At 68.5% G+C, this 114574-nt stretch carries 98 protein-coding genes and 3 pseudogenes (2 of these 101 cut by a window edge); 48 read left to right on the top strand and 53 right to left on the bottom strand.

All coding sequences use genetic code 11. The features are described 5' to 3' along the window. The 15 genes from JN22_RS06935 to JN22_RS07005 form a co-directional block, all read left to right on the top strand. Positions 1–549: the 3' portion of a transglutaminase-like domain-containing protein gene (locus tag JN22_RS06935; RefSeq protein WP_085553192.1), read on the top strand. Its footprint begins 120 nt before the window's first position; only the last 549 of its 669 coding nucleotides appear in the window; its start codon lies off the left edge, out of view; the stop codon is at positions 547–549. Positions 550–557: 8 nt separating this feature from the next. Beyond that, complete coding sequence (locus tag JN22_RS06940; RefSeq protein WP_085553193.1) at positions 558–1469, top strand: DMT family transporter; 912 nt, start codon at positions 558–560, stop codon at positions 1467–1469. Further along, entirely contained in the window at positions 1466–3049 is a 1584-nt protein-coding gene (locus JN22_RS06945; protein ID WP_085553194.1) for an AMP-binding protein, read from the top strand. The genes JN22_RS06940 and JN22_RS06945 overlap by 4 nt, the downstream gene beginning before the upstream one ends. Before the next feature lie 167 nt (positions 3050–3216). Beyond that, the gene (locus tag JN22_RS06950) at positions 3217–4005 is read left to right on the top strand and encodes an enoyl-CoA hydratase/isomerase family protein (RefSeq protein ID WP_179166064.1); all 789 of its coding nucleotides are present in this window, start codon (positions 3217–3219) and stop codon (positions 4003–4005) included. A 5-nt stretch (positions 4006–4010) separates the two neighbouring features. Further along, positions 4011–4766: an enoyl-CoA hydratase gene (locus JN22_RS06955; protein ID WP_211099588.1), complete on the top strand. Its 756-nt coding sequence runs from the start codon at positions 4011–4013 to the stop codon at positions 4764–4766. Between the two features lie 33 nt (positions 4767–4799). Further along, entirely contained in the window at positions 4800–5675 is an 876-nt protein-coding gene (locus tag JN22_RS06960; RefSeq protein ID WP_085553196.1) for an SDR family oxidoreductase, read from the top strand. A 19-nt stretch (positions 5676–5694) separates the two neighbouring features. Beyond that, a complete protein-coding gene (locus JN22_RS06965; protein WP_085553197.1) occupies positions 5695–7668 on the top strand; it encodes an AMP-binding protein in 1974 nt (657 codons plus the stop codon). 155 nt (positions 7669–7823) lie between these two features. Then, positions 7824–8981 (top strand): 2-hydroxyacyl-CoA dehydratase subunit D, encoded by a 1158-nt coding sequence (locus JN22_RS06970; protein ID WP_085553198.1) that lies wholly within the window; start codon positions 7824–7826, stop codon positions 8979–8981. Positions 8982–9019: 38 nt separating this feature from the next. Beyond that, positions 9020–10357 (top strand): 2-hydroxyacyl-CoA dehydratase subunit D, encoded by a 1338-nt coding sequence (locus JN22_RS06975; protein ID WP_211099589.1) that lies wholly within the window; start codon positions 9020–9022, stop codon positions 10355–10357. 34 nt (positions 10358–10391) lie between these two features. Next, positions 10392–11354: an acyl-CoA dehydratase activase gene (locus JN22_RS06980; RefSeq protein ID WP_211099590.1), complete on the top strand. Its 963-nt coding sequence runs from the start codon at positions 10392–10394 to the stop codon at positions 11352–11354. 39 nt (positions 11355–11393) lie between these two features. Then, positions 11394–11609, top strand: a complete 216-nt coding sequence (locus JN22_RS06985; protein ID WP_085553200.1) for a hypothetical protein — start codon at positions 11394–11396, stop codon at positions 11607–11609. 33 nt (positions 11610–11642) lie between these two features. Beyond that, positions 11643–12392 (top strand): electron transfer flavoprotein subunit beta/FixA family protein, encoded by a 750-nt coding sequence (locus JN22_RS06990; protein ID WP_085553201.1) that lies wholly within the window; start codon positions 11643–11645, stop codon positions 12390–12392. After that, positions 12392–13321, top strand: a complete 930-nt coding sequence (locus JN22_RS06995; protein WP_085553202.1) for an electron transfer flavoprotein subunit alpha/FixB family protein — start codon at positions 12392–12394, stop codon at positions 13319–13321. The genes JN22_RS06990 and JN22_RS06995 overlap by 1 nt, the downstream gene beginning before the upstream one ends. A 255-nt stretch (positions 13322–13576) precedes the next feature. Beyond that, a protein-coding gene (locus tag JN22_RS07000; RefSeq protein ID WP_143268169.1) for an IS630 family transposase occupies positions 13577–14640 on the top strand; the annotation gives its coding sequence in 2 pieces (ribosomal slippage) (positions 13577–14060 and positions 14060–14640; 1065 coding nt in all). Between the two features lie 124 nt (positions 14641–14764). Then, a protein-coding gene (locus JN22_RS07005) for an IS5 family transposase (protein WP_211099591.1) occupies positions 14765–15593 on the top strand; the annotation gives its coding sequence in 2 pieces (ribosomal slippage) (positions 14765–15133 and positions 15135–15593; 828 coding nt in all). 78 nt (positions 15594–15671) lie between these two features. Here JN22_RS07005 and JN22_RS07010 read toward each other — a convergent pair. The 10 genes and pseudogenes from JN22_RS07010 to cas4g/cas1g all read right to left on the bottom strand — a co-directional run bounded on the left by JN22_RS07010 (position 15672) and on the right by cas4g/cas1g (position 28120). Then, positions 15672–16706, bottom strand: a complete 1035-nt coding sequence (locus JN22_RS07010) for a type I-G CRISPR-associated protein, Cas3-extension family (protein WP_085553203.1) — start codon at positions 16704–16706, stop codon at positions 15672–15674. Continuing rightward, a complete protein-coding gene (locus JN22_RS07015; protein ID WP_085553204.1) occupies positions 16703–17176 on the bottom strand; it encodes a hypothetical protein in 474 nt (157 codons plus the stop codon). Before JN22_RS07015 ends, JN22_RS07010 begins: the two co-directional genes overlap by 4 nt. A 45-nt stretch (positions 17177–17221) precedes the next feature. After that, the gene (gene cas3g / locus JN22_RS07020; RefSeq protein ID WP_085553205.1) at positions 17222–19876 is read right to left on the bottom strand and encodes a type I-G CRISPR-associated helicase/endonuclease Cas3g; all 2655 of its coding nucleotides are present in this window, start codon (positions 19874–19876) and stop codon (positions 17222–17224) included. Continuing rightward, positions 19873–21066, bottom strand: a complete 1194-nt coding sequence (gene csb2, locus JN22_RS07025; protein WP_085553206.1) for a type I-G CRISPR-associated protein Csb2 — start codon at positions 21064–21066, stop codon at positions 19873–19875. The genes cas3g and csb2 overlap by 4 nt, the downstream gene beginning before the upstream one ends. Beyond that, positions 21020–21589: pseudogene (gene cas7g / locus JN22_RS07030) on the bottom strand (type I-G CRISPR-associated RAMP protein Csb1/Cas7g); the annotation flags it as partial. The pseudogene cas7g and the gene csb2, both read right to left, overlap by 47 nt. 141 nt (positions 21590–21730) lie before the next feature. After that, complete coding sequence (locus JN22_RS07035; protein WP_085553207.1) at positions 21731–23551, bottom strand: vWA domain-containing protein; 1821 nt, start codon at positions 23549–23551, stop codon at positions 21731–21733. Positions 23552–23558: 7 nt separating this feature from the next. Then, entirely contained in the window at positions 23559–24626 is a 1068-nt protein-coding gene (locus tag JN22_RS07040; RefSeq protein ID WP_085553208.1) for an AAA family ATPase, read from the bottom strand. Positions 24627–24651: 25 nt separating this feature from the next. After that, on the bottom strand, positions 24652–25482 hold the full coding sequence (locus JN22_RS07045; protein ID WP_085553209.1) for a nucleotidyltransferase domain-containing protein: 831 nt from the start codon (positions 25480–25482) through the stop codon (positions 24652–24654). 614 nt (positions 25483–26096) lie between these two features. Further along, entirely contained in the window at positions 26097–26393 is a 297-nt protein-coding gene (gene cas2 / locus JN22_RS07050; RefSeq protein ID WP_085553210.1) for a CRISPR-associated endonuclease Cas2, read from the bottom strand. 16 nt (positions 26394–26409) lie between these two features. After that, positions 26410–28120, bottom strand: a pseudogene (cas4g/cas1g, locus tag JN22_RS07055) (CRISPR-associated endonuclease Cas4g/Cas1g). A 181-nt stretch (positions 28121–28301) separates the two neighbouring features. Between cas4g/cas1g and JN22_RS07060 the strand changes: the two are divergent. Beyond that, positions 28302–29990: a hypothetical protein gene (locus JN22_RS07060; RefSeq protein ID WP_085553211.1), complete on the top strand. Its 1689-nt coding sequence runs from the start codon at positions 28302–28304 to the stop codon at positions 29988–29990. 356 nt (positions 29991–30346) lie between these two features. On the opposite strand, the gene JN22_RS07065 is transcribed toward JN22_RS07060, so the two are convergent. Further along, positions 30347–30619 carry a hypothetical protein gene (locus JN22_RS07065; RefSeq protein WP_223677598.1) on the bottom strand — a complete coding sequence of 91 codons (273 nt, stop codon included), beginning with the start codon at positions 30617–30619 and terminating at the stop codon, positions 30347–30349. Positions 30620–31525: 906 nt separating this feature from the next. On the opposite strand from JN22_RS07065, the gene JN22_RS07070 reads away from it, so the two are divergent. The 4 genes from JN22_RS07070 (at position 31526) to JN22_RS07085 (ending at position 35258) form a co-directional block, all read left to right on the top strand. Further along, positions 31526–32287: a PD-(D/E)XK nuclease family protein gene (locus tag JN22_RS07070; RefSeq protein ID WP_223677599.1), complete on the top strand. Its 762-nt coding sequence runs from the start codon at positions 31526–31528 to the stop codon at positions 32285–32287. 102 nt (positions 32288–32389) lie between these two features. After that, entirely contained in the window at positions 32390–33874 is a 1485-nt protein-coding gene (locus tag JN22_RS07075; protein ID WP_223677600.1) for a UvrD-helicase domain-containing protein, read from the top strand. Next, a complete protein-coding gene (locus JN22_RS07080; protein WP_223677601.1) occupies positions 33829–34251 on the top strand; it encodes a 3'-5' exonuclease in 423 nt (140 codons plus the stop codon). Before JN22_RS07075 ends, JN22_RS07080 begins: the two co-directional genes overlap by 46 nt. Beyond that, positions 34149–35258, top strand: a complete 1110-nt coding sequence (locus tag JN22_RS07085) for a PD-(D/E)XK nuclease family protein (protein ID WP_223677602.1) — start codon at positions 34149–34151, stop codon at positions 35256–35258. The genes JN22_RS07080 and JN22_RS07085 overlap by 103 nt, the downstream gene beginning before the upstream one ends. 387 nt (positions 35259–35645) lie before the next feature. Here JN22_RS07085 and JN22_RS07090 read toward each other — a convergent pair whose 3' ends face one another. The 3 genes from JN22_RS07090 to JN22_RS07100 all read right to left on the bottom strand — a co-directional run bounded on the left by JN22_RS07090 (position 35646) and on the right by JN22_RS07100 (position 39089). Continuing rightward, complete coding sequence (locus tag JN22_RS07090; RefSeq protein WP_449658091.1) at positions 35646–36845, bottom strand: recombinase family protein; 1200 nt, start codon at positions 36843–36845, stop codon at positions 35646–35648. 367 nt (positions 36846–37212) lie between these two features. Next, the gene (locus tag JN22_RS07095; RefSeq protein WP_211099592.1) at positions 37213–37497 is read right to left on the bottom strand and encodes a hypothetical protein; all 285 of its coding nucleotides are present in this window, start codon (positions 37495–37497) and stop codon (positions 37213–37215) included. An 83-nt stretch (positions 37498–37580) separates the two neighbouring features. Beyond that, the gene (locus tag JN22_RS07100; protein WP_085553213.1) at positions 37581–39089 is read right to left on the bottom strand and encodes an MFS transporter; all 1509 of its coding nucleotides are present in this window, start codon (positions 39087–39089) and stop codon (positions 37581–37583) included. Positions 39090–39303: 214 nt separating this feature from the next. On the opposite strand from JN22_RS07100, the gene JN22_RS07105 reads away from it, so the two are divergent. Beyond that, the gene (locus JN22_RS07105) at positions 39304–40161 is read left to right on the top strand and encodes a LysR family transcriptional regulator (protein WP_211099593.1); all 858 of its coding nucleotides are present in this window, start codon (positions 39304–39306) and stop codon (positions 40159–40161) included. Between the two features lie 88 nt (positions 40162–40249). Here JN22_RS07105 and JN22_RS07110 read toward each other — a convergent pair whose 3' ends face one another. Then, positions 40250–40477 (bottom strand): LysR substrate-binding domain-containing protein, encoded by a 228-nt coding sequence (locus tag JN22_RS07110; RefSeq protein ID WP_085553215.1) that lies wholly within the window; start codon positions 40475–40477, stop codon positions 40250–40252. A 31-nt stretch (positions 40478–40508) separates the two neighbouring features. On the opposite strand from JN22_RS07110, the pseudogene JN22_RS07115 reads away from it, so the two are divergent. Then, a pseudogene (locus tag JN22_RS07115) lies at positions 40509–41029 on the top strand (transposase); the annotation flags it as partial. Between the two features lie 333 nt (positions 41030–41362). On the opposite strand, the gene JN22_RS07120 reads toward JN22_RS07115, so the two are convergent. Then, complete coding sequence (locus JN22_RS07120; RefSeq protein WP_085553217.1) at positions 41363–42847, bottom strand: aldehyde dehydrogenase family protein; 1485 nt, start codon at positions 42845–42847, stop codon at positions 41363–41365. Between the two features lie 500 nt (positions 42848–43347). Here JN22_RS07120 and mmsB point away from each other — a divergent pair, with 500 nt between their 5' ends. From mmsB to JN22_RS07145, 5 genes are all read left to right on the top strand, one after another. Beyond that, positions 43348–44247, top strand: coding sequence for a 3-hydroxyisobutyrate dehydrogenase (gene mmsB / locus JN22_RS07125; protein ID WP_085553218.1), 900 nt, complete (start codon positions 43348–43350; stop codon positions 44245–44247). Between the two features lie 146 nt (positions 44248–44393). Continuing rightward, positions 44394–45149 (top strand): GntR family transcriptional regulator, encoded by a 756-nt coding sequence (locus JN22_RS07130; RefSeq protein WP_179166065.1) that lies wholly within the window; start codon positions 44394–44396, stop codon positions 45147–45149. Positions 45150–45564: 415 nt separating this feature from the next. After that, positions 45565–46782 (top strand): CaiB/BaiF CoA transferase family protein, encoded by a 1218-nt coding sequence (locus JN22_RS07135; protein WP_085553220.1) that lies wholly within the window; start codon positions 45565–45567, stop codon positions 46780–46782. Between the two features lie 38 nt (positions 46783–46820). Next, on the top strand, positions 46821–47591 hold the full coding sequence (locus JN22_RS07140) for an enoyl-CoA hydratase/isomerase family protein (RefSeq protein WP_085553221.1): 771 nt from the start codon (positions 46821–46823) through the stop codon (positions 47589–47591). A gap of 49 nt (positions 47592–47640) precedes the next feature. Continuing rightward, positions 47641–48846, top strand: coding sequence for an ABC transporter substrate-binding protein (locus tag JN22_RS07145; RefSeq protein ID WP_085553222.1), 1206 nt, complete (start codon positions 47641–47643; stop codon positions 48844–48846). A 265-nt stretch (positions 48847–49111) separates the two neighbouring features. Here the strand turns inward: JN22_RS07145 and JN22_RS07150 are convergent, their stop codons facing one another. The 7 genes from JN22_RS07150 to JN22_RS07180 form a co-directional block, all read right to left on the bottom strand. Continuing rightward, positions 49112–49486, bottom strand: coding sequence for a Rid family detoxifying hydrolase (locus JN22_RS07150; RefSeq protein WP_085553223.1), 375 nt, complete (start codon positions 49484–49486; stop codon positions 49112–49114). Positions 49487–49534: 48 nt separating this feature from the next. After that, on the bottom strand, positions 49535–50779 hold the full coding sequence (locus tag JN22_RS07155; protein ID WP_143268172.1) for an aminotransferase class V-fold PLP-dependent enzyme: 1245 nt from the start codon (positions 50777–50779) through the stop codon (positions 49535–49537). A gap of 92 nt (positions 50780–50871) precedes the next feature. After that, positions 50872–52032, bottom strand: coding sequence for a mandelate racemase/muconate lactonizing enzyme family protein (locus JN22_RS07160; protein WP_085553224.1), 1161 nt, complete (start codon positions 52030–52032; stop codon positions 50872–50874). A gap of 36 nt (positions 52033–52068) precedes the next feature. After that, the gene (locus JN22_RS07165; protein ID WP_085553225.1) at positions 52069–53745 is read right to left on the bottom strand and encodes an ABC transporter ATP-binding protein; all 1677 of its coding nucleotides are present in this window, start codon (positions 53743–53745) and stop codon (positions 52069–52071) included. Then, positions 53742–54587, bottom strand: a complete 846-nt coding sequence (locus tag JN22_RS07170) for an ABC transporter permease (protein WP_085553226.1) — start codon at positions 54585–54587, stop codon at positions 53742–53744. Before JN22_RS07170 ends, JN22_RS07165 begins: the two co-directional genes overlap by 4 nt. Then, positions 54584–55537, bottom strand: coding sequence for an ABC transporter permease (locus JN22_RS35175; RefSeq protein ID WP_085553227.1), 954 nt, complete (start codon positions 55535–55537; stop codon positions 54584–54586). The genes JN22_RS07170 and JN22_RS35175 overlap by 4 nt, the downstream gene beginning before the upstream one ends. 15 nt (positions 55538–55552) lie before the next feature. Continuing rightward, on the bottom strand, positions 55553–57118 hold the full coding sequence (locus tag JN22_RS07180; protein ID WP_085553228.1) for an ABC transporter substrate-binding protein: 1566 nt from the start codon (positions 57116–57118) through the stop codon (positions 55553–55555). Between the two features lie 152 nt (positions 57119–57270). On the opposite strand from JN22_RS07180, the gene JN22_RS07185 reads away from it, so the two are divergent. From JN22_RS07185 to JN22_RS07200, 4 genes are all read left to right on the top strand, one after another. Further along, positions 57271–58224, top strand: coding sequence for a LysR family transcriptional regulator (locus tag JN22_RS07185; protein WP_179166066.1), 954 nt, complete (start codon positions 57271–57273; stop codon positions 58222–58224). A gap of 827 nt (positions 58225–59051) precedes the next feature. Continuing rightward, positions 59052–60248 carry an IS256 family transposase gene (locus tag JN22_RS07190; protein WP_085553231.1) on the top strand — a complete coding sequence of 399 codons (1197 nt, stop codon included), beginning with the start codon at positions 59052–59054 and terminating at the stop codon, positions 60246–60248. Positions 60249–60321: 73 nt separating this feature from the next. After that, entirely contained in the window at positions 60322–61101 is a 780-nt protein-coding gene (locus tag JN22_RS07195; protein WP_085553232.1) for a caspase family protein, read from the top strand. 393 nt (positions 61102–61494) lie between these two features. Further along, positions 61495–63000: a methyl-accepting chemotaxis protein gene (locus tag JN22_RS07200; RefSeq protein WP_085553233.1), complete on the top strand. Its 1506-nt coding sequence runs from the start codon at positions 61495–61497 to the stop codon at positions 62998–63000. Between the two features lie 60 nt (positions 63001–63060). Here the strand turns inward: JN22_RS07200 and JN22_RS34825 are convergent, their stop codons facing one another. From JN22_RS34825 to JN22_RS07205, 3 genes are all read right to left on the bottom strand, one after another. After that, a complete protein-coding gene (locus JN22_RS34825) occupies positions 63061–63192 on the bottom strand; it encodes a hypothetical protein (protein WP_263300735.1) in 132 nt (43 codons plus the stop codon). Then, positions 63189–63323 (bottom strand): hypothetical protein, encoded by a 135-nt coding sequence (locus JN22_RS34830; protein ID WP_263300736.1) that lies wholly within the window; start codon positions 63321–63323, stop codon positions 63189–63191. Before JN22_RS34830 ends, JN22_RS34825 begins: the two co-directional genes overlap by 4 nt. A 203-nt stretch (positions 63324–63526) precedes the next feature. Further along, the gene (locus tag JN22_RS07205; RefSeq protein ID WP_223677630.1) at positions 63527–64132 is read right to left on the bottom strand and encodes a helix-turn-helix domain-containing protein; all 606 of its coding nucleotides are present in this window, start codon (positions 64130–64132) and stop codon (positions 63527–63529) included. 683 nt (positions 64133–64815) lie between these two features. On the opposite strand from JN22_RS07205, the gene JN22_RS35180 reads away from it, so the two are divergent. Continuing rightward, the gene (locus JN22_RS35180) at positions 64816–65406 is read left to right on the top strand and encodes a thiolase family protein (protein ID WP_179166067.1); all 591 of its coding nucleotides are present in this window, start codon (positions 64816–64818) and stop codon (positions 65404–65406) included. A gap of 564 nt (positions 65407–65970) precedes the next feature. Continuing rightward, a complete protein-coding gene (locus tag JN22_RS07215) occupies positions 65971–66798 on the top strand; it encodes a FadR/GntR family transcriptional regulator (protein WP_223677603.1) in 828 nt (275 codons plus the stop codon). Positions 66799–66810: 12 nt separating this feature from the next. On the opposite strand, the gene JN22_RS07220 is transcribed toward JN22_RS07215, so the two are convergent. From JN22_RS07220 to JN22_RS07255, 8 genes are read right to left on the bottom strand one after another with little or no spacing between them, the layout of a single operon-like run. Next, positions 66811–67512 (bottom strand): histidine phosphatase family protein, encoded by a 702-nt coding sequence (locus tag JN22_RS07220; RefSeq protein WP_085553236.1) that lies wholly within the window; start codon positions 67510–67512, stop codon positions 66811–66813. A 10-nt stretch (positions 67513–67522) separates the two neighbouring features. Beyond that, positions 67523–68284 (bottom strand): SDR family NAD(P)-dependent oxidoreductase, encoded by a 762-nt coding sequence (locus JN22_RS07225; protein ID WP_085553237.1) that lies wholly within the window; start codon positions 68282–68284, stop codon positions 67523–67525. A 39-nt stretch (positions 68285–68323) separates the two neighbouring features. Then, positions 68324–69016 (bottom strand): nitroreductase, encoded by a 693-nt coding sequence (locus tag JN22_RS07230; protein WP_085553238.1) that lies wholly within the window; start codon positions 69014–69016, stop codon positions 68324–68326. After that, positions 69013–70626 (bottom strand): acyl-CoA synthetase, encoded by a 1614-nt coding sequence (locus JN22_RS07235; RefSeq protein WP_085553239.1) that lies wholly within the window; start codon positions 70624–70626, stop codon positions 69013–69015. Before JN22_RS07235 ends, JN22_RS07230 begins: the two co-directional genes overlap by 4 nt. Positions 70627–70678: 52 nt before the next feature. Beyond that, positions 70679–71896: a CaiB/BaiF CoA transferase family protein gene (locus tag JN22_RS07240; RefSeq protein ID WP_085553240.1), complete on the bottom strand. Its 1218-nt coding sequence runs from the start codon at positions 71894–71896 to the stop codon at positions 70679–70681. Then, on the bottom strand, positions 71893–72708 hold the full coding sequence (locus tag JN22_RS07245; protein WP_223677604.1) for an SDR family NAD(P)-dependent oxidoreductase: 816 nt from the start codon (positions 72706–72708) through the stop codon (positions 71893–71895). The genes JN22_RS07240 and JN22_RS07245 overlap by 4 nt, the downstream gene beginning before the upstream one ends. Then, positions 72705–73886, bottom strand: coding sequence for an acyl-CoA dehydrogenase family protein (locus JN22_RS07250; protein WP_085553241.1), 1182 nt, complete (start codon positions 73884–73886; stop codon positions 72705–72707). Before JN22_RS07250 ends, JN22_RS07245 begins: the two co-directional genes overlap by 4 nt. 44 nt (positions 73887–73930) lie before the next feature. After that, the gene (locus JN22_RS07255; RefSeq protein WP_223677605.1) at positions 73931–74989 is read right to left on the bottom strand and encodes a phosphotransferase family protein; all 1059 of its coding nucleotides are present in this window, start codon (positions 74987–74989) and stop codon (positions 73931–73933) included. Between the two features lie 394 nt (positions 74990–75383). On the opposite strand from JN22_RS07255, the gene JN22_RS07260 reads away from it, so the two are divergent. From JN22_RS07260 to JN22_RS07270, 3 genes are all read left to right on the top strand, one after another. Further along, positions 75384–76553 (top strand): acetyl-CoA acetyltransferase, encoded by a 1170-nt coding sequence (locus JN22_RS07260; RefSeq protein ID WP_085553243.1) that lies wholly within the window; start codon positions 75384–75386, stop codon positions 76551–76553. A gap of 67 nt (positions 76554–76620) precedes the next feature. Continuing rightward, positions 76621–77829, top strand: coding sequence for an ABC transporter substrate-binding protein (locus tag JN22_RS07265; protein ID WP_085553244.1), 1209 nt, complete (start codon positions 76621–76623; stop codon positions 77827–77829). 45 nt (positions 77830–77874) lie between these two features. Beyond that, the gene (locus JN22_RS07270; RefSeq protein WP_085553245.1) at positions 77875–79041 is read left to right on the top strand and encodes an iron-containing alcohol dehydrogenase; all 1167 of its coding nucleotides are present in this window, start codon (positions 77875–77877) and stop codon (positions 79039–79041) included. A 433-nt stretch (positions 79042–79474) separates the two neighbouring features. On the opposite strand, the gene JN22_RS07275 is transcribed toward JN22_RS07270, so the two are convergent. Further along, the gene (locus JN22_RS07275; RefSeq protein WP_085553246.1) at positions 79475–81112 is read right to left on the bottom strand and encodes a Na+/H+ antiporter; all 1638 of its coding nucleotides are present in this window, start codon (positions 81110–81112) and stop codon (positions 79475–79477) included. Between the two features lie 1026 nt (positions 81113–82138). On the opposite strand from JN22_RS07275, the gene JN22_RS07280 reads away from it, so the two are divergent. Continuing rightward, on the top strand, positions 82139–83530 hold the full coding sequence (locus tag JN22_RS07280) for a ribonuclease J (protein ID WP_223677606.1): 1392 nt from the start codon (positions 82139–82141) through the stop codon (positions 83528–83530). A 114-nt stretch (positions 83531–83644) separates the two neighbouring features. Then, positions 83645–83974 (top strand): hypothetical protein, encoded by a 330-nt coding sequence (locus JN22_RS07285; RefSeq protein ID WP_085553248.1) that lies wholly within the window; start codon positions 83645–83647, stop codon positions 83972–83974. Positions 83975–84054: 80 nt separating this feature from the next. Here JN22_RS07285 and JN22_RS07290 read toward each other — a convergent pair whose 3' ends face one another. Together JN22_RS07290 and JN22_RS07295 are read right to left on the bottom strand one after the other, a co-directional pair. Further along, a complete protein-coding gene (locus tag JN22_RS07290; protein WP_085553249.1) occupies positions 84055–84816 on the bottom strand; it encodes an ABC transporter permease in 762 nt (253 codons plus the stop codon). Next, entirely contained in the window at positions 84813–85739 is a 927-nt protein-coding gene (locus JN22_RS07295) for an ABC transporter ATP-binding protein (protein WP_085553250.1), read from the bottom strand. Before JN22_RS07295 ends, JN22_RS07290 begins: the two co-directional genes overlap by 4 nt. 292 nt (positions 85740–86031) lie before the next feature. Between JN22_RS07295 and JN22_RS07300 the strand changes: the two genes are divergently transcribed. The 4 genes from JN22_RS07300 (at position 86032) to JN22_RS07315 (ending at position 87975) form a co-directional block, all read left to right on the top strand. Continuing rightward, a complete protein-coding gene (locus tag JN22_RS07300) occupies positions 86032–86871 on the top strand; it encodes a TIGR02587 family membrane protein (RefSeq protein ID WP_085553251.1) in 840 nt (279 codons plus the stop codon). Between the two features lie 29 nt (positions 86872–86900). After that, the gene (locus tag JN22_RS07305) at positions 86901–87341 is read left to right on the top strand and encodes a hypothetical protein (RefSeq protein WP_085553252.1); all 441 of its coding nucleotides are present in this window, start codon (positions 86901–86903) and stop codon (positions 87339–87341) included. A 140-nt stretch (positions 87342–87481) separates the two neighbouring features. Next, complete coding sequence (locus JN22_RS07310; protein ID WP_223677607.1) at positions 87482–87676, top strand: hypothetical protein; 195 nt, start codon at positions 87482–87484, stop codon at positions 87674–87676. Further along, the gene (locus JN22_RS07315; RefSeq protein ID WP_085553254.1) at positions 87673–87975 is read left to right on the top strand and encodes a hypothetical protein; all 303 of its coding nucleotides are present in this window, start codon (positions 87673–87675) and stop codon (positions 87973–87975) included. The genes JN22_RS07310 and JN22_RS07315 overlap by 4 nt, the downstream gene beginning before the upstream one ends. 38 nt (positions 87976–88013) lie before the next feature. Here the strand turns inward: JN22_RS07315 and JN22_RS07320 are convergent, their stop codons facing one another. The 5 genes from JN22_RS07320 to JN22_RS07340 all read right to left on the bottom strand — a co-directional run bounded on the left by JN22_RS07320 (position 88014) and on the right by JN22_RS07340 (position 94780). Continuing rightward, the gene (locus JN22_RS07320; RefSeq protein ID WP_085553255.1) at positions 88014–89063 is read right to left on the bottom strand and encodes a class I SAM-dependent methyltransferase; all 1050 of its coding nucleotides are present in this window, start codon (positions 89061–89063) and stop codon (positions 88014–88016) included. Between the two features lie 5 nt (positions 89064–89068). After that, the gene (locus JN22_RS07325) at positions 89069–91189 is read right to left on the bottom strand and encodes a TonB-dependent receptor (RefSeq protein ID WP_085553256.1); all 2121 of its coding nucleotides are present in this window, start codon (positions 91187–91189) and stop codon (positions 89069–89071) included. 99 nt (positions 91190–91288) lie between these two features. Continuing rightward, entirely contained in the window at positions 91289–92563 is a 1275-nt protein-coding gene (locus JN22_RS07330) for an MFS transporter (protein WP_085553257.1), read from the bottom strand. A gap of 104 nt (positions 92564–92667) precedes the next feature. Beyond that, positions 92668–93666 carry a helix-turn-helix transcriptional regulator gene (locus JN22_RS07335; RefSeq protein ID WP_085553258.1) on the bottom strand — a complete coding sequence of 333 codons (999 nt, stop codon included), beginning with the start codon at positions 93664–93666 and terminating at the stop codon, positions 92668–92670. A gap of 178 nt (positions 93667–93844) precedes the next feature. Continuing rightward, positions 93845–94780 carry a GlxA family transcriptional regulator gene (locus tag JN22_RS07340; RefSeq protein ID WP_085553259.1) on the bottom strand — a complete coding sequence of 312 codons (936 nt, stop codon included), beginning with the start codon at positions 94778–94780 and terminating at the stop codon, positions 93845–93847. Between the two features lie 125 nt (positions 94781–94905). Here JN22_RS07340 and JN22_RS07345 point away from each other — a divergent pair, with 125 nt between their 5' ends. From JN22_RS07345 to JN22_RS07355, 4 genes are all read left to right on the top strand, one after another. Next, positions 94906–95715: an SDR family NAD(P)-dependent oxidoreductase gene (locus JN22_RS07345; RefSeq protein WP_085553260.1), complete on the top strand. Its 810-nt coding sequence runs from the start codon at positions 94906–94908 to the stop codon at positions 95713–95715. A 32-nt stretch (positions 95716–95747) separates the two neighbouring features. Further along, positions 95748–95879: a hypothetical protein gene (locus tag JN22_RS34845; RefSeq protein ID WP_263300738.1), complete on the top strand. Its 132-nt coding sequence runs from the start codon at positions 95748–95750 to the stop codon at positions 95877–95879. A gap of 993 nt (positions 95880–96872) precedes the next feature. Then, positions 96873–98870 carry an ATP-binding protein gene (locus JN22_RS07350; RefSeq protein ID WP_396021902.1) on the top strand — a complete coding sequence of 666 codons (1998 nt, stop codon included), beginning with the start codon at positions 96873–96875 and terminating at the stop codon, positions 98868–98870. A 4-nt stretch (positions 98871–98874) separates the two neighbouring features. Beyond that, complete coding sequence (locus JN22_RS07355; protein WP_179166068.1) at positions 98875–99261, top strand: response regulator; 387 nt, start codon at positions 98875–98877, stop codon at positions 99259–99261. Positions 99262–99354: 93 nt separating this feature from the next. Here the strand turns inward: JN22_RS07355 and JN22_RS07360 are convergent, their stop codons facing one another. The 4 genes from JN22_RS07360 to JN22_RS07375 all read right to left on the bottom strand — a co-directional run bounded on the left by JN22_RS07360 (position 99355) and on the right by JN22_RS07375 (position 103920). Beyond that, on the bottom strand, positions 99355–99876 hold the full coding sequence (locus JN22_RS07360) for a ferritin-like domain-containing protein (RefSeq protein WP_085553263.1): 522 nt from the start codon (positions 99874–99876) through the stop codon (positions 99355–99357). 334 nt (positions 99877–100210) lie between these two features. Continuing rightward, complete coding sequence (locus JN22_RS07365) at positions 100211–100582, bottom strand: response regulator (protein WP_143268174.1); 372 nt, start codon at positions 100580–100582, stop codon at positions 100211–100213. Between the two features lie 202 nt (positions 100583–100784). Next, positions 100785–102422, bottom strand: coding sequence for an ATP-binding protein (locus JN22_RS07370; RefSeq protein ID WP_179166069.1), 1638 nt, complete (start codon positions 102420–102422; stop codon positions 100785–100787). Positions 102423–102426: 4 nt separating this feature from the next. Continuing rightward, positions 102427–103920, bottom strand: coding sequence for an ATPase domain-containing protein (locus JN22_RS07375; RefSeq protein WP_223677608.1), 1494 nt, complete (start codon positions 103918–103920; stop codon positions 102427–102429). Positions 103921–104292: 372 nt separating this feature from the next. Between JN22_RS07375 and pdxR the strand changes: the two genes are divergently transcribed. After that, positions 104293–105780, top strand: a complete 1488-nt coding sequence (pdxR, locus tag JN22_RS07380) for a MocR-like pyridoxine biosynthesis transcription factor PdxR (RefSeq protein WP_085553267.1) — start codon at positions 104293–104295, stop codon at positions 105778–105780. A gap of 61 nt (positions 105781–105841) precedes the next feature. On the opposite strand, the gene JN22_RS07385 is transcribed toward pdxR, so the two are convergent. The 7 genes from JN22_RS07385 to JN22_RS07415 form a co-directional block, all read right to left on the bottom strand. Then, on the bottom strand, positions 105842–107101 hold the full coding sequence (locus tag JN22_RS07385) for an ATP-grasp domain-containing protein (protein ID WP_085553268.1): 1260 nt from the start codon (positions 107099–107101) through the stop codon (positions 105842–105844). Between the two features lie 56 nt (positions 107102–107157). Further along, a complete protein-coding gene (locus JN22_RS07390; RefSeq protein WP_179166070.1) occupies positions 107158–108360 on the bottom strand; it encodes an MFS transporter in 1203 nt (400 codons plus the stop codon). A gap of 118 nt (positions 108361–108478) precedes the next feature. Further along, positions 108479–109522 carry a PLP-dependent cysteine synthase family protein gene (locus JN22_RS07395; RefSeq protein ID WP_179166071.1) on the bottom strand — a complete coding sequence of 348 codons (1044 nt, stop codon included), beginning with the start codon at positions 109520–109522 and terminating at the stop codon, positions 108479–108481. A gap of 49 nt (positions 109523–109571) precedes the next feature. After that, on the bottom strand, positions 109572–110597 hold the full coding sequence (sbnB, locus tag JN22_RS07400) for a 2,3-diaminopropionate biosynthesis protein SbnB (RefSeq protein ID WP_085553271.1): 1026 nt from the start codon (positions 110595–110597) through the stop codon (positions 109572–109574). Beyond that, the gene (gene sbnA / locus JN22_RS07405) at positions 110594–111607 is read right to left on the bottom strand and encodes a 2,3-diaminopropionate biosynthesis protein SbnA (RefSeq protein WP_085553473.1); all 1014 of its coding nucleotides are present in this window, start codon (positions 111605–111607) and stop codon (positions 110594–110596) included. The genes sbnB and sbnA overlap by 4 nt, the downstream gene beginning before the upstream one ends. Before the next feature lie 7 nt (positions 111608–111614). Further along, positions 111615–112478: a diaminopimelate epimerase gene (gene dapF / locus JN22_RS07410; RefSeq protein ID WP_211099595.1), complete on the bottom strand. Its 864-nt coding sequence runs from the start codon at positions 112476–112478 to the stop codon at positions 111615–111617. A gap of 17 nt (positions 112479–112495) precedes the next feature. Further along, positions 112496–113248 carry a TauD/TfdA family dioxygenase gene (locus tag JN22_RS07415; RefSeq protein WP_179166072.1) on the bottom strand — a complete coding sequence of 251 codons (753 nt, stop codon included), beginning with the start codon at positions 113246–113248 and terminating at the stop codon, positions 112496–112498. 713 nt (positions 113249–113961) lie between these two features. On the opposite strand from JN22_RS07415, the gene JN22_RS07420 reads away from it, so the two are divergent. Further along, positions 113962–114574, top strand: partial view of a GntR family transcriptional regulator gene (locus JN22_RS07420; RefSeq protein WP_085553273.1) — the 5' portion only. Its footprint extends 404 nt past the window's final position; the window shows 613 of its 1017 coding nt (coding positions 1–613); it begins with the start codon at positions 113962–113964; its stop codon lies beyond the right edge, outside the window.

The following is a 114574-nucleotide window of genomic DNA, read 5'->3' on the forward strand; positions in this document are numbered from 1 at the left end:
CTGTTCGAGGCGGTGCGCGACCAGATCGCCTACGACCCCTACATGGACCTCTCCGTTCCCGAATCCTATTCAGCCAGCGCGACGCTGGCACGGCGCCGCGGATTCTGCATCGCCAAGGCGGCGCTGCTCGCCGCCTGCGCCCGCGCCGTCGGCATTCCGGCGCGGATCGGTTTCGCCGACGTGCGCAACCATCTGGCCTCGCCGCGCATCGTCAAGGCCAACGGCGGCGACACCTTCCGTTGGCACGCCTACACCGAACTGCTGCTCGACGATGCCTGGGTCAAGGCGACGCCGACCTTCGACCGGGCATTGTGCCAGCGCTGTGGGATCGAGCCACTGGCCTTCGACGGGCGGACCAACGCGATGATGCATCCTTACGACCGCAAGGGGCAGAAGCACATGGAGTATGTGCGGGACCGCGGCGTCCATGCTGAGGTCCCGCTGGAAGCGGTGATGACCACGTTGCGGGCCGAGAGCCCCGGCCTCTTCGAGCAGAGCTGGCTGGCTGGCGCGAAGCCCTTCGTCGCCGAGGTGCAGGCGGCGGAGTAGCGGCGGCCATGAAGCCGGCGGGCTGGGCCGGGATCGCCGCGGGCGGCGTCGCGGCGCTGTCCTGGTCGATCTACAACGTCGCGGCGAAGTTGGGCGCCGCCCAAGGATTCCAGCCGCAGGATCTGATGCTGGCCCGTTTCGCCGGGGCCGGTCTGCTGATGCTGCCCGTCCTGCTGCGCTACGGCCTGCGTGACCTCGGCGGCGTCGGCTGGGGGCGGGCGGTAATCCTGACCGTGCTGATCGGGCCGTTGTTCGGCTTCCTGGTCGGCGTCGGCTTCGTGCTGGCGCCGCTGGCCCACGGGCTGGTCGTCGGTCCGTCGACGACGATGATCGCGACGTCGCTCTTCGCCTGCTGGTTCACCGGGGAACCGATCAGTCGGCAACGGGTGTTCGGCATCGCAATCCTCGTCGGCGGCCTGCTGGTTCTGGCTGCGGAAGGAGCGGCGGAAGGGGGCGGCGGAGCGATGGGCGGCATGGTTCTGGTCGGCGATCTGGCCTTCATGGCGTCAGCCTGTCTGTGGGCCGGCTTTACCCTGCTGATCGGCCGCTGGGGCATCGATCCCCTGCGCGGCACGGCGGCGGTCAGCGTGCTGGCGATGGCGGTGGTGATTCCCCTCCACGCCACGCTGTTCGAGATGCCGCCGGTTTCGCTCGCCCAATGGGTCAGCCAGGCGGCGTTCCAGGGCGGCCTTGGCGGCTGCGTCGCCGTGCTGGCGTTCGGCATCGCGGTCAGGCGGCTGGGGCCGGCGCGCGCCGGCCTGTTCCCCAGCATGGTGCCGCCGCTGGGGATTCTCGTCTCCATACCGATCCTGGGACATCTCCCCGGCGCCGGGCAGGTCGCCGGGGTGGCATTGGCCAGCCTAGGGCTGATGGTCGGCCTGGGAGGCTTTCCATCGTTCAGAAAGGAGAAGGCGACATGACCGGCCGGAGCTTCGACGATTGCCTGTCGTTTGCGGTCGCCGCTATGCCCGACAAGCTGGCGATTGTCGCCGACCGCCAGGGTGGGCAGCAGCGCCTGACCTACTCCGAACTGGCCGACCAGGTGGCACGGGCGGCGGCGGCGCTGCATGGCATGGGACTTGGGAAGGGCGACATCGTTGCGGTCCAGCTTCCCAACTGGTGGGAATTCGTCGTTCTGGCGCTCGCTTGCGGACGTGTCGGCGCGGTCGTCAACCCGCTGATGCCGATCTTCCGGGAGCGCGAGCTGCGCTATATGCTCGGTTTCGCCGAAGCGAAGCTGCTGGTGGTGCCGAGATCGTTCCGCGGCTTCGATCATGCGGCGATGGCAATAGCGCTGAAGGCGGAGCTTCCGGCTTTGCGCGACGTGGTGGTGGTCGGCGGAGACGGCCCTGATTCCTTCAGCCGGCGTATCCTCGGTGGAAGCGATCGGCTGGAAGCGCCTCCTCCGGATGGTGCGGCGTTGCGTCCGGATGAGCTTGCCGTCCTGATGTACACGTCGGGCACGACCGGGGCGCCGAAGGGCGCCATGCACAGCACCGACACGCTGATGACCTGTGCAAACAATCTGGCCGGGCGCTTCGCTCTCGATTTGAACGACGTGTTGCTGGTCTGTTCGCCGCTTGGCCACATGACCGGCTATGCGGCGGGCGTCATGCTCGCGATTCGGCTTGGGGCGACGATGGTGCTGCAGGATGTGTGGGACGCCCGCCGCGCCGTCGCCTTGATGGCCGCCGAAGGGGTGACCCAGGCGGGAGGACCGACGCCCTTCCTGTCCGACCTGTGCGAGGCGGTCGCGGCCGGAGCGCCGATGCCTGCGGCCCTGCGCCTGTTTCTCTGCGCTGGCGCGCCGATTCCGCCGGTTCTGATCGAACGGGCGATGCGCGATCTCGACGTGACGGTCTGTTCGGTCTGGGGCATGACGGAATCCCTGGCCGGCACGATGACCGAACCGGCCAGGGCCTTCGAGAAATCGGCGACGACCGATGGCCGCCCCCTTGATGGCATGGAGGTGCGGGTCGTCGATGATGGCGGCAACCCGCTGCCGGTCGGCGCGACCGGCCGTCTGCTGGTGCGTGGTGCGCAGATGTTCCTCGGCTATTACCGGCGTCCGGACCTGCAGGCGTTCGATGCCGGAGGCTGGTTTGACACCGGTGACCTCGCCCGTATGGACGGAGACGGATACATCCGGATCGACGGCCGCACCAAGGATGTGGTGATTCGCGGGGGTGAGAACATCCCCGTCGCGGAGATCGAGGCTTTGCTCTACCGGCACCCGGCGGTGTCGGTGGCGGCGCTGGTCGGCTATCCCGACGATCGGCTGGGCGAGCGCGCCTGCGCCTTCGTGGTGCTTCGCGCCGGGCATGCGCTGGACCTCGCCGCGGTCCGAGACCACATGGCTGCCTGCAAAGTCGCCAAGCAGTACTGGCCCGAGCGGGTCGAGATTCTCGATGACCTGCCGCGCACCCCGACGGGGAAGGTGCAGAAATTTCTTCTGCGCGATTGGGCGACGCGGCCCGGCAACGCGGCTGCAAGCGTCTGAGCGGTCCGGCGCCCGGACCGGGCCGTCCCGCCGAACATGCGGCTTGACACTCCGAACAGTCAGCTATCAATATAATACAATAGCGTACTATATGGCGACGCTCAAACGCTGCCGGACCGCTCCGGATGCTGCCGCGCGGATACCGGCGGGTGCCGGAGGAATGCCCGATGAGTCTTGAATCGTTGAAGTTTTCCCTGGAGGACGGGGTGGCCCGCATCACGCTGGCGCAACCGGACCGGGGCAACCCGCTCGACGCCGCCCTCTGCTGGGATCTCCGCCGCGTCGCGGAGGATTGCGCGCAACGCTCCAACCTGCGGGCCGTCCTGATCGACGCGGAAGGCCGTTATTTCAGCGTCGGCGGCGACCTGAAGCTGCTGACGCGCGATCGCGGCGCCATGCCCGCGCTGGTCGCCGGGATGCTGGCCGACCTCGGCGCGGCGGTGTCGATTCTGGCGCGGCTCGACGCGCCGGCCGTCGCCTGCGTGCACGGCCTCGCCGCTGGCGGCGCGGTCGGGTTGCTGTCCGGCTGCGACTTCGTGCTGGCGGGGCCGGAGGTGCGGTTCGTGGCGGCCTTCGGCGGCATCGGCGTCACCGGCGACACCGGTTGCTCCTACCACCTGCCGCGACGGGTCGGCATGCGCCGGGCGACCGAGTTCCTGCTGCTGAACGAGAGTTGGGACGCGCCGACGGCGTTCGAGCACGGGCTGGTCAACCGGATCGTGCCGGCCGACGCGCTGGCGGACGAGGCCCTGCGGCTGGCGCGGACCCTGGCCGGGGGGCCGACGCGCGGCCATGGCGAGACCCGGCGCCTGCTTGGCCGCAGCCTGTCGAACACGCTCGACGAGCAGCTGGCGCTGGAGGCGGCGGCGATCGGCCGGCTGTTGCGCACGGATGATTCCTGGAACGCGATGCAGGCGGTGCTGGCCAAGCGCCAGCCCCACTTCGAAGGACGGTGACGGTCGTGACGACGGACGAATCCCCTCTGATCGTCAGGATCCAGGACTCCTGTGCGATCCTGATTATGAACCGGCCGGAGGCGATGAACGCGCTGTCCGGCGCCCTGCGGCGGCGGCTGATCGCGGCGCTGGCGGACCTCGATCACGACGACGCCGTGCGCGTGGTGATTCTCACCGGGGCCGGCAAGGCCTTCACCGCCGGCCTCGACCTCAAGGAGCTGGCGGGATCCGGCACGGACGTCAGCGCCAACGTCGATGCGGAGAACGTCGTCGCCGCGATCGAACGCTTTTCGAAGCCGCTGATCGCGGCGGTGAACGGGGTGGCGGTCACCGGAGGTGTCGAGATCATCCTCGCCTGCGACATCATCCTGGCGTCGGAGGCGGCGAGTTTCGCCGACACCCATGTCCGGGTCGGGCTGACCCCCGGCTGGGGGCTGTCGCAGCGGCTGAGCCGGCTGATCGGCGTGCACCGGGCGAAGGAGCTGTCCTTCACCGCAAGGCGCTTCTCGGCGCGGGAGGCCGAGGCCTGGGGGCTGGTGAACCACGTCCATCCCGCCGGGGATCTGATGCCGGAAGCCTTGGCGCTCGCCCGGTCGATCGCGCAATGGTCCCCCGACGCGGTGCGGGCGATGAAGGCGATCATCGACCGCGGCCTCGCCATGCCGCTCGGGCAGGCGCTGGCGATGGAGGCCGCGACGGCGAGCCGGGAGAACGCCCGCGTCGCCATGTCCGCCTCGGTGCTTCCCGGCCGGACGGCCTGAGCACAGCCCCTTTTCAAATCCGGAGTCCGGAGCATGTTCGAGAACATATTGTCTGGTAAGCGCATCCTGGTCACTGGCGGCGGGACCGGCCTGGGCCGGGAGATGGCCCACGGCTTCGCGGCGCAGGGCGCGCATGTCTATCTCTGCGGCCGGCGGCCGGAGGTGCTGGCCGCGGCGGCGGAGGAGATCGACGCGCGGGGCGGGCGGGCCGACATCGTGGTCGCCAACGTGCGCGACCCGGCCAGCGTCGAGGCGGCGGTCGCCACGGTCTGGGAATCCGGGCCGCTGACCGGCGTCGTCAACAACGCCGGCGCCAACTTCATCAGCCCGACCACCGACATCTCACCGCGCGGCTACGAGGCGATCCGCTCGACGATCATGGACGGGTCCTTCTTCGTCACCCAGGCCTGCGGCCGGCGCTGGATCGAGGCCGGGCTTCCCGGATCGGTGGTCAGCAACCTGGTGACCTGGGTGTGGACCGGCTCGGCCTACGTCGTCCCGGCGGCGATGGCCAAGGCGGCGGTGCACGCGATGACCATGTCGCTGGCGGTGGAATGGGGACCGCACCGCATCCGCGTCAACGCCGTGGCCCCCGGCCCCTTCCCGACCGAGAACGCCTGGGCGAAGCTCAACCCGCTGGGCGAGGTCAAGGTCGGCGCCACCGAGGCCGACCAGATTCCGCTGCGCCGGCACGGCCGGATGGACGAGTTGCGCAACCTGCTGGTCTTCCTGATGGCGGACGGCTGCGACTACCTGACCGGCCAGACCATCGGCATCGACGGCGGCCATCATCTCGCCGCCCCCAGCACCTTCGCCGGCCTGTCCGCCATGGGCGCCGACGACTGGAAGCGCGCGCGCGACGCCATCGCCGCGTCGGTGACGCGCGAGAAGGCCGGGCGCCAGGCGTAGCGCTGGAAGGGAGGGAAGGATGCCGACGGGTGACCAACGGCCGGCGACGGACGCCGGCTCTCCATGGCTTCCGGGGTGGGAGCCGCGCCCCGGCCGTCTCGCGCGGGCGCGGCTGCGGACCGACGAGGACCGCGAGGCGATCGAGCGGTTCCGTCCGGAGGATCTGCTGCCCGCCCTGACGATCTTCGACTGCCTGCGCGCCGCGGCGGCCGAGGATCCGGGCAAGGCGGCGATGATCGCGCTGGAATCCGCCGATCCGTCGGTGGCGCCGCGGGTCGTCAGCTACGCAGACCTGATCGCCGCGCTGACGCGGACGGCGAACCTCTTCCACCACCTGTCCGGCGATGAGCCGCCGTCGGTGGCGGTGGTGCTGCCGATGATTCCCGAAGGGCTGATCGCCGCCTACGCGGCGACGGCCGGCGGCATCGCCACGCCGATCAACCCGTTCCTGGAGGCCCATCACATCGCGGGGATCCTGCGGGCCTCGCGGGCGAACATCCTCGTCACCACCCAGGACCGGTTCCAGGACAGCCTCGCCGCCATCGCGGCGGAGGTGCCCACTCTGCGCCACAGCCTGATTATCGGTGGACCGGGCGGTAGACCGGATCCGGAGCGCGACGTCGCGGCGGCGGCCGGGCGCCATCCGGCAGACCGGCTGGCCTTCGACCCGCCCGCCGACCCCGACCGGGTCGTGATCCACATGCCGACCGGCGGGACCACGGCGGCGCCGAAGCTGGCGAAGCTCACCCATCGCGGCCAGCTCACCGTGGCCTGGGTCGTCGGGGCCCTTATGGGGCCGGCGCCGGACGGCGTCGTCGGCCACGCCATGCCGAACTTCCATGTCGGCGGCGCGGTCACGCTCGGGCTGCGCACGCTGCTCCACGGGCAGACGCTGCTGACCCTGACGCGCGACGGGTTCCGCAACCCGGCGGTCATCGCCGGCTTCTGGGACATCGCGCGGCGTCACCGGATGACCTCGGTCCTCGCCACCCCGACCACGGCCGCGGCGCTGCTGGCCGACCGCGACGCCCGCGCCGACGGGCACGCGCTGGTCGATTTCCATTGCGGTGGCAGCACCGTGCCGCTGGCGCTGATGCACGGCTTCCACGAGCGGTTCGGGGTGTGGCTGCGCGAGAACTGGGGCATGACGGAGCTGCACGGCACGATGACCGGGCATCCGAACGACGGCGAACGGCCGGTGATCGGCTCGGTCGGCCGCACGCTGCCCTTCTTCCGCACCAGGGCGGTGGTCGTCGACGACGACAACGTCTTCCAGCGGGACTGCGCGCCGGGCGAGCGCGGCGTGCTGGCGCTCGGCGGTCCGACGGTGATGCCGGGTTACGTCGATTCCCGGCTCGACGCCGGCTATTTCATCGCGGGCATGCCGGACGGCGAACGCTGGGGCAACAGCGGCGATGTCGGGGCGGTGGACGAGCGCGGCTATGTCTGGCTGTTCGGCCGCGCGAAGGACGTGATCATCCGTGGCGGCCACAACATCGACCCCAAGCCGGTCGAGGAGATCCTCGTCCAGTTCCCCGGCGTGCAGCTTGCCGCGATGGTCGGCCGGCCGGACGGCCGCAAGGGCGAGCTGCCGGTCGCCTACGTCCAGCCGGAGCAGGGTGCGGTCATCGACACCGCCGCCCTGCTGGCCTTCTGCGCCCGGCACACCCACGAGCGCGCCGCCCTGCCAGCCGAAATCATCCTGGTCGAGCGGATGCCGCTGACGGCCGTCGGCAAGATCGCCAAGCCGGCGCTGAGGACCGACATCCTGCGCCGGACGGCCGAGGCCGCGGTTGCCGGAGTCCTGCGCGACGGCGACCCGGCCGCCGCGGTCACGGTGGATCTGTCCGGCCTCCGCCCGAAGGTCCGCGTCACGCTGGCGGGTGGGCCGGCGGGCGCCTCGTCCGATCCAGCCCTCCGCGCCCGGTTGGAGGCGGCGCTGTCCGGCTTCGAGTTCGAATCCGAGATCCGGACGGGCGTCGCCAATAGGTGAATTGAAGTCACTAAATCGAACGGTACAGCGCCGAAAAGGCTCATCAAACGGCTATTTTACTTGCTATGATCTGAAATGAGATTGACTCACTAATACATATTCGCTAGCGTACGGACATCATCACGGAGCGTCGCGTCCGGCCGAGGGAGGCAAACATGGACAAAAACGAAATCCTCAGCGTATTCAACGGTGTCGCAACCGACCCGTTGGGCTACGCCCGGGCATGGAAGGACGCGAACCGGCGTCCGGTGATCGGGTCATTCCCGATGAATTTTCCGGGCGAGCTCGCCCATGCCGCCGGCGCGCTGCCGGTGATCCTGCAGGAGGCGCAGGACGCGATCACCTTCGGACACGGCGTCCTGTTTCCCTTCTACTGCGGTTACACGCGCAGCGTCGTCGATCAGGCGGCGAAGAACGACCTCGACTTCCTCGACGCGATCATGTTCGGCGACCACTGCGTGCAACTGCTGGGTGCCGCCGATGCGGTCCGCCAGCTTCTGCCCAACACGCGGGTGATCTTCTTTCAGCTCATCTCGTCGATGTGCGATCCCTGGACGCTCGGCCGTTCGCGCGAGAGCTTCGAGACGCTGAAGGCCGAACTGGAGGATTTCGTCGGCCGCCCGGTCGAGGACGCGGCGCTGCACGCCAGCGTCCGCCTGTTCAACCGCAACCGCCAGCTCATCCGCCGGCTCTACGAGATGCGGGTGTCCGGCGCCGTGGCGCTCACCGCCACCCAGATGCAGGCGGTCGTCAAGTCCAGCATGATCATGGACAAGGCCGAGCACACCGCGCTGCTCGAAAGTCTGCTGGAGCAGGTCGAGCGGAATCCCGAACCCAGCCCGCAGGGCATCCGCCTGCATCTGTCCGGCCATTTCTGCCAGGCGCCCAAGCGCGAGATCCTCGACATGATCGAGGGGTGTGGCGCCATCGTGGTCGGCGACGACCTCTACCACGGCTTCCGCTACATCTCGACCGACGTGCGGCCGGACGGCGATCCGATCGACGCGCTGGCGGAATGGTATCTGGCCCGCAACACCGGCGTGCCGTGCCCGACCCGCGTGCAGAACAACGTGGACTGGGACGGCTATCTGCTGAACGCGATCGAGCGCGAGAAGGCGCAGGGCATGATCGTCCTGATGGCCAAGTTCTGCGAGCCGCACATGTACTACTACCCGGAGGTGAAGGAGGCCTTCGAGCGGCGCGGCGTGCCCCACCTGCTGATCGAGACCGAACACGAAGCCATGGCCATCGAAAGTCTCAAGACCAGGGTCGAGACCTTCCTGGAAATCGTGAAACGCCGGGAAGCGGCCTGAAGGCCGTCCCGATCCAGCCAAAGCCGAGGGAAAGCACCATGAACATGATCGCGCCGTCGCCGAACCAGGCGAACAAGCTGAAGGCCACCCGCATCGCGGGCAAGCTGGTCAACGAATATTGGGAGATGGTCTGGCGCGCCAAGGAGGAGGGCAAGCTGGTCTGCTGGTACGAGGGATCGGCGATCAACCCCTTCCTCCAGGCCGCCGACATCTGCTGGGTGCATGGCGAGGCCTATTCGGCGATGCTCGCCGCCCGCCACCAGGAAGGCCCGGCCCAGCAGGCGGCCGAGGAGCGCGGCTACATGAAGGAGCTGTGCTCCTACGCCCGCACCCATCTCGGCTGCGCCGTCACCAACCAGCGCAGCCGCAACGACACCGACACCGGCGTCAGCAACGCGCCGGACGACGACGATTTGGCTTCGAAGCTGCCGGCGCCGGACATGATCATCAGCGCCTACGCCTATTGCAGCACCGGCCAGCAGTGGGACGAGATGACGGCGCGGCTGTTCGGCAAGAAGATCCCGATCTTCAACGTCTCGATCCCCTGGGTCTGGGGCGCCAAGAAGGACGCGCGCTACCTGCACGGCCAGGAATGGGACGAAACCTCGCAATATGTCGCCCGCCAGCTCCAGGACATGGTGAAATTCATCGAGGAGCGGACCGGCAAGCCCTATCCCTGGGACCGGCTGCGCGAGCTGATGGGGCAGGTGAAGCGCGCCTCCGAACTGCGGCTGGAGGCGATGGACATGTGCACGGCGCGGCCGGCGCCGGCCAGCTTCTTCGACTGGGTGGTCAGCATCGCGCCGATCAACAACCTGCCGGTCGGGCCGCAGATCGTCGATTATTTCCAGACCGTCCGGGACGAGGTGGCGGCCCGCGTCGCCGCCGGCGAAGGCGCCGTGCGCAAGGAGAAGTACCGGCTGTTCTTCGACGGCATCATGAACTGGAACAAGGTTGGCTGGCTGGCCGAGAAGTTCGCGCGCTATGACGCCGCGGTGGTCGCCGGCCGCTACACCCACATGGCGTTCTGGCAGGAGCCCAAGCTGATCGACCCGCAGAACCCGGTTCTGGGCATGGCCCAGAACTACCTGATCTGCCCGAACAACCACGCCGCCCCGATCCTGATCGACCTGATCATGGATCTCTGCCGCAAGTACGAGGTCGACGGCATGGTCATCCACGCCTCGCGCACCTGCCGGGCCTTCACCAACCCGCAGTTCCTGATCGCCGACGCCGCGCAGAAGCGGCTCGGCATCCAGACCACGATGTTCGAGGGCGATGTCACCGACGAGTCCTTCTACAAGGACGAGCTGCTGAACAGCCGGGTCGAGGCGATGCTGGAGGCGATCGACGCCCGCCGGATGGCCGCCGCCTGAGCCTTCGCGACACGCACACGCACAGCAGGAGAGCATGATGAAGTCCTACGTCATGGGCATTGATTTCGGATCGACGACCGCGAAGACCGTCATCCTCGACCTGAAAGGCCGGATCGTGTCCTCCTGCGTCGCCCACATGGGGGCGGTGAGCGGCGAGGGGGTGAAGTCCTCGATCGAGGGTGCCCTTGCCGAGGCCGGCATCACCCAGGAGGATGTCGGCCGCACGGTCAGCACCGGCTACGGCCGCCGGATGCTCGACGTCGCCGACAAGAACTACACCGAGATCACCTGCCACGCCCGCGGCGCCGTCTCCATGGTTCCGGACGCGCGGCTGGTGATCGACATCGGCGGGCAGGACAGCAAGGTCATCGCGGTCGACGCCAATGGCCTGGTCGCCCAGTTCGCGATGAACGACCGCTGCGCCGCCGGCACCGGCAAGTTCCTGGAGGTGCTGGCCCGTGCGATGGAGATCGATCTGGCCGAGATGGGCGGCATCGCCCTGAAGGCGGAGAACACGCTGAAGATCTCCAGCATGTGCGCGACCTTCGCCGAGACCGAGGTGATCTCGCTGCTGGCCGAGGGCAACAGCAAGCCGGACGTGCTGGGCGCCGTCCACGCCGCCATCGCCAGCCGGACGCTGGGGCTGATCGGACGCGTCGGCAAGAAGGGGCCGGTGGTGATGACCGGCGGCGTCGCGAAGAACGCGGCCGCCGTCCACCACATCCAGCAGGCGCTCGGCATGCCGCTGGTCCTGCCGGAGACCCCGCAGATCGCCGGCGCGCTGGGGGCGGCGCTGCTGGCGCTCGACGATTACCGGGCCTCGAACAAGGAGGAGCTGGCGCTGATGGACGACGATGAGCTGGAGCAGCGGATGGGTGAGGCCCGCGCCTGCGCCCCCGGCTGCAAGGGTGTCCCGTCGGCCGCGCCCTTCGTTCCGGCGGAGCCGCCGGCGAGCCGGATGAAAGCGTTATGGAACCGCGTGCAGAGCAATCTGTGACGGCGTTGGACGGGGCGGGCGGCAGCAGGGAGGCATCTCATGGACAGGTTTCCGGCGCTTCGCCTGATCCTGCGCTTCGGGCGGGGCGGGGCCGCCGTCCTGGCGGTCCTGCTGGCCGTTCTGGCGGTGGCGCTGTCGTGGAACGGCCTGGGTTGGGCCGCGCTGCTCACCGCGCCCCCGGCTCTCGCCGTCACCTATCTCTTCGCGAAGAGCTACGTCGAGATCGTCCAGATCATCACGGAAATGGTGCACTGAGTGTCGGTGCCGGTTGGCGGACAGGGTGAAGTCATGAAAATTCTGGTGCCCGTGAAGCGGGTTGTCGATTTCAACGTGAAGATCAGGGTGAAGGCCGACGGCTCCGGCGTCGATCTCGCCAACGTCAAGATGTCGATGAACCCGTTCGACGAGATCGCGATCGAGGAGGCCGTGCGCCTCAAGGAGGCCGGCAAGGCGAGCGAAATCGTCGTCGTGTCGATCGGCCCGGCCCAGGCGCAGGAGGTGGTTCGCACCGGCCTCGCCATGGGGGCCGACCGCGGCCTGCTGGTGCGAACCGACGCGGCGGTCGAACCGCTTGCGGTGGCCAAGCTGCTGAAGGCGGTGGCCGCGCAGGAGTCCCCCGATCTTATCATCCTAGGCAAGCAGGCGATCGACGACGACATGAACGCGACCGGGCAGATGCTGGCCGCCCTGCTGCGCTGGCCGCAGGGAACCTTCGCTTCGCAGGTCGTCGTCCGCGACGGTTCCGTCGAGGTCACGCGCGAGGTCGACGGCGGTCTACAGACGGTGTCCTTGAAACTCCCGGCGGTGGTGACGACGGATTTGCGCCTCAACGAGCCGCGCTACGCTTCGCTGCCCAACATCATGAAGGCGAAGAAGAAGCCGTTGGCCGAGACGACGCCGGAGGCGCTGGGCGTCGACGTGGCGCCGCGGCTGGAGGTGCTGACGACGGCCGAACCGGTCACCCGCAAGGCCGGCGCGAAGGTCGCCTCGGTGGAGGAACTGGTGTCCAGGCTGAAGAACGACGTGGGGGTGCTGTGATGGCTGTCCTGGTGCTTGCGGAACACAGCAACACCGCGCTCAACGACGCCACCGCCAAGGCGGTGACGGCGGCCTCGGCGCTTGGTGGAGAGGTCCATGTGCTGGTGGCCGGCCTCGGCGCCTGGGCCGCGGCCACGGCAGCGGCGTCGCTTGCCGGCGTCGCCCGCGTGCTGCTGGCGGAAAGCGAGGAGCTGGCGCGGTCGCTGGCCGAACCGGTGGCCGACCTGCTGGTTGCGCTGGCCCCCGGCTACGACGCGATCGTCGCCCCGGCGACCGCGAACGGGAAGAACATCCTGCCCAGGGCCGCGGCGCTGCTGGACGTGCAGGTGGTGTCGTCGGTGACCAAGGTGCTGGGACCGGACCGCTTCCTGCGGCCGGTCTATGCCGGCAACGCGATCCAGACCGTGCGCTCCACGGACTCGAAGAAGCTTCTCACCATCCAGCCGGCGAGTTTCGCCGCCGCCGGGCAGGGTGGTTCGGCGCCGGTGGACAGCATCCCGGTGACGGTTTCGGCGGACTTGTCGGCCTTCCTTTCCGAGGCGGTCTCGTCGTCGGACCGGCCGGACCTTGCCTCGGCGAGGATCGTCGTGTCGGGGGGCCGGGCGCTCGGCTCGGCGGAGCGCTTCCGCGCGGTGATCGAGCCCTTGGCCGATAAGCTCGGGGCGGCGATCGGAGCCAGCCGCGCCGCGGTCGACGCCGGTTACGCATCGAACGATCTCCAGGTTGGTCAGACCGGGAAGATCGTGGCGCCGCAGTTGTATGTCGCCTGCGGCATCTCCGGTGCGATCCAGCATCTCGCGGGCATGAAGGACAGCAAGGTGATCGTCGCCATCAACAAGGATCCCGACGCGCCGATCTTTCAGGTCGCCGATTACGGCCTCGTCGCCGATCTGTTTACCGCCGTCCCGGAATTCACTGCTGAACTTTGACCTTCCGGCCTCCCCAGCGCGGTTGTTCGCGTTGGTTCGAGCGACCCCCGCCTTGACGTTCCTTTTGGCGGCTGTGGTCGCTCTACTGGCCCGGCGTTTACATAAGACGCCGGGCCTTCTTTTTTGCATTCACGGTTGGTTCGTTCAACGTCTTATACCAGAGTCGGAAATTTCTGACTCTGTGTGGCTGTGGGTTGCGGTTTGGGGTCGGTGGTGATTCCCTGTGTTGGACCTCACCCTCGAGCGCCCCCCGCCATGCCAGCCTTGAGGATCCGCAGCGATCTGAGTTCGGACGAGTTGCGCCGTCTGGCCCGTGGCGAGAGCGACGGCCGTGTTTGCCGACGCCTGCTGGCGATCGCCATGGCGCTGAATGGCACCAGCCGGGAGGCGGCGGCGCGGCAAGCCGGCATGGACCGGCAGACGCTGCGCGACTGGGTCGTGCGCTACAACGCCGAAGGCGTGGAGGGCCTGGGGGATCGGACCCGCACCGGCCGACCGCCGCTTCTGGCCGATGCCCTGGAGGCGGAATTGGCCGCCCTGATCGCCGCCGGGCCCGATAGCGAGCGGGACGGCATCGTCGAATACCGGGTTCGGCATATCCGCGAACTGGCCCTGCGGCATTTCGGGGCGGACTACAGCCGCACCGGCATGCAGGACCGCTTGTACCGGATGAAGCTGTCCTTCCTCACCCCGCGCCCGATCCATCCCAAGACCGACGCGGCGGCCCAGGAAGCGTTTAAAAAAACTTTGCCGACCGGCTCGCCGCCATCGGAAAGGAGCATCCCGAAGCGGGCGCCGTGGAGGTCTGGTTCCAGGACGAAGCCCGCATCGGCCAGAAAGGCACCCTGACCCGGCGATGGGCGTCGCGTGGCAGCCGGCCACGCGCCGTGCGCGATCATCGCTTCAAGTCGGCCTATCTCCTCGGCGCCGTCTGCCCGGCACGCCACACCGGGGCCGCCATCGTCATGACACGCGCCAACACCCAGGCGATGACCCTCATGCTGGAGGAAATCAGCCGTACCGTCGCACCCGGCGCCCACGCCGCCGTGGTCATCGACGGAGCGGGATGGCACACCAGCGGCGACCTCGTCGTGCCATCCAACATCACCCTCGTCCCGCTCCCGCCCTACAGTCCGGAACTCAACGCCATCGAGAGGCTTTGGCAGTTCATGCGCGACAATCTCCTGGCCCACAGGCTCTTCCCCGACCTCAACGCCATCCTGGATGTCTGCTGTCAAGTCTGGAACCAGATCCTCGCCGAACCAGGACGCATCCGCTCCACATGCGGCTACTCATGGGCCTTACAGGTCAAAACTTAACGGCTTTGGTATAAGTAGATGCTTCGATTGCTCAGCGGACGACGCTGGCTAAGCACCTATTTCGGTAGGGATCGAGGTGGGCCTGCTCTGTTGGACTTCCGTGCTTTTCGGTGGGGAGGTTTTCATGGGCAAGTTGGTTCAAGATGACGGCTGGCGATTGCCGGGTGAGTTGTGGGAGCGCATGGAGCCGCTGCTCCCGGAGCGTCCGCCGCCCCCGCTGGGCTGTCATAATCCGCGGGTCCCGGATCGCGCGGCGATGGATGCCATCGTCTTTGTCCTGCGGACCGGCAGCCAGTGGCAGACCCTGCGGGCGACCGGGATCTGTTCACCGTCTTCCGCTTACCGTCGCTTCCGCGAATGGATCGATGCCGGGGTGTTCGAGGAGTTCTGGCGCCAAGGGCTTCTGGCCTACGATGCCTTGCTCGGCATCGACTGGACCTGGATGGCCGTGGACGGGGCGATGACCAAGGCGCCCCTGGGTGGGGAAAAAAGTCGGCCCCAACCCGACCGACCGCGGCAAGCTGGGAACCAAGCGTTCACTGCTGACCGACGGCCGCGGTCTCCCCCTCGGCCTCGCGGTCGCTGGCGCCAACGTGATCGACTTCAAGCTGCTGGAACAAACGCTTGAGGCCACCGCCGTACCGCGCCCCGCACCGACGCCAGCGCAGCCGCAGCATCTTTGCCTGGACAAGGGCTACGATTACGATGGCCCGCGTCAGATCGCCTATGACTACGGCCTCACCGCCCATATCCGGCGCCGGGGCGAGGATCGATCCGCCACCCCCGCCCAGCCGGGAAAACCACGAAGGTGGGGAGTGGAGCGCGCGCACTCCTGGCTCAACCGCTACCGCCGCATCCTGGTCCGCTGGGAAAAGCTCGCCCTCTCCTACAAGGCCATGCTCCACATCGTCTGCGCCGTCACCGTCTGGCAGTTCGTCTCCCTACTGGAATAGGTTCTAAGAACGACAGCGAATCTCCTCTTTATCTTGCTGCCGATAGTATTTGGATCCGTGCTGGGAAAATACCGGGTCTCAAGGTTGGCTGGCGGTGCGATGGTGGTTGCCGTACGGTAGGGAAACGGCTTGAGCGCGGGTGAAGTTCATGAATTTCCCTACGGAAATACGCCGCGCCACCAGGACGTGCTCGACACCGAGATGGACGAGGCCATCGACTGTCCGAAGGTTCGGATGACCGAGCAGGGCGCGGATGGCGGACAGGCTTGCGGGATCGCGCCAGATCGGCCAGGCGAGCGAAAAGCCGTCCCTCCAGGCCCCGCCGAGGATCGCTGGCCGCACCCGCCCTGCCCGCGTTTCCGGAACGACGGTCAACGCCGCCAGTCCTATTGCAGCCAGACGGTTCGCTCCGTGCTGCGTGCCGGGCTTATAGGCGGCGTCGGTCGGGCTGCCCGCCATCAGGGCGTAGCGGACGTCCTCCTCCGGATCCCAACGGAAGGAGAAGGTCGGGTCGGCGCGGTGCCAGGGAGCGAACAGCGCTTCGGTCAGGCAAGTCGCCGCGGTCAGGGTCACGGCCGCCTTCCCGCGTCCCCGTGGTGGTGGCGCGCTTTCCGCCGGCACGCGGGCCAGCTGGTCGAGGAAATGCTGGTGCCCCTGGCCGAACAGCAGGCACAGCGGCGTCGGATCGACCGGGGCCGTGTCCGGCTTGTCCTCGTCCTTGATGGCGGCGTCGGTCATCAGCGCGGCGAGCAGATCCGCCCGGTCGCCGGGCTCTGCCGCCTTGAGAAGGCTCCGGGCTTCGGTGCGCGTGTGGTTCAGATCATTCCGCCCGTCGAACCGATGGGCGGCGGCCAGGATCGCCACGCCCTCGGCCGCCTCCTCGGCGACCTCCGCCGCCGTCAGCGCCCTGGCGAGGTGCAGGACCGGCCGCAAGGGCGGAGCGTCAAGGCTCCAGGCGGCACGGGGGCGGAGCTTTTCGCCGTCGGGACGTTCGCGGTCGCCGGCTTCGAGCGCACGCAACAGCCCCAGCAACGCCAGGAAGGCCAGCAGGTTGTCCGGCTCCAACCCGAGGAGGGGGTGAGCGAGGGCCGGAACGGTTTGGACCGTGGTCATGCGGCGTCTCCTTCGTTGTCGGTCCTGTCCCGGTCGGCTGTCCGTTTCGCCGCTTCGGCGGACGCATGGTGGTCGGCAAGCCGCAGGATGGCTTCCAGGCGGGCCAGTTCCCACACGCCGTAGCGGGCCTTGAGCCGCTCGAACAATCCCGGCCAGTCCAGCCCACCGCGATCGAATCCGAGCGACTGGGGACCCGGCCCGGCCGGAAGTTCGGCCGGAATGCCGAGAATCGCCGGCAGATCGGCGCGCGTGCCTTTGTCGTCCGGGTCGGCGTGGGGAAACAAGGGGCGGCCATGACCGTGATGGGTGCCGACCAGCCACAGCACGAGGTCGGGGTCCGCGGCCCTGTCCAACCGTTCCGGCATATGGAGCGCCAGCCGCACCGACAACGCCTCGTGCCGCCATTTCTCCGGCAGGTTGGCGCGCTCGCGGGCGTTGCGGGGCAGCGCCCGCCCGGACTTCGCCAGCACGCGGTCGGGATCGGCCCCCAGCGGATCGCCGGAAGCCAGCCACCGCTAGAACCTGGAATCGGCCTTGCCGAGGTCGTGCAGGAAGCCGGCAAGGGCGAGGTCGGTGACGCGCTCGTCCGAAAGGCCGGCGTCACGGGCAAAGATCCCGGCCTGCCTCTCGACGTCGCCGCTGTGCTCCGCCAGCGACAACGCGTAGCCGGGCAGTGAACCCGCGGCGTCGTCCTCCGTCGCGTTCACCCCGTCGGTTCCGCCATCTTCGATTTCCGCATCCTTGAGTCCCAGGGGGGCGACGAAGACGATTCCTCTCGGGCCGCCGCCGTCCTCGCCGTAGAGATCCCAATGCATGTGGACCGCGTTGCGGCCGCGTCCCTTCGCGGTTTTCAGCCGTTCCAAGGCAGCCATCGTCTCGGCGGGCAGATCGAGGCCGGCGAGAGCCTCCCGTACCCGCTTCCAGTCCGCAACCTCCACCATGGTGGCGAGACGATCGCGGAGGCGGGCCGCACGGGCGTCGGTGTCGGCGGTTTCCCGCCGGATATGCTCCTCCGGCGTCTCGCCACTTTCAGGAGGCAGGCCGATACGCAGCAGGCCGGGCGCCACCCGCAGCGCGAAGCAGCGTCCGACGAAGGGTTCGGCCGCCTTGGCGGCGATGTCGGAGACGGGCAGGGGGGATCGTCCGGGGGATCGTCCGGCCTTGGGCTGTTCCGGATTCCAGCCGAAGCGGTCGAGACCGCCATAGGCGGCCGGGACGACGATGGTGTCGCCGGGACGGATGCCGGCGGGGGCGATCCATGCCGAACGCTCGTCGCTCCCCGCCCAGCGGAAGACGCGCTTCGGGACGGCCGGCGGGGCGGAGGATGGGGCCGGCGGCCGGTGGAGCGGGTCCTCGTCCGGCGCGTCGGCCGGACTGTCGGCAAGGCGGTCCAGCCCGGCGTCCTGTCCCGCCAGCCAGCGGCGCGCCGTCCAGACCGGCAGTTCGATCGCCTCGGCCGAGCGGGGCGGCACCAGCAGCAACAGGCGGCGCAGGGTTTCGTCGTCCTGAAGGTTCGGAGCAACGTCGGCCCGCCAGATTACCGACACCGCGTCGGGCTGCCGCCGGGGACCGTGCAGATAGAGGGCGACCTCCGGATCGGCGAAGGGGATCGGCGCCGTCTGGCTGAGCAGGGCGAGATGGGCCGGCATCAGGACCGGGGCGTCGGTGCCGGGCGACGAGCAGTCCCGTGACGGCGGATGCCGTTCCAACTGCTTCTCGAAGGCCGCCGGCCCGAAGTCGAGGGAGGGCAGGGAGGCGAGATGATCCCATGCCGCCTTGATGGAGCGGCCATAGACGGGATCGTCGTAACGCGACGAAAGCTCCGCCTTGCCGGCGAGGATCGCACCATAGGGCGCGATCGGCCGTCCGGCGCGGTTCAGCCGGCCGAAGCGCTGGCGCAGCGCGTCGAGCGGTGCCGCCTCGGTCACCAGCCCGTCGAAATCGAGGTCGGCCCCGGCCTCCAGGCATTGGGTGGCGACGACGATCGTCGTCCGGTCGAGGCTGCGTGTTTCATCGGCTTGCCGGAGCTTGGTGCGCAACGGGTCCAGTTCGGCCACCACCGCGTCACGGTCCGGCGCGCGCGTCGGGCCGATCATGAGGACGGGATGCAGGTCGTCGTCCGGGGCCGCCGCCAGATGTTCGAATACCCGCCGGGCGCGATTGACGCGGTTGACCACCACGGCGACCGCCGGCCGTGGGATTCCCCGGCTGCGCAGGGCCGCCACGGCGTTGCGGGTTTCCTCGACGATGGCGGCGATCCGCCGGTTCTCATCGGCCGTGCCGGTTTCCGGGGCATCGTCGTCCGGCCCTGAGCCGGTTTCCACGGCTTCGGCCTTGCCCTTGGCCGGGGCGATCAGGCGGACCGGCTTCGACGCGGTCAGGCGGGCGGCCAGGATTGGGTTGGCGCGGTCGTCGTCGTCTAATTCGAAGATGCCGGTCCCGCCGGTTTCCTTGCGCGGCGTTGCGGTCAGCGTCGTCACCATCCAGGGGGACAGGGTATCTCCTGGCCGGCCGTCCGGTCCGCCTTCCGGCCTGGGGACCGTCCGATAGCGCTCCACCCGCTCCAGCGTCTGCCGGAAGGGGTTGGCGAGATGGGCCTCGTCCAGCAGGATCAGGCAGTCGGCGCCGATCAGCCCGGCATGGATCGGTTTCGCACCGTCGGACAGGCCATAGCCCCGGAACAGCAGCCGGGAGCCGATCTGGTCGACGGTGGAGCACAGGATCGTCGGCTGCGCCGGGCTGCGCGCCCAATCCTCCTCGCGCGGGATGCCGCCGCGCAGGCGGCGCGCGATCAGCGGCGGGGAGTCCGCGCCGGACAGTCGCTTCAGCCGTTCGGCGACCCGCGCGGCGATGCCGCCGGTCGCTTCGCGCAAGCGCTTGGCGATAATGCCGGCCCGTGTGAAGGCGTCGTCCACCACCAGCCGGCGATCGACGACGAAGGCGATGCGCATCGGCGCCCGTCGCCGCGGTCCACGATCGGCCTCCAGGGCGAGGTGAAAGACGGCGACGTCGATGGCCGCCGTCTTGCCGGACCCGGTGGGAAGGGCGAGAGGGGGCCACGCTCCCCGCTCCGCGACCTGGGACGCGAGCCGCTGCTGCCAGGGAAAGGGGGCGTGACCGTGGATGTCCTCGAAGAAGGCGGAGAAATCCGCGTGGGTCAGCGCGGTCATGACCGCCCCTCCGCCGGTGTCGTCGGGTCGAGCGGACGGCACAGCCCCAGCCCGACGAAGCGGCCGGCGCCAAGCAGGACCGGGCCGCGAACCGGCTCGGGAAAGCGGATCACCGCGTGGGTCAGCTGGCGGCTGGCGAGCGGGCCGGGCAGTTTCCACCGCATCCAGGCCGGCGCGTTGCCGGACGGATAGGCCGAGGGCACGCCCTCGACGGCGGAATGCTTGTCGGGCACGATGTCGTCCGATTTCGGTTCCGGAAGCCCGGCGTTGCGGCAGGCGGCGGCGATCTGGTGGGCGATCTCGTCCTGCCGGGCGGCACCCCGCTCCTTCAGGTGGCGGTCGAGGACGATCGGCGTCACCGTGGCGAAGATCGTCCCCGGCGTCGTGTAGAGCGCCGGGTCGAACGAGCGCAGCCTGGAAGGAGGCTCGAAGGTGGGGGCGAGCGCGAGGTCGAAGGCGTCGAGAGTCACGACATGGCGGTCGGACTCCGGGTCGTGCACCGCGATCGCCCGCAGCGCCCGGCGGAAATCCGCATCGTCGAGCGGGTTGCCGTCGCGCGGCGGAATCACCGCGAAGCCCAGCGCATGGCCGTCGGCATGGGGAAAGCCGGTGAAGCCCAGCGGCACGATGGCGATGTGGGGGGAGCGGGACGGCATGGTGTCGGGCCGGTGGCCGCTGACCGCCTCTGGGATGCGGTCGCCCAGGCCGATCCGATGGTAACCGCTGAGCAGCGCCCTGTGGATGGCCTTGGCGACGAGGGGGGTGGACCGCAGGTCGGGCATCTCCCTCGTCCGTTTCCTCGGTTCGGTCTCCAAGACGACATGCTCCAGAAAGAGCCAGCCTTCGCCGAAGACGCTCTGCGCGGCCTTCCGGGCCTCACTCGCCAGCGGCTTCACCGGCATGCCCCGGTTGGGTCGGCGTCCGGCGTCGAAGTCGCGGCGGAGTTCGTCGAGCCGTCCGGGATAGATCGTCCGCGTCGGCCGTCGGGCGTTCTCGGGCGGTGGTCCTGAGTCGGCGCGGGTGAAGTGGCAGCGGGTCAGGCTGGTCGAATGGCCGACATAGGCGGTGTCGGCGGCCGGCGGTGCGCAGTTCGACCTCGCCGGTCCGGCGGTTTTCCACCGGTTCGACCGGGACGCGGACGGCGACGATCTCCGAGACGAGGCAGCGGGCGAACTTGGCGCCGAGGCCACCGCCCTCGCCAGTCGAATGCCAGGCCCCGAACAGCAGCGCGCTCGGCGAGGTCTCCAGCAGCGCCGAGGCGTCCTCGGGCTTCGCCTTGGCCAGCCGCTCGCCGACCGGGCTGTTCATGAAGGGCTTGCCGTCGAGCAGGCTGTCGCGCAGGACGGCGTCGTAGACGCGGTGCGGCGCGTCGAGCGAGGTGACTTCCGACAGGCCGGCCAGATCGAAGCCGTTGAAATCCACCACCACATGGGGAACGGGCGCATCACCGGAGCGGTGGGCGGCGAGCAGGCTCTCTTCCAGCCGGTTCGCTTGGGACTGCGGGCTGTCGACCAGCACGCAGGCCACATCCTCGCCGTTCAGGCGGCGCACTTCGTAGACGTGGGTGGGCTGGGCATTGCGGCCCTCGCCGGGGTAGGTCGGGGGGAAGATCTTGTCGCCTTGCCCACCGACGGGCTGGAGCGTCTGCCGTCGGCGCAGGGCGGCGTTTCCGGCGACCATGCGGGTGAGCGTGGCGATGTTCATAACCGTCATCTCCTGTTTTACAGGGTTAATCCATTCGAGGCGTTGGCTCCAAGGGATGGATGATAGGTTGATGTGACATATGCGGTTACCCCTCAAAAGAATATGTCATGCTGCTGATATCTTCAAAATGGTGAATAATTTTCAGGGTATCTACCGCACTCGGAACACTGGCCCGCGGGGCACGAAGGGCAGGCGGGCGCCGGCCGGGATCAGCAGGGCGTGCTCGCGCCGGATCGACAGCGCGTCGCACTCTCCGTCGGTGATCACCAGCAGCGGCGCATCCTTCGGGAAATCCTCGGCCTGTTGCAGCAGGTCGATGCCGGGCTGGAGCACCGTGCCGCCGCGCCCGCGCACCGTCAGGCGGCTGGCGATCTCCGGCACCTCCATGTAGCCTTGGTCGTAGGCGGCGGCGTCGCAGAACACCACCCGGACATGGCGGACGTCCTTGGCCGCCGCGTAGCTGGCGATCGCCCCCAGCGCCTTGCCCAGCAGGATGCGGTCCATCGACCCCGAACTGTCGAGCAGGACGCCGAAGGTCCGGTCCTCCGTCTCACCGATGGCCGGGCGCCGGCTGGGGCGCGGGATGGCGGGGGTGGCGGTCTGCCGCCGGCTCGGCCGAGCGAAGGAACGGACGGTTTCGACCGGCGAGAAGCGCTCGTCGAACCAGCGGCCGAGTTCCACGTCCCAGTCGATGGGCGGATGGGCCAGGGCGCGGATCTCCTCGACCAGCCCGGCCGGGATGGTGCCGCGCCCGCGCTCGCGGTGCAGGTCGAGCCCGTCGAGCAGCGCCCGCCGGTAGAAGGCGTCGAGGTCGGTCCAGTCGCCGCCGCCGGGGGCGGGGCCGCCGCGCCGCCCCTCCAGCATGTCGCCGAGTCCGGTGCCGCGCAGGGTGGCGAGCTTGCGCGCCCGCCGCAGGTCGGCGCACAGCCGGTCGTACACGGCCTCCGCCGACAGCCCCTTGAGCCTGGGGTCGTGCAGGGCGGCGGCGGGCATGCTGCCGACCGCCATCTCCAGCAGCCAGCCGTTGACGACGTAGTCGCAGGCGACGTTCCACAGGAAGGGGTCGCGCCCGCGCCGCCGGGGCAGATGGCGCAGCGCCGCGTGCAGCAGCTCATGGGCCATGACGAAGCGCAGCTCGTCGCCGGACAGCCCGCCGGCCGGGTTGACGTAGATCTCGCGGGCCATGTCGCTGACGGCGGCGACCGACACCTCCAGGGAGCGGCAGACCAGCGGATCCTCGATGATGCGGAAGGCGGCGGCGATGGCGCCCAGCAGCGGGAAGCGGTCGATGAACCAGCGCCGCGCCTCCTCGGCCGCGCTGACGCGGGTCGCGGCACCGTCGAACCGCAGGACGCGCCCGCCGGCCACCTCCACCGCCCGCTGCACGGCGGCCCGCAGGCCCTCGACGAACAGGTCGGCCCAGCGGATTGTCGCCTGCCAGCGTGGGACCGGCTCGTCCACCATGTCGGGGTGCGGTCCGGCGGTGCCGAGCGAGCCTACGGACTCCGGGCAGCCCTGCGCGACCATCCAGGCATAGATCTCGGCCTCGCCGGCTCCTGGAACGCCCGCCGGGTCGATGGTCTCCCCGGCCGGCTTTCCATCGGCCTCCGGACGGAAACCGAAGCCGTCGAGCAGCCGGGCGACCGCGACGTCGCAGGCGGCGTTCCACAGTCGCGGGTTCGCCTTCTCCTGGAAATGTTCCAGGCCGAGATGGAGGAGGGCATGGGCGACCGCCCGCGCCCAGTCCTCCGGGGTTCCGCGCCGTTTCGGGTTGCAGCGGACGGTGCCGGCCGGGGTGACGACGCACCAGGCCGCGTCCCCGTAGGGCCAGGGTTGGTCCCTGCCGCGGACGACCCGCGCGGCGTGCAGCAGCGGCGCCGTCAGCGGGTGTTGCTTCAAGGCCTTGATGCCGGCGTCGAAGGCGAGGGTGGCGGGATCGGCGGCAGCCTTGGCGGTGCGGCGTCGGCTCATCGCCGGGTCACCGGGCTTGCGCCGCGAGGCGCGGCAGGTCGCGCACCACCTCGGCCAGGAACCAGCCGGGGACGCTGTTGCCGTCCTCGTCGCCGTCCGCCGCCACCACGCCCTGGGCGATCTCCAGGCTGATGGCGGCGAGGCTGCGCAGCAGGGCCTTGGCGCCATGCGCGAGTTCCCGGTGCGGCGGCTTGACCGCCACCGCCTCGGCCGGCAGTTCCTTGGCCAGATGGGCACGGAAAGATTGGGCCAGGAAATAGAGGACATCGCGGTCGCCGGGCGCGTCGGGCCAGCGGAGGTCGCCCTTCAGCAGCTTGGCGACGTCGTAGCGCAGCCGCGTCTGGCGCAGGAAGGCGCGGAACTGGACGGCGTGGGCCGGCGACAGGCATCCGGCGGCCAGCACGCCGGTCCATTCGTCGGTCAGCGCGTCGCCGAAGGCCAACATCGCGTCGGACAGCGCGTGCCAGGAGCGCGGCGTGGAAAAGGGCTCTTCGCTGCGCGGCGGGCGGCTCCACAGATGGTCGGGGCGGGCCTCGACGTAGCGGATCACCGGCTCGTGCAGGGCGTTGCGCCGCGCCCAATCCAGCCATTCGCGCGTCGAGGCCCGCAGTTCGACGACGACGAGGCGGTTCAGCAAGGCGCTGGACAGCGGGTTGACGAAGGCGGCGTCCTCGGCGCGGTTCCCGGCGGCGATCACGATCGAGCCGGCGGGCAGGACGTAATCGTCGATCCGCTTCTCGAACACCAGCGGGTAGAGCGCCTTCTGCACTTCCTTCGCGGCGTTCGGCAGTTCGTCCAGGAACAGGCAGTAGGGCGTGGAGCGGGTGATGCGCGCGGGTGGGTAGAAGCGGGTGCGCCCGTCCTCGATGCGGGGGACGCCCAGCAGATCCTCGGGCAGCATCTGGCTGCCGAGCAGCGTCACGCAGTCCAGCCCGACGGCGGCGGCGAACTGGGTGACGAGGCTGGACTTGCCGATCCCCGGCGGCCCCTTGATGTAGACCGGGCGCACCGGGGCGACGGCCAGCAGGAATTCGGGCAGTGTGGCCGGAGTCAGCGCGAGGGTCGGCGTGGACATGATGGTTTCCGAAGGGTAGGGCGGTTCAGGACTGTTCGGTGGCAATGCGGGGCGGGGCGCCTGCCGACTCCAGAACCAGCCGGCGGAACAGGCGGTCGGCGTCGGCGGATAGTGAATCCCGCGGGTCGCGCCGCGGTCCCGCCACGGCCGCGCCGGCGATCTCGGCGGCGATGAAGGCGTCGAGGGCGTCGATGCGGGCGCCTTCGCCCATCTCGGACAGGATGCTCTTCCGGGCCAGCAGCCCGTCGATCGCGGCGCGGACCGCTGCGTCCATCGGGATGCCGGCGAGCAGATCGTCGAGCGCCATCGGCACGCGATCGTCGGAGCGCGTGCGCAGCCAGGCGAGTGCGCAGGCCGGGCGCAGGGCGTAGAAGTATTTCTTCAGCCGGACCCGGTCACGGCCGTCGATGTGGCGCCGCAGGTTGCCTTCGGCCAGGCTCCGGTAATGATGGGTGGCGGCGGCCCGGTGCCCGACCCGGCCGGCGAAATGCTGCAAGGCTCGCAGGGCACCGTCGTCGGTGCGGTAGCGGATCGGCGACGCCAGCCATTCGAACAGCACGGGGTTGGCCTTGCCCAGCAGCGTCAGAGCCTTGGCGATGTCCCAGCCGTTGACGTCGAGTTCGTCCACGATCGGCAGTTCAATGACGTCGCGTCCCCGCGTCAGCGACAGATACCACTCGAGCGGCCGCACATAGAGGAAACGCACGTCATAGTCGCTGTCCGGGGACGGAAAGCCCCAGGCCCGGCTGCCCGATTCCACCGCGAGGAGGATGCGGACGCCGTGGTCGCGTTCGATGCGGTCGAGCGTTTCGGCGATGCGCCGGCGGACGGAAGGGGCGACGGCGTCGCGGAACATGGCGGGCTCTCCGGTGTCGGAAGGAAGGGGGGCGTGGGTTGCGACGATAGGGCGGCGATATGCCGGACTCGGTCCTACGGACGATCGAAAGCGGCAATTCTGCATTTTGCCGAAAACCGACGCTCCTCCGGCGGGTCCGGGGGGAATGTCCCCGGATACAGGAAGGCGGCCTCGGACGATGAAGGCATAATTGCATCCGATATCGGATGCAATTATGCCGAAGGTGAAGGGTGTCCGATTCTGTCAGCGGCCTGAGGCATCCTTCCCAGGAAGAGCCTGCCGGCCGGCTCCGGCATGACGCACCGCGACGCCTACGGGCTTCAATGAGGCCTGGGCATTACTGCCCAGGAAGAGCGGTGCTTCGCACCTTGTTGATTCCTATCCGAAAAAAGCACGGGAATCGAGAGGTCATCGAACCTGATCGTCCGATCAAGTTTATCGGTTCTGTTTCGTTCTAAACGATGTCCAAGGACCCAACGAAATCAATGCCTCTTCTCATGCGAGCGGGTCCAGGGAATTTGCAGGTATCGAACCGCTCGCGTGCGTCGTCGGCAGAACCGATCCTACCACAGGCCTCGCATGCCGATGGAAAGGCTTTCTCGCCGCAGGCGGTGTTACACCACCACGGCCTCGCGTCTGATGGATTCAAAAGGACGGCCCAGGCTTTCAACCCGAAGATCGACCGCGTCGGCCGGTCCGATGTCCATGATCAGGACGTGATCCTCCGATGGCTTGATGATCCCGTCCAGCCGTGCTCCCAGTGCTGCTCGACGCCGGGGCGTCAGTCGGCATTGGAAGACCGAGAGCTGAAGCCAGCGGCCATAACCCTCCATCGACTTGAACACCCGGCGCCCGCGCTTCGGATCGGCGATGTCGTAGGTCACGATATAGACACGCTCGTTGCCGGCCATCGCCGCTTCCTTCCTCTCACCGTGGGCAGTAATGCGGATAGCTGTCGATCTCGCCCAGCAGATGGCGGGTGAACAGCCGGGCCTGTACATGCAGCATGCGGCGCATGGAAATCTGATAGCCGAACAGCGGGTGCGAGGCCTCCTGGTCCAGACGCCGTTCAAAGGCACGGATCAGCGTGCGCCGCCCGCTTGGCGTGAGGTTGCAGCCCGGTCCGACGGTGATGAAGTCCGACGGCGACAGTTCCCCGTTGTTCAACGCAGTCAGCACCGTGGAATCAGCCAGGATCGGGCGTAGCGGTTCCATCAGGTCGAGCGCCAGGGCCGGCCGGCCCGGCCGGTCGGCGTGATACAGGCCGGCCCAGGGATCCAATCCGGCAATTTCCAGCGCCGTGGCACAGGTGCGGGCCAGCAGTGCGTAGCACAGCGAGAGGCAGGCGTTGACCGGATCGGCCGGCGGGCGGCGCGACCGGCGGTCGAAACCGAAATCGGGCATCCCCGTCACCTTGTCGGTGAACAGCGACGGGAAAGCGCGGAAATAGACCGCGGCGCCTTTACCCTCCACGCCCAGAAGTTCGGGCAGGCCGGCGGTCTTCGCCGTGCGGTCGGCCAAACGTTTCAAGACCTCGGTGACGTGGTCGCGCTCGGCCTCGGTTCCGCGCCAATTCCGGCGCAGGATGGTGCGCTGGTTGCGCAGCTTTGCCCGCACCAGATCGCGCGCGAACAGCAGGCGACGGAAGGCGTCGCCGCGCGCCGCGTATTGGGCTTCGCGCGCGTGGGCGCTGCGCGGGCCGCGGGCGCCGGTGGTTGTGATGAACCAGAAACCGCTGGACATCCAGGCGATCGGAATCTCCTCGCGCACCAGGGCGTGGAGTGCCGGGGTGGACAGCGACACCGGTCCGGCCAGCACCAGTTCGGACACTTCGCCGATCGGCGTCTCACGGTCCGGTTGGTTTTCGACGGAAACGACGATGAGGTCGCCCTTCTTGCCGACCCGTGCGCCCGGCTGTTGCACATAGAGCGGAAGAGCGGCCTCGGCGGCGGGCGGCGGGCGGCGGCGTGCGCGGAGGGCCGCCGCTGCGGAACAGGTTCACCTCGTCCGGCAGGCAGATCGGCAGCAGCGAGCAGCGCGCGTATTTGCGGCTGTTCTCCAGCGGCGGCGGAATGCGGTGGGCGGCGGCGGCCAGCCGCAGGGCCGATGCCGCCTCGCGCGTGCGGGTGCGGAGTTCGTCGTCGAAGACCACCGGCACCCGTTCCCGGCTGCCCGAGAACCACAGGAAGCCGCCGTCGATCCGGTAACCGTTGTCTTCCAGCACCAGGGCCTGGACGCAGAGTTGGACCTTCTCCGGCTCGTAGGCGCCGCCATCGACGTGCGGGCGCTTGCCCTTCTTGAAGTCGATGGGGGTCAGAATGCCGTCCTCGCCCTCCACCACGTCCATCTTGGCGATCAGGCCAAGCCGCTCCGACGACAGCTCGATGGAGCGGACCTCGAAGGGCGGAGCCGCGTCCGCCTCTTCCGGCGGTGGCAAGGCGCCGCGGCCGGCATCGACGCGGGCGTGAACGCGCTTGCCTTCCTCGGTGTCGGCGTTGGCGGCTCAGGCGCCCTCCACCCATTCCAGATAGGCCAGTCGCGGGCAATATACCCATTCGTTCACCATCCGCGCCGGCACCAGAAGATCCGGGTCGGATTCCGGTGGAGCGGGAAGCGCCAGACTCAATTGCTCGTTCATCGGCAGCGCTCCTTCATGGAATGCTTGCCCGGCATCCCTCTGTGGGGGCCAGCGGTCGATCGCGGAAAAATATATGAACCGGATGCTTGATGTATAAAAAACGACGTTGTCAACAACTTTAAACAACTTTTATGGTGCGTGTGTGCCCACCGTCTTTCCGCCAACCGCGGCCTCCCGTCCCTTGCGCCCCGGCGATGTGATCCGCGTCGGGCACGGCTTCCCCCTGCGGCGTGCGGAGGAGGAGGCCGTCGATTATCTGCGCATCCATTTTGAAACCCAGTCGCCCGGCTTGGCCAGGGTCGTTGCGGTGACGGACGACGGCATGCTGGTCACCCTGTGGGGGCATCGTTTCCTCACCACGCGTCGGGCGGACGATCCCGCCCTGCGCCGGCTCGGCCCTCTGGCTCTTGCCCTGGCACCGGAACGGCTGGGGGAAATGATCCTCGACCGTGAATTGCGGACCGGCGGGGCGGTCGCGGAGGAGGCGCCGTCCCGCCGTCTCCGGTCGGGACCGACCTGGCTCTGGCTGCGATGGACGCGGGGGAGCCTGCCGATCCTGGAGGCGTTGGGTGGCCGGCTCCACGCCCCGCTGCTGCGCCGGATGAAAGCGTGGAGCTTTCACGGACTGTCCCGCCTCGGCCTGATGCCGACGGCACCGGGTTTCATCGACCGTGGGCTGCTGGTCGATCATATCGGCCAAACCGTGACGCTGGGTTACGGGCGGGACGAGCGGGACATCCGTCTCGACCGCATCCTGCTTCACAAGAACCAGTCGCTGCATCTGGTCGGTGTCGACCGGACGAAGGGCCGGGCGACGGGCGAATTGCGGAGCTTCCGGCTGGACCGCGTTTGGGCGCTGGAGATCCCGCCGTTGGGCGAGGTCGATCGGGACGACCTGTATTGGGAACTCCAGGCCCTGTGCATGACGCGCGCCGGCTGGCTCCGGTGCTGGAACCGGCGGCAGGCCGAACGAGGGCTGCCGCCCGCGCCGCCCATCGGCCGGCTTGCCGGCTGGCTGGGAAGGATCGGTGCCGGCCTGTGGACACATGGGCGTGGCCTGGGCGCACGCGTTCATTGTGTCGGCATCGTGTTCGCCCAACGGCGGCGGCACGCCGGATGGTGGTTGCCGGCCCGGTGTCGGCGGCTGCGGTCCTGGAGCCGTGCCTTTGTCCGGAGCGTTCTGTGGAGGCTGCGTCCGCCTCCTCCGCCAAGTCCCGGCACGCTCCCGTCGCGCTGGCGCGGCCGGTTGCAGCGCGCGCTCGCGGTGGTGGAGTCCGGGGGGACGGAGCAGATCACCGCGCTGTTGCCGATGAACAGGCTGTTGCTGGTCGATCCGGTGGGTTGCCACGCGTGGCTGCGTCACATGCTGGAACACGCGTCGAAGACCGCGCCACCGGGAAACACGACAGGAAACACGCCGGGAAACACCGAGCATCCCGACGCACCGGCGCTGCTGGCAAAAACGCTGGCGCTGATGCCGGCCTTGCCGGTCCTGCCGGGCTGGGAACGCCACCGCGCCGCCGCGCTCGCGCTTTCCCGCCGTCTCGACGCGGCGCAGCCCGGCCACCGGCGGATTTGGGTGCGCGCCACACGTCCGGCCGGCCGCGATTCCCGCCTGTTGCTGTGCGAACACTGCCTTTCGGCGGCGTATCATTTGAACGACACCGGCGTCGCCGGCCGGCTACGCCCCTGGACCGGCGTCTGGCCGCCACCGCCGAGAGCGTGGAGCTTCTATCGCGCGAACGCCTATTTTGTGGCCCGCTGGGACAACGCCCGATTCCGTGTCGACGCCGCTTCCGCACCGCGCCTGCGGATGATCATCGCGTGGTGGGACGCCCGATCACCCCAGGGGCCGGCACGGAAACGGTGAATTTGCAAAACCCCATCAAGGACTACTGAAAAGGGGTTTCCCAGGGAGATGCGTCTTCAATGAAGAATTTTATCGATTTCATCCACTTTTTATTCAGATTTCTTCCACACGCTTTCCGAGCGAAGCAGTTGGGGCGGTCCCATGCGCGTTCAATTCGGGTGGCATCTGGACGGTCCCCATTGGCCGGAAACCATCGACGGTGCGCAGGCCAATCTTGGCGACGTGGTCGTCGGGCCGGCCGGGCTGCTTGGGGTTCTGGAGATCAGGCTCGGCCTGACGGGGCCGGAGACTCCGCCCGCCCTGCGGATCGCCCAGTATCTGGTACGGCTGCGGGCGGCCGACGATGGCAACCGCTTCTACAGCCGGTCGCTGGCGGCGGATGGCTGGTCGGTCGCCAGGGTGATCCTGGAATGGCGCGACGCCCTGGTCGAGGCCGGCTGGTTCGAGGCCGGCTGGTCCGGGGCCATGCCGGGCGGCGGTGAGCGCCTCGACGCCCTGGTGGCGGTGGAGCGTGTGTCGGTACCGCTCGCGCCGGGCCGGGCCGACCGGCTGCGCGCGGTGCTCGCCGCGTTGGCGGGAGAGGGGGGCGAAGCGGTGGCGGCTCCCGTCGCGGAACTGCGCCTCGCCACGCCCGCCGATCTCCTGCCCGCCGGGTGGCGACGGTTGATCGACCGGCTGGCGGCTGGCGGGACGCGGATCCTGCCCTGCCGCGATCCGCTGCCGCTGGGTGACCGCTTGGGTGGCACGATCACGGTGCTGGAATCCGACGACGAATGGCTGGCGGCGGAAACGGTGGCCGGTTGGCTCGCCGCCTCACCGCAGGACAATCACGGTGTCGTGATCCTGCGCGGGCAGCGCACCACCCTGCTGGACGAGGCGTGCCGACGGCTGGGCCTTCCCCGCGTCGGCGGCGCCGGGCGGTCGCCCTGGCGGGCGGCGGTACAGGTTGCCGCTGGCCTTCGCGGCGCTGTGGGAGCCACTGGATGCCCACCGTCTGATGGAGTTGCTGACGCTGCCGCAATCGCCCATTCCTTCCGGCGTTGCGGAGGCCTTCGCCGACGCCCTGGCCGAGGCGCCCGGTGTCGGCGGTCCGGCGTAGCAGGCGGCGTGGCGCACCGCGCGGGAGCGTCGCCGCACCCGGCTGGAGGCACGCGGTCTGAACGGGGCCGATCTCGACCGCCGGCTTGCGGCGGAGGAACGCGACTGGCGGGGCTGGCTGGAATCCCCGCGCTTCGCCGAGGCGGACGGCGTTCCGGTGCCGACGGCGATGGCGTTGTGCGGGCGCGTCGCCGCCTGGGCCAGGGCACAGGCCGGACGGCAAGGGGCTGGATAACAGGGGAGGACCGACGCCCTGCTCGGCACCGTGGCGGTGCAGGTCGACGCGATGGCACAGGTCGTCGCCGCCTGCGGGCTGGCGCGCATCCCCAAGCCGCAGCTCGACCGCATCCTGGATTCGGTCATCGCCGCCGGCCCGGCGGCGCTGGCGCGTTCCGGTGGGTGCGGTGCCGGCGCGCGACCGGGAATCGGCGACCAGCATGGAGCGGTTGCTGGGCTGCCCCTTCGCCTGGGTGCTGCGCCATGCGGCCGGTGTCCGGCCGGGTGTCCTGCGCGCCATTCCCGATGGGGCGCGGCTGCTGGGAACGCTGGCGCATGCGGTGATCGCCGAACTTCTCACCGAACGTTCCGGCTGGCCGCCGGACGAAGCGGCTCGGCGCGCCGCCGCCCTGTTCGACCGCCTGTTGCCGGTGCTGGCGGCGCCGCTGCTGCGCCCCGGCTGGGGCCTGGAGCTGGAGCGTGCCTGCGCCGCCATCGCCGCCGCCGCGTCCACCCTGGCCGGGTTGATCGCGGAGGCCGGGCTGAGCGTGCGCGGCTGCGAAGTCCCCGTCGAGGCGGAGTTGGACGGCGTGACGGTCGAGGGCATCGTCGATCTCCTGCTGGAGGGCCCCGACGGGCTTCCCGTCGTCCTCGACCTGAAATGGAGCGGCAGCGACAAGCGGCGGCGGCGGGAGATCGCCGAGGGGCGCGGTCCAACTCGCCGTCTATGGACGGCTGCTGGGGGCCGAACGGGCGGTGGCCGGGCGAATGTTGGCCGGGCCGGTGCCGGCCGGCTACTTCATGTTGGCGCAGCAGCGGCTTCTGGCCTGCGCTCCGGCGCCTTTCGCCGCCCATGCCCATGTGCCGGGCAGCGACCTGCCGACCGTCTGGCGCGCCGCCTGGGACAGCCGGACACGCGCGCTGGAGCGTTTGGCGCAGGGCGACATCCTGGCCCCCGGCGTTTCCCCCGGCGTTTCCGATGACGGCGGCGGAGAGGGTGGCGAGGAACCGCCCGCCCTGATCTTGGATCCACCCTGCCGCCTCTGCGACTATGGACGCCTGTGCGGCGTCGGGAGCGTCCGCGCATGACCGTGGAAACGACCTCGGAAGCATCCGCCGGTCTGGCGCCGATCGATGTGGTGACGGCCAGCGCCGGCACCGGCAAGACACACCGGCTGACCCGCGCCTATCTCGACGCGGTGGCCGCCGGGGTGGCGCCGGACGCGATCCTCGCCACCACCTTCACCCGCAAGGCTGCCGCCGAACTGCTGGAACGCATCCGGGGCGACCTGTCGAGGAGCGGCAGGACCGAGGCGGCGCGCGACGTGCTGACCGCGCGGATCGGCACCGTCAACGCCCTGTTCGGCCGCATCGCCGGCGAGTTCGCCCTGGAGTCCGGGCGTTCGCCCGTCGCCGACGTGGTGGCGGAGGAGCGCGCCGCCGCCCTGTTCGCCGCCGCCGCCGATGGCGTCATCCGCCGCCATGGCCCGGCCATCGAACCTGCCGCCGCCCGGCTGCGGCTGGAGGATTGGCGCGGGCTGGTGCAGTCCATCGGCGCTCTTGCCCGGCAGAACGGCATCGCGGCCGATGATCTGGCGGAATCGGCCGTGCGCTCGCTTCGAGGGTTGCTGGCCCTGCTGCCGGAAGCTCGCGCCGACGAGGAGGGGCTCGACCGGGCGTTGGGTGAGGCGGTGGTGGTGGCGGTCGCCGCCATCGAGGCCGCCGGGGATGGCTGCGTCAAGAAGACCGCCGAGGCGCTGGCCGCCCTGAAGGATGCCGCCGCCGCGCTGGCGGGCGGGCGTCCGTTGCCCTGGGTGGACTGGGTGCGGCTGACCAAGCTCGATCCCGGCGCGCGCTGGAGGGCGACCATCCAGGCGGTCCACGAGGCGGCGGGCGTGCATCCCGCCCACCCCCGCCTGCATCGCGATCTGCGCGCGCTGGTCGAGGGCGTCTTCCGCTGCGCCGCCGAGGCGATGGACGATTACGACCGCTTCAAGCGTGCCCGGGGGCTGGTCGATTTCGTCGACCAGGAGCATGAGGCGCTCACCCTGCTGGGCCGGGCGGACGTCCGCCGCCTGCTGGCCGAGCGGGTGGAACTGGCCCTGGTGGACGAGTTCCAAGACACCAGCCCGATCCAGCTCGCCCTGTTCCTGGCGCTGGCCGGCGTGGTGCGGCGATCGGTGTGGGTGGGGGACGCCAAGCAGGCGATCTATGGCTTCCGGGGCACCGATCCCGCCCTGATCGGTGCGGTGTTGGCCCGTGTGCCGCCCGCCACCGGGGGGATGCCGGAACGGTTGCCGCGCGGCTACCGCTCCCGCCCCGGTCTGGTGGCCTTCCACAACGCGCTGTTCGGCGCCGCCTTTCCCGCTGTCGGTATCCCGCGGGGCGACGCACAGGTGGCGGAATGCGAGCGGACGGACGGGCCGGACCAGCCGGTGCCGCTGGAGGTCTGGACCCTGGCCGGCAAGAGCTGGAATCCTGGCTGCTCCCCGAGGCCGTGCGGCGGGCGCGGGAAGGCTCGCCGGTGCTGCGGGCACTGGACGCGGCACGCGGGCGTCTGCTGCACCTGACCCCGGTGGAGGCGCTGGAGGTCGCCATCGTCGCGGGCGACGTGGCGGAGCAGGTCCGGCGTTGGGGGGAGCCGGCCGACCGTCTGGCCAATCTCGACGCGCTGCGCGGGTTGGCCCGCGCCTATGAGGACGAGTGCCGTGCCCGGCGCGGGGCTGCGACGGCGGGTGGGCTGATCCGCTTCCTGACCGGGGCGGAGGGTGGCGGCGACCAGCCGCCTAGCACCGATGCGGACGCGGTCGTCGTTATGACCTACCATCAGGCCAAGGGACTTGAATGGCCGACGGTCATTGCGCTCGATTTTCAGGGTGGGCCGGACCCCTGGCCCTTCCGTCTGTCGGTCGAGGGCCGACGGAGGTCGATCCCTGGAATCCGCTGACCGGTCGCTGGCTGCGTTTCTGGCCCTGGCCCTACGAGGGGCAGCGCAAGGGAACCCATCTCGACGATGCCGCCGCCGCCGCGCCCGAGATGGAAGCGGCCCGGGGGCGCGCACAGGCCGAAGCGGTGCGCCTGATGTATGTCGGTCTGACGCGAGCGCGCGACTGCCTGATCCTTGCCGCCCGGCCGTGCCAGACCGCTTGGCTCGACGCGCTGACCGACGCGGCAGGGAATCCGATCCTGGCGATTCCGGCCGGGGAGGGCGCCATCGACATCCGGGTCGGCGAGGATCCGCATCCGGCCGTCGCCCGCATCCTAACGCCGCCCGAGGAGGTGGAACATGCGGCCCCGCCGGCCCTGCCGGCTTGGGCGGCGGCTGTCGCGCTGCCGCTGGTCCCGCCGATCGAACACCCGCCGTTGCGGGTGGCGCCGAGTCAATGGAACGATCAGGGAACCGGCCAAGGGATCGGGATGCCGAATGATCATGTCCCGCTGGTGCGCGAGCGGATCGGCTTCGGCGGTCGCCTGCCGATTCCCGGCGGAGTGGATATGGCCCGACTCGGTGAGGCCATGCATGCCTTCCTTGCCATCGACCAGCCGGAAACTTCACCGGGCCGACGCTTGGCCGGGGCCCGGGGCGTGTTGGAGCGCTGGACCGTGCCGGGCATGGCGGGGGAGACGCTGATGGAGGCCGGCGACCGTTTGTGGCGCATCCTTGCGCACCGCTGGCCGAGGATGGGCTGGCATACCGAGGTGCCCGTGCAGGGGCGGCTGGGGTTGCAGCGCGTCGCCGGCCGCATCGACCTGCTGCTGGACACGCCGGACGGGGCGGTGATCCTTGACCACAAATCCTTTCCCGGGTCCTATGACCATTGGACCGACCGGGCGCTGAGCCATGCTCCGCAATTGTCGCTGTACCGACATCTGGTGGAAGCCGCAACGGGGCGTCCCGTGGTCGGCGTCTTCATCCATATGCCTGTGGTGGGGATATTGTTGGAGATCCATTGAATTGATGTGGTCAGCCGTCTCGTTTCCCATCCATCCAGAAGCGCCGAACCGCCAGTGCCGAATCGCGCGAACACGCATTGGCTGTGGGAGGCGCAATGGTGATGGAAACTCAAGGCGATAAGCTTGCGGAAATTGGCCGCCTCGGCTTTGGTTTCCTCGGACTGCAGGCGTTCGTGGAGAGCGGCGATCCGCTGCCGGTACAGCTCCGCCATGTTCGGATGCAGAAGGGGAGGGGGCTCGGTCGCACGCGCCAGCATGCCGGTGAGTTCCCGCCTTGCGCGTTTCCAGCGCTTCCATCTCCGCCTTCATCGACGGCACATACAGGCCGTCCTTGATCGCGCTGATGATTCCCCAAATCTGCTTCTCGATCTTGGCCAGTTCGCGGCGCTAGGCATCCTGGCCGGTCCGCTGTTCGATGCGCAGACGGTTCATTTCGCGCGTGAACTCGTCGCAGAACTCCTTGAACAGCGCCGGTTCCATCAGATGGGTGCGCAACCCGTTCAGCACCGACGCTTCCAGCGCGTCCCGCCGGATGTTCCGCCAGTTTCCGCAGGTGCCCTTGTTGCGTGTCGTCGAGCAGCCCAGCAGATCCTTCGAAATCATGCTGTAGCCGCCGCCACAGCAACCGCATTTCACCAAACCGGCGAACAGGTGTTTGGGACGCCGACGGTCGATCAGGACGCTCCCATCCGCCTTGCTGTGTTCGGCCGGGGTGAAGGCGAAGGCCTCCTGCCGGGCCTTGACCGCCTCCCAGACATCCTGATCGACAATGCGCAGGTCCGGGACCTCCTGGATCACCCACTCGCTTTCGGGATTGAGCCGAGAGACCCGCTTGCCGGAGTTCGGATCCTTCAGGTAGCGCAGCCGGTTCCACACCAGCCGGCCGACATACAGCTCGTTGTTCAGGATGCCGGTGCCCCGTTTCGGGTTGCCGTGGATCGTCGACGGCCCCCACGTGCTGCCTTGCGGGCCGGGCAGACCCTCATGGTTCAGCGTCCAGGCGATCCGGCGCGACGACTCGCCGGCGAGATAGTCGCTGAAGATGCGGCGCACGACCGCGGCCTCGGCCGCGTTGATCCGGCGATCGCCCCGCATCGCTTCGCCGCTGGCGCCGACCTGCTTGACCACATCATAGCCGTAGCACAGCCCGCCGCCCGACTTGCCCTCCTCGACGCGGCCGCGCAACCCGCGCCGTGTCTTGTCCGCGAGGTCCTTCAGATAGAGCGCTCCCATCGTCCCCTTCAGGCCGATGTGCAACTCGCTGACCTCGCCCTCCGACAGCGTCACGATGGCGACGCCGGCGAAGCGCATGCGCTTGTAGAAGCCGGCGATGTCCTCCTGGTCGCGCGACAGCCGGTCAAGCGATTCGGTCAGGATGACGTCGAAGCGCCGCTTCAGCCCGTCGGCGATCAGGTCCTGGACCCCCGGGCGCAGCAGCGAGGAACCGGAGATCGCCCGGTCGGAATAGCTGTCGACGACGCGCCAGCCCTGCCGCTCGGCGTGACTTCGGCACAAACGCAGCTGGTCTTCGATTGAGGCGTCACGCTGGTTGTCGGAAGAGTAGCGGGCGTGGAGCGCAACCTTCATCGGACGGCCTCCTCAGGAGGGAGAGCGATCGCCGGTGTGGCGCTCCCCGGTGCTGTGAACGAACTCCCGGGCCGCCTGCCGGGCGAGCAGGCGGACCAGATCGATGAGACGTGGGTCGGGCTTTGTGCCAGGGGGAGACGCTTCGCCCGTCGCGTCGGCGACCAAGCGCAATGTCTCGACCGCCGTTCCTTTGGGCTTCGCCACGATGGCCTCCCTGCTTCCCGACGATCTGAACCGTCCGCCGGACAGGGTGCCTGCCTCACCTCACGGATGAAACAAGAATATCGTTTAAAAACAATATGTTGAGGCGAGGAAAAGCGCGTATCTGAAAAGGGCTGCGTGTCCCGGTGCGCAGGCGCGTGCCGCATCATAGCGCAAAGACATGCGCGCTTCGTACGCTGGTCAAAATGCGACGGGCTGGCAGCCATGGTGCCTCCAATCGTTCCGGTCTCAACTCCCAATGGTCAGATTTGGAAAGGGAGTTGCTGACACGGACGGTTTCTTCGATCCGAAGGAAGCTTGGAGCAAGAATTGGGAAATTAAAATCAAAAGTAGAAAGCCGGTCTGCCCTATGCGCGATGAAAGAGTGTGCGGAGGTCACGACGGGTTCGGAAACTGAGGGGAAAGCCACCGGCTGGTTCAAGTTGGTCATCCACTCCGCTCTCCTCAACTCGCTGAAGGTGACGGGTAAAATGCTCAAGGGATTGATGCGCTCACGATAAACTCGACGGCGGTTCACTCCGCCGCGACCAACGTCTTCCGGCCGAAGAGGAGGAAGCTCAACGCCGACAGGCCCCAGGCGCAGAGCGCGGCATAGAGCATGACCCAGCCGAAGCCGTGCGCCAGCGCCTCGCGCGCGGCGGCGGGACCGACGCCCTCCGCCCCAGCCAGCGCGAGGTTGCCGGCGCCGATCGTCTCGGCCAGCCGGCCGAGCGTGCCGTCGCCCTGCCGCGGCAGGATCCGTCCGAGCTCGGCGCGGATCCCCTGCAGCAGGATGAAGCCCATCACCGCGATGTTGACGGCGAGCGCGATCATCCGCGCGCTCATGTCCATTCCCGACGCCATGCCGGCGCGGTCGGCCGGCAAGGCCGCGGTCGCCGTGTTGGTGACGGGCGTGTTGGTCAGGCCGAGCCCGGTGCCGGCAAGCACGCAGCCGGGCAGCATCGCCCAACCGGTCACACTTTCAACCGTCGCGCCGAACCGCATGAGGACGAAGCCGAGTCCGATCGTGAACAGCCCGAACGGGATGACGCGCGCCGGCCCGTGCCGCATCAGCATCCGCTCCGCGAAGGGCGGCACGACCAGCGTCGGCAGCGTGTAGGCGAGCAGCATTGCCCCCGCCGTCACGCTGTCCAGCCCGAGGACCGCCTGGAAGTGGATCGGCAGATAGATCACGAAGGGCCAGAAGCTGAAATTCATCCCCGCCGATCCCAGCAGCGCGCCGACGAAGGCCGGAATGCGGAAGGCGGTGAAGTCGACCATCGGGCGGGCGCGGCGGGTTTCCACGACCACGAAGGCGAGGAGGCTCGCGGCGCCGAGGCCGGCCAGCGCGAGGCCGAGGGGGTTGGCGGCGGTCAGCGCCTGCCCCTGCGTGACGAGATGGACGAGGCAGAAGACCGCGAGCGACAACGTCACCATGCCGGGCAGGTCGATCCGCAGGGCGTGGGGGTCGGCGGATTCGACGACGCCCGCGCGCACGAGCGCGACGGTCACGAGCGCCAGCGCCACATGGACCAGGAACACCCACTCCCAGCTCGCGACGGCGACGGTGAGGCCGCCGGCCAGGGGGCCGAAACCCAGGCCGACGCCGAAGACTACGCCCCACCAGCCGAACGCCGCGCCGCGCTCCGATCCGTCGCGGAACTGGTGCGAGAGGACGGCGACTTGGCACGCCAGCATCACCGCTCCGCCGACGCCTTGCACGAAGCGGGCGGCGATGAGGAGCGGCGCGCTCGCCGCCAGCCCGCAGGCCAGCGACGCCAGTCCGAACAGGGCGGTGCCCAGCAGGAAGAGCCGCTTGCGGCCGAAGCGGTCCGCCAGCGCGCCCGCCGCCATCAGGCTGGTGGTCATGGCGATCGTGTAGGCGTTCATGATCCACTGGAGCTGTCGGAAACTGGCCGGCAGGACCTGCTCCAGCGTCGGTAGGATGGCCGGGATGCTCGAGATTTCGAGCCCGGTCATCAAGGCGGACAGACAGATGGCGCTCAAGGCGGCCAGGTTTCGTGACGACACGGCTGCGGTCATGGTTGCCCTTGCTGCTGCGGTCGGGGCAAGGCGCTTCGGGCTGCCGGGGCCGGATCATGGGCCGCGCGCCGAACACCTTGCCACCGGATGGGGGGCCACCGGATGGGGGTGGACCATCGGATGAGGATGTCTTCGGCAAAGTGGCGCAGGCTTGATCATCGGGCAACGGGATGGCAGACCATATCAGTGACAACAGATCAGGATGGATGCCGCGATGTCCCTGGACGTCGATGCTGTCCGTGCGTTCCTTGCGATCGCGGACCACAGCAGCTTCACCCGCGCAGCCGAGGCTCTGGGCACCACGCAGGGAGCGATCAGCGTCAAGCTGAAGCGGCTGGAGGACCGGCTGGGGACGCGGCTCGTCGAGCGCACGCCGCGGCAGGTCCGCCTGTCGGCGCAAGGCGAGCTCTTCATCGACTCGGCCCGCGAGTTCCTGGCGGCGCACGAGCGGGCGATCGCCCGGCTGACCGCCGCGCGCCGCCGCTTCCGGCTCGGGATCGCCGCCCATGTGATGGGGCCGGAGGTCCCGGTCCTGCTGGCCAAGCTCAAGTCGCTCGATCCGGCGCTGACCGTCGAGGTGCTGCTCGACAACTCCCGTGCGCTGCTCGACGGCTTCGAGAGCGGCACGCTCGACGCGATCATCATCCGCAGCGACGACGACCGGCGCGACGGCGAGATCCTCGGACCGGAGCATTTCGGCTGGTTCGCGTCGCCCGATTTCGAACACCGCGCCGGCGAGCCGCTGCGGCTGGCGGCGACGTTGCCGTGCTGCGCCGTGCGCGACGTCGCGGTGCGGCTGCTCGATCGCGCCGCGATCGCGTGGGAGGAGGTCTTCATCGGCGGAACCGCGGCGATCGCCGCCGCGCTGTCGGCCGGGCTGGCCGTCTCAGCGTTTCCGCGCCGTCTCGCGCCCGCCGATGTCGTCGATGTCGGCGATGCCTTTGGATTGCCGCCGGTGCCGTCGCTCTCGCTTGTTCTGCACTCGTCCCTTTCCGATCCCAAGACCAAGGAGACGCTGCGCGCCATCACGGCCGCGTTCCGGGAGCATCGCAAGCTCGTTGGCAGGCCCTAGGATTTGCCGCTCTCCGGAAGACCGGGCCGATGCAGCCGGCGGAGGACGGCGAATGTCGGGTTTTTGGTTGATGGATGCTGACCTCCGCTCAGCTTTGGCGTGACGGGGCGCTGAAAAGGTTGTCGGCCAGGAAGCCGACGAAGGCCCGCAGCTTCGGCGACATCTGCCGACTCGACGGCCACAGGATCCGGAAGGTTCCGACGTCGCGCAGGTGAGCGTCGAGCAGGGACACCAGCGTGCCCTGTTCCAGTTGGCGGTGGACGGTGAACAGCGGCAGGCAGGCGATGATCTTGCCCCGGTTGGGTGGACACCTCAGCTAAGCTCCGAGTGGAGCGGGAAGGTGTCTGATGCCGAAGACGAGGCGATCCTTCACGGACGAGTTCAAGCGTGAGGCCGTTGCCCTGCTGGAAGCGAGCGGCCGGCCACTGGAGCATGTGGCGCGGGAGTTGTGCCTCCAGGCCTCGGTGCTGCGGACCTGGCGACGGGTAGCCCAAGGCCACCCGCCGCGCTCACGGTCTGGCGCGCCTGCCGTATCCGGCACGTCCAAGCCGGCCAAGCCGGACGAGCAGACGGCGGAGATCGCGCGGCTGCGACGCGAGTTGGAGCGCGACATTTTAAAAAAGGCCATCAGCATTTTCTCGGAAGCACCGAGATGAAGTTCCGCTTCATCGAGGACCACCGGGACGAGTTCCCGACCCGGCTTATGTGCTCGGTACTCGGGGTGTCCGCCAGCGGTTACTACGCGTGGCGTGGGCGGCCGGAAAGCCAGCGGGCCGCTGCCAACCGACAGCTTCTGGTCGAGGTCCGACGCGTTCATGGTCGCCACCATGGCCGCTATGGCAGCCCGCGCGTGCATGCAGCCCTCCGTGGGCTCCACGCGCTCCCACAACTCACCCGGCAATCGCCAGCCGTCATCTTGAACCAACTTGCCCATGAAAACCTCCGCACCGAAAAGCACGGAAGTCCAACAGAGCAGGCCCACCTCGATCCCTACCGAAATAGGTTCTTAGAGTGCGGATCAGAACCGGTCTGAGGTTGAGGAAAATCAATGACTTCAGCGCATCGGACCGGGTTTTTGATAGGCACTCTTAGTGTCCATTGTTATCAAAGCGCTCCCGTGCCGATCGGCGTCAGAACCCTATGCCGATTCACAATCAGGGCAAGCGCCTCCCGTACGCCGCCCTGTCGCAGCTCTGTCGTGTCAGCGGGTCAGGTTGACGGTGACGTTCTTGAGCTGCGTGAAGCTGTCCAGCATGGCTTCGAGCGAGAATTCGCGGCCGAGGCCGCTCTGCTTGTAGCCACCGTAGGATTGACCCGGGGATTGCCCGGTGCCCTGGTTGATCTGGACCCAGCCGGCCTGAACCTGATGCGCGGTCCGCAGGGCCTTGCCGATGTCGTGGGTCCACAGATAGGCGGCGAGGCCATAATGGGTGTCGTTCGCCATTCTGATGACGTCGGCCTCGTCGGTCCAGGGAATGGCCACCAGCACCGGACCGAAGATCTCTTCCCGGGACAGACGCCAGTCGTTGGAGGTGTGCGCGAAGATCGTCGGCTGCACGAAGTAGCCCTCGCTCAACGGCCCGTCGGTCGGCGGAAGACCGCCGGCCACAAGTTTGGCATCCGGCTCGGCAAGGCCGGATTCGATGTATCCGCAGACGCGGTTGAACTGCCTTTCGTTGATGATGGTGCCGACGTCGGTGTCCTCCGCCAACGGGTCGCCAATGCGCAGCGTCGAGACTTTGGCGGTCAATTTGTCAAGGAACGAGTCGAAGACGCTCCTGTGCAGGAACAGGCGCGAGCCCGCCGTGCAGGACTGGCTTTGCCGGGTGAAGCGCATGGCCGCGACGATGCCCTCCACCACCCAGTCCTCGTTGGCATCGGGGAAGACGATCGAGGGACTCTTGCCGCCAAGTTCGAGCGACACCGGAACGATCCGCTGGGAGGCCGCTTCCATGACGATCTTGCCGACGGCGGTCGATCCGGTGAAGGACAGCTTGGCGATGGCCGGATGGTTGAGAAGCGGGGCACCGCATTCGACGCCAAAGCCGGTCAGCACGTTCAGCACGCCGGCCGGCAGGAATTGCTGGCAGATCTCCGCCATGAGCAGAACGGCGAGCGGCGCATCCTCGGCGGTCTTCAGCACCATGGTGTTGCCGGCGCACAGGGCCGGCGCGATCTTGAGCGCCGCCAGAAGGACCGGGGCGTTCCAGGGAATGATCGCGCCGACCACGCCGAGAGGCTCGCGTCGCGTGTAGCTGAGAACCGAATCGCCGAGCGGAATCGTCGCCCCTTTGAGTTCACCGCCGAGGCCGCCGAAATAGCGGAAGATGTCCGCCGAGATCCTGGCCTCGGCACGGGCCTGCGTGCGCAGAGCGTTGCCTGTTTCCAGCGCGATGAGGCGGGCGACCTCCTCCAGCCGGGCCTCCATCGCGTCGGCGACTTGGAGCAGCATCCGGCCACGCTCCCGGGGCGCGACGGCGCTCCACGCCGGGAAGGCATCGGACGCGCTCCGCACGGCCAGCTCGACGTCGACGGCGGTGCCGCGGGGAACCGTTGCGATGATCGCGCGCTTGGCCGGATTCTCCACCGGGAATGCCTCGCCGGAGGCCGCCTCCACCCAATCGCCTCCAATCAGGATCCGTCGCCGCATCACGGCCGGCTGGCTGATCTCACCTGTATGCTGCATCGCGCGTCACTCCATGCCCAGAAGGTCATTCTTTGCCAGCAGCCGGCATCCGGCTGGGAAGGGCGGGGGAGCGCGCCGTCTCCCCTGCCGGCACAGGCGCCTGCTTCGACCGCACCGGACGACGGTGGTGCAGCCGGGGTACTTTCGATCGCTCCCTGTTGATCCCACCATAGCCGGCGATGTTCGTTTGGTCAACAATTCGTATTCGAAAGTTGGTTATAAATATTTTTTCTGCTGCCAAGCCGCCGAAAACGCATGCTGGATCGTCAGGAATGGCGCGATTTGACAGGGGTAAATCTTAGTTACATATACATTGGAATGGACTCAGTATGCGCTCGCTGGATAAGGTGTGCGTGAGCGCTACGCGGAGGTCTCTCCGCGCGCTTTATCCCTCATTCCACGTGCGGTCGCCTCGAACGGGGATGACGACGTGGCGCATCCGACCAGGGCGCGCCTGGCTGACAGCGACGGCCGACCGCCTTTCATGGAGGAGAACACGCATGGGTGCCATCGCATTTGTCGGGCTCGGCAACATGGGCGGTCCGATGGCGGCAAATTTCGTGGCGAAGGGGCAGACGGTGAAGGGCTTCGACCTTTCGGCCGCCGCCTGCCAAGCTGCCGAAGCCGCCGGCGCCGTCATCGCGGCGTCTCCGGAGGCTGCGGTGGAGGGTGTCGACATCGTGGTGACGATGCTTCCCTCCGGGCAGCATGTGCTTGACGTATGGGGGCGGCTCCTGCCTATGGCGGGCCCCGGCACGCTGTTCATCGATTCGTCGACCATCGATGTGCAAAGCGCCCGGCAAGCGCATTCCTTGGCGGAGCGGCATGGCATGGTCGCCTTGGATGCCCCGGTATCCGGAGGCGTGTCGGGTGCACGCGGGGCAACCCTGACTTTCATGGTCGGCGGGACCGAGAGCGCGTTTGCCCTGGGCCGACCGATCCTCGAGCAGGTCGGCAAGCGCATCGTTCACTGCGGAGACGCAGGTGCCGGGCAGGCCACGAAGATCTGCAACAACATGATCACCGGCGTCTCGATGATCGCGGTGTCCGAAGCCTTCGTTCTGGCCGAACGTCTCGGCATCGCTCCGAAGGCGTTGTTCGATGTGGCCTCAACCTCCTCGGGGCAATGCTGGGCGCTCTCCAACTACTGTCCTGTTCCCGGCCTGGTGCCCAGCTCCCCGGCCAGCAACGGGTATAAGCCGGGCTTCGCCGCCTCGCTGATGCTCAAGGATCTGCGTTTGGCGAAGGAGGCCGCCCTGGCCGCGAACGCGACGACCCCGCTCGGCTTTGCCGCCGTCGATGTCTACTCCCTGTTTGCGGAGAACGGGCATGGGGGTGACGATTCCTCGGCGATTGTGCGCTACCTGCGTGACGAGGCCCACGCTGGCGCCACCGATTGAAGTGTGGCAAAGTATATGATGCTGTGCGCATCCGCATATCGCCCAGCTTGGTCCAAACCAGCGTGTTCCAACGGTTTCCAAGAATGAGAGTGTGAGGTTGCATGCCGGCCGGTCCAGACGACATCTCTCTCAGCCGTCCAAGCCAGTTGCGGGCCTGGCTGGAGAACGAGATTTCGGAAGGCCATTTCCGCCCGGGAGACCGGCTCGACGAACAGGAACTCTGCAAGAGGTTCGGGGTCTCCCGCACGCCGGTGCGCGAGGCCCTTCTCCAGCTCGCGTCGCTCGGTCTCGTCATTTTCCGGCCCCGCCAGGGCGCCGAGATCACGCGCCTGTCGGTCAAGCAGATCGCCGCCATGCTCGAGGTGCTTGCGAAACTCGAAGGATATTGCGCGCAGCTCGCCGCCAGGCGCATGACCCGGGACGAGCAGGACAGGCTTCGCTCCATCCTTCTGTCCTTCCTGCCGATGGTCGAGGCGAAGGACGTCGCCGGTTACGACGAGGCGAACCACGAGTTCCACGAGGCGATCTACGCCGGCGCCAGGAACGAGTTCCTGGCAAGCCAGGTGCGGGACATCCGGCGCCGTTTGCGGATGTACCGCCGCAATCCCTTCCAGCGGCCCGGCGGCATGGAACGATCCTACGCCGGCCATCATCGTGTGGCCGAGGCGATCGTGGCCGGGGACGATGCGGGTGCCGAGGCGGCGATGCACGAGCATGTGATCGGTGCCGTTGGGCTGATGGATTTCCTGGCGGAGCTTCCGGACGATCCGGGCCAGCCCTCCCAACCCTCCGATTCCAACGGTTCCTCCGTCGTTGAAGCGCCGCGCAGGGAACGGGGCGGCGCCCGGAAAACGACGACGCGCAAGAGCGGGCCACGCCGCAAGTCCGCCGTTGCGAGCTGAAACGCGGCGTTTTTGCCCCCCTGACGTGACGGTGGATTGAAGACATCCGCCTGGATGCTTTCGCGACCCTCCGGGCCGGCCGCGCCGTCTGCCGGGACACGGGCCCAAAATCCTGGCCCGCTCTCCGATCCATGCGAAGCAAGATTATAAAAATATTTAAATCGCTTATCTACATACATATGGCTTGACGGGGCGGCTGACTGTTCGCAAGATCAATCAACGGATCGCGCACGCCGCCAACTTTCCATGGCAGCCGGCCAGGGCGACGGCGATCGCCGCCCACCCAACCGGGCGGTCAGACGGCGATGCGCGGCAAGGGCGCGTGCGGGACGCCGACACATCCGACACCCCAACACATCCAGCGCATTCAGCAAGCGAGGTCACGGTGGATCAAGCGTCATTTCCGCTTACAGGCATGAGAGTGCTGGATTTGAGTCGGGCCCTGTCGGGGCCGTTCTGCGGGCTGATCCTGGGTGACTTGGGAGCCGACGTCATCAAGGTCGAGGCGATTCCCGACGGCGACATGATCCGGGCGTGGGGACCGTTCGACCGTGACGAGAGCGTGTATTACCTCTGCGGAAACCGAAACAAGCGCGACATCGGCATCAATTTCCGCTGCGAGGAAGGGCGGCGCCTGCTGCGCGAGATGGCGCTGCGCTGCGACGTGATCATCGAGAATTTCCGTCCCGGCACCCTCGCCCAGATGGGGCTGGAGCCCGCCGGCCTGCGAGCGGAAAAGCCCGAGCTGATCATCGCCAGCCTGAGCGGCTTCGGCAGCGACGGGCCGCTCGCCTCCCGGCCGGGCTTCGATCAGATCGCCCAGGGCTACGCCGGCTTCATGAGCTTCACCGGCACGCCGGAAACCGGTCCCACGCGCGTCGGCGTGGCCATCGGGGACATGACGTCGGGCATGTGGCTGGCGATCGGCGTGCTGGCCGCTTGGGCGCAAAGGCAGCAGACCGGGGTGGGACGTGTCATCGAGACCTCGCTGCTGTCCAGTCTGGTCAGCCTGTTGAGCGTGCAGGGCCAGCGCTACCTCAACCTGGGCGAGGTCGCGGTGCCCACCGGCAACGTGCATCCGGTGATCGCTCCCTACGGCGTGTTCCGCGCGCAGGACGGCAACCTGAACATCGGCGCCGCCACGCAGGACATGTGGCTCAGCCTGTGCGACGTCATCGGCCTCGCCGGTCTGAAGGATGACGAACGCTTCACCGACAACGCCGGCCGCATGGCCCATCGGGAAGAGCTGCGGCTCATCATCGAGGAGCGTCTGGCGACGAGGACCCGTGCGGACTGGACGGAACGGCTGGTCGAGGCGGGAATTCCCGCCGGCCCGATCAACAGGATCGACGATGTCGTCGCCGATGCCCAGGTCGCGCATCTCGACCTGATCGAGTCCTTCGAGCATCCGACGCTCGGGCCGATGCGACAGATTTCCAGCCCGCTGCGGATGGATGGCCACGACGGCCGCTGGATCAGGAAACCTCCGCCCGTGCTTGGGCAGCACAGCCGGGCGATCCTCACGGATCTCGGCTTCTCCGCCGACGAGATCGCCCATTGGGAGGAGACGCGCGTCGTCTACCAGAATCCGCACGGATCGAATTATCGGGACGGCCGGGAAAAGGTCGCCTGACCCGCCTGTTCGCCTTTTCAATCGGTTGGAGCGTTCAAATGACCGGAGCGGTCCTCACGGCGGTAACGGGCCACCGCGCGACGGTGACGTTGGAGAATGCCGGAAAGCTCAACGCCATGTCCCTAGCCATGTGGGCGGAACTCGAGGCAAGCGTCACGCGCCTGGGCCGCGACGAGGCCTTGCGGTGCATCGTCATCCGTGGGCAGGGGGACGCGGCCTTCTCCGCCGGCGCCGACATATCGGAATTCGCCGACGTGCGGTCGACCTTCGATCAGGTCGTCGAGTTCCACGAAAACCATGTCTTGAAATGCCTGCAAGCGCTTGCGGAATGTCCGGTTCCCACGGTGGCGGCCATTCAGGGGGCCTGCTTCGGGGGAGGGCTGGAGATCGCGGCGGTGTGCGACATCCGTCTGGCCCACGAGGCCGCGCGGTTCGGGGCGCCGGTCGGACGGCTTGGCTTTCCGCTGGCCATTGCGGAGACCCAGGCGCTGTTCAGGCTGGTCGGGCCGGCGACTCTCGCCGAAATGCTGATACAGGGCGCCGTGTATGATGCCCCGCGCGCTTACGAGAAGGGGTTGCTGACCCGGGTTGCGCCGGCCGGGGAGTTCGAAGCCGCCCTTGAGGCGGCGGTCGACGGCATCGCGCGCAGCGGGATCGGGGCGGCACGGTCGCACAAGCAGCAGATCCGCCGCCTCATGACCGATCCCTCGCCGGTCACCAGGGAAGAACGCCTTCGACATTATGCCTTCGCCGAAACGGACGAATACCGGGAAGGCGTGCGCAGGTTCCTGGCACGAACCGAAGCCTGACCGCGCAATCGCATCAATCGATAATCTCAACCGAAAAACGGGAGGAACCATGCGTCTGTCTAGCCTTCTGCTCTCCACGGCGCTTTGCCTCGGGGCCACCGCGGCCCTCGCCCAAGCGCCCCAGGATGTCTTCCGCATCGGTGTGCTCGGTGACCATTCCGGACCTTACGCGGATTTCAGCGGCCCCGGCGCGGTCGTCGCGGCGAAATTCGCCGTCGAGGATTTCGGTGGTACCGTTCTGGGCAAACGCATCGAGATCCTGTCGGCCGACCATCAGAACAAGGCGGACACCGCCTCCAACAAGGCGCGGCAATGGATCGACGTCGACGGTGTCCACGCGATCGCCGACATGACCAATTCCGCGGCGGCACTGTCCGTGCAGGCCTTGACCAAGGAGCGCGGCATCGTCGCCCTGGCGTCCGGCCCCGCCACCACCCGCCTGACGAACGAGGACTGCTCGCCGACGGGCTTTCATTGGGTCATGGACACCTACTCGCAATCGATCGGCAGCGCCCGGGCGGTGGTCCAGGAGGGTGGTAAGAATTGGTTTCTGGTGACCGCCGACTACGCGTTCGGTCACCAGATGGCCGCGGATCTCCGGAAGGAGATCACCGCGAACGGAGGCAAGATCGTCGGCGAGGTCCGGCATCCGACGAACGCCAATGACTTCTCCTCCTATCTCCTGCAAGCGCAGTCGTCCGGCGCGCAGATCGTCGGACTCGCGAATGGCGGTTCGGACACGATCAACTCCGTCAAGCAGGCCGCCGAGTTTGGAATAACCGATGCGGGGCAGAAGCTGGTCGGCCTTGTTCTGATGATCAGCGATGTCCACGCGATGGGACTCAGCAACGCCAAGGGGCTGATCGCCACAACCGCCTATTATTGGGATCGCGATGACGGGAGCCGGGCTTTTGCCAAGCGGTACGAGCAGACGATGAAGCGGATGCCCACCCAGGTTCACGCGGGCATCTACTCCTCCGTGCTCCATTATCTGAAAGCGGTTCATGCCGCCGGAACGGACAAGGGAACGGTCGTTGCCGAAAAGATGCGCGAACTGCCGGTAGACGACTTCTTCGCCCATCATGCCAGAATCCGGGCGGATGGGCGCGTCGTCCACGACATGTATCTGGTCGAGGTGAAGCGTCCCGAGGATTCGAAGGGGCCATGGGATTATTACAAGGTGCTTCGGACCATCCCTGCCGAGCAGGCGGTTATTCCTCTCTCGGAAAGCAAATGTTATATGGTCAAGATGTGAATCGGCCTGGGGCTCTGATGCCGATCGGCACGGAAGCGCGTTGATAATAATGGAAACTGTGGGATTTCAGCCAGGTGCTGTTTCACAGGCCGGCACAGCGCCGATCCGGATCCCCACAGATCCTACACCACGCGTGGGGATGTGACCTCAAGATCGCTGATCAGCTGTACCACTGGACCCGCTGCGGGGCGACAAGTAACGCTGAGCTGATGTGGTGGGCGGTCCTTCCACCACATCAGCGGACACCATTGTTCCGTGGAGTGCTTCACACGGCGATGATCGCGTCGATTTCGACCTGGGCGCCTTTCGGAAGGGCCGAAACTTCATAGCAGGCACGGGCCGGCTTATGCGTGGAAAATACTTTCGCATATTCGTCGTTCAGGGCGGAGAAGGTGGACAGGTCGGTGACCAGAATGGTGACTTTTAGGGATTTGGCGATGTCCGTGCCGGCGGCCTCGGCAATCGCGGCGATGTTGGCAAGGCATTGGGCCATCTGTTCTTTCGGGTCTTCCGATACAAAAGCCCCGGTTGCCGGAACGATGGGAAGCTGGCCCGAAACAAACAGCAGATCGCCGTGGCGCATGGCTTGACAATAGGGGCCGATGGCAGCCGGGGCGGAGTCGGTATGAATGGGGGGCACGGTCTGTCTCCTTATGGCTCGTTATGGCTCGGGGCCGGGGAAGTGAGATCAGCCATCGCCGTGACGGATCAGGGATTCGGCGAAAGCGACGAGCTGGTCGACTTCCGCCTCGGTGTTGAAGTAGTGCGGGGCCGCCCGAACCAGCGTGGGCAGATGCCGGCGTTCGGCGTCCAGGCGGGTGCTTTCCGGCGACGAGGTGCTGATGACGATGCCATGGGCCGCAGCTCCGGCGACGATGTTCCGCGGGTCCACGGCATCGGAGCTGAAGCTGACGATGGCACTGGGGCACTCGCCCAGGTCATGAGTCCGGAAGCCGGGCACGTTTGCCAAGCCATCTCGAAGCCGCTGCGCCAACCCGCGGCAGCGGCGCCAGATGCGGTCGATGCCGATTTCCATTGCATAATCGGCTGCCTCGCCCATGCCGAGCCGAGCCATGTGATTGCTTTCCCAGCTTTCGTAGCGCCGGGCGTCGTCGCGCAGCTCATAGCGGTTGCGCTCCACCCACCGGGCGCCGATGTGATCGATGAAGGGGGGCTCGCACCGATCCAGCATCGCGCGGCGGACATACAGGAAGCCCGCGCCACGCGGTCCCCGCAGGAACTTGCGCGACGTCGCGGCCAGAAAGTCGCAGCCGAGCGTCTGGACGTCGACCGGCATCTGACCGACCGCCTGGCAGGCATCCAGCAGATAGGGAATGCCATGCGCGCGGGCGATCCGCCCGACGGCCGCCGCCGGGTTGTTCAACCCGCCGTTGGTCGGCACCCAGGTCAACGAAATCAGGCGAACCTTCGGATCGATCATCCGCTCAAGCGCCGTCAGATCGACGATGCCTTGCTCATCCGACGGACACACGCGGATGACGACTCCCCGGCGCCGCTGCATCTGGAGCAGGGTCACATAATTGGCGCCGTATTCGGCCTCGGCGGTGATGATCACATCGCCGGGGGTGAAGTCGAGGGAATGGAACGCCAGCTGCCACGCGACCGTGGCGTTCTCGACGAGAGCGATCTCGCAGGGTGCTGCGTTGACCAACCGGGCAATCGACCCATACACACGCTCCAGCCGCTCCTCGGAAGCCGCGAAGGCACCGTATCCGCCCAGCCGGGCTTCCAGGTCCAGGTAGTCGTGCATCCGCTCGATCACGGGGCGTGGCATCAGCGACGCGCCGCAACTCAAGAGGAACGTTTGTCCGGCGAGCCCCGGCGTCTCGGCACGGAGCGCGTCCAGTTCCTCGTCTTGGATGTCGGCAGGCAAAGGGGAGGCGCCGGCCGGACGCAGATCGTTTCCGGTCATGGTCATTGGACTGCTTTGTAACGGCCGCCGGGGAAAGGCGCCGCCCCTCCCCAGTGGTCTTGAATGTGTGCTGCACCCGCCCGTGGGCGGACTTAACGAACCTCGGCCCAGATGTGCTCCCGGACCACGGCGTCCTTCAGCGTGACGCCGTAACCCGGCCCGTCCGGAATTTGCAGGGCGCCGTTCTTCAGACGGGTCTCGAAGGGTTCGGTCGCCACTTCGATCCAGCCGGGAACGCGGGCCCAGTAGGGGAAGTGTTCCTGAACGTAGAAGTTCGGAATCACCGCGCTGAGATGGGTGGCGATGCTGGCCGCAACGGAACTGCCGCAGACATGGGGTTGCACCTTGACACCGTAGGCGTCGGCCATGGCGGCAATCTTATGGGCTTCGGCGAACCCGCCGGTGTTGCCGATGTCCGGCTGCAGGATGCCGACGGCCCGACGCTCCAACAGATCGCGGAAGCCATACCGCAGGTATTGCCGCTCGCCGGTGGCGATTGGAATATTCGTCTTGGCGGCGACCTGCTCCAGCGCACCCAGGTCCCCCGGATCGCTGATTTCCTCGATGAAAGCGATATCCAGCTCTTCCAGGCCATGGACGAAGCGGATGGTATCGCTCACCGAAAAACCACCGGCCAGATCGAGCATGAGCGTGACATCGGCGCCCACGGTGCGCCGGACCTGCGCGACGATATCCAGCGCGGCGTTTACCGCTTCGCGGTCATCCGCGTAGCGGTTGACCGTGTGCCGAAGGGTCCCGTTGGGCTGAATCCGCGCCAAGGGGTACATTTTCAGGGCCTTGTGCCCGTCCTTCACGGCCGCCTCCGCTTGCCGCAACAGATCGCCAACGGAGGTCGCGCCGAAGTACCAGCCATTGGCGTAGTAGGCGAGCGTGTCACGCATCCGTCCGCCGAACAGTTCGTGGACTGGAACGTTCAGCGCCCGTGCCCGAATGTCCCACAGAGCCTGCTCGATGGCACTGAGGCCAGCTCCGGCAACGCCCCCCGGATTCTTCAGCCAGAATGACTGATCGTACATCTCGCCGACCAAGCTGTTGATGCGGGTCGGATCGGCGCCGATCACGAACCGTGCGCACAGATCCTGGATCATGCCCGCGGCGCCGGTCCGGCCGCAGCCATAAGCCGTGGCGACCTCGCCGAGGCCGGATATTCCCTCATCCGTATCAAGTTTGACGATGACGGGTTTGAGGCCCTCGCTGTTGATGGCGTAGATCGTGGCTTTGGTGATCTTCATGATGAAGGTGTCCGGTGAATGGGATGGAATAAAGGCTCAGGCGCCGAGTTCATCGCGCAGGGACCGGTGGAGCGCGGAAGCCTCCTCCAGCCATCCGAGGCGCAGTGCGGCGACCGAGGAGCGCAGCAGCCGGGTGTAGGGATGACGGGGAGCCCCGAGGACCTGCGCCGTGGGGCCTTGTTCGACGACTTCGCCGTTGCGCAGGACCATGATCTTGTCCGACATCGCAGCCACTGCGGAAAGGTCGTGGCTGATGAACAGGATGCCGATGTTCAACTCGCGCTTGAGTTCGTCGATCAGGTCGAGGACCGATGCCGCGACGATGTTGTCGAGCGCCGAGGTGATTTCGTCGCAGATCAGCACGTCCGGCCGGGCGGCGAGAGAGCGGGCCAGGTTGACGCGCTGCTTTTCACCGCCGGACATCTGGCTCGGCTTGCGGTCCACGTAGTCGGCGGGCAGATGGACCTGTTCCAGAAGATCGCGTATCCGCTCGGCGCGGCGCTCCTTGGAGTGTTCTCCGAAGAACGTCAACACCTGTCCGAGGATGCGGCCCACGGTGTGGTGGCGGTTCAGGGAGGTGTCGGCCGACTGGAAGGTGATCTGGACGGCCCGGCGCATGGGGAGGGGACGCTTGAGCACATCCCGTTCCATCGGCCGCCCGCTGACCAGGACTTCGCCCTGGCTGGGTTGGACCAAGCCGGCGATGGCGCGGGCCATGGTGCTCTTGCCGGACCCGGACTCGCCGACCACCGCCATCATCTCGCCGCCGTTCAGGGTCAGCGACGCACCGCTGAGTGCCTTTACCGCAAAGCTGCCGGTGCCGTAGCACACGGCCAGATCGCGAACCTCCAGAAGCGGCGTCCGGTCGGTCCGGTCGGACGGAGGCACCGCTGTCGCGCTGGCGGCGGCGACGGTTTCCGCCGTGGTCCCGGATTCGGCATCGAAACCGCGATGCATCTCCAGGAGCCGCCGCGTGTACGGATGTTCGGGATGATGGAGGATCCGCTCGACCGTGCCGCGCTCGACCACCTCGCCGTTGCGCATCACCAGGATGTGGGTGGCGACCTGGACCACCTGGGCGATATCGTGGCCAACCAGGATGGCGGCGGTCCCGCTGGCGTGAATCCCCGTGTCCAGGGCCTTCAACACCTCAACCTGAGTGGTGGCGTCAAGGGCGCTGGTCGGTTCGTCACAGACCAGAATCTCGGGCATTTCATGCAGGCCCATGGCGATCATGAACCGCTGCAGTTGCCCGCCGGAAACCTCATGCGGGAATCGATTGTAAAAGGCTTCGCCGGTGGGCAGGTCAAGAGTCCGATAGACCTCCCGTGCCCGGGCGTGGGCCGCGTCGGGGGACATGGTGTGATGGATGCGGCTGCTTTCCGTGACTTGGCGGTCCAGCCGGATGCGCGGGTTGAAGGAGACCGCGGCGCTCTGGGCGATGTAGGCCAGCTTGCGGCCACGCAGGCGCGCCAGTGCCCGCCGGCTCATCCGCAGCAGATCCTGGCCTCGGAAGAGCACCTGTCCGGAGACGTGGCGGACGCCCGGCCGCATGTGCCCCAGGGCGGTCAGCGCCAGGGTCGTTTTCCCGGACCCGGATGCCCCGATGAGCGCCAGGATCTGGCCATTTTCCAGGGTCAATGAGACGTCCCGCAGAATGGGTTTCCCGCTGTCCGCGGACAGGTTCAGATTCTGGATATGGAGAAGCGTCATGCCCCGCCTCCCTTCTTTTCACGTTCCTGTAGGCCGTCGACGAACAGGTTCAACAGGACGGAGACGACTGCGATGGAGAGAGCCGGATAGATCGGTGCCCAGGAACCGATCTGCAGGCCGTCCAGATTTTCGCGGACCAGTCCGCCCCAGTCCGCCATCGGCGGCTGCACGCCAAGACCGAGAAAGCTCAGGCCGCTCATGAAGAGGATCGCAAAGCTCAGGCGCAGGGCGAAATCGGCGGTCAATGGCATGACCACATGCGGCAGCATCTCGCCGAACAGAAGCCACCGATTGCCCTCGCCGCGGGCACGGGCCACGGTGATAAAGTCCTGAGCGATCAGATCTTGCCCAAGCGCACGGGAGATCCGGAACACACCGGCGGCATAGACCACGGCTGTCAGCACCACGATGGCGACGAGGGACGGGCCGGTCACGGCGAGCACGACGAGACCGGCAATGATCTTGGGAACGGACAGAACCACGTCGACGATACGGCTGACGACCGCATCGAACCATCCGCCGCGCAACGCCGCCAGCAAACCCAGCGTGTCGCCGATCAGGTGGGCGAGAATGGTGCTGAGCAAGGCCATGCCAAGGGTGACGCGGGCCGAGCCGAGCAGTCGTGCCAGCAGATCGCGGCCGAGGAAGTCGGTGCCCAACCAATACTCGTCGGACGGCGGAACGAAGCCGTCGCTGCTCAAAAAGGCGTCGGGGTCGTGCAGCGGCAACAGCGGTGCCGCCAGAACGACGAAGGCGACCAGCAGCAGGAGGGCGACGACGACCGACAGCAGCGTGGGCCGGAACAGGCTTTTGAACAGGGTGGGTGTCTGGTGCGGGATCATGAGGGAGCCCCCGGTTCCTTGCGGCTGTCGAACAGCTTGGCGATGATATCGGCGACCATGATCAGGCCGATGTAGGCGGCCGAGAAAATCATTGCGCAGGCTTGGACCACCGGCAGGTCGCGCGCCTGAACCGAATCCGCCATGAGCCGGGCGAGGCCGGGGAAAGCGAAGATGGTTTCGACGATCACGACGCCACTGATGAGGTAGGCGACATTCATCGCGATGATGTTGATCAGCGGGCCGACGGCGTTTCGCAGGGCGTGGACCATGATCACGCGGACCGATCCGGCGCCTTTCAGCCGGGCCGTCTCGACATAAGGCTGCGTTAGGATGTTGCCGACCACGGCGCGGGTCATCCGGGCGAGCTGCGCGGTGACGATGATGGTCATGGTGGCCAACGGCAACAGCATGGACTTGATCTGGGTCAGGACGCCCGTGCCGGGTGTCACGTAAGAGATCGCCGGTAGCCAACGCAGATGAATTGAGAAGACGAGCACACCCAGCGTGGCGACCAGGAATTCCGGCGTCGCGCACAGGCCGACGATGACGATGGTCCCGACCCGGTCCAGACGGGTGCCCTTGTGGACAGCCAGGACCATGCCGATCAGCAAGGCCAGAGGAACCGAGACCAACGTGGTCAGCCCGGCCAGCGTCAACGTGTTGGACAGGCGTTCGGACAACATCACGCTGACGGGTTGGCGGGAGGTCATCGAAACGCCCCAGTCGCCATGAAATATGCCCCACAGCCAAGCCAGGTAGCGAACCGGTGCGGGCTGATCCAATCCCAGTTCGGCCCGCAACGCCGCCACATTCTCGGGGCTGGCCGACTGTCCGAGCATGATTTGCGCCACATCGCCGGGCAACATCTCGCAGCCGACGAAAATGAGCAGGGAGATGACCAGCAGCAGGACGAAGCCTGCTGCCAGCCGCTTGACGATGAATCTGATCACGGCGAGTCCTGGTGCTTACGAAAGCCAGACCTGATCGGAGAACCGGAAGCCGGAGAAGTTTCCGATCTGATTGGGTGTAAGCCCCTGAACGCGGCTTGAAACACCGTCGAGATAGCTCAGGAAGACCGGCATCGTCACCGCACCGCAGTTGTGCAGGATCTCCTGGATCTCATGGTACATGGCGATCCGCTTGTCCACATCCAGAGTGGCCCGAACGCCGTCGATGAGAGAGTCCAGGCGCGGGTTGCCGTAGTGGGAGAAGTTCCACTGCGAGCCGCTCTTCCAGGTCACGTTGAGCAGCAGATGCGGCGTCGGACGAGGGAAGAAGTTGGTTGCGAAGAAGCGGCGCTTGCCGGCGACGGCGGTCCAGTAGCTTTCCGACGGCTCGCGCCGCAAGGTCAGGTTGAGGCCTGCCTGGGCGGCGGAGCGCTGCAGAAGCTGGGCGATCTCGACGCTGTAGACCACGCCGTCGCTGACCGAGAGTTCGAGCGGGGTCCGCCCGATTCCCGATTTCTTCAGGTAATGCTTGGCTTTGTCGAGGTCCAGTCCGCGCTGTGGCAGGTTGGCGTTGTAGTAGGGGCTCATCTTGCCGACCGGATGGTCATTGGCGACGGAGCCGTGGCCCTTGAGCACGGTTTCGACGATCTTCGAGCGGTCGAACATGTTGGCGATGGCCAACCCGAGGTTCGGGTCGAAGTTGGTCGCGGCGTCGAATTGATAGCCGGCGTAGCGGGTGCTCGGCGTCTCGAAGATCTTCGTGGACGGGTTCGCCGCGACTTGATCGATGCCCGCGCCTTTGATGTCCGCGGCCATGTCGACGTCGCCGGACAGCAAGGCGCTGACCCGTGCGTTGGCATCGGTAATCGAGATCATCTCGATCTCGTCCAGGTAAGGCTGACCGTCCTTCCAGAAATTGGTGTTGCGGGTCAGCACGGTGCGAATGCCGGGCTGGAACTCCGCCATGACGAAGGGGCCCGTGCCGATCGGCTTGGAAAAGTCCTCCGTGCCGTCCTTCACCACGCAGAACTGCAGCAGGCCGAGCAGAACGGGCAACTCGACGTCCGCCTCAGCCAGGCGTACCAGAATGGTATCGTCACCTTCCGTGGTCACCGCGGCGATGTTGGCCACCAGGGGCTTTGCCGACGAAGCCTTGGCTTCATTCTTGTGGCGCATGATGGAGAACGCTATGTCCTGAAGCGACAGGGGCCGGCCATCGCTGAATTCCACGCCCTTGCGGATCTTGAAGCGCCATTCGGTGGCCGACGGGTTGGCTTCCCAGGACAAGGCAAGTTCCGGTTGCGCCTGGCCGGAGCCATCGACGCGGGTCAGCGTGTTGAAGACAGCGGACCCGCGGATGTAGTCGTTGGCGTTGGTGAAACGCGCACTGTCGAAGGTGTCGTTGGTGCTCTGCTGGGCAAGGGCCAGCCGGACACGGCCGCCCTTCTTCGGCGCCATCGCGGAGGGGTTGTTCGCTGTCCCGGCCGCTTGGGCGATGAGGGGGATCCCCCCGAGCATGGCCGTTCCCAGAGTGGTCCCGAACAAGGTGTGGAAATCACGCCGGCTGATTTTTGAAAAAGTCATTCTCTGTTCTCCCTGTTACTTCCTCCGTATATGGAGCAGGACGACAGGCGTGGGAAGCGAGTTCACAACAGACTGATAATAAATGATTTGTTTGCTTTTGCGGGGTGCGGTATACCGTCTGCATGGGGGTAATCATAACCAGGGCGCATGATATGAAGCGGGTTTTGCCGCCAACGAACCTCTTTCTGGCTTTTGAGGCGGCTGCGCGGCACCGGAATTTTTCGCGCGCAGCGGAAGAATTGGGAATTACCCAGCCTGCTGTCAGCCGGGCGGTGGCATCCCTGGAGGAGGCCATCGGTGTGAAGCTGTTCTTGCGGTCAGGGCCTCGCGTGCGTCTGACCACGCGCGGTGCCGAGCTGAGCGGGTTGATGTCCAACAGCTTCGACGCCATCGAAAAACTGATCGCGTCGTGGAAGGACAAGGAAAGCGGGCGGGAGCCGGTGCTCTTGTCCATCTCTTCATCGATGGCGGCGCATTGGCTGATTCCGCGGCTGTTCGACTTCCGGCTGGCGTTCCCCGACGTGGACCTGCGCTTCGAGCTGATCGCCGGAGGTGTCGGGCAGAGTCCGGTTCGAGCTGATCTTGGCTTGCGCCGCTTTCCAGAAACGACCAAGGCTCCTCCAGAGAGCCATTTCCTGGATGAGATCATCCAGCCGGTGGCCGCGTTGGACTACATAAAGCGCATGGGAACGCTCGACCAACCCCGGCGCAACCGGACGCACACCTTGATCACCCTCAGCGATCACTGGTGCGACTGGAATACGTTCGCCCGCCTCGCTGGCATGGAACTGCCTCCGAACCACAAGACGATGGTTTTCTCCGATTATTCGGTGGCGCTTCAGTCGGCCTTGAACGGGCAGGGGATCGTCCTGGGATGGTTGTCGGTGACATCCCGATTGCTTCGCTACCGCTCGCTTCTGGCGGCATCGGACAGGGGTTTCAACACCCGCGCGACGTTCAATTTCATACTTGGTGATCAAGCGCCGGTGGGTGGTGTTGTGGGAGACGTGCGTGAATGGTTGTGCGCGGAGGTGGGGAAGGACGTGGCGAAGATCGGTAAAGGAGAACGGCTGCACTCCTTCGAGTGCCATGTTCTAGTCTCCTGAGGGCAGATCTATGCGGGAGATTGGACCGCGCCGGGTTTCCTGGAGGCCCCATCTTCTGAGAGAGTGGGGTCATTATGACGAAGCAGGCATCCTCCAAGTACGCCCCTGAAGTCCGCGAGCGCGCGGTTCGGATGGTGTTCGAGCACGAAGGCGAACAACCACCGGCGCCTCCTCGAGCCTATCGGCAACATTCCCCCCGCCGAGGCCGAGCGCGTGATTATGCTCAAACCGAGGACGTCGCCAGGGTGACGTGACTCAAAGCAAATGGCCTCCGAGAAACTCGGAGCGGTTCACACTTGCTCCCCTTTGTCCTGATGAAGCCGTTGGTTCGCTTCCGTCAGGCTGGATTTGACGACGGTTCCGCGGATTGGCCGCCTCTTGCGCCTGAAAAGCGATGCGCGTCGCTCGCAATTTGGGTTGAAAATCTAGAAATATTTTCTGTTCAATGCTCATTGATAGGTGATGATCACAACCATAATGCCGTGAGACTGATTGCGAATGCCTCGATGTTGTCGATTCATGCCATGGCCACGCACGATCGGGCTGCGGTGGCGGATGGCGTGTTGAATTGCGCCGTGCCGCCATCCCGATTGAGATCTTGAAGGCTGAAGCCCCTGCCGACGCCGGCTTTTCGCACCACCATCCAGGAGGCCCATCGGGTCCATCGGGTCGCGTCCCGGTGAGTGGTGTCCGAACGTGAGGCTGGCCCGCCGGAGCGCTCCCCCCTAGCTGGCGCAGGCGGGCCAGCCGTTCGGAAGCAGGCGGTCACCGTGTGTCTTCGGTAAGTTGAGGTTGCTTGACGACCATCAACTGTGACGGAGACCACGATGACCGAGGACAGGATCGCTCTTCAGGACCTGATTGGGAAGAGCGCCGACGCTGACTTCCTGCGCGAGATGGTCGGTTTCGCCGCCCAGCGGCTGATGGAACTGGAGGTCGAAACCTTGTGCGGCGCCGGTTACGGCGAGCGCACGGACGAGCGGCAGACCAAGCGCAACGGGTATCGCGAGCGGAGCTGGGAAACCCGCGCCGGGGCCATCGACCTTCGGATCCCCAAGCTTCGGCGCGGCTCCTACTTCCCGGCCTTCCTGGAGCCACGGCGCACGGCGGAGAAGGTGCTGGTCGCGGTGATCCAGGAGGCCTACGTGCAGGGCATCTCGACGCGCAACGTCGATGACTTGGTCAAGGCGATGGGCATGATCGGCATCTCGAAGAGCCAGGTCAGCCGCCTGTGCCAGGACATCGACGAGCGCGTCCAGGCGTTTTTGAACCGGCCGCTGGAGGGTGACTGGCCCTTTGTGTGGCTGGACGCCACCTATGTCAAAGTGCGCCAGGACGGCCGCATCGTCTCGGTTGCCGCCATACTCGCCATCGGCGTCACCACCGATGGCCGGCGCGAGGTGCTGGGGCTCGGTCTCGGGCTGTCGGAAGCCGAAATCTTCTGGAGCGAGTTCCTGCGCTCCTTGACGCGCCGGGGGCTGCGCGGAGTGAAACTGGTGATCGCCGATGCTCATCTCGGGCTGAAGGCCGCCGCTTCCAAGGTGCTGGGCGCGACACTCCAACGGTGTCGTGTTCATTGCATGAGGAACCTCCTGGCCTGCGTCGGCAAGGCGCACCAGACGATGGTCGCCGCCACCATCCGCACCGCCTTTGCCCAGGAGACCGCCCAGGCCGCCCACGAGCAGTGGCGACACGTCGCCGACAGCCTGCGGCCGCGCTTCTCCAAACTGGCCGCCTTGATGGACGAGGCCGAGTTCGACGTGCTGGCCTACATGGCCTATCCCAAGGACCTGCGCACCAAGCTGCACTCCACCAACCCCTTGGAACGCCTGAACGGCGAGATCAAGCGGCGCACCAATGTCGTCGGCATCTTCCCATGCGAAGCCGCCGTCACCCGACTGGTCGGCGCCCTGCTGCTGGAGCAACACGACGAGTGGGCTGTATGCCGACGCTACATGACCATGGAAAGCTTGGCCGTGCTGTGCAACCCTGCGGGCGACCCGCTTGTCATCTCAGCGGAGTAAACCGGCAGCCTCAGCGCGCCGAGGAACACGAAGCCTCCTCAGACACCACACCCCGGGGCACGATCGCCCATCGATGCTTCGGTTCCTGACGTTCCTCGCCGCGGCCGTTGCAGGCCTTGGCGCACCGGCGGCCATGGCGGGTCTTATTACCCTTGCGGAACCCAGCATCGTTGTCGGCCCTGAAAAGCCGGACATGGCGATCATTGCGGCGACCCTGCCCGGCGGCCACGCTTTCGATCAGGTGCCTGGGCAAAGGACCGGGAATGGACCGCTCGCCCCAGCCCTGGCCGCTGCGTTCACGGCGAGGAACTGCACGGTGGCGACTCTGTTCGACAGAGTGAGCGACACCGTCCGAAAGGCCACGCAGGAACGGCAGATTCCTTGGCTGGCCGCATCGGGCGCCACCGACATGCCCTGTGCGGCGGGCGGCAATGGCCGATCCGTGGCGATGGTGGTCGCCAACGCGGCCTACAGGAGCCAAGGGGTTTCCCCTCTTGTGAACAGTGTTGCCGACGGGCGCCTTGTCGGTTCGGCCTTGAAGGCGGCCGGATACGACGTGGTGGAGGTTTATGACGCCGACCGGTCTGTCTTGGAGTCCTCCTTCCGTGCCTTCACCGAACGGGCTCGTGGCGCGGTGTCCGCGGTGTTCTACTACTCAGGCTATGGCGTTGGCATCGGCGGTGCAGGTCCGCTGCCATCCCTTTCCTTGCTCGCGGTGGATCAGAACGCCGGCGTCATCGAGAGCTCGTTTTCCGTGAACACGCTGCTGCGGGGCTTCGCCGAAAGCGCCCCGGCGCGAACCATCGTCATCCTCGATACCGATTTCTCAACAATTCAGGCAGTTTCCCGGTGATCGTCGACGAGGCGTTCGGCAGAACCCGGCAAGCCGGCTCGTTCCCGTGAACGGTGCGGTTGCGTGTCGATGAAGGCGATCATTTCCCGAGCGGGCGGCCGAACTCGGCTTGCGGCAGGATCCAGGCCCCCCGCTTTCCAGCATGAATGGACAGAGTCCCGCCGAGACACCCTGAACAAACGCAGCGAAACAATAATTCCTCTGACGCGATATTGAATTTCGCGGACACCATGACGTGCACGGCCCATCAACCAACCACTTATTCGAATGAATATCTCTCAGGCACCGCAACTTTGCAAACAAGATGGGGAGAATCACATCCTGCATTAAATATTTGTTTAGCCATTGCAGGACCATGATGCCCTGTTCATTTTACGCCATCAGGAGTTACAAATGTTGTCGTTCCGCAAGCCGCAGGACAATCAGGCGGTCGAGGAGTTGGCTCTGCTGGGCCACCATGCGGGCGTCGGGCTTTGGGACGCGCTGATCCACAACGGCGATCCGATGCACGCGCAAAGCCGCTGGCATTGGTCGCCGGAGTTCCGCCGCCTTGTCGGTTTCGACCGCGACGACACCGTCGGCTTTCCCGAGGGCGTCAACTCCTGGGCCGACCGGCTGCACCCCGACGACGCCAAGCCGACCTTCGACGCCTTCATGGCCTGCCTGAACGACCGCAGCGGACGCACCGGCTATGATGTGAATTACCGGCTCAAGGTGAAGGATGGCAGCTACCGCTGGTTCCGCGCCATCGGCGGCGTCGCCCGCGACAGCCGTGGCCTGGCGTTGCGCGCCTGCGGATCGCTGATCGACATCGACGCCGAGCGCAACGAGTTGGAGCGGGCCAAACTGCTCGACCGTCATGCGGGCGTCGGGCTTTGGGACGCGGTCTTCCACAACGGCGATCCGATGCACGCGCAAAGCCGCTGGCATTGGTCGCCGGAGTTCCGCCGCCTTGCCGGTTTCGACCGCGACGACACCATTGGCTTTCCCGAGGGCGTCAACTCCTGGGCCGACCGGCTGCACCCCGACGACGCCAAGCCGACCTTCGACGCCTTCATGGCCTGCCTGAACGACCGCAGCGGACGCACCGGCTATGATGTGGACTACCGGCTGAAGGTGAGGGACGGCAGCTACCGCTGGTTCCGCGCCATCGGCGGCGTCGCCCGCGACAACAACGGCCTGGCGTTGCGCGCCTGCGGATCGCTGATCGACATCGATGCCCAGAAGTTGGCGGAACTGCGGCAGGCGGAGATGGACGGCGAGCGACGCCGCACCGTCGTTGAACTTGCCGAATCCCTGGACAACGGGGTCGGTGCCGCCGCCGACCGTGCCACCGCCAACGCACAGACCGTCGCCGCCGCGACGGAAGAACTGTCGGCCTCCATCTCCGACATCAGCAACCGTGCCAACGAGGCGTCGGGCGCCTCGCTCAAGGCGTCGGAAGAGGCGACGCGCACCAACACGGCGGTCGAAGCCCTCGTCACCTCCGCCGAGCGCATCGGCGCGATCACCAAGCTGATCAACAACATCGCGTCGCAGACCAATCTGCTCGCCCTGAACGCGACCATCGAGGCCGCCCGCGCCGGCGAGGCGGGCCGGGGCTTCGCCGTTGTGGCGAACGAGGTAAAGTCTCTGGCCCAGCAGAGCGGCAACGCCGCCGACGACATCGCCTCCCAGATTGCCTCCGTCCAGCAGGAGGCGCTTCATGCGGTTGGCGCGATCCGCCGGATCGGTTCGATCGTCTCCGATGTTCAGCAGATCTCCACCACCATCGCCGCCGCGGTGTCGCAGCAGGAATCGGCAACCAGGGAGATCGCGCACAGCGTCACTCGCGTGGTTCGCGACATTGAGGCGGTGTCGCAGAACATCGCAAGCGCAACGGAGCGACTGCGGGCCTGACATGGAAGCGGCAAGGGGGGCCAACACCGCGCCCCCCTTTGCCTGACGCCAAGCCGGGCTTCATTGGTTCGAGTTCCGCGCCTCCAATGAACTCGTCGTGCCCGCCATGTTGGGGGCGTCCATGCCGAGGAAGGACAGCGCGGATTCGATCAGAATCGTCGTCGCCACCAGAACCGAGGTGGTGACGATCACCGGCGGCTGATGCGCAGCCCGTTGAGCTGGGCCGGCGTGGAGAGCGTGCCCTTCTTCGCCAGGAACCGCTGCCGTCGCCGCCGTTCGGCCCGCGCGATCCGTGCGCGAAGCGGGTGGGATTGCGAAGACATCGGCCAGTCCGGCTTGGAAAACGGCCGAGGATCGTTTCCAGGGACGCGATGGATGGGCTGGTTTTGTCTTGCTCGATCAAGGAGATCAGCGCGTTGCCGATGCCCGGTCGCCCTGCCGGGGGGCTGTGACGGCCGCTGCGCTTCCCGCGGGCTCCGCGATCTCTTTCCCGGTTCGGACATGGCGTGATCCCGTTCGGGGCGTTTCAGCGGTCGCTTTCACCGTGTGACAGCACGAGATAGAGCAGCGCGTCCCCGTCGCCGACGTTGCGGACGGCATGGGGGACGTCGGCGTCGAACAGGATGGCGTCGCGCCGCTCCAGCCGGTGGCGCGCGCCGCCCACGGTGACCTCGACGCGTCCCATCGCCACGACAAGGTGTTCGACGGTGCCGGCGGGGTGGGGCGTGCGGTCCTCGGTGGCTTGCGGATGCAGCAGCATTTCGCGGAACTCGACGCGGCGGTCGCCGTCGCCGGGAAACAGCGGGCGCGTCAGCACAAGGCCGTCGGCGGTGGACAGGATCTTCGCCTGGGCCTGCCGCAGCACGACCACGCTGTCCTGCGCGCTGGTGCTGGTGCTGGTGCTGGTCAGGGCCGCGATGGAGACATCGAGCGCGCGGGCGATCTTCCACAGCAGCGTGATCGTCGGCGCGCTGCGGCCCAGTTCGATCTGGCCCAGCATGGCCCGGCTGACCCCCGACACCCGCGCCAGACGTTCGAGCGACAGCCCCTGGCGGGTCCGCAGCCGCCGCAGATTGCGGTCGAGGATCAGCGGGATGGCCTCGTCGTCGGCCGGTTCGAGATCGTTGGCCACGGTCAAGGGGGCCGCTTCCTTTCTGGAGGAACGGAGATGGAAACGGCGGCGCGGGCCCATCCCACAAACCCGCGCCGGTCCCGAGGCCGGACGTTGCGAGCGCCATTGGCCGCGACGGTTGGACGTTCCCCGCGAAGAACCCGCTTTCACCGTCGTTCCCGTAAGATTGATCATATAAATCTATTTGTAAAGTAGGTTTATATATTCGTTTCGTTGAATGCTTAATAAGAACGAAATAATTTTGTTTATTATGCAACCCGCGCGTCGTTCCTTGAGCGCCCCGCAGCACGCAGCCGTTTTGTAAGTCTTTGTAAAAACTGGGAAATAGGCCTTGAATCGGGGTTTTGCCCAATGGAACGGTCATCCATCCGCTATATTGGAGCAAAGCGATTTTCGCCATCGGTATAGGACTTGAGGCCGATTGCAAGGGCGGGCATCTTCGGGCCGTCACGACGCGGTGCCCCGGCCATCCCCACCGCCGGCGCCGCCGCCTTTTCGAACCACGAAGCCGCCGCAACGGTGAATCGCCCGATTCACCGCGTGGACGCCCTTGCCCGGCGGCTTCGCCGGTCCGCCGATTCCTGTAAAGGAGCCGATCCCATGTCCGAAGACACCGAGGCGCGTCGAACATTGAACGAGCAGGCGGCCCGTCAGCTTGCCAACGCCACGAAGACGCGGGCGCAATGGTCGGGCATCACGCCCCGCTGGCTGGTGTCTTTCTGCCCTGGATTCCGGTCGAGGCCGGCATCTACCGCCTGAACCGGGTGATCGATCCCAAGGGGGAGATCCGCGCCGAGGTGGAGTGCAGCCCGCGCAACGACGCCGACCTGCCGGAGACCTTCGTGCCTTACGACGAGGCGCCGCGCGAGTATTCGCTGAACGCGGCGACCACCGTGCTCGACGTGCAGACCCGCGTCTCCGACCTTTACAGCCATCCGATCGACCAGATCCAGGAGCAGCTCCGCCTGCTGATCGAGAAGGTCAAGGAGCGGCAGGAGAGCGAGTTGATCAACAACGCCGAATACGGCCTGCCGCGCATCCCGGTGACGCGGGTGGAGAATTTCTGCGCCAGCGGCACCGAGGCGCTACGCGGCGCCGTCTACGCCGTGGCGGCCGGGGCCTGCGACGTGGCGCTGGCGCTGGGGGTGGAGACGCTGGCCGACCACCTGCTGCCGGGCCCTGCGCCCGTCGCTGGTGCCGCTCGACCGCGTGTCGGACGTCTTCTCCTGGGACCCGGTCTGGGAGCCTGTCCGAGAAGACGTCGAATTGAATGAATCGGTCGTGATTCAACGTCGCCTCCATGACGGGGGCCAGGATATGGACAGCGGAGAACCGAGCCCGCCACGATCGCCGCAGGCTGCGCCATCCGAGTGACCTGAGCGGTGAGGAATGGCGGTTGGGAGGGAACGCTGGTTTGTGCACAGCCGGAGCGTTCGCGCGGCGGAAAAGGGTGGGGCGCGGCAGACCCGGCCGGCTGCGTCGCGGGCAAGACAATCAGGAGCGTCAAGTACCACATCCTCGTGACACCCTCGGACTGCTCTTGACCTTGCGGTTGGTTCCGCCGCTGGACCCTCTGTTTCGGTGATGGAGCCGCAAAGAAAATTGCGGCTCCGGCCTCACTTGAGCCTGCTTCGGCCGGGGCGGCCATGTGCGACTCCTCCTCATCGCCATCGTCGCTGGGGTGGAACCTGATGTCCCGACGAAGCTGCCGGCGGCAGCTCCGCCACGTTCGGGCGCGGAAAGGGGGGCTCCTTTCGGTTCTGCTTTACAGAGAGGCGAGCACGGATCGATGAAGCCGAAGCCGTTAACGCTGGTCGCCGGGTCGAGAAGACGGTACGATGGTCCGACTGACCGACGCTGCCCAATCCGTTGCCTGGGCCGATGCCGAGGTTTGGTGCCAGAAGGACGCATCCTTGACCGAACACAACCCAATGGTCTTCGAAAAAGTCGAGGTTCAGCCGGCCTATCAGTTGGTGGCTTCGAACATCGAAAAATGCATCATGCAAGGCGTTTACAAGGTTGGGCAGCAGTTGCCCTCCGAATTGGATCTCGCCAGGCAGCTTGGGGTCAACCGCTCCACCGTGCGCGAAGCGATCCGCGTGCTGGAGCAGAGCGGGCTCGTGTTCCGCAAGAGTGCCCGTCGTCTGGTCATCAGCCTGCCGCGGGAGCAGGATCTGGCGTCCCGCGTCAGCCAAGCCATGATCCTGCACGAGATCACCTTCCTGGAACTGTGGGAGACCATGCTGCCGCTGGAGGTCCGTGCGGCCGAACTGGCGGCGACGCGCGCAACCGAGGAGGAGATCGAACGGCTCGAGATGAATCTTCGGGAAACTGCCGACTGCCTGGAGCATGAACAGAAGCTCGTCGCCCTGGACATCGAATTCCATCTCCTCGTCGCCAAGGCGTCACGCAACCGGGCGCTGCTGTTGGCGCGGGAGCCGATCGGCCTGCTGTTCTACCCCGCCTTCTATCAGGTGATGTCGCGGCTGAACGCCAAGGACCGCCTGCTCTCGGCCCACCGCGAGGTCGTGAACGGAATCCGCAACCGCGACCCCAAGCACGCGGCGCAGTGGATGGAAAAGCATATCAAGGATTTCCGGCGGGGCTACGAACTGGCTGACCTCGACATGAATCAGCCGGTCGACAACAGCAGCTATTTCGAATGACCGGGGGTGCCGTCAGGTGCGGTGGCGGCTGCGAGCCACCCGCTCCATCGACGTCGCGTGAAGGTCCGCCTTCGCGGTGTCATAGGCGGTCATGTTCATGGTGCGGACCAGCGGTCGCCAGCCGCCGCCGGACGCGTCGGGTTCCAGGTCGATGATGGTGAGGCCGGCGTAATCCTGCTCCAGCGCGGCCATGGCGCCCAGCCCGCACCCAAGGGCATGGCACAGGATGGCGCGGTTCACGCCGTCATGCGCGACCAGCAGCAGCGACCGCCAGTCCGGGGCGGTGGCCAGCCGGTGGAAGGCCGCCCTCACCCGTTCGGCGAAGACGGCGAAGAGGTCTCCGTCAAGGAACCGCCCGCCCTCCCCGCCGCAGGGCGCGTACGCACGGGACAGCCGCTCCTCGATGCCGTCCGCCGGCAGGTCCCGCAGCCGACCACCGCGGATTTCCCGGAAGCCGTCATTTTCCTCCAGCGGCAGCCCGCGCCCGGCGATGAGGATCCCGGCGGTTTCCCGCGTGCGGGGCAGGCCGGAGCACACCGCCCGGTCGATGGGGACCGTGGCGAGATGGCGGGCGAGCGCCTCCACCTGTTTCAGCCCGGCCGGCGTCAGCGGGACGTCGCGCGGGTTGTGCGGCCGCCCCGATCGGTCGAAATACGCTACCTCGCCATGCCGCACCAGATGGATCCGGCGCCGGATCGTCCCTTGCCCCGTCATCGCGGCCGCCTCACTTCGGTTGCATGCGCAGCGCGGCGTCGAGCCTTATGACCGACCCGTTCACCATCGGGTTCCCGACGATGGACAGGACCATGCGGGCGTACTCCTCCGGTTTGCCGAAGCGATGGGGGAAGGGAATGTTGGCGACCACGGCGTCCTGGACCTCCCGCGGCATGGCGGTGACCATTGGCGTTGCGAACAGGCCGGGCGCGATCGCGGCCACCCGCACCCCGTGGCGGGCCAGTTCTCGGGCGGCCGGGAGGGTCAAGGAGGCGACGCCCCCTTTCGACGCGGCGTAGGCGGCCTGTCCGATCTGCCCCTCATAGGCGGCGACCGACGCGGTGTTGACGATCACGCCGCGTTCCCCGTCCTCCAGCGGTTCGAGTTTCGTCATGGCCGCTGCGGCGAGCCGCATCAGGTTGAAGGTGCCGATCAGGTTGACCGACACGACCCGCGCGAATTCGTCGAGCGGCTGCGGCCCGTCGCGGCCGACGATGCGGCCGGCCGGGGCGATGCCGGCGCAGTTGACCAGGACGCGCGCCGGCCCGTGCGCCTCGGCCGCCAAGGCCACCGCGCGTTCGGCCGAGGCGGCGTCGGTGACGTCGCAGGGGATGGCGAGGCCGCCGGTCTCCCCGGCGACCGGGGCCAGGCGCTCGGCGGACAGGTCGAGCAGCGCGACCCTGGATCCGGCGGCGGCGAAGGCCCGCGCGGTGGCGGCGCCCAGGCCGGAGGCGGCGCCGGTGACGATGACGGGATGGGTGGACGGATTCATGTCCGATGTCCTCGATGTGGGGAAGCGGAAGGGGGAGCGTCAGAAACCGACGAAGCGCGCGAAGCCGTCCACCGGCTCGCGGTCGGTGTCGAAGCGGTTCTCGGGGGCGGCCGGGTCGGCGTGGCCGAGCGCCATGCCGCTGACCAGAATCTCGTCGTCCGGGATGCCGAGGTGGCGGCGGATGACGCGGTGGTAGTTGCAGAAGGCCTGTTGCGGGCAGGTGTCGAGCCCGGCGCCACGGGCGACGATCATGACGTTCTGCATGAACATGCCGAGATCGAGCCAACCGCCCCGTTCCATGACGCGGTCCAGCGTGAAGAACAGCCCGACCGGGGCGCCGAAGAAGTCGTAGTTGCGGGCGTGCTGGCGCGCCATGCGCTCCCGCTCGCCCTTGGCGATGCCGAGTGCGCCGTACAAGCTCCAGCCGACCTTGCGGCGGCGCCCCAGATAGGGTTCACGCCACGTCGCCGGGTAATAGGAATATTCCGGGTCGGGCGGCACCCCGGCCTCATGCAGGACCATCAGCTCCGTCGTCAGAGCCGCTCGCGCGGCTCCGGCAACGGCATGGACCTTCCAGGGCTGGATGTTGGAACCGCTCGGCGCGCGGGCGGCGGCGTCGAGGATGTCGGCCAGCAGCGCGCGTGGAACCGGCCGGTCGAGGAAGGCGCGGACGCTGCGCCGGCCGCGCACCGCTTCGGTCGCCGACAGGCTGGAAACCGGCAAGGCCGTCATGGGGTGGCGCCATGGGCCGCGAACTCGCGCGCCTTCAGCTCGCGGCGCAGGATCTTGCCGCTGGCGTTCTTCGGCAGCTCGTCGACGAACTCGATGCGGCGCGGATACTTGTAGGGGGCGGTCAGGCCCTTCACGAAGTCCTGAAGCTCCTTCACCAGCTCGGGCGAGCCGGTCAGGCCGGCGCGCAGCACGACGAAGGCCTTGACGACCTCGCCGCGCTCCTCGTCCGGGCTGGGCACGACGGCGACCTCCTGCACGGCCGCGTGCTCGATCAGGGCGTTCTCGACCTCCAGCGGGCCGATCCGGTAGCCGGCCGAGTTGATCAGGTCGTCGTTGCGGCCGAGATAGTGGAAATAGCCGGCGGCATCCAGCGTCGCCCGGTCGCCGGTGAGGAACCAGGTGCCGTCCGGTCCCTCCAGCCGGCAGTCGGCGGTGCGCTCCGGGTCCTTCCAGTAGCCGAGCATCACCTGCGGGTTGGGCAGCTTGACCGCCAGCAGGCCGGGCCTGTCGGGAGGCAGCCGGCGGCCCGCCTCGTCGATCACCGCGATGTCGGTGCCGGGCGAGGCGCGGCCCATCGAGCCCGGACGCGGCTCGTCCGCCGCCATGGTCAGCACGGTCATCAGCGTCTCGGTCTGGCCGTAGGCCTCGCGCAGCGGCACCCCGGTCAGCGCGGTCCAGCGCTTGACCACCGCCGGGTTCACCGACTCGCCGGCGGAGATCGCCTGACGCAGCGCCGACAGGTCGAAGCCCGACACATCCTCCTGCACCAGCCGGCGGAACTCGGTGGCGGCGGCGCAGAAGACGTTCACGCGCTGGCGCGCCATCCGCTCGAAGCGGGCGCGCGGGTCGAAGGGGCCGTCGTGGAAGACCACCGCCGCCCCCCGGCTCCAGGGGCCGAACAGGATGCTGGTGCCGGCCTTGCTCCAGCCGGTGTCGGCGGTGCACCACATCACGTCGCCGCGCCGCAGCCCGTGCCAATGCTCGGCCGAGACCCGCCAGGCGTAGAGCGCGCGGGCCGCGTGGGTGACGCCCTTGGGATGGCCGGTCGAGCCGGAGGTGTAGAAGAGGATCGCCGGATCCTCGGCCCCGACCACCGCCGGGGTGAAGTCGTCCGACGCCTCCGCCATCATCGACGCCCAGCCGGTCCAGCCGGCCGGCGGGTCGCCCACGGCGATGCGCAGGGCCGGCGTCTCGGCGATGGCGGCGAATTTCGGCGCCGAGGCCGCCGTCGCCACCACCGCCCGCGCCTCCGAATGGGCGAGGCGGTAGGCGACGTCCCGCCCGGTCAGCATCTCGATGCAGGGGATCGGCACGGCGCCCAGCTTCAGGCAGCCGACCAGGGCGATCTGCCATTGGGGAATGCGCGGCAGCATGACCAGCACCCGGTCGCCCTTGACGACGCCGCGCGCCGCCAGCGCGTTGGCGAAGCGGTTGGTCAGCCGCGCCATGTCGGCGTAGCTGTAGCGTTCCTCGCGGCCGGTCGCGTCCGACCAGAGCAGGGCGGTCAGCGCCGGATCGGTGGCGTGGCGGTCGACGACGTCGGCCCCGAAGTTGAAAGTCTCCGGAACGTCCCAGGCGAAGGGCCGGCCGGGTGTGGCGGTGGTGAGCATGCTGTGTCCTCCCCTTGAGCGTTCCTGTGCGCGTCTTGGTTCCGGCCCGCGATCAAAGAACCTTGTCCGCGCGCAGCCGGGCGATGCCGTCGCCGTCATAGCCGAGCGTGGCCAGGATCTCCTCGGTGTGCTCGCCCAGCAGCGGCGGCGGTGTGCGCAGCCGGCCCGGCGTGCCGGAGAACTTGATCGGGAATCCGAGCTGCGGGATGCGCCCCTCCACCGGATGGTGCATGTGCAGCAGCATCTCCCGGTGCTTGAGCTGGGGATGCTCGAACGCCTCGCTCATGCTGTTGACCGGGGCGACCGGCAGATCGGCGGGGCCGAGCAGATCCATCCATTCGGCGCAGCTCCGGCTCGCCATCAGGTCGCCGACCCGCGCCATCTGGGCGGCGGCCTCGGCCCCTTCCGGCCATTGCCGGTCCTTCAGATCCTCCAGCCCGGCCAGATCGCAGAAGCGGTGCCAGAAGTTTTCCTCGATGCAGCCGAGCGTGATGCAGCGGCCGTCGGCGCAGCGGAAGACGTTGTAGCAGGGCGCTTGCCCCAGGAAGCGGCGCTCCCCGCCCTTGGGCTCGATGCCGGCGAAGAAGCGGTCGGCGGCGTGGTAGGCCAGCCAGGCCACCACCCCGTCGGTCATCGAGACATCGACGAACTGCCCGCGCCCGCTGTGCCGCCGGCCGAGCACCGCAGCCAGGATGCCGAAGGCCGCCATCAGCGAGCCGCCGCCCTGGTCGGCGATCGACAGGCCGGGCACGATGGGATCCTCCCCGGCCTTGCCGAACAGCGGCAGGGCGCCGGCGATCGCCATGTAGTTGAGGTCGTGGCCGGGCGCCCTGGCGAAGGGGCCGTCCTGCCCGAAGCCGGAGATCGCGCAGTAGATCAGGCGTGGGTTGTCGGGGGCCAGCGCCGCGTAGCCGACGCCCAGCCGGTCCATCACGCCCGGACGGAAGCCCTCGACCAGCACGTCCGCCTGTCCGGCGAGCCGCTTGAGGATCGCCTTGCCCTCGTCGGTCTTCAGGTTCAGCGTGACGCTCTTCTTGTTGCGGTTCAGCAGCAGGAAGGAACCGGATTCCGCGACGTTCAGCGGTTCGAAGGCGCGGTTGTAGTCGCCGCGTCCGGGCTCCTCGATCTTGACGACCGTGGCCCCGAGATCGGCGAGGAGCTGGGTGCAGAAGGCGCCCGGCAGCAGGCGGGTCAGGTCGAGCACGACCAGCCCGTCCAGCGCCCCGGCGGCGGGGGAATCGGAAGCGGGGATGTTGGGTGAGGTTGTCATTGAGCGGTCCACCCGCCATCGACCAGGATGCTCTGCCCGGTGACGTAGGCCGAGGCGGCGGACGCCAGGAACACGGCGGCGCCGATCAGCTCGTCCGGCCTGCAGAAGCGGCCCATCGGCGTCTGGCCGAGCAGGCGGCGGGAGATCTGCTCGTGCTCGCGCATGCCGGCGGTCAGGTCGGTCTCGACGAAGCCGGGGGCGATGCTGTTGACCCGCACGCCGGAAGGCGCCCAGTCGATGGCCAGCGACTTGGTCATCAGCTCCAACCCGCCCTTGGCGGCGCAGTAGGGCAGCGTCTTGCGCAGGCCGACATGGCCGCCGACCGAGCTGATGTTGATGATGCTGCCCGCCTTGCGCTCCACCATCGCGGCGCCGAAATGGCGGCAGCAGTGGAAGACGCCGCCCAGGTTGACGTCGATGATCGGCTGCCAGTCCTCGCGGGTCAGCGTCTCCGCCGATTTGTAGACCGGGTTGATGCCGGCGTTGTTGACCAGCACGTCGGCGCGGCCATGCCGCTCCAGCACGGCGGCGAGCAGGGCCGCCACCTCCTCCTCGCGCGCCACGTCGGCGGCCTGCCACCAGACCTTGGCGCCCTGTGCGGTCATTTCCTCGGCGGCGGCGGCGAGGACGGCGGCGTTGCGGCCGCTCAGCACCACCTCCGCCCCGAAGCCGGCCAGCCCCTCGGCGATCGAGCGGCCGATGCCGCGCCCGCCGCCGGTGACCACCGCCACCGTCCCGGTGAGGTCGAACAGGCCGGCCATGCGCTGTTGCAGGGTGGGTGTCGTCGCGCTGTTCATCGCGGGGGCGCTCATTGCGTGCCCTCCCGCGCCAGCTTGCGGGCGATGCTCCAGCGGTGGACCTCGGATGGGCCGTCATAGATGCGGAAGGGCCGCACCTCGCGGAAGATGCGCTCGACCACCGTGTCGCGGGTGGTGCCGAGCCCGCCCAGAACCTGGAGGCTGCGGTCGACCACGCGCCAGATGGCTTCCGAGCAGATCACCTTGGCGACGCTCGATTCATGTTGGCCCTTGCCGCCCTGGTCGAGCACCCAGGCGGCGTGCGCCACGACCAGCCCGCAGCTGTGGAGGTCCATCTCGTTGTCGGCGAGCTGGAAGCCGATCCCCTCATGGTCGATCAGCGCCTTGCCGAAGGCGCGGCGTTCGCGGGCGTAGGCGGTGGCGACGTCGTGGGCGCGGCGCGCGGCGCCCAGCCAGCGCATGCAGTGGGTCAGCCGGGCCGGCGCCAGCCGGACCTGGGCGTAGCGGAAGCCCTCGCCCTCGCGGCCCAGCACATCCTCCTCCGGAACCACCAGATCCTGGAAGGTCACCACGCAATGGCCGCCGGGGAAGCTCTGGTCCAGCGTGTCGAGCGTGCGCTCGATCACGATGCCGGGGCGGTCCATGTCGGCGAGGAACAGGGTGGCGCGCGGCGCGCCGTCGGGGGAATCCTCGTCGCGCGCCATGATGATGCAGACGCCGGCCCCCTCGGCCCCGCTGATCAGCCATTTGGTGCCGTTGATGACATAGCCGCCGGACGTCCGGCGGTAGCTGGTCAGCAGCAGCGACGGGTCGGAGCCGGCGCCCGGATGCGGCTCGGTCATCGCGAAGCAGGAGCGGATCTCGCCGGACGCCATGGGGGCGAGCCAGCGGCGCTTCTGCCGCTCGTCGGCCACCTGCTCCAGCAGATGCTGGTTGCCCTCGTCGGGGGCGGCGATGTTGAGCGCCAGCGGCCCGAGCAGCCCGTAGCCGGCCGCCTCGAACACCACCGCCTTGCCGCGGTGGTCGAGCCCCAGCCCGCCCCACTCGGCCGGCATGTGCGGGGCGAGCAGCCCGGCCTCGCGGGCCAGCGCGTTCAACTCGCGGCGGAACTCGTCGGACGGCCCGTGCGGGCCCTGGCGGGGGTCGTTCTCCAGCGGGATGAGGGCGTCGCGCACGAAGGCGCGGGTGCGGTCCCTCAGCGCGATCAGGTCGGGCGGCAGCGAGAAATCCATCGGTGGTTCCTGTCCCTGGAATGGTTTTCGTGGAATGGGACGCTTCAGAAGCCGCGCCCCTGGGCGATGTCGTGGGTGAAGTCGAAGAGGCCGCGCGCGATGGCGCCGAAGCCGGCGTAGCGCGGGTCGCTGGTGGTGCCGCTGCGGTAGCGGCTATGGAGCTGCTGGAAGACCACCGCCAGCTTGAACAGGGCGAGCACGCGGTGGAAGCGGAAGTCCGACAGGTCGCGGCCGGTGCGGGCGGCGTAGCGCTCCGCCGCCTCCCGCCGGCTCGGGAAGCCGAAGCGGGCGGTCGGCATCTGCGCCAGATCGTGCATCACCGGCGGGTCGCCGGCCTCCGTCCAGTAGCTGAGCAGGGTGGCGAGGTCGAACAGCGGGTCGCCGCGCGTGCCCTGGTCCCAGTCGAGGATGGCGACCGGCTCCAGCCGCTCGGGGTCGAGGATCAGGTTGTCGAGCTTGAAGTCGTTGTGCAGCAGGGTCGGCGGGCCGGGCCGGACGCGGGTCAGCCGGTCGGCCAGCCAGCCTGCCAGCGCGACGGCCGGCGCCGGGGGACCGTCCGGGCCGGCGGAGAGATGGGCGCGCTTGCTCCAGCCGGCGACCGCGCGGTCGAGGAAGCCGTCCGGCCGCCCGAACTCGCCGAGCCCGACGGCGGCCGGATCGACGGCGTGGATGTCGGCCAGGACATCGACCAGCAGCGGTCCCAGCCGCGCGCCGACGTCCGGGTGCCGCTCCAGCAATGGCGGCGCGGCGCCGGCCAGCGTCACGCCCGGCCGGTGTTCCAGCAGGATGAAGGGGTGGCCGGCGACACCGGAATCCTCGCACAGATGCAGGCTCCTCGGCGCCAGCGGCAGGGCGCGCCACAGACGGCTGAGGATGCGGTGCTCCCGCGCCATGTCGTTGGCGCCCGGCGGCAGCGGTCCCGGCGGCGGCGAGCGCAGGACGGCCGGCGTCCCGTCGACCGACACCAGGAAATTCAGGTTGGCGAGCCCGCCGCTGAACTGGCGGGGCGGGGTTTCGCGGTCGAACCGCAGCCCGTGCGCCGCCAGATGATCGGCGATCGCCGCCCAGTCCAGCGGGGCGGTGTCTTCGGCAGCGCGGAACATCGAATCCTCAAGCGGCATGGTCGGTCCGGGGAAGAGGCGGGAATGGGGGGTGGCGCGGCGGCTTTGTCGCCATGCGGGACTGATTTATAGTCCGACTATCGGATCGTATGTTCAAAATCAGCCGCCCGTCAATAGGCTCTGGAACCGTCATTCATGCCGAAAATTACGAAAAATCACGCTGCACTGCAAAAAAACATCACGCCTGGAAAGCGACGACCGACGCGTGAAAGGCCATTGACAGCACCGGTTCGACGAATCAATAGTTCGATTGTCAGACTATAAATTTGGGGCGACCGCGACAAAGTGGTCGCTGGATTGTCCTTCCGCTCCGGCGCGGCCCCGGAGCGCCCCCGCGCTCGCCGCCCGCCCCTCTCCCCGATACGAAGGTCAGACCATGCTGGGACACATCATCGGTTGGGCACACACCCGCTTCGGCAGGCTGGACGACGAAACGCTGGAATCGCTGGTGGTGCGCGTCGCTGCCGAGGCGATCGCCGACGCCGGGCTGGCCCCCGCCGACATCGACGAGATCGTCGTCGGCCACTTCAACCAGGGCCTCGACCCGCAGGGCTTCCCCGCCTCGCTCGCCCTCCAGGCGTCCGACGCGCTGCGCTTCAAGCCGGCGACCCGCGTCGAGAACGCCTGCGCCACCGGCTCCGCCGCGATCCGCCAGGCGGCGCTGGCCATCGGCGCCGGGCGGGCGCGGACCGTGCTGGTCGTCGGGGTGGAGAAGATGACCGCCGCCCCGGCCGCGCAGGTGCAGGCGTCGCTGGCCTCGGCCAGCTATCTGGCGGAGGAGGACGGCGGCGGCGACCTGTCCTTCGCCGGGATCTTCGGCCGCATCGCGCAGCTCTATTTCCAGCGCCACGGCGACCGGTCGGACGCGCTGGCGATGATCGCCGCCAAGAACCACCGGAACGGCGCCGCCAACCCGCTCGCCCACATGCAAAAGGATCTGGGGTTCGAGTTCTGCCGGACGGTGTCCGACCGTAACCCGCTGGTCGCCGGCCCGCTGCGCCGCACCGACTGCTCGATGGTGTCCGACGGGGCGGCGGCGCTGGTGCTGGTCCATGGCGACGTCGCGGTCGGGGCCGCCAAGTCGGTCGGGCTGCGGGCGCAGGCGCAGGTCAACGATTTCCTGCCGATGGGCCGGCGCGACATGACCCGCTTCGAGGGCTGTTCGGTCGCCTGGGGCAAGGCGCTGGAGCAGGCCGGGCTGACGCTCGACGACCTCGACTTCGTCGAGACGCACGACTGCTTCACCATCGCCGAGCTGATCGAGTACGAGGCGATGGGCCTGACCCCGCCGGGCGAGGGGCACCGCGCCCTGCTGGAGGGCTGGACCGAGGTCGGCGGGCGGCTGCCCGTCAACCCGTCGGGCGGGCTCAAGGCCAAGGGGCACCCGATCGGCGCCACCGGCGTGTCGATGCATGTGATGACCGCCATGCAGCTCATGGGGACGGCCAGCGGCATCCAGATTCCGGGGGCGACCAAGGGCGGCGTCTTCAACATGGGCGGCGCCGCGGTCGCCAACTACGTCAGCGTGCTGGAGCACGTGCGCTGAGGCGGCGGCAGGGCCCGCCGCGGGATTCCGAATGATTTTCAAGAACAACGGTCTGGGAGGACAGGACATGCGCGTTGCGTTCATCACCGCCCTGGCGGCCGGCATCGCCCTGGGCGGTCCGGCGGCGGCACAGATTTCCGACGGCACCGTCAAGATCGGCGTGCTGAACGACCGCTCGGGGCTCTACGCCGATCTCGGCGGCGAGGGGTCGGTCGTCGCCGCCAGGATGGCGGTGGAGGAGTTCGGCGGCACGGTCGCCGGCAAGCCGGTCGTCGTCGTCAGCGCCGACCACCAGAACAAGCCCGATGTCGGGTCGGCCATCGCGCGGGAATGGATCGACCGCGACGGGGTGGACGCCATCGTCGACGTGCCGCACTCCGCCACCGCCTTCGGCGTGCTGAGCGTGACGCGCGAGAAGAACCGGATGCTGATGCTGTCGGGCCCGGCCTCGACCGACTTCACCGGCAAATCCTGCGCGCCGACCACGATCCACTGGACCTACGACAGCTACGCCATGGCCAACAGCACCGTGCGCGGGCTGGTCAAGCAGGGCGCCGACACCTGGTTCTTCCTGACCGGCGACAACGCCGGCAGCCACTCGCAGGAGCGCGACGGCATCGCCTTCGTCCAGAAGGCCGGCGGCAAGGTCGCGGGAACCGTCCGCCACCCGCTGAACACGCTCGACTTCTCCTCCTACCTGCTCCAGGCGCAGGCGTCCAAGAGCAAGATCATCGGGCTCGCCAACGCCGGCGGCGACACGGTGAACGCGATCAAGCAGGCCGCCGAGTTCGGCATCGTCCAGGGCGGGCAGAGGCTGGTCGGGCTGCTCATCTTCATCACCGACGTCCATTCGATCGGGCTGAAGGACGCGCAGGGGCTGGTGTTCACGGAATCCTTCTACTGGGACAAGGACGAGAAGACCCGCGCCTGGTCGCGCAAGTTCATGGAGCGGTTCGGCGGCCGCGCCCCGACGGCGGCGCAGGCCGGCGTCTACGGTTCCGTGCTGCATTACCTGAAGGCGGTCGAGAAGGCCGGGACCGACGATTCGCTGACGGTGTCGAAGACGATGAAGGAGCTTCCGGTCAACGACATGTTCAGCGACAATTTCAAGATCCGGGCCGACGGGCGCGTCGTCCGCGACATGTATCTGTTCCAGGTCAAGAGTCCGGAGGACTCCAAGGGCCCCTGGGACTATTACAAGGTCCTGGGGAGCGTGCCGGGCGACGAGGCCTACCGCCCGATGTCCGAAGGCGGTTGCCCGCTGGTCGGGCCGTAAGAGCGGTCGCGGCGGCGGCGGGGGCAACGAACGGGGGGAGTGGCGATGCAGACGGGCGTGTACGAGTTCCTGGCGCAGGACCGTGTCATCTACGGCCGGCCGGCGGCCGGGGCGGTGGCGGAGACCGTCGCGACGCTGGGCAAGCGGCGCCCGCTGATCGTGGCGAGCAGGACGCTGAGCCGGTCCACCGGCGTCGTCGCCGCCATCCGCGACGCGCTGGGCGACGCCTGCGCCGGGGTGTTCGACGACTGCGTCGAGCATGTGCCGCGCGCCTCCGTCCTCGCCCTGGCCGATGAGGTGCGGCGGCTGCAACCGGACCTGATCGTCACCGTCGGCGGCGGCACGCCGGTCGACACGGTGAAGGTGGCGCTGGTGGCGCTGGCCGAGGGCATCGCCGACACCGCCGGCTTCGACGCCGTCCGCATCCGCGTCGCCGGGGACGGGACCCGCGTCGTCCCGGCGGTGAAGGACCCGCCGCTGCGCCAGATCATCGTGCCGACCACCCTGTCGGGGGCCGAATTCTCCAGCCTGGGCGGCGCCACCGACCCGGAGCGCCGGGTCAAGGATCTCTACACCGGGCGCCACATCGGCGGGCAGGTGGTCATCCTCGACCCCGCCGTGACCGTCCACACGCCGGAGCGGCTGTGGCTGTCCACCGGCATCCGCGCCATCGACCACGCGGTGGAGACGGTCTGCTCGCGCGGGCCGCAGCCCTTCACCGACGCGACCGGATTGCACGGGCTGGCGATGCTGGGGCGCTCCCTGCGGGCCAACCGCGAGCGGCCGGACGATCTCGGCGCCCGGCTGGAGAGCCAGCTCGGCGTCTGGCTGGCTACGACCGGGCTCGGCCGGGTGGACTGGGGCGCCAGCCATGGCATCGGCCACCAGCTCGGCGCGGTCGCCGGCGTGCCGCACGGCCATTGCTCCTGCGTCATGCTGCCCGCCGTGCTGCGCTGGAACCGGCCGGTGAACGCCGACCGCCAGGCGCTGGTGGCCCGCGCGCTGGGGCGGGAGGACGGCGACGCGGCGGTGGCGGTCGCCGATCTGGTGCGCGACCTTGGGCAGCCGGGCAGCCTGCGGGCGGTCGGGGTGACGCCCGACCAGTTCGCCGCCATAGCGGCCGGCGCCATGCAGAACATGATGGTGCGCAGCAACCCGCGCGCGATCACCAGGGAGGATGATGTTCGGGAAATCCTCGAACTGGCGTGGTGAGCGCCTGGATATGGCACGATCGGATGCGACCCGTCGACGGCCGGCGCGGTCGACCTGATCTCCCCGCAGGCGCTCCTGGCGCCTGCTGGGGGATGCATCCAGCCCATGGGCGGAAGGAGCGTGGTTCGATGGTGAGTCCGACCGGGATTCCGTTTTTCCCCGGTTTTCCTGCCCGGATTCCATGAAAGCCGCGGTTGTTGTGAGGACTGGCCTTGCGCCGGCCGCGGAATCGGGAGGATACGGGGTTCATGAGCAAGCGTAACGGCACGGAGTTCCTGGCAGCCGATGTCCACGCGCGGCTCCGCTCCAGGTGGTACACGCCTTCGCCCTGCCGATCCAGGAATCGGCGTTGCGGCGAGTCCCGCTCGCCCGGATCGCACAGCTGGAATCCCATCTTCGGAGGCGGTCGTGGCGGTGGCCGGGCGGCGCCCCTTCAACCGTCATAGCGCGCCTCCAGCAAGTCGAGTTCGCGGACGATCTTCCGCGCCATCTCGCCGCTGAGTTCGCGCCGCCGGACCATTTGGAAGAGCGCCTTGCGCTCGGCCTTGAGGGCGGCGACATGGATCGTCCGCCCGATGGCGTCGGTGTGCCGCGTGGTGTCGGCCGCAGCCCCCTCCTGGGACAGCGCCTCGATGCGGGTGCGGTAGACGTCCATGACCTGGGCGGCCGCGGCGACGTAGAGGTCGGCGTCGTCGCGCCCCGCCGCCATGTCGTGCTCGACGCGCTCGATCTCGGCGATGGCCGCCTTGGCCGCCGCGATGCGCGCCCGGTCCTCCTCGGCCTGGTGGGAGGGTTCCGGCGGCATCTCCAGCCCCTTCAGCAGCATGGGCAGGCCGATGCTGGCGGCGATGAGGGAAACGATGATCACCCCCATCGCCAGCAGGATGGCCAGATCCCTGGCGGGAAAGGGCGCGCCGCTGTCGAGCGCGACCGGCAGCGTCAGGATGCCGGCCAGCGTGATGGTTCCCCGCGCGCCCGCCAGCGAGGTGGCGGCGACGAGGCGCCAGCTGGGCCTGTTCATGGCGCGGCCCCGCAGGTTGGCGCGGAACAGCGTGAGGCTGAGGGAGACCCAGACCCAGGCGAAGCGGAGCGCCGCCAGCGCGAGGTTGATGGCGACCACGTAGATCACCAGCCATCCGGGATCGTGGTGTCCGGTCACGCGGACCGTCTCGACCGCGCCCGCCAGGATGGTGGGCAGCTGTTCGCCCAGCAGCACGAAGATGATGCCGTTCAGCGCGAACTGGATCATGTCCCAGACGGTGTTGCGGCGGATGCGGGTCACCGCCAGGGTCTGGCCCGTCACCTCGGCGACGCTCATCGTCACCCCCGCCGCGACGGCCGCGAGGATGCCCGAGCAATGCAGGTGCTCGGCCACCAGATAGGAAGCGAAGGGAATGAGCAGGCTGATCAGGATCTGCGAGCCGCTCTCCTCGCCGTAGCGCCGGGCGATCCATTCCTTGGCCCGCGTGATGCACCAGGTGACGAGGACGCCGACGGCGATACCGCCCAGCGCCACCCACAGGAAGCTCAAGGTGGCGTCGTAGAGCGAGAAGGCGCCGGTGAGGGTGGCCGCGATGGCGAAGCGGAGGCAGACGAGGCCCGAGGCGTCGTTGAGGAGGGATTCCCCTTCGAGGATGTGCATCAGCCGCTTCGGGATGGGCACCCTGGCGGCGATGGCCGACACCGCGATGGGATCCGTCGGCGACAGCACGGCGGCCAGCGCGAAGGCGACCGGCAGCGGCATGGCCGGGATCATCCAGTTGATGAAGAAGCCCACGCCGATGACCGTGAACAGGACCAGCCCGAGGGCCAGTTCGAGGACCGTCTTGGCGTCCTTCAGCAACTCCTCCTTCGGGATCCGCCAGCCATCCAGAAAGAGCAGGGGCGGCAGGAAGAGCAGGAAGAAGATGTCAGGGTCGAGCTGCACGCGAAGGTCCGCCGCAAGCCCGATCACGCCGCCAAGGCAAATCTGGAGGAGGGGACGTGGAATCGCCCATGGCAGTGCCCGCGCGATAAATCCGCTCAAGACGACGGCGAGCAGAAGAATGAGTGCGATCGTGATGACGCCCAATGATCGATTTCTCCCTGTGTGCCGTGGAGGGGCGAGTATCTTGGATGCGGGGATCGTTGGAAACCTCTTTGTGCGTCAGGGACGCCCGATCTTCCTGAGGCCGGGCGGGGCGGAGAATCCCGCGCGTCCGGGAGCTGCGGATCGGGAACTCCCGCATCGGCCAGCTCGTCGGCGGCGTGCTCCGCCTGGCCGACGGAGCGGGGGCGGGATCGTCGCGTGGCGGTCGGCCCCGAACCATCCGGACCGCGCCGAGCGGCGGCAGCGCTGGCATGTTCCGGAAGGCGTTGGGGAGGGGCTGGCGCGCCGCCGCCAGTCCTGCCGCCGCCAGTCCCGCCGACGACATGCCCACCCAGGCGACCCCAGGCGGCGGCCGTCGCCCGCCGGCAAACATTCGCAGCGCAACTTTGAAGATTGTGCCGTCCGGGACTTGAAAGACGGGGGATTCACCTCATATAGGTTCGGCGTCCAGATGGACGCTTTTCCGTCCAGCTTCCTTCCCAGACGCCGAACGGCTCGAACGCGCCACCCGAAAGGAGGGCGTGGACGCCTCCGGCTCCGGGTCTTGCCGTCCGATCCCTGCGAGGACCGGGGCAAGGGCCGGGCATCAGCCACCCGTGTCCGGGATGTGTCTTCGCCATTGTCCTCATCACCAAGCGATTGTCATCAAATCGTTGTCATCAGATCGTTGTCGCCAGGACCTTTCGCGGTCCCGCTTTCCCCAGTTTTCCGGATCGGCGCCGCTGAACGCAGCGCGCCTTCCTCCCCGGCCGAGCTTGTCTGGCCGCCGCGATGCCGCCCCGGCATCGTGGCGCCGCGGCGTGGCCGGGGAGACCCTTTGCGCATCGACGAGCGATGCACGCCCTCCGGCAGCGTCGAATGCCGGCTTCGAAAGACCAGAACAGAATGACGTTTGATCCCAAGCGGCGCCGTAAGGCGTCGGGCGACCATCCACGCCCGCAGCGCGGGTGGTCGTCCGGACAGGCCCCCCACGGGTCTGGCGGGCGCCGCCAGCCGATGACGGGGCCGGTGCCCGGCACCGATGAGGTGCTGTTCCTGCCGTTGGGCGGCTGCTCGCGCATCGGCATGAACATGGCGCTCTACGGCCACGCCGGGAAATGGCTGATCGTCGACGCCGGCGTCGCCTTCATGGGCGACGACGCGCCGGGCATCGACTCCCTGATGGCCGATCCGGCCTTCATCGAGGAGCGGATGCAGGACGTCGTCGGGCTGGTCGTGACCCACGCTCACGAGGACCACATCGGCGCCATCCACCATCTGTGGCCGCGCCTGACCTGCCCGATCCATGCCAGCCCGTTCGCCGCCCATGTGATCCGCGAGCGCATGAAGGAGGCCGGCACCCTGCGTCAGGTCCGCATCCGCGAGTTCGCCATCGGCGACACGCTGGCGCTCGGCCCCTTCGAGGTGAAGACCATCGCGGTCACCCACTCGATCCCGGAGCCGATGGCCCTGGCCATCCGCACGCCGGCGGGCACGGTGCTGCACACCGGTGACTGGAAATTCGACCCCGATCCGCTGGTCGGCCGGCCAACGGACCTCGACGCCTTGCAGCGCCTCGGCGACGACGGCGTTCTGGCGATGCTGTGCGACAGCACCAACGCCGACGTGGAGGGCTCCACCGGTTCCGAGGCCGACGCCCGTGCCGGCCTGATGGATGCCTTCGCCGGGTGCGGGGGGGCGATCGCCGTGACCGGCTTCGCGTCCAACGTGGCGCGGATGAAGGCGGTGGCCGAGGCCGCCGCGGCCAACGACCGCAAGGTCGTGCTGGTCGGCCGCTCCATGCTGCGCATGGAGAAGGCGGCGCGCGCCTGCGGCTATCTGGACAGCGTGCCGGCCTTCATGAGCCCTCTTGAAGCCTCCTGGACGGATCGCCGGAACCTCGTCTTCCTGTGCACCGGCAGCCAGGGAGAGGAGCGGGCGGCGCTCAGCCGGCTGGCCCGCAACGAACACCGCGACCTCTGGCTGGAGCGCGGCGACACCGCCATCTTCTCCGCCCGCGCCATCCCCGGCAACGAGGAGGCGCTCGCCTGCGTGAAGGATCATCTGCGGGCCACCGGGGTGGCGGTGCTGACCCCGGCGGATGCGCCGGTCCACGTCTCGGGGCACCCGAAGCGCGACGACCTCCGGCGCATGTACGGTCTGGTCCGCCCGCGCTTCGCGGTGCCGGTGCACGGCACGCTGGAGCATCTGGAGGCCCACGCCCGGCTGGCCCGCGCGTGCGGTGTGGAACGGGCGTTGATCCCGCAGGATGGTGACATTCTGCGCCTGGCCCGCGAGGGCACGGCGGTGGTCGGCCGCATCGAACCTTGGCGTCTCGCCAACAACGGGCGGGAGCTGGTGGCATGGACGGAGCCGGCCTGTGCGGACGAGGAGAGCGGGACCGCCTGCCTCGCGGCCTGACCAGGGTTCTCGACCGGGGCCGGGCGCGTCTTGCCGGAGGTCCGGCATCCCGACCGGCCGCGTGACGCGGCCGGCCCGAACGGGACCTGTTCCCATCACGCGACGGAGTGCAGCATGGCAGGACGTTCCGAGAACCGGCCGCGCTTTCCCGACCTGCTCGAGCCGGTTCTCACCGCCCTCGATGGTGATGAGGTTGGCCTCGACCGGGCCATCAACGCGGTGGCCGAGGCGCTCGCCGACTGCGAAACCCTGATGGTCGACGGCTTGGGCCGGCCGGCCCAGGGCATGAGCGACGAGCAGGCCGTCCTGAACGCGCTCGACACCTATGTTCGTGTGCTGCTGCATTCGGGCGAGGTCGAGGGTGCCGCCGCCGTGGGCGACCTCATGGAGCGCATCGACCGCTTCAGCCGCCGCCGCAAGCGCCGTGGTTTTCGGACCGCCTGAACGCAGGCCGCTCCATCCCGGCGCGCCCGCTCCGCCTCGGCCCGCGCCTTCCGGCGTGGGCCCGGCGGTGAAACCGCCCCTCAGTTTTTCAGCCTGTAGCCCGTGCGGAAGATCCACCACACCACGGCGAGGCAGATCACCAGCAACAGCGCGGTCATCGCGAGGCTCAGCGCGACGGGCACGTCGGCGGTGCCGTAGAAGCTCCAGCGGAAGCCGCTGACCAGATAGACGACCGGGTTGAACAGGGCGACCTTCTGCCAGAACGGCGGCAGCATGGTGATCGAATAGAAGCTCCCGCCCAGGAAGGCCAGCGGCGTCACGATCAGCATCGGCACGATCTGCAATTTTTCCCATCCGTTGGCCCAGATGCCCAGGATGAAGCCGAGCAGGCTGAAGGTCACCGAGGTCAGCACGAGAAAAGCGATCATCCAGAACGGGTGGACGATGGAGAACTCCACGAACAGCCGCGCCGTCAGCAGGATCAGCGTGCCGAGAATGATGGACTTGGTCGCCGCCGCCCCGACGTAGCCGACCACCGTCTCGAAGGCGGAGATCGGGGCCGACAGCACCTCGTAGATCGTGCCGGAGTAGCGCGGCATGTAGATGCCGAAGGATGCGTTCGACACGCTCTCCGTCAGAACCGACATCATGACGAGGCCGGGCACGAGGAAGGCGCCGTAGCTGACGCCCTCCACCGACGCGAAGCGTCCGCCGATGGCCGCCCCGAAGACGATGAAGTACAGCGACGTGGAGATCACCGGGCCGGCGATGCTCTGGAACAGCGTGCGCCAGGTGCGGGCCAGCTCGAAGACATAGATGGCCCTGATCGCATGAAAGTTCATGCCCGCTCCTTCACCAGGCTGACGAAGATCTCCTCCAGGGAGCTTTCCTCGGTGCGCAGGTTCGTGAAATCGATGCCGTGATCGCCCAGCTTGCGCAGCAGCCCGGCGATGCCCGTGTGCTCGTGCTGCGCGTCGAACCGGTAGACGAGCTCCCGCCCGTCGTCCGACAGGGTCAGGGGATAGCCGGCGAGTTCGGCCGGGATGGCGTCCAGCGGGTTCTGCAAGCTCAGGGTCAGCAGCCGCTTGCCCAGCTTTTCCATCAGCGCCGCCTTTCCCTCCACCAGGATGATCCGCCCGCCGGAGATCACCCCGATGCTGTCGGCCATCTCCTCGGCCTCCTCGATGTAGTGGGTGGTCAGGATGATGGTGACGCCGCTGTCGCGCAGCCGCCCGATCATCTCCCACATGCCGCGGCGAAGCTCCACGTCGACGCCGGCGGTCGGCTCGTCCAGGAACAGGATGCGCGGCTCGTGCGACAGCGCCTTGGCGATCAGCACGCGCCGCTTCATGCCGCCGGACAGCGCCATGACCTTGGTGTCCCTCTTGTCCCACAGGGACAGGTCCTTCAGGATCCGCTCGATCACCGCCGGGTCGGGAGGCTTGCCGAACAGGCCCCGGCTGAAGCTGACGGTCGCCCGGACGCTCTCGAACGCCTCGGTCGTCAGCTCCTGCGGGACGAGGCCGATCAGCGCGCGCGCGGCGCGCCAGTCGCGCACGATGTCGTGGCCATCCACCGTCACGCTGCCGGCCGTCGCCCGGACGAGGCCGCAGACGATGCTGATCAGCGTCGTCTTGCCGGCGCCGTTCGGGCCGAGCAGCGCGAGGATCTCTCCACGGCGGATGTCGAGATCGACCCCCTTCAGGGCCTGGAAGCCGGACGCGTAGGTCTTTTCCAACCCACGGATCTCAATGATAGGCTGCATGTCCTCCCCTCGGCTTGCCGGTCCACCCGCTGCGGGCGCCACGGGAGCCGGGCCACCATAGCGTCTGGCGGTCCCCGACGGAACGCGAAGATCGGCGGCGCTGGCCGGTGCCGTCCGGCGGGGGCTCCGCGCCGGGTCCGGCGCGTCAGCCATTCGCTCCACCGGAGGGGGCCGGGGCAAGGGAACCCCGTCCTCGCGGCCACGTTGAAGCATGTGGTGTCCCCGCGACAGGCCGACGCTCCCCTGGACGGGCGGTTCGGATCGCTTGATAACCGGAGGCTTCGGAACCAGCATGTCCGCCGATGCGACCGCTTCCAACGGCATCGACCCGGCTTTTGCCGTCGGCCTGGCACGGGCTTTCGCCGGTGCCCTGATCTTCGCCCTGCCCATGCTGATGACGATGGAGATGTGGCAGATCGGCTTTTCCATAAACCCGTGGCGGCTGGTCCTTCTGCTGGTGGTGCAGATTCCGCTGCTCGTCGGGCTGTCCCGCTTCGTCGGCTTCGAGCGGACGAGGAGCGTGGGCGAGGACGTCACCGACGCCTTCGTCGCGGTCGCCGTCGCGGTGCTGATGGCGGCGGCGGTGCTGTTCCTCTTCAAGGTTATCGACACCGGGATGACCAGGCAGGAGGTCATCGGCAAGATCGCGTTGCAGAGCTTTCCCGGCAGCATCGGCGCCATGCTGGCCCGCGGCCAGCTCGGCCAGCAGCGTCGCGACGCCGACGAGGACCGCCAGGACCCCAGCTACCCCGGCGAATTGTTCCTGATGGGCGTCGGCGCCCTGTTCCTCGGCCTCAACGTCGCGCCGACCGAAGAGATGATCCAACTGTCCTACATGATGGACCCCTGGCGGGAGTTGGCGCTGATCCTTCTGTCGCTGGTGATCATGCACGCCTTCGTCTACAGCATCGATTTCCCCGGCGGGTCGGAGTTTCCGGAGGGCGTCGGCTTCTGGACGCTGTTCGTACGCTTCACCGTGGTCGGCTACGTCATCGTCCTGCTGATCTGCCTCTACCTGCTCTGGACGTTCGGACGGACCGACGGAACCGGCATCGGGGACGTGCTGAGCGCCGCCGTCGTGCTCGGCTTTCCCTCGTCCGTCGGCGCGGCGGCGGCACGCCTCATCCTGTAGGTCCCCATGCCGAACCAAGGAGAACCGATGTGGCGAAGGCGCGGAACGGAAAACCGGAATCCCCGCGGGAGGCGGATGCGGACCGGACACGCGCCGGCTCCGCGCGGATGTGGGAACAGCTGGTCGCCGCGCTCGGCGTCGTCATCACCGTCGCGATGATCGGGTTCATGGTGTCTGTCGCGCTGACCCCCGAGCGCGGCAATCCCACCATCACGATCCAAACCGAGCCGCCGAAGCCAGCCGGGGAGAGCCACGTCGTCCGGTTCCGGGCGATGAACGCGGCGGGCGCCACCGCCGCGGCGCTGCATATCCGTGGCGAATTGCGGCAGGGTGGTGCCGTCGTGGAGGCGAGCGAGGCAACGCTCGACTTCCTTCCCGGCAATTCGGAACGTTCTGGCGGTCTGTTCTTCCGGAACGACCCGGCCCGTTACGAGCTGCGTGTCTTTCCGGTCGGCTACAATGAACCATGACACCGCTCCCGCCGCCGTGTCGTAGCGCGGCATCGAAAGCCACGGGACGGGTGTCGTTCGTCAAATGATATGTTATATCGTAACATATCATTTGACGGATGGAGGCGGGCGTGAAGGAAGCCGAGGGGAAATCCGCTGAGTTGGCGGATGCCTTGACCCTGGTGCGAAGCCTGTGGGCGCAGGGGGAGGTGCCCGAGCGCGCCGTGGCCTGGGCGATGATGATCGAGGCGGTGGACCGCCTCGCGGCCCTGCATGGTCCGACGCGCACGGGACGCCTGCTCGAACGGCTTGCCCGCGACCTGCGGGACTGGCCGGCCTCGCGGGTGCTTCAATGAGCGGGGCGACCAACAACCGCATCCGGGGGGCGCGGTCCTGGCGCCAGGCCAGGCCGGTGCTGCTGCACCCGAAATTCTTCCAGGGTTTCACCGATTTCCGGCTCGGCCGTCCGTTCGACTACCGGATGCTGGACGCGTGGCCGATGCTCGACCAGCACCGTTACGAGAACGGCCGTGAACTGGCGGCCGAATGCCGTCTGGCCGGTCTTTCGGTGGTCTGGATCGAGCGGACCCGCGTCCCGCCTTCCCTGAAGGGCGTGGTGGTGGAGCGCGCCCGGGCACGCCGTTCCGCCGGATAGGTTGCCGGGTGGTCGGCCCGGAGCCGTGCCCCGGACCATCACGAATCCCGCCCGCAATCCAGCCGGAACGGGCCGAAGGCGGTCGCGACGTCCCGGCTCTCCACCCGGGCGAAGCCGGCGGCGGACAGCGCCGCCGCGATGGCGCCCCGGTCGAAGGAGCGGTCCTGCCCGCGCAGGGCCGCCACCAGCCGCCCGACGACGTGGGTTTCCGGCCGGCTGCGCTCCGCCGTCAACCCCTCGTGCAGGCTGACGAAGACGCCGCCCGGCGCCAGCGCCCGCCGGGCCTTGGCCAGCAGCGCCACGAGGTCACGGGCGTAGTAGAGCGTCAGCGACGCCCAGATCACGTCGTACCCGCCGCCCTTCTCCGGATCGCCGAACGCCACGTCGTTGAAGTCGCCGGCGATCACCGCGACGCGGCGGCCCGCCGGTCCGGCCGCCGCCAGCCGTCCGGCGATCCGGTCGGCCATCGGCGGCAGATCGACCAGCGCGGAGGTCATGTCCGGCCGCCGCTGCGCGACCGCCAGCGCCAGCGTCTCCGATCCGGCGCCGACATCGAGGAAGCGCCGGGCCGAAGGCCATTCCGGCAGGCTTTCCAGAACGGCGACCATCGCCGCCGCTCCCATGCCGCGATGGAAGGCGCGCAGGCTGAAGGCCGAGCGGTCCCAGAATTCCGGCGCCGCCATGTCGAGCGGCGCGCCGCCGGCCTCGCCGCGCAGCAGCGCCGCGACGTCGCCGTGCCGCAGCCGGGGCAGGGTGGTGAGCAGATCGCGCAGGGACCGCTCGCCGTCGGCGCGCAGATAGGGCGCCGCCGCCTCCGCAAGGCGGTAGCGGCCGTCGCTCTTGACCAGAAGCTCCATGGCGGCCAGCGCGTCGAGCGCATGGCCGAGGCGCCCGGCGTCGAGCGACAGGTCGGCCGCCAGATCGGCCGCCGTCGCGGGCGCGGCCAACCGGTCGAACAGGCCGAATTCCAGCCCGGCCGCGAGCAGCTGCCAGCGCAGCGGCGCCTGGATCAGGTCGAACAGCCGGGCGGGCAGCGCGACGTCGCCGGGAAGGGTGGCGGGGGATTGTTCAGGGGATTGCCTGCTCATGGCCGTCACCACGCCGCCCTGACGCGCAACCCGACCTCGCGCGCGGCCCCGTCCTCGGCCAGCACGCCGAGCGGCGCCCGGACGGCGCGGGCGTGGACGTTCCGGTCGAACAGGTTGCCGGCCCACAGCGCGAGCTCCACCGCGGCGAAGCGGTAGCCGATCTCGGCGTCGACCAGCGCAAAGGCTGATTGCCGCAGCGTGTTCTCCGAATCGAAGAAATAGGGGCCGGAGCCGTTCACCCCCAGCTGCCCGAACCACCCCCGCTCGCCTTCGTCGTAGTGGACGCTCAGCGCGTAGGTGGCGTGCGCCGCCATCGGCAGGCGGTTGCCCGACAGGTCGGCCGGCACCAGCACGCCGTTGCGGCTGACGGTGACGGCGTAGGCGGTCGCCTTGGCCCGTTGCAGGCCGCCGCTGCCGAACAGCGTCCAGCGCTCGCTCAACCGCCCGGTCAGCGACAGCTCGGCGCCGAGGATTTCGGCCTCGGCGGCGTTGCTGACCTTCTGGGTGCCGCCGGGCACCAGATCGAGGATCTGCTTGTCGGTCGTGCGCGTGTGGAAGACCGCCAGTCCGGCCTCGCCGCGCCCGCCGGCGAAGCGGCCCTTGACGCCGGCCTCGGCGGTCCAGCTGTGCTCGGGCGCGTAGGCCAGCGTGTCGCGGCTCACCGCCGTGCCGTAATTGTAGCCGCCCGGCAGATAGCCGCGCGCGTAGGAGGCGTAGAGGGTGGCGCCCGGCCCGGCCTCGTAGGACAGGCTGACGCGCGGCAGCAGCGTGGTGTGGCGGAGATCCTGCCCGTAGACGGCGTGCCCGGCCGCGCCGGAGAGGGTCTGCCGGCCGCTCTGGCCGATCCATTCGAGCCGGCCGCCCAGCCCGAGCCGCAGGGCGTCGGTCAGGCCGGCTTCCACCTGCCCGAAGCCGGCCAGCCCGGTCTGGTCGATGGCGGTCTCACGGCGGACGCGCGGGGTGCCGATGCGGAAATCCAGCCTTGTCCATTCCCGGTGGGCGTAGAGCCCGGCCAGCCAGCGCAGCCGCGCCCGCGGATCGGCGGAGGTCAGGCGGATCTCCTGCGACAGCGCGTCGTCGCGGTGGGCCGACAGGGTCGGCAGGGTGGGAAGCGGCGTGCCGTCGAGATCCATCTGGAAATCGCGCCGGTAGTGGGTCCAGCCGGTGACGCTGGTCAGGTCGAACCCGTCGCCGCGCCGGTCGATGCGCAGGGACTGCACCGCGCTGGTGGAATCGTCCCAGGAGGGGGTGTCGTAGCTGGTGATGAAGCGGCCGGTGGCGTGGGGGCCCGACAAATAGCGCAGGCGCGCCTTGCCCAGTTCCGCCCGCTCGACGATGCTCTTCAGGCGGATGTCGGTGTCGTCGTCGGGCCGGGCCTCCAGGCCGCCGGACAAGGTCCATCGGCCGGTCTCGGCGCCGTTCCTCGACCCGTCGAAGCGGTTGAGCCCGGTTCCCTTGGCGTCCTCCGCGCGGAAGGCCAGCGAGCCGGCCACGCTGTCGCCGCCCAGCGGACCCGACACCCGCCCGGTCGCCGTGACGGTGGGACGCCAGCCGTCGGGACCGTCCTGGAAGCCGGTGGACAGGCTGGCCCAGCCGGACGGCGTCCAGGTCGGATCGGCGGAGGCGGCCTTGACGGCGCCGGCCTCGGTGTTGCGGCCGTAGAGGCTGCCTTGCGGCCCCTTGAGGATTTCCAGGGCGGCGGGGTCGGGCAGCCGGGGCGCCTGGGTGGCGCCGTGGGGCAGGGCGACGTCGTTCACGAAGAAGCCCAGCGGATCCTGCAAGGTGGTGTCGGCGCCGGTCATGCCGCGCACGACGATCCGCGTCTGCACCGACGACTGCTCGATCCGGACGTTCGGCGAGCGCTTGGCGACCACCGCCAGTCCGCCCGACAGCGGGCTGTCCTGTTCCTGCGGAGTCAGGACCTCGACCGATCCGGGGGTGCGCCGGACGTCCTCCTTCCACTGCCGGGCCTCGACCGTCACCGGGGCCAGCTCGACGGCGGCTGGGGCATCCGGCGGGTCGGCGGCCAGCGCCTGGCCGGTGATCGCCGGAAAAAGCGGGGCCAGACAGAGCAGAGCCGATGAGAGCGGGAGGGCACGCGGCGTGCCGAGCGGTGGGTGCGTCATCGAAACGGTTATCCTCGCTGAAGTCCGGGGGCGAGGCTAGGCGAAGCGCCGGGGGCGGGCGCCCAAACGCCGAACGTTTCCCGTCATCCGGCGAACGCGTCATTCGGCGAAGGGGCCGGCCGGCGAACGGGCCGGCCGGCGCCCACGGAACGCCAGCGCGCACACCGTGCACAGGATCGCGACGCCCGCCCAATAGGGCATCGCCGGCGAGATCTGGTGCAGCGCCGCCCCCAGCAGCGGGCCGGCGGCCATGCCGATCCCCTGCCCGACGCCGTTGAGGCCGGCGGTCCGCGCCTGCGCGTCCGGGGGTGTCCGCAGGCTGAGCGTGGCAAGGTTGCCCGGCAACAGCAGGCCCAGCCCGCCGCCCAGCCCGGCCATCGCCGCCGTCAGCAGGGCGGGCGAGGGCGCCAGCGCCGCCGCCAACAGGGCGAGCGTCGCGGTGACGGCCCCGGCCCGCAGCAGGCGGACGGGCGGCCAGCCCAGCCAGCGCACCGCCAGCCCCTGTGTCGCCACCATGACCGTCATGGTGAGCGCCAGGATGGCGCCGCCGCGCCGCACCGAGTCCACCGGAGTCAGACCGAAGGCGTCCTGGAGGCGCAGCGCCGTGACCTGCTGCAACAGGCTGTAGGCCATCAGTCCGCACAGCGTGATCGCCAGGAAGGGGCGGATGTCCGCCAGACGGACCCGTCCCCGAGGCCATCCTCCTGGCGGGACCGCCGCCGCGCCGTCTTTCCGCGCCGGTTCGTCGATGCGGAGCCAGACCGCCAGCGTCCCGGCGGCGATCAGCGCGGCGATGGCCAGCAGGGCCGCGGCGGGATCCGTCCCACCCATCCGCCAGGCGAGAGCGCCGCCGAGGATGGCGCCAAGCCCGAAGGCGGCTCCCATCATCCCCATGCCGCCGGCCCGCCGGTCGGCGCTGGTCACGTCGGCGAGGAAGGCCTGGGCCGCCGGCATGATTCCGGCCGACAGGGCCGACTGGACCAGCCGGGCGGCCAGCAGCAGGGCGAAGGCCGCGTCGCTCGACAGGACCCCCCCGGCGTGGCCGGCGAGGATCGCCGCCATCGCCGCGGGAAACAGGGCGGCGGCGGCCAGCCCGGCCACCAGCACGCGGCGCCGGCCCCAGCGGTCGCAGACATGCCCCCAGGCCGGCCCGGCCACCACCAGCAGCAGGGCGGAGAGGCTGAGCAGCATCCCGGTCCGCACATCCCCGAAGCCAAGGCTCCGCCCCAGCGGCGGCAGCACGATCAGCAGGAAGGAATGGCCGGCGCCGTTCGCCAGCAGCCCGCCGAACAGGGCGGCGGCGGCGGGTGTCTTCCGGTCACCCGGCTCGGTGTGGGGCGCGGTGGGTGGTGTGGCGGTCGTCGCGGTGGTCATGATGGTTCCGGAGCCGAGTGGGGGCCGACGACCCTACGCGCGCCGCGCCGCCGCCGCCGTCATCGGCGGAACGGGATGGGACAGACGCCGAACGGCCGGTGTCGCTATCGCCGGTCCCGGCGGCGCTGGCGGAATTCGGCCGGGCTGCACCCATGCCGCTCGCGGAAGGCGGCGGCGAAATGGCTGGAGCTGCTGAAGCCGCAGAGGAAGGCGATCTCGGTGACGCTCTGTCCGCCCTCCCTCAGGCAATGTTCGGCGCGCTCCAGCCGGTGGTCGCGCAGCCAGGCGAAGACGGTCCGGCCGTAGGCCTTGCGGAAGCAGCGGTTCAGCCGCGCGTGGCTCATCCCCGCCGCCTCGGCCAGCCGCTCCAGCGAGGGCGGGTGGCAGAGGTCGGACAGCAGCAGGTCCGCCACCCGCGCCAGACCGTGCCGCTCCCCGTCGCCCAGCGCGCCGCCGTCCGCCGCGCCGCTGTTTGCCGTGCCGCCGGCCGTGGAGCGGGCCGCCGCTAGCGGCGCCAGCCAATGCGCCAGCATGCCGAGCGCCGCGCTCTCCGCCATCAGCCGGTCGAGCGGCGAGGCGAGGCCGTTGTCCAGCAGCAGGCGCAACCGGCCGGCGCCGGACTCCGACCGGCCCAGCCGGACCGCGCGGGTTCCGCCCGGCATCCGGTTCAGGCCGGCGCCGTCCAGCGCCTCGCCGACGCGGTCCAGGTCGAACTTGACCGCCAGCATCCCGGCCCGCTCCTGCGCCGGGGTCAGCCGGGTGATGGGCGCGTCGTCCAGACGGAACAGCCAGACGTCCCCGGCGCGCACCGTGTGGCGCGGCGCCGTGTCGCCGCAGCCGAACAGGCTGGTGCCAGACAGGCCGAAGGCCAGCACCCCGACCGCCCCGCCATGGTCGATCCGCGACCGGTAGTCGCCGCGCAGGCGGCAGTCGCTGCTGGTCAGGCTGATGCCCGGCCCGATCCGTCCGGTGCGGAAGCGCACGGCGCCGTCGTCGCGCGGCAGCGCGTGGTCGCGCCAGCCGGACTCCGGACCGGCGAGACGGGCCAGCAGTTGCGGGCCGACCTGGAACACGTCCGGTCCGGTCTTGCGGAGACTGTCCATGGCGGGCGGTCCTCTTGCCGTGGGATCGGAACGCGGGCCGGTCCGGTCGCGCTCCCGCTTCACCGGCCCCCGATTCCCTTGCCGGCGCCCGGACCATAGCATCAGTTGCGAGCGATTCGCAAATGGAGCGCGCGGCGGCTGCCCAGCCCTGCGCCCGCCGCCCGCGCCGCCCGGCGGATCACGCCGTCGGGCGCGCCGCCCGCCGCATCGCCTGGGGCGGTTGGCCGAAGGCGCGCAAAAAGGCGCGCCGCATGCGCTCCGGATCGGCGAAGCCGCTCTCCCGCGCGATGATCTCGACCGGATGCCGGGTCTGCTCCAGCATCAGCCGCGCGGCCTCCAGCCGCAATTGCTCCACCGCCTTGGCCGGGGATTGCCCGGTCTCCGCGCGGAAGGCGCGGCTGAACTGGCGGGGGCTCAAGGCTGCGGCGCCCGCCAGCTCCTCCACCGAAAGCTGGCTCGTCAGGTTCCGGCGCGCGTAGCTCAGCGCCGCTTCGATGCGGTCGGACTTGGCCGTCATCTCCAGCAGCTCCGAATGCTGCGTCTGGCCGCCGCCGCGGCGATGATACATCACCAGCTTGCGGGCAACCGACCGGGCGAGGTCGCTGCCGAGATCCTTCTCCACCATCGCCAGGGCCAGATCGACCCCCGCCGTCATGCCGGCCGAACTCCAGACCGGCCCGTCGATGATGAAGATGCGGTCCTCCTCCACCTGGACGGCTGGAAACCGCTCCCCCAGCTCGCGCGCCACCAGCCAGTGGGTGGTGGCGCGGCGCCCGTCCAGAAGCCCGGCTTCGGCGAGCACGAACGCGCCGGTGCAGATCGCGCCGAGACGACGCACGCCGGGCAGACGGCCGGCGATCCAGGCGCGCAGCCCGTCGCTCGGCCTCGGCACCTCCACCCCGCCGCCCACCAGCACCGTGTCGAACGTCTCGCCGGCGAAGGGGATGCTGTCCACCGCCATGCCGGTGGAGCTGCGCACCGCCCCCCCGTGCTCCGACAGGGTGGTCAGCTCATAGAACGGTTCGCCCGCGCAGAGGTTGGCGAACTCGAACACCGAGCCGGCGGCCAGGCTCATCATCTGGAAGCCTGGAAAGATCACGAAGCCGATGCGCATGGCGAAAACCCCTGATGTCCTGAAACGAGGGATATACGACATTCAAGACAGCTGCCAGACGTTTTAAACCTGTCCTCACACCGGGCGTCACCGACGCAGGCCACGAAGACAGGATGAAAGACCCAATGAGCCTCTCCCCTCTCGGCACCGCGCTCGTCACCGGCGCCTCCTCCGGCATCGGCGCGCTCTATGCCGACCGCCTGGCCGCCCGCGGCCACGACCTGATCCTGGTGGCCCGCAACCGCGGCAAGCTCGCCGGCCTCGCCGCGCGGATCGCCGACCGCACCGGCCGCTCCGTCGAGGTCGTCGCCGCCGATCTGGGCGACAAGGCCGACCGGAGCGCGGTGGAGCAGGTGCTGGCGACCGACGCCAGCCTCACCATGCTGGTCAACAACGCCGGTGTCGGCGCGACCGCCCCGCTGCTGGCGGCCGATGTCGACGCCATGGAACGGATGATCGACCTCGACGTGACGGCGCTGATGCGGCTGACCTACGCGGCCGCCCCCGCCTTCGCGGCGCGCGGGCGCGGCACCATCGTCAACATCGCCTCCATCGTCGCCATCGGGCCCGAAATCCTCAACGGCGTCTATGGCGGGGCCAAGGCTTTCGTCCTGGCGCTGACCCGGTCACTGCATCACGAACTGGCGGGCCAGGGGCTGCGGGTGCAGGCGGTGCTGCCCGGCGCCACGGCCACCGATTTCTGGAGCGCCGCCGGCACGCCGGTGGAGCATCTGCCGGGTGAGATCGTCATGCCCGCCTCCGCCATGGTCGACGCGGCGCTGGCCGGGCTCGACGCCGGCGAACTGGTGACCATCCCGGCCCTGCCGGACGCCGCCCAGTGGCAGGCCTACGAGGCCGCCCGCCAGGCGATGCTGCCCAACCTGTCCCGCAGCGAACCCGCCGCGCGCTACCGCGCCGCGCCGCCCGCCGCCTGAACCCCCAGCGCCACGCCAAAGGACGACCGATCATGCAGCTCACCGGCAACACCATCTTCATCACGGGCGCCACCTCCGGCATCGGCCGCGCGCTGGCCGAGGCGTTCCACCGTCTGGGCTTGCGGCGGACTGTTGGTGGTCGCGGCGGTTGCAGCCCTATATAAGCGGTGTGGGTTCACCGAGGGCTGTGAGTCGGGATGCGTGATGGTGGCCGGGGCGGGAAAGGGGTGTTCGATCGGCCGGGCATGGCCGCGGCCATCATGCGCGATCTCGACTGGTCGCGCACGCCGGTCGGTCCGGTGGACGGCTGGCCGCAGAGCCTGAGGGCCACGGTCCGGACGCTCCTGGCCTCCCGCTACCCGATGATCCTGACTTGGGGGCCCCACTTCATCCAGTTCTACAACGACGCCTACGCGGAACTGATCGGCGACAAGCACCCCGAAGCGCTCGGCATCGACATCCGGATCACGCTCGCCAAGGCGTGGGACACGCTGGGGCCCATGATCGGCGAGGTGATGCGCACGGGGATCGCCAACTGGACACCGGCGCTGCTCCTGTTGCTGGAACGCGCCGGCTACCCCGAGGAAGCCTATTTCAGCGTGTCCCACGCCCCGGCGGAGGACGACGACGGGCGGATCGTCGGCATGCTGGCGGTGTGCAGCGAGGTGACGCCCCAGATCGTCGGCGAGCGGCGGATCGGGCTGCTGCGCGATCTGGCCGCGAAAGCCGGAGAGGCGCGGAGCGTGGAGGCGGCCTGCCGGGACTCGATGGCGATCGTGGCGCAGCATCCCCTGGATCTGCCCTTCCTGCTGCTCTACCTTACCAATCCCGAGGGGACGGAGCTCGCGCTTCAGGGCGCCGTCGGCTTGTCCGCGGCCGATCTCGGCGTTCCGGAAAAACTGTCGCTGCACGGCGGCGGGCCCGATCCCTGGGGGCTGCGCGGCGCGGCGGCGGGCGGGACGGTGGTGACCGGAGCCGTCGACCGGCGCGTCACGAAGCCGGCCGGCCCCTGGGGCGACCCGGTGCGTGTCGCCGTGAGCCAGCCGATCGGCCGCTCCGGGCACGGGGCTCCCATCGGCGTTCTGATCGCCGGCACCAGCCCGAACCGCGCGCTGGACGAGGGATACCGATCCTTCCTGGACCTCCTGGCCGGGCAGATGGCCGTCATCCTGGGCAACGCGCTGGCCTACGAGGCCGAGCGGCGGCGGGCCGACGTGCTGGCGGAGCTGGACCGCGCCAAGACGCTTTTCTTTTCCAACGTCAGCCACGAATTCCGCACGCCGCTGACCCTCCTGCTCGGGCCGCTGGAGGAGCTTCTGCCCAAGGCCGCGGCCTGGGACGCCGCCGACCGCGAGCGGCTGCGCACGATCCATCGCAACGGGCTGCGCCTGCTGAAGCTGGTCAACGCGCTGCTCGACTTCGCGCGCATCGAGGCGGGGCGGACGCGGATCCGGTTCGAGGCGACCGATCTCGCGGCCTTCACCGCCGACATCGCCGGTTCCTTCCGCTCGGCTGTCGAGACGGCCGGCCTGCGCTTCGAGGTGGCGTGCGGGCCGCTGTCCCGGACGGTCGCGATCGACCGCGACATGTGGGAGAAGATCATCCTGAATCTGCTGTCCAACGCGCTGAAGCACACGCTGACCGGCGGCATCGCCGTGCGCCTGACGGCATCGCCGGAGGGGGTCGCGCTGGCGGTGAGCGACACCGGGACCGGCGTTGCCGCCGAGGACCAGGAGCGGATCTTCGAGCGGTTCCACCGGATCGCGTCGGCTCGGGCACGGACCCACGAGGGGACCGGCATCGGCCTCGCGCTGGTGCGTGAACTGGCGCGCCTGCACGGGGGCGACGTGACCCTGGCCAGCGCCGTCGATGCGGGCTCCACCTTCACGGTGACCCTTCCCTGGGAGCCGGACGCCGTATGCTCGGCGGAGGATGGGCAGGCGGCGGACCTTTCACCGACGCCCTTGCGGGCCGACGCCTTCCTCGCCGAGGCCGGCCGCTGGGGCGAGCGGCGGGAGGACGGCCGGCCGGCCGCGCCCGCGCGGACGGCGGAGGACGGGACGCGCGCCCGCGTCCTGATCGTGGACGACAACGCCGACATGCGCGACTACGTTGTCCGGCTTCTTGCCCCCGATTTCGCCGTCGCCATCGCCGAGGACGGGGTGGAGGCGCTGGAGGCGGTCCGCGCCGAGAAACCCGATCTGGTGCTCAGCGACGTGATGATGCCCCGGCTGGACGGGTTCGGGCTGCTGGCGGCGCTGCGGTCCGATCCGGCGACCCGCGACGTTCCGGTCGTGCTGCTGTCCGCTCGGGCCGGCGAGGAGGCCAGCGTCGAGGGGCTCGACGCGGGCGCCGACGATTATCTCGTGAAACCCTTTTCGTCCCGCGAACTCGTTGCACGGGTCCGGGCCAACCTGACCATGGCACGGCTGCGGCGCGAGGCGGCCGATGCGCACCACGACGCCGAACGCATGCGGGCGCTGGGCCAACTCACCTCGGGCGTGGCCCATGACTTCAACAACCTTCTCATGGTGCTGCGCGGAGCGGTCCATCTCGTCGGGCGCCGCACCAGCGAACCCGGCATCCGCGGCGTCCTTGATCAGGCGACGGAGGCGATCGAACGGGGCGCACTGATGACCCGGCAACTCCTGTCCTTCGCCCGGCGCCAGCGGCTGGAGCCGCAGCCCCTCGATGTCAACGAGCTTCTGACGGGCCTTGCGGCGGTGCTCGGCCGTGTGTTCCCCGAGAGCATCCGGATGGAGCTCGCGCTGGGCGAGGTGCCGGCGATCCTGGCCGACCGTGCGGAGCTGGAGGCGGCGCTGCTGAACCTCGCGGTCAATGCCCGCGATGCCATGCCGCAGGGCGGCACGCTGCGTTTCGAGACCAGATGGCCGACCGACGCGCGGATCGACGGCAAGCCGGCGCCGAATCGGTTCGTTGGCATCCGGGTGATCGACAGCGGAACCGGCATGGCCCCGGACATTGCCCGGCGAGCCTTCGAGCCGTTCTTCACCACCAAGCCACCGGGCAGGGGGACGGGGCTGGGACTCAGCCAGGTCCATGGGTTCGCCACCCAGTCGGGCGGCCGTGCCACCGTCGCGAGCGAACCTGGCAACGGAACGACGATCACCCTCCATTTGCCGGCAGCGGAGTGACTTCATGCGGAACGAACAACAAGCCTCCACCCTTCCGCCGACCGTGCTCGTGGTCGAGGACGAGCCTTTGGTCCGCATGATGACCGTCACTTTCATCGAGGACATGGGCTACCGCGTGATCGAGGCCGGCTCGGCGGAGGAGGCGCTGGAGCATGTCCGGAGCGAGCCGGCCATTGATCTGCTGTTCACCGACATCCGCATGCCGGGGCTCGACGGGTTTGCCCTTGCCGAACGCGCGCGCACGCTCCGTCCGGCCATCAAGGTGATCTACGCGACGGGCTATGCCGAGCTGGAGCGCACGGCGGCGCCGAACGCGCTGGGGCCGCTGCTGAGCAAACCTTACGCGCCGGACAGGCTCGACGAGGAGATCCGGAAAAGTTTGGAGGGGTAGCGCCAGGGTGCGCGGGGGCGGCCGGCCCTCGACGTAGCCGGGTGGACCGCCGCCCGCTCGCTTTCTGGAGCCTCCCGCTTCCGGAACCGGAGGTCAGCGGCCGGCAGTCTCGTCGGCCGATTTGAGGGCCAGATACTTCAAGGTGATGGTCGGCACGTTCTGGAGGATCCAGGCCGCCATCGCCTCCTCCTCCCCGAGCGATTTCTGAAGCAGGGGAACGGCGAAGGAGAAGGCTCCCGCATCGGCCACCGCGAGCAGCGAACGGTAGCTCGCCACCTCGAAATTCTCGAAGGCGAAGTTCGCGAAGGAGTTCTTGAGAATCTCGTCCTCGGCGAAGGTGTGGCCGAGCGCCGCGAGGTTCCCCATCATCGACATGGCCGTGTCCTTGAGGCTGGAGTGGCTTTCCTTGAGCGCCTCCAGGATTTCCTCCAGCCGCGCGATCTGCCCTTCGGTTTCGGCGCGGTGCATCCGCAGATGGTCGGCGACCTCCGGATAGCTGACCACCCGGTCGAGCTGGCGGTCGATCAGGGAAAGGGCCTGGTTCTCGACGGCGTGGGCGTTGCGAAGCCCGGTGATGAACAGGTCGCGCGTGAGGCGTGCCGAATAGATGGCCATGGGTGTCTCCCAAAGTTCAGGACGATCACTCCGGACAACAGCGGGTGCTTGCGCCCGCTCCCTGCGCAGAAGGTCATGAGCGTCGGGTGGGTCGCCGCGCGTCCGCGCCGCCAATGCGTCCGCGCCGTTGCCGCGACGGACCCCCACCATCCGGGTTGCCGACGGCCGGCGCTCCACCTTTTCGGGAACTGACCATCCGATTGGCGGGACGGTGGGGGAAACGGCCTGTTGTCTCCGTGTCGGTGACATGTGGCCTCCCGAACTCCGGGCCGCCTGAGAAGGCGGCCCCTTCTTTGCCGGCGTGGTCTGTCTCGGTGGGCTCGCCTCGGTGGGCTCAGGGGGTGCCGGTGCCGGCCAGCAGGCTTTGCACGTTCCAGGCGAGCGTGTCGGGCGCGAACGGCTTGCGCAGGAGCACCAACCGGTTCGCCTCCTCCCTGGGAAGACCGTCGCTGTAGCCGGTCATGACGACGATCGGCAGGGTGGAACGGCGGCGACGGATCATCCGGATGAGGGTGGCGCCATCCATCTCCGGCATCCGCATGTCCGTGACCAGCACGTCCGCCGGATCCGCTTCATCCATTTGGAGCGCCTCCAGCCCGTTGTGCGTCACCGTGACCCGGCAGCCCGCGTCCTCCAGGGCGATGGACAGGCTCATGGCCACCAGATCTTCGTCCTCGGCCAGGATGACGTGCGGAACCTTGTTCATGACCAATCCGGAAGGCCGAAAGGAATTGCCAATTGCCCCGCCCGCGCCGCCAGTGTCCGGCGAGGAGCGGGAAGCGTAAGGTGAGGAAAATGACGGGTTGGTCAAGAGCATATGACCCTGGCTTCAGGGTGAAGCGGGGCTTCGGGGTGGACCGGGGTTCCGCCATCGCCGGCCCGTCATCCGCCGGCCAGCCGATGGACCTTCAGTCCTGCAACAACGCCGTCAGGCAGGCGGAGAGCTGCTTCCGCGAGAACGGCTTGTGCAGGATCCGGATGCTCGGGTCCGGTTTGCGCATCTCCGCGTACCCTGTGACGACCAGTGCCGGCAAGCCGGGGAGGAGGCGGCGCGCCTCGCGGATCAGGTCCGCTCCGTTCATGTCCGGCATGGCGAAATCCGTCACCAGCGCATCGACCGGCCGGCCGCTTCGCAGGATCGCCAGCGCCTCCGCGCCGCCGCCGGCCTCCACCACCCGGTAGCCGAGTTCCTCGATGAGCGCCACCGTGCCCAGCCGCACCAGCGGGTCGTCCTCCACGACCAGGATGGTCTGTTCGGCGCCGCCGTCCGGTTCCGCCGGCTCGTCGGCACCGGCGCCACGGGGCAGGGGAACCGCCGGCAGGTAGAGCGTGATCGTCGTGCCGCCGCCGACCGTGCTGGCGATGTGGACCCCGCCGCCGGACTGGGTCGCCATCCCCTGCACCATCGAGAGCCCGAGGCCCGATCCCTTGCCCAGCTCCTTGGTGGTGAAGAAGGGCTCGAACACGCGGGCCAGCGTCGCCTCGTCCATGCCGGTGCCGGTGTCCTCGACCCGCACCGCGACATGGACGCCGGGCGGGATGGCCGGCGGTTCGCCGGAATCCGGGAGCCATGCGTCCGAGGTGGCGCCGAAGGCGCTCAACGTGAGCTGCCCGCCCGACGGCATGGCGTCGCGGGCGTTGATCACGAGGTTCAGGATCGCCGATTCGAGCTGGGCCCGGTCGACCAGCGCCGCCGGCGTGTCGGGCGACACCAGGATGACGACCCGGATCAGTCCGCCCAGCGAGCGCTCCAGCAACGGGCGCATGCCGTCGAGCAGGTCGTGCAGGTCGGTCGCCTGCGGCATCAGGGTCTGGCGCCGCGCGAAGGCCAGCAGCGACTGCGTCAGATGCGCGCCCCGCTGGATCGACCGGCTGGCCGCCTCGAACAGGGCGCGCGGGGCTCCGTCGGGCACATGCCGGTCCAGGACCGCCAGACAGCCGGCGATGCCCTGAAGCACGTTGTTGAAGTCGTGCGCCATGCCCCCGGTGAGCTGGCCGATCGCCTCCATCTTCTGCGCCTGGTGCAGGGCCTCCTGCGCGCGCCGGCGTTCCGCCATCTCCGTGACGAGGGCCTGGGACCGTTCGGCGACGCGCTGCTCCAGCACCTCGGCCGATCGCGCGATGTCCTCCAGGTGCATCCGCGAGCGGTACTGCCGCATCCGGCTGCGCTGGGCGGACCGGGCGGCACTCCGCAGCGCCTCGGCTTGAAGGGGGCGGTCCAGCAGGGTGACGTTGCCGAGGCGCTGGAACAGGTCCCACCGCCCCTTCCCGGCGGGCTGCTGCCCGCGCGCGGTCAGGACCAGCACCGGAAGATCCGACCAGGACGGCTGGCCGGCCAGCCACCCGGCCAGCCGCTCCAGCCCTCCGTCCATCAGGGCGGCCTCGGCGAGAACCAGGGCCGCCGCCGCCTCCGTCGGGGTGGCGCACACCGCCGCGACGTCGGCGCAGCGGCGCACGGCGAGGCCGGCCTCGCCCAGCACGAGTCCGATCACCTCTGCGTCCCGGCCGTAGGGGGCCAGGATCAGGATCGAGCCGTCCGCCGCCACGGGGTCAGGCGCTTTCCTTGCCGTCGCGCAGCAAGGGCTCCAGCGACCCGTCATACTCCGGCGTCCCGGTCAGGATGCCCTGGAAGTCCATCAGCCGCGGGCCGACCTGCATGCCGTCGGGGAACAGGCGGAACTCGCGGATCGACAGCTCGTGGATGCCGGTCCGCTTCTTGACCACCGAGATCGCCTTGCGCACCTCGCCGCCCGCCTCGAAGAAGCGCAGCAGGACGACCGTGTCGCTCATGAAGGACAGGTCGACCGGATTCTGGATGTCGCCGATGATCCCCTGCTGGGCGAGGATCAGGATGGTCACCACGCCCTGGTTGTTCAGATAGGTCAGCAGCTCGTGCATCTGAAGGATGAGCGCCTGTTCCTCCGGCATGGTGCTGAGGTAGGAGTTCAGGCTGTCGATCACGACGATGCGGGCGCCCTCGTCCTCGACCTCGCGGCGGACCTGCCAGACGAACTGGCCGGGCGACAGCCGCGACGGGTTCGCCCGCGTCCAGCCGAGGCGGCCGTCGCGCACGGCCTGCGCGGTGTCCATCCTGAGGGCGCTGCTGCGCTGCTGGAGCGTGTGGAAGCCCTCGTCGAAGGAGAAGTAGGCGGCCCGCTCGCCGCGCCGCACCGCGGCCATCACATATTGCAGGGCGATCGAGGATTTGCCGACGCCGGACGGGCCGAGCAGCATGGTGGTGCTGCCGTGCGACAGCCCGCCCCCCAGCAGCGTGTCGAGCCCGCCGAGGCCGCTCGTCATCAGGGCCACCGCGAACTCGGCCTCGTGGTCCTCGGCGATCAGGCTGGGGAAGACCAGCACGTTGCGCGTGGTGATCATGAAGTCGTGCCAGCCGCTCTGGTAGTCCGCGCCGCGCATCTTCACGATCCGCAGGCGCCGCCGCGCCGCGCCGTAGGATCGCTCAATCTGCTCCAGATGGATCACGCTGTGCATCAGGCTGTGGAGATCCGTGCTGTCCTCGCGGTGGCTCAGGTCGTCGAGCACCAGCGTGGTGCAGGAGCGCCCTTGCAGGAACTGCTTCAGGGCCAGAAGCTGCCGGCGGTAGCGCAGCTGGTCCTGCGCCAGCAGGCGCAGTTCCGACAGGCTGTCGATCACCACCAGCTCCGGATCGTCGCTCTCGATGCGGTCGGTGATCAGGCGCATGGTTTCGCCCAGCTCGACCTCGGACGTGTAGAGGACGCTCTGCTGGCGGTCGAGCTGGGCCTCCAGCGGGACGAGGTTGACGATCCCGATGCCGTCCAGCGACCAGCCATGGCTGGCGGCGGCGGACACCAGCTCCTGCGTGCTTTCGGACAGGGTGACGTACAGGCACCGCTTCCCGTCCTTCCGGCCCTGCAACAGGAATTGCATCGCGATGGTGGTCTTTCCGGTGCCCGGCGCCCCTTCCAGCAGATGGAGCCGTTCGCGCGGCAGGCCGCCGCGCAGGATCGTGTCGAATTCCGGAATTCCGGTCTGGAGCTTCGCGATCGGCAACGGATCAGGCACGCGGGCATCCCCTATCGGTGGTTCAAGCCGATCCCCTGCGGTTCTGATCGGCGTCAATGGACAAAGAACATGGTCGGCGACAAATGGTTTCATCCTGCCAAAGACAAAGGAAAGCGGAAGGAGGAATCCGCTTGTTCCCTTCTCCGAAAATGGTGATAGGACCAGGCGAAGCACCGAGCCTTGTGGGGGCGCCGGCCTGCCGTTCGCTTGCACGGCCGGCCTTCGGTTCGCTTGGACTTCTTGTTGCCCTTCATTTCATTGCCAGCGTGCCGCGCGGCCGGTCGGCTCCGGCCGCACCCCAGGACCGGCTTGACAGCAGGCCGGCGAATGGTCCGATATGCCTTTCCGATCGGCCGCAGGGATCCAGGCCATTTGTTCAAGCATTCCCAACTGGAATCGGTCCAGGCGTGGATCGCCCACCCCGCGCACGCGGCGATGCCGCTCCACGCGCGGATCCAGCGGGCCATCCGGCAGTTGATCGTCGACGGCGCGCTTGCGCCGGGCAAGCCGCTGCCTGCCTCGCGCGCGCTTGCCGGATCGCTGGGGGTGTCGCGCGACACGATCGAGGCAGCCTATGGCCAGCTCCACGCCGAGGGCTTCATCGAGCGGCGCGTGGGAAGCGGCAGCTTCGTGGCGGAGATGACGGCGCTCGCGCCCCTCCGCCGCCCCTCCCGGCGGGACAGGTTGCCGCGCGACGAGACCCCGGCCCTCGGCAGGCGCGGAACCGCCATCTTCCAGGGCGGCGGCGTGCGCGAGATGCTGGCGCCGCGCCCCTTCGCCCCCGGCGTGCCGGAAACCCGCAGCTTTCCGCTTGCGCTCTGGGAGCGCCTGGAACGGCAGGTGCGCAGGGAGGCGGGCGCGCAGACCCTGCTGCACGGCGACCCGCAGGGGGCCGAGCCGCTTCGCCGCGCCATCGCCGACTACGTGAACCTCGAACGCGGGGCGCGCGCCACGGCCGACCGCGTGCTGGTGCTGACCAGCTCGCAGCAGGCGATGTCGCTGTGCGCGGCCATGCTGTTCGATCCCGGCGACCGGATCTTCATCGAAGACCCCGCCTATTACGGCGCGCGCAAGGCGTTCGACGCGGCGGGGCTGGACTGCGTTCCGGTTCCCGTCGACCGGCAGGGCATGCGCGTCGATCCCATCATGGCCGACCCGCAAGGGGCCAGGGCGGTGTCCCTGACGCCATCCCACCAGTTCCCGACCGGGGCGACACTGGCGCTCGACCGCCGGCTGGCCTTGATCGACTGGGCGGCCCGGCACCGGGCGTGGATCATCGAGGACGACTACGACAGCGAGTTCCACTATGCCGGCAAGCCGACGGCCTGCGTGCAGGGGCTCGATCCGCACGACCGCACCCTCTACATCGGCACCTTCACCAAATCGCTCTTTCCCGGCCTGCGGATCGGTTATGTGGTGCTGCCGCCCCAACTCGTGGAGCCCATGACGGTCGGGCGCACGCTGCTGGACGGCCACACGGCGACCATGGCGCAGCTGACGCTGGCCCGCTTCATGGAGGGCGGGCATTTCGGCGCGCATGTCCGCAGCATGCGGGGTGTCTATGCCCAGCGGCTCGACGCGCTGGCCGGCCTCGTCGCCAGGCACCTGTCGGATTTCGTCGAGCCGCGCGTTCCCGTCGGCGGGCTGCAAATGCCCTGCGTGCTGACGCGCGACCTCCCGGAGCGCGTCGCCATCGACGCGGCGCGGCGCGCCGGGATCGAGCTTCTCGGTCTGTCGGGGCTGCACGCCGGCGGCGGCGAGGCCGGCTTCCTGATGGGCTTCGCCGCCTACACGCCCCTTGAGATCGAGGCGGCGGTCCGGAGGCTGGAGGCGGCGCTCCGCGCGGCGGCGAAGCCGTAGGGCGAGTCCCGTCGGCCGGCGCGTGCCGCCCGCAAGGCCGGACGCCGCCCTCCGCGCCCGGCTAACGCACCAGCGCGACGCCCAGTTCCGCCTCGAAGCGGTCGAGCAGCCCGGCCGCCGTGGCGTCGGCATCCCGCAGATCCTCGCCCCGGATCTGGTAGCGCGCCAGGATGTCGAGGCGCTTCACCGCTTCGTTGGGCCGCAGGATGTAGGGGTCGAAATGGATCAGGTTCGGGACGTCCCTCACCCAGTCCAGCGCGATCCGGTCGGCGAGCCGCCCGTCGGCCTGGACCATGATCTTGCGCGACGAGATGAAGCCGCCGGCCCCCCGCGCCGGCGCCGGGACGTCCAGGCCCAGATGGATGTCCAGCAGATGGTCGAAGATGTTGTCGCCGGTCAGGTTGTTGTAGAGGCCGGGCATCACGCCGCCCATCAGGCGCGGATTCACCTCGACCAGGACGGGGCCGTCCCTGGTGACGATCAGCTCGATGTGCAAGATGCCGAGATCGAGGCCGAGCGCCCGCGCCACGTCCTCGGCGTAGGCGAAGCAGCGCTCGCGCTCCGTCTCGGGCAGGTCGGCCGGCATGATGGCGCCCAGTTCGATGCACTCGTTCTCCGCCGCCCGCGTGCGGCCCGAGATCATGAAGCGGTGGAAGCGGCCCCGCGCGACCCCGATCTCGGCCGACACCAGCGGACCCTGCAACAGCTCCTCCACCAGGATGCCCCGGCGGAGCTGCGGGCGGATCTGCGCCGGCACGCGGTCGATGCCGTCGAGCAGCCGCGCCGCCGCCGTCTCGGCTTCCTCCGGCGTCGAGGCCGGGCAGGCGAACAGGCTGTCGTAGCCCGTCTGCGGCTTGACGATCACCGGCACGCCCAGGTCGCGCATCGCGGTGGCGGCCTCCGCCGGGCTGTGGACCACCCGGAAGCGGGCCGAGCGCAGGCCGGCCTCCTGGATGACCTCGCGTGCCCTGGCCTTGTCGCGGGCCCGCTCGACGGCGCCCGCGTCGGTGAAGGGAAGCCCCAGCTCGGCGCAGATCCGCGCGACCACGTCGACACAGATCTCCAACTGCGTGATGACGCCGTCGATGGGGCGGTGGCGCTGCACCGTTTCGATCGCGTGGCGCACCTCGGCGATGTCGGTGGGGTCCTCGATGGTCAGGACGGTGTCGATGTCGTAGATGGCCTTGCGGATGGCCTCCGTCTCCGAATACAGCCGGTATTTGGAGCGGATGAAGGAGACGTGGTAGCCGCGCTGCTTGGCGCGCCGCATCGTCTCGAAGCCCGGCAGGTTGGAATCGATGATCAGAACATGCTTGGACATGCCGACGTCTCTTTTCGAAGTCCCTTATGGAACCGATGGGTGATGGAAAGGGGCGGTCAGGCCGCGCGGTACACGACCCGGCCGAAGAAGAAGTAGCCGGCCAGCGCGACGTTCAGCGCCGCGCACAGGACCAGGAGGAACAGCAACCCGCCATAGCCGAAGGGCTGGATCGCCTGCGCGGCGAAATAGGGGAACAGGTAGCGGGCCAGCAGGTAGGACATGCTGACCGTGATCAGCACCTGCGAGCGCAGTGCGTCCGGCGCGTGGGCGGTCGCCTGGGCCTGGATCATCGGGACGATCAGGCCGTAGCTGAGGCCGAACAGCACGGCCGCCGCCGCGTAGAAGACGGCGGACAGCGCGGCCCCGTACAGGCAGGCCATAGCCGCCAGCATGACCGCGACCAGCGCCGGCATGGAGCGCCGGGGCGGGATGTCGGAGAGCAGCCGGCCCAGCGAGAAGCGCGCCAGGATGATCGAGGAGGTGAAGAACAGGAAGAACAGCTTGTAGTCCAGCCCCATCGCCCCGGCGAAGCTGGTCTGGAAATTCGTCATGCTGGTGTAGAGGCAGCCGCACAGCAGCATCATCGCGAAGAAATAGACGCTGGGCAGCGTGAAGACCTGGAGGATGGCGTTGCGGTCGGTGTTGACCGAGACCTCGCGGCTCACCGCCGCGTAGGACTCGTTTCCGCGCGCCGCCGTCCAGGAGCAGAACCAGCCGCCGAGGTTGGCGACGCAGGCCAGCACGAAGAGGTCGAGAAAGCTCGCGTGCAGGTGCGTCATCGCCAGGCTGCTGACGATCGGGGCGACGCCGATGCCCAGCGTGTTGAAGGCCCCGTAGAGGGCGAAGAAGCGGGGCCGCTCCTTGGCCTCGACCATCGACGAGACGCAGATCGGGCCGATCGGCAGGAACAGGCCCCAGCCGACCCCCTGCAACAGCGAGGCGGCGTAGAACAGCGCGTCGCCGTCGGCGAAGCGCTGCGCCGCCAGGGCGTAGACCACGCTTCCCAACCCGAAGGCCAGGCTGCCCCAGGGGGCGACCCGGTTCAGCCCGAAGCGGCGCAGCAGCCAATGCACGGCGACGACGCAGGTGAGCGCGCCCACCGCACCCACCGCGAAGACCTGGCCGAAGAAGATTTCCGTCCGCCCCTGCTGCTGAAGGTAGGTGGGCAGGGTCAGGAAAATCCCGACCGCGAAGGTGATCAGGAAATTCTCGGCGTACAGAAGCCGTTTCGCGGCGGACGTGCTGGCAGACGTGCTCATCGACGATTCCATGCATGAATGACAGAGGGCGGTCGGAAACCGGCGAGGCCCTCATGACGGGCCGTGCCGCCCGCCATGGATAATCCGTTCCTGAAATCAGTGCGGCAGGTTTGCCGCGTCATGATCCGACAAGATTTGCGAGAGACTCGTAATCAACGCCGCCGTCCATATTGACGACATGGACAGAATTCACCAGATCGGAGTCAAGTTCAATGCCGTTGTCCGCCAGCCACATATCCGAGTATATAGTGTCGAGATATTTCTCGCCGCTGTCGGGAAGCACGCACAGGACATTGCGGTGTGGCCCCTCCAACTGGTGGCGCGCCGCGTGCAGCACGGCGCCGGCCGACCCGCCGAGCAGCAGCCCCTCCTTCTGGGCCATGCGCCGGCACATGGAGAAGGCGTCGCGGTCACCGACCTTCACGGCTCCGTCGACGTGGGTGCGGTCGAGATTCTTCGGGATGAAATAGTTTCCCGGTCCCTGTTGCAGGTAGGGCCCCTTGGTGCCGCCGAACAGCGTCGATCCGACCGGCTCGACGCCGATGACGCGGATGGCCGGGTCGTGGGCCTTGATCCGCCGCGACACGCCGGTGATGGTCCCGCCGGTGCCGACGCTGACCAGCACGGCGTCCAGGGCCACGCCGTGCGTCTCGATCCAGTCGACGATCTCCTGGCCGGTGCCCCGGTAATGGGCGTCGGGCGCGTCGGGATTCTCGTACTGGTTCGGGACGAAGACGCCGTCGATCCGCCGCCGCAGCTCCTCGATCAGGCGGATGCGCGACTGGGTCAGGTCGGCGCCCTTGTCGTGCTCGCTGCGCACCATCAGGATGGTGGCGCCCAGCGCCTGGAGGATCTTCAGCTTCTCGACCGGGCAGTTCTGGTCGACGACGACGATGTTCCGGTAGCCCTTCACCCGGCAGGCGATGCTGAGCCCGATGCCGGTGTTGCCGGACGAGGATTCGATGATCAGCGGGTCGCGGGCCAGCTCGCCCCGCTCCTCCGCCCGCTCGATGATGTTCCGCGCGATGCGGTCCTTGACGCTGCGGCCGGGGTTGAAGAACTCCAGCTTGGCGAAGACGTTGCGCTCGGGGGGCTGCGACAGGGTGGCGACGCGGACGACGGGGGTGTCGCCGACCGTCGCGAGAAGGTTTTCGTGGATCACGGTGCGGTGTTTCCAGTCGGGGGCGGCACGGGGCAGGGAGCGGAGGCGCTCACCAGCGCGCCGTGTCGGGGAAGAAGTCGTCGATGCGGCGGGTGTGCCCGCCCGCGACCGCGCGGGCGAGCAGGTGGCGGCCGACCGCGATGTCGAGCACGCCGAGCCCGAAGGGCGAGAAGACGATGGGCTTGTCGCGGTCCGGAACCAGCGTCCCGTCCATCACCTCGGCCAGGGTGCCGGCGACGAAGTCCCGTCCGCCGGTCAGCTGCTCCGCCAGATGCGGGGAGGTCGCGGCCTTCAGGCAATGCTCGACGTCGTCGAAGACGTTGCAGGCCGTCAGCAGCAGCTCGGGCGCCAGATCGCGCAGCGACACGTTCAGGATCACCTGCCCGGCGTGCAGCAGGGTCGCGTCGTCGATGTACGGGGTGGCGGCGGTGGTGGCGAGGACGACGTGCGACGCTCCGCGGACCGCTTCCTCCAGCGAGGCCGCGACCCAGCGCTCCCCGGCGAGGGACGGAGCGAAGCCACGGAGCCGTTCCGCGTCGGCTTCGTTCAGGTCGTGCACGGCGAGGGAGTCGAACCGCCAGCCCTGGGCGCGGAAGTAGTCGAGGATGGTGCGCGCGATGACGCCGGCGCCGACCACCGCCAGCCGCCCGCCCCGCCGCTCCCCCGGCCGCCCGCCGCCCAGGAGGTCGGCGGCCAGCACCGCCGAGGCCGCCGTCCGGACCGCGCTGATCTGCGAGGCTTCCAGGCAGGCGACCGGGTAGCCGGTCTCGTAGTCGTTCAGCAGCAGGGTGGCCGAGGCGCGTTGCAGATTGGAGCGGATGTTGTCGGGGTAGCTGGCGATCCACTTGATGCCGGACACCGGGGAGTCCCCGCGGACCGCCGCCGGCAGCGCGATGATGCGCGCGTTGGGCTTGTCGTCGAAACGCAGGAAATAGCTGTCCGGGTTGTTGGTCTCGCGGCGCCCGTGCATCCGGTAGGTGTCGCGCACGACGTTCACGACCTCGTCATGGCCGGTTGCCAGCAGCGAGGCGATGACCTGGCCGGAGAGCACGTGGAAACTGGGGGCGGAGGTCATGCCGGTTCCTTCGCAAGCTGTTCGGTGCCCGTCACGGGGCCGGGGAGAGGGCAGGGGAGAAGAGCGGGCAGAAGGCCGGGGAAATGGTGCTCGACCCACTCGTCGTTGTAGATCGTGTCGAGGTAGCGCTCCCCCAGGTCGGGGGAGATGGCGACGACGCAGGATCCCGGCGGGATCGCCGCGGCGAAGGACCTCACCCCCGCCAGCACCGTGCCCGAGGAGCCGCCCAGCAGCACCCCGTCGCGGGCCAGCCGGCGGCACATGGCGATGGTGTCGGCCTCCGGCACCATCAGCAACTCGTCGAAGCTTGACAGCCGGCTGATCGGCGGCTTGCGGCTGGTTCCCAGACCGGGAATGTGGCGCTTGCCGGCCGGCCGGCCGAAGGTCACCGACCCTGCGGAATCGACGGCGACGATGCGCGTCGACGGGGACCATTCCCTCAGGGCGGCCGAGACGCCGCCCAGCGTTCCGGTGGTGCCGGCACCGACGAACACGTAGTCGGGCCGGGGAAAACGGGCCAGCAGCTCCGGCCCGGTGGTCAGCTGGTGCGCCCGGACATTTTCCAGATTCTCGTACTGGTTGATCCAGACGAGCCGGGGGTCGCGGTCGAGCATCGCCTTGATCAGGTCGATGCGGGTGCCGAGATAGCCGCCGCTGGGGTCGCGGTCGCGCACGATGACCAGCTCGGCGCCATAGGCGCGGATGGCGCGGGCGGTGAGCGGCGCGATGTTCGGATCGCTGACGCAGGTGAAGGCGTAGCCCTTGGCCGCGCAGATCATGCTCAGCGCCAGCCCCAGGTTGCCGGACGAGCTTTCGATCAGCCGCGCCCCCGGCCCGAGCCGGCCGGCGGCCTCCAGCTGCCGCACCATGTGGACGGCCGGCTTGACCTTGATGGAACCGCTGACCGAAAAGCCTTCCAGCTTCACGTTGACGGCGATGTGGGGGGCGATCGACCGCAGGGACAGATAGCACCCGCCGTGGATCAGCTCGGTCGGGCAGCACGCGACCATGCCCGCCTCACCGCACATGGAAGCGCCCCGTGCAGACCTGCTCGGCCGGGCCGGTCATGAACACGCGGCCATCCGCGTGCCGCTCGACCGTCAGCTCGCCCAGCTCCAGCTCGACCGTGACGCGGGGGCCGGTCAGCCCGCGCAGGCCAGCGACCACCGCCGCGGCGCAGGCCCCGCTGGCGCAGGCCAGCGTGGCGCCGGCGCCGCGCTCCCAGCTCCGCACGCGCAGTCGGTCGCGCGCCAGCGGCTGGACGAAGTTGACGTTGACCCCCTCGGGAAACAGCGGGTCGCGCTCGACCCGCGGTCCGGCGTTGCGGACCAGCGTGCCGTCCAGGGCGTCCACGAAGGTCACCGCGTGCGGCACCCCCAGCCCGACGGCGTGGAAGCGCAGCGGCGGCTCGTTGGACCCGTTCCCGCCGGCCAGAAGCGCCGCCGGATCCGCGCCGGCGCGGACCGGGATGCCGGCGGCGTCGAACCGCGGCAACCCCATGTCGATGCGCAGGCCGGTGACCGTGTCGCCGTCCCGCTCGACCGCGACCGTCATCAGGCCGGCGCGGGTCCGCACCGCCAGGACGGGGCGCCGCAGGATGGCGCGGTCGTGGACGTAGCGGGCGACGCAGCGGATCCCGTTGCCGCACATGCTGGATTCGCTGCCGTCCGGGTTGAGGACCCGCATGCCGACCGTGTGGTCCGCGTCCGGTCCGACGAGCAGCAGCAGGCCGTCGGCGCCGACCCCGGTCTGGCGGTGGCAGATCCGGCGGGCGAGCGCCCCCGGCTCCAGCCCGTCCAGCCCGTCCAGCGCCCGCTCCTCGACGACGATGAAGTCGTTGCCGAGGCCGTGCATCTTGGTGAATTCGATGTCGATGGACATGATGCGGCGCCCCTGGCTCAGACCGGGAACTTGCGGCGCAGATACACGCGCTGCAACCAGCGCCGGTCGCCCTCCGCAAGCCCGATCCGCGGAATCGGCGCCCGGCCGTGGCACGTCTTGCGGTTGTCGAACAGCAGCGCGTCGCCCGGTTCCAGCACCACGCTGACGCAGTTCCGCGACACGCCCTCCGGCGTCACGCAGAAGGCGAAGAGCTTGTCGAGAAGCCGTTGCGCCTCCTCGTCCTTGCCCTTCATCGAGGTCAGGTCAAGGCGGAGCTTCAGGTCGCCGAACTCGTTGCGGCTGAGCACCGGATGCTCGAACCAGCTCCGCTCGCCCCAACTCTCGCCCATCTCGACGAGGAAGCGCGGCTGGAACAGGAGGTCCATCTCGCGTTCGTCGAGCTGGGAGAGAAGAACCTCCATCGGCCACAGGGTCGTCGGGCCGCGTTCGGTGTTCTTGAGGCAGACCAGCATCACCAGATCGGGCGGGTCGGGCAGGTGCGGCGCCTCCATGTGCGCCTCGAACAGGTTCGTGCCCTCGTTGCTGCGGCTGTCCTCGCGGCCATGGACCGGGATCACCTGATGGATGTATTCGCCCTTCTTCTCGCCGGGATAGCCGAGAATGTCGCAATCCAGGGCGGCCGACAGGCGGATGGTCGCCCACTCGACGCCCCATTCCTCGCGCGCCGGCCGGTCCCCCGTGGGGCCGGTGGGCGGCAGATTGCCGACATGCTCGCGCAAGAGGCCGCGCGCGATTCCATAATCGCTCAAACCGGAAATCACGTCGGTCAGTTCGTTTGGCAAATGATCGAACTGTTTTCCCATAATCGGCGGAATAATACCTTTGCGCCGATTGATCCAGTCATAGGCGTTCACGCCATGAAGCTGATTCATAGCTCTGTCCGTGCTTCGTTATTTTAGAGAGAAAACGAAAATTCTTGGGAATAGCCGTCCGATTCAACCGAAACGGGCTATTTATCGAAATTATTCACCAGAATACGAGATGTCCAGAAAATTTATCGACTATTAGGAGATGAATATTCATTTCATTCAATCGTATGATGGAAGAGCAGGCAGCGCCTGGACTTGGTTTGTTGGTGGTTGTGTCGTTTCCCAATTTAATCCGCTGATCCGAAACAATTTTCAGCGGGAAGTAACAAGGAGGTTTGGAATTAAAATCATTGTAAAGTAAAGCGCCGACGAGGAAACGACGTCTGCCGCCGGCCGGTTCGGGGGGACTCGGCGCAAAACCAGCCTCCTTTCCGAAGGTGCGGCGGGAGTTGGCGGGATCGACGCCGACCGGCGGGCACCGCCTCCGTGCCGGCCGCAACTCCGGAACTTCGGACCTGGAATTGCACAGTGCATCCAAAGTACGATGGTCAATCCCGTTCCTTTGGCGTATGATCCGGGCCACCACGACCGCGACGCCATGACCGCGAAGCCGTCACCGGGTTTCCGCCGCCGAACGACCGCGAGCGTACCGTATGAAGAGCGCCACCATTCCCGATCCGACGCCGGACACCGCCGACAGGACGGCCTCGCTGCAAGAACGGGCCTACCGGCTCCTGAAAGCGATGCTCGAAGACGGCCGGATCGCTCCCGGCGAAAGGTTGCTGGAGGCCCAGGTCGCCAAAGCGTTCGGGATCAGCCGCTCTCCGGCGCGCCACGCCCTGCGGTCGCTCTGCGCGCAGGGGCTGCTCGACGAGCATGACGGCAAGGGCTATGTCGCCGCCGGCCAGGGCGGGCCAAGCCCCGACGGCCCGCTGGCGACGCTCGACGCGATCCGCATCCAGGCCACGCCGCAATGGGAACGCATCTACAAGGAGGTCGAGCAGGAGCTGTTCATCCGGGTCCTGTTCGATGCGGTGCGCATCAACGAAAAGCAGCTGGCGCTCCATTTCGACGTCAGCCGCACGGTGACGCGCGACCTGCTCGCCCGCATGCACGGCATGGGGCTGATCGTGAAGGACGACACCGGGCATTGGCTGGCCCGGCGGATCACGCCCGAGCACATCCGCGACCTCTACGAGATGCGTGGCCTTCTCGAACCCCAGGCGCTGCTGAAATCGCTTCCCCTCGTTCCGGACGCCCAGCTGC

The organism is Azospirillum agricola (assembly GCF_020005195.1).
Taxonomy (GTDB): domain Bacteria; phylum Pseudomonadota; class Alphaproteobacteria; order Azospirillales; family Azospirillaceae; genus Azospirillum; species Azospirillum agricola.

What these genes read in the sequence shown, in the direction of transcription:
- JN22_RS06940 (WP_085553193.1), top strand. Translation starts at nt 558, where the DNA reads ATGAAGCCGGCGGGCTGGGCCGGGATCGCCGCGGGCGGCGTCGCGGCG.
- JN22_RS06945 (WP_085553194.1), top strand. Translation starts at nt 1,466, where the DNA reads ATGACCGGCCGGAGCTTCGACGATTGCCTGTCGTTTGCGGTCGCCGCT.
- JN22_RS06950 (WP_179166064.1), top strand. Translation starts at nt 3,217, where the DNA reads ATGAGTCTTGAATCGTTGAAGTTTTCCCTGGAGGACGGGGTGGCCCGC.
- JN22_RS06960 (WP_085553196.1), top strand. Translation starts at nt 4,800, where the DNA reads ATGTTCGAGAACATATTGTCTGGTAAGCGCATCCTGGTCACTGGCGGC.
- JN22_RS06965 (WP_085553197.1), top strand. Translation starts at nt 5,695, where the DNA reads ATGCCGACGGGTGACCAACGGCCGGCGACGGACGCCGGCTCTCCATGG.
- JN22_RS06970 (WP_085553198.1), top strand. Translation starts at nt 7,824, where the DNA reads ATGGACAAAAACGAAATCCTCAGCGTATTCAACGGTGTCGCAACCGAC.
- JN22_RS06975 (WP_211099589.1), top strand. Translation starts at nt 9,020, where the DNA reads ATGAACATGATCGCGCCGTCGCCGAACCAGGCGAACAAGCTGAAGGCC.
- JN22_RS06980 (WP_211099590.1), top strand. Translation starts at nt 10,392, where the DNA reads ATGATGAAGTCCTACGTCATGGGCATTGATTTCGGATCGACGACCGCG.
- JN22_RS06985 (WP_085553200.1), top strand. Translation starts at nt 11,394, where the DNA reads ATGGACAGGTTTCCGGCGCTTCGCCTGATCCTGCGCTTCGGGCGGGGC.
- JN22_RS06990 (WP_085553201.1), top strand. Translation starts at nt 11,643, where the DNA reads ATGAAAATTCTGGTGCCCGTGAAGCGGGTTGTCGATTTCAACGTGAAG.
- JN22_RS06995 (WP_085553202.1), top strand. Translation starts at nt 12,392, where the DNA reads ATGGCTGTCCTGGTGCTTGCGGAACACAGCAACACCGCGCTCAACGAC.
- JN22_RS07010 (WP_085553203.1), bottom strand. Translation starts at nt 16,706, where the DNA reads ATGACCACGGTCCAAACCGTTCCGGCCCTCGCTCACCCCCTCCTCGGG.
- cas3g (WP_085553205.1), bottom strand. Translation starts at nt 19,876, where the DNA reads ATGACCGCGCTGACCCACGCGGATTTCTCCGCCTTCTTCGAGGACATC.
- JN22_RS07035 (WP_085553207.1), bottom strand. Translation starts at nt 23,551, where the DNA reads ATGAGCCGACGCCGCACCGCCAAGGCTGCCGCCGATCCCGCCACCCTC.
- JN22_RS07040 (WP_085553208.1), bottom strand. Translation starts at nt 24,626, where the DNA reads ATGTCCACGCCGACCCTCGCGCTGACTCCGGCCACACTGCCCGAATTC.
- JN22_RS07045 (WP_085553209.1), bottom strand. Translation starts at nt 25,482, where the DNA reads ATGTTCCGCGACGCCGTCGCCCCTTCCGTCCGCCGGCGCATCGCCGAA.
- cas2 (WP_085553210.1), bottom strand. Translation starts at nt 26,393, where the DNA reads ATGGCCGGCAACGAGCGTGTCTATATCGTGACCTACGACATCGCCGAT.
- JN22_RS07070 (WP_223677599.1), top strand. Translation starts at nt 31,526, where the DNA reads ATGGAGCGGTTGCTGGGCTGCCCCTTCGCCTGGGTGCTGCGCCATGCG.
- JN22_RS07075 (WP_223677600.1), top strand. Translation starts at nt 32,390, where the DNA reads ATGACCGTGGAAACGACCTCGGAAGCATCCGCCGGTCTGGCGCCGATC.
- JN22_RS07085 (WP_223677602.1), top strand. Translation starts at nt 34,149, where the DNA reads ATGGCCGACGGTCATTGCGCTCGATTTTCAGGGTGGGCCGGACCCCTG.
- JN22_RS07090 (WP_449658091.1), bottom strand. Translation starts at nt 36,845, where the DNA reads ATGAAGGTTGCGCTCCACGCCCGCTACTCTTCCGACAACCAGCGTGAC.
- JN22_RS07095 (WP_211099592.1), bottom strand. Translation starts at nt 37,497, where the DNA reads ATGACCAACTTGAACCAGCCGGTGGCTTTCCCCTCAGTTTCCGAACCC.
- JN22_RS07100 (WP_085553213.1), bottom strand. Translation starts at nt 39,089, where the DNA reads ATGACCGCAGCCGTGTCGTCACGAAACCTGGCCGCCTTGAGCGCCATC.
- JN22_RS07105 (WP_211099593.1), top strand. Translation starts at nt 39,304, where the DNA reads ATGTCCCTGGACGTCGATGCTGTCCGTGCGTTCCTTGCGATCGCGGAC.
- JN22_RS07120 (WP_085553217.1), bottom strand. Translation starts at nt 42,847, where the DNA reads ATGCAGCATACAGGTGAGATCAGCCAGCCGGCCGTGATGCGGCGACGG.
- mmsB (WP_085553218.1), top strand. Translation starts at nt 43,348, where the DNA reads ATGGGTGCCATCGCATTTGTCGGGCTCGGCAACATGGGCGGTCCGATG.
- JN22_RS07135 (WP_085553220.1), top strand. Translation starts at nt 45,565, where the DNA reads ATGAGAGTGCTGGATTTGAGTCGGGCCCTGTCGGGGCCGTTCTGCGGG.
- JN22_RS07140 (WP_085553221.1), top strand. Translation starts at nt 46,821, where the DNA reads ATGACCGGAGCGGTCCTCACGGCGGTAACGGGCCACCGCGCGACGGTG.
- JN22_RS07145 (WP_085553222.1), top strand. Translation starts at nt 47,641, where the DNA reads ATGCGTCTGTCTAGCCTTCTGCTCTCCACGGCGCTTTGCCTCGGGGCC.
- JN22_RS07155 (WP_143268172.1), bottom strand. Translation starts at nt 50,779, where the DNA reads ATGACCGGAAACGATCTGCGTCCGGCCGGCGCCTCCCCTTTGCCTGCC.
- JN22_RS07160 (WP_085553224.1), bottom strand. Translation starts at nt 52,032, where the DNA reads ATGAAGATCACCAAAGCCACGATCTACGCCATCAACAGCGAGGGCCTC.
- JN22_RS07165 (WP_085553225.1), bottom strand. Translation starts at nt 53,745, where the DNA reads ATGACGCTTCTCCATATCCAGAATCTGAACCTGTCCGCGGACAGCGGG.
- JN22_RS07170 (WP_085553226.1), bottom strand. Translation starts at nt 54,587, where the DNA reads ATGATCCCGCACCAGACACCCACCCTGTTCAAAAGCCTGTTCCGGCCC.
- JN22_RS07180 (WP_085553228.1), bottom strand. Translation starts at nt 57,118, where the DNA reads ATGACTTTTTCAAAAATCAGCCGGCGTGATTTCCACACCTTGTTCGGG.
- JN22_RS07185 (WP_179166066.1), top strand. Translation starts at nt 57,271, where the DNA reads ATGAAGCGGGTTTTGCCGCCAACGAACCTCTTTCTGGCTTTTGAGGCG.
- JN22_RS07190 (WP_085553231.1), top strand. Translation starts at nt 59,052, where the DNA reads ATGACCGAGGACAGGATCGCTCTTCAGGACCTGATTGGGAAGAGCGCC.
- JN22_RS07195 (WP_085553232.1), top strand. Translation starts at nt 60,322, where the DNA reads ATGCTTCGGTTCCTGACGTTCCTCGCCGCGGCCGTTGCAGGCCTTGGC.
- JN22_RS07200 (WP_085553233.1), top strand. Translation starts at nt 61,495, where the DNA reads ATGTTGTCGTTCCGCAAGCCGCAGGACAATCAGGCGGTCGAGGAGTTG.
- JN22_RS34830 (WP_263300736.1), bottom strand. Translation starts at nt 63,323, where the DNA reads ATGTCTTCGCAATCCCACCCGCTTCGCGCACGGATCGCGCGGGCCGAA.
- JN22_RS35180 (WP_179166067.1), top strand. Translation starts at nt 64,816, where the DNA reads ATGGTCGGGCATCACGCCCCGCTGGCTGGTGTCTTTCTGCCCTGGATT.
- JN22_RS07215 (WP_223677603.1), top strand. Translation starts at nt 65,971, where the DNA reads ATGGTCCGACTGACCGACGCTGCCCAATCCGTTGCCTGGGCCGATGCC.
- JN22_RS07220 (WP_085553236.1), bottom strand. Translation starts at nt 67,512, where the DNA reads ATGACGGGGCAAGGGACGATCCGGCGCCGGATCCATCTGGTGCGGCAT.
- JN22_RS07225 (WP_085553237.1), bottom strand. Translation starts at nt 68,284, where the DNA reads ATGAATCCGTCCACCCATCCCGTCATCGTCACCGGCGCCGCCTCCGGC.
- JN22_RS07230 (WP_085553238.1), bottom strand. Translation starts at nt 69,016, where the DNA reads ATGACGGCCTTGCCGGTTTCCAGCCTGTCGGCGACCGAAGCGGTGCGC.
- JN22_RS07235 (WP_085553239.1), bottom strand. Translation starts at nt 70,626, where the DNA reads ATGCTCACCACCGCCACACCCGGCCGGCCCTTCGCCTGGGACGTTCCG.
- JN22_RS07240 (WP_085553240.1), bottom strand. Translation starts at nt 71,896, where the DNA reads ATGACAACCTCACCCAACATCCCCGCTTCCGATTCCCCCGCCGCCGGG.
- JN22_RS07245 (WP_223677604.1), bottom strand. Translation starts at nt 72,708, where the DNA reads ATGAGCGCCCCCGCGATGAACAGCGCGACGACACCCACCCTGCAACAG.
- JN22_RS07250 (WP_085553241.1), bottom strand. Translation starts at nt 73,886, where the DNA reads ATGGATTTCTCGCTGCCGCCCGACCTGATCGCGCTGAGGGACCGCACC.
- JN22_RS07255 (WP_223677605.1), bottom strand. Translation starts at nt 74,989, where the DNA reads ATGTTCCGCGCTGCCGAAGACACCGCCCCGCTGGACTGGGCGGCGATC.
- JN22_RS07260 (WP_085553243.1), top strand. Translation starts at nt 75,384, where the DNA reads ATGCTGGGACACATCATCGGTTGGGCACACACCCGCTTCGGCAGGCTG.
- JN22_RS07265 (WP_085553244.1), top strand. Translation starts at nt 76,621, where the DNA reads ATGCGCGTTGCGTTCATCACCGCCCTGGCGGCCGGCATCGCCCTGGGC.
- JN22_RS07270 (WP_085553245.1), top strand. Translation starts at nt 77,875, where the DNA reads ATGCAGACGGGCGTGTACGAGTTCCTGGCGCAGGACCGTGTCATCTAC.
- JN22_RS07285 (WP_085553248.1), top strand. Translation starts at nt 83,645, where the DNA reads ATGGCAGGACGTTCCGAGAACCGGCCGCGCTTTCCCGACCTGCTCGAG.
- JN22_RS07290 (WP_085553249.1), bottom strand. Translation starts at nt 84,816, where the DNA reads ATGAACTTTCATGCGATCAGGGCCATCTATGTCTTCGAGCTGGCCCGC.
- JN22_RS07295 (WP_085553250.1), bottom strand. Translation starts at nt 85,739, where the DNA reads ATGCAGCCTATCATTGAGATCCGTGGGTTGGAAAAGACCTACGCGTCC.
- JN22_RS07300 (WP_085553251.1), top strand. Translation starts at nt 86,032, where the DNA reads ATGTCCGCCGATGCGACCGCTTCCAACGGCATCGACCCGGCTTTTGCC.
- JN22_RS07315 (WP_085553254.1), top strand. Translation starts at nt 87,673, where the DNA reads ATGAGCGGGGCGACCAACAACCGCATCCGGGGGGCGCGGTCCTGGCGC.
- JN22_RS07320 (WP_085553255.1), bottom strand. Translation starts at nt 89,063, where the DNA reads ATGAGCAGGCAATCCCCTGAACAATCCCCCGCCACCCTTCCCGGCGAC.
- JN22_RS07325 (WP_085553256.1), bottom strand. Translation starts at nt 91,189, where the DNA reads ATGACGCACCCACCGCTCGGCACGCCGCGTGCCCTCCCGCTCTCATCG.
- JN22_RS07330 (WP_085553257.1), bottom strand. Translation starts at nt 92,563, where the DNA reads ATGACCACCGCGACGACCGCCACACCACCCACCGCGCCCCACACCGAG.
- JN22_RS07335 (WP_085553258.1), bottom strand. Translation starts at nt 93,666, where the DNA reads ATGGACAGTCTCCGCAAGACCGGACCGGACGTGTTCCAGGTCGGCCCG.
- JN22_RS07340 (WP_085553259.1), bottom strand. Translation starts at nt 94,780, where the DNA reads ATGCGCATCGGCTTCGTGATCTTTCCAGGCTTCCAGATGATGAGCCTG.
- JN22_RS07345 (WP_085553260.1), top strand. Translation starts at nt 94,906, where the DNA reads ATGAGCCTCTCCCCTCTCGGCACCGCGCTCGTCACCGGCGCCTCCTCC.
- JN22_RS34845 (WP_263300738.1), top strand. Translation starts at nt 95,748, where the DNA reads ATGCAGCTCACCGGCAACACCATCTTCATCACGGGCGCCACCTCCGGC.
- JN22_RS07350 (WP_396021902.1), top strand. Translation starts at nt 96,873, where the DNA reads ATGGCCGTCATCCTGGGCAACGCGCTGGCCTACGAGGCCGAGCGGCGG.
- JN22_RS07355 (WP_179166068.1), top strand. Translation starts at nt 98,875, where the DNA reads ATGCGGAACGAACAACAAGCCTCCACCCTTCCGCCGACCGTGCTCGTG.
- JN22_RS07360 (WP_085553263.1), bottom strand. Translation starts at nt 99,876, where the DNA reads ATGGCCATCTATTCGGCACGCCTCACGCGCGACCTGTTCATCACCGGG.
- JN22_RS07365 (WP_143268174.1), bottom strand. Translation starts at nt 100,582, where the DNA reads ATGAACAAGGTTCCGCACGTCATCCTGGCCGAGGACGAAGATCTGGTG.
- JN22_RS07385 (WP_085553268.1), bottom strand. Translation starts at nt 107,101, where the DNA reads ATGTCCAAGCATGTTCTGATCATCGATTCCAACCTGCCGGGCTTCGAG.
- JN22_RS07390 (WP_179166070.1), bottom strand. Translation starts at nt 108,360, where the DNA reads ATGAGCACGTCTGCCAGCACGTCCGCCGCGAAACGGCTTCTGTACGCC.
- sbnB (WP_085553271.1), bottom strand. Translation starts at nt 110,597, where the DNA reads ATGACCTCCGCCCCCAGTTTCCACGTGCTCTCCGGCCAGGTCATCGCC.
- sbnA (WP_085553473.1), bottom strand. Translation starts at nt 111,607, where the DNA reads ATGGTCGCGTGCTGCCCGACCGAGCTGATCCACGGCGGGTGCTATCTG.
- dapF (WP_211099595.1), bottom strand. Translation starts at nt 112,478, where the DNA reads ATGTCCATCGACATCGAATTCACCAAGATGCACGGCCTCGGCAACGAC.